Origin of the sequence: Mesorhizobium sp. CA4, assembly GCF_020165075.1 — a bacterium.
In the GTDB taxonomy this organism is placed as follows: Bacteria; Pseudomonadota; Alphaproteobacteria; order Rhizobiales; family Rhizobiaceae; genus Mesorhizobium.
The window spans coordinates 1-90577 of record NZ_JAIUHK010000025.1 but is presented as its reverse complement, the minus strand read 5'-3'; the positions used below and the strand labels follow the sequence as shown (position 1 = coordinate 90577).

Sequence of the window (90577 nt, the reverse complement as noted above, 5' to 3'; positions counted from 1 at the left end):
CGTGAAGGCGGCCGCACCGTCGGTGCCGGCATCGTCGTCACCATCAAGGAATAATTGGACTGAAACGGATCTGTCGCGGGCGCGGGAGCTGCCCGCGCCGCGCCAGAACAAGGAATTGACGCATGAACGGACAGAATATCCGCATCCGCCTTAAGGCGTTTGACCACCGGGTGCTCGACGCCTCGACGCGCGAAATCGTGTCGACCGCCAAGCGCACCGGCGCCAACGTCCGCGGCCCCATTCCGCTGCCGACGCGGATCGAAAAATTCACGGTCAACCGGTCGCCCCACGTCGACAAGAAGAGCCGTGAGCAGTTCGAAATGCGCACGCACAAGCGGCTGCTCGACATTGTCGATCCGACCCCGCAGACGGTCGATGCTTTGATGAAGCTCGATCTGGCGGCCGGTGTCGACGTCGAGATCAAGCTCTAAGGAATGGAGCGCGGCAAGGGGCGTTGCCCCCGGCCCGGAACTCTAAAGGAATTGAACCGATGCGTTCAGGTGTGATTGCAAAGAAGGTGGGAATGACCCGCATCTATAACGATGCCGGGGAACACGTTCCCGTCACCGTTCTCCAGATGGAGAACTGCCAGGTCGTGGCTCAGCGCACGCAGGAGAAGAACGGCTACACCGCCGTCCAGCTCGGCGTTGGCCTTGCCAAGGTGAAGAACACGTCGAAGGCGATGCGCGGCCATTTCGCCGCCGCTTCCGTCGAGCCGAAGGCGAAGCTCGCCGAGTTCCGCGTGTCGGCCGACAACATGATCGACGTCGGCGCCGAGCTGACCGTCGAGCATTTCGTCGCCGGCCAGAAGGTGGACGTCACCGGCACCTCGACGGGCAAGGGTTTCCAGGGCGTGATCAAGCGGCACAACATGGGTGGTGGCCGCGCGACCCACGGTAACTCGGTCTCGCACCGCACGCACGGTTCGACCGGCCAGCGCCAGGACCCCGGCAAGGTGTTCAAGGGCAAGAAGATGGCCGGCCACATGGGCGACACCCGCGTCACCACGCAGAATGTCGAAGTCGTCTCGACCGACGCCGATCGCGGCCTGATCCTGATCCGCGGCGCGGTTCCCGGCGTCAAGGGCGCCTGGATCCTGGTTCGCGACGCCGCCAAGGTTGCGCTGCCGGCCAATGCGCCGAAGCCGGCCGCGATCCGTGCCGCTGCCGCCAAGAACGAAGCCCCGGCCACTGAGGGAGCCGAATAATGGATCTCAAGATCACAACGCTGGGCGGCAAGGACGCCGGCAAGGTGAAACTCTCCGAGGAGATTTTCGGCCTTGATCCGCGCGAAGACATCCTGCAGCGCGTCGTGCGCTGGCAGCTCGCCAAGAAGCAGCAGGGCACGCACAAGGCCAAGGGCCGCGCCGAAATCGCACGCACCGGCGCCAAGATGTACAAGCAGAAGGGTACGGGCCGCGCCCGTCACCACTCGGCTCGCGCTCCGCAGTTCCGCGGTGGCGGCAAGGCACACGGCCCGGTCGTTCGCAGCCATGAGCACGAGCTGCCGAAGAAGGTCCGTGCGCTGGGCTTGAAGCATGCTCTCTCGGCCAAGGCCAAGAGCGCTTCGCTCATCATCGTCGACGAGCTGAAGCTCGCCGACGCCAAGACCAAGGCGCTGGTGGCGAACCTCGAGACGCTGGGGCTGACCAACGCCCTGGTGATCGGCGGCGCCGAGCTTGACCAGAACTTCAAGCTGGCCGCGACCAACATTCCGAACATCGACGTGCTGCCCATCCAGGGCATCAACGTCTACGACATTCTGCGCCGCGGCACGCTGGTCCTTTCGAAGGCCGCCGTCGAGGCTCTCGAGGAGCGCTTTAAATGACCGACCTCCGTCACTACGACGTGATCGTCTCGCCGGCGATCACCGAAAAGTCGACCATGGCTTCCGAGCAGAACCAGGTCGTCTTCAACGTCGCCAAGAAGGCGTCGAAGCCGGAAATCAAGGCTGCCGTGGAAGCTCTCTTCGGCGTCAAGGTGACGGCTGTGAACACGCTCGTCCGCAAGGGCAAGATCAAGCGCTTCCGCGGCACCGTTGGCCGCCAGGGCGATGTCAAGAAGGCGGTTGTGACGCTGGCCGACGGCCAGTCGATCGACGTCGCGACGGGTCTCTGAGCAAGGCCGCGAGGACAGGACAATGGCACTTAAGAAATTCAACCCGGTAACGCCGAGCACCCGCCAGCTGGTCATCGTCGACCGCTCGGGTCTCTATAAGGGCAAGCCCGTCAAGGGCCTGACCGAAGGCCTGACCAAGTCGGGCGGCCGCAACAATTACGGCCGCATCACGGCCCGCTTCATCGGCGGCGGTCACAAGCGTTCGTACCGCATCATCGACTTCAAGCGTAAGAAGTACGACGTTGTCGGCACGGTCGAGCGTATCGAATACGATCCGAACCGCACCGCCTTCATCGCGCTGATCAAGTATGACGATGGCGAGCTGTCCTACATCCTGGCTCCGCAGCGCCTGGCTGCCGGCGACAAGATCGTGGCCGGCGAAGCGGTTGACGTGAAGCCGGGCAATGCGATGCCGCTGGCCTCGATGCCGGTCGGCACGATCGTCCACAACATCGAGCTGAAGCCGGGCAAGGGTGGCCAGGTCGCCCGTTCGGCTGGCGGTTACGCCCAGCTCGTCGGCCGCGACCAGGGCATGGCGATCCTTCGCCTCAACTCGGGCGAGCAGCGCGTCGTGCACGGCTCCTGCATGGCCACCGTCGGTGCCGTGTCGAACCCCGACCACGGCAACATCAACGACGGCAAGGCCGGTCGCACCGTGTGGCGCGGCAAGCGCCCGCACAATCGCGGCGTGGCCATGAACCCGGTCGATCATCCGCATGGCGGCGGCGAAGGCCGCACCTCGGGTGGCCGTCATCCGGTTTCGCCCTGGGGCAAGCCGACCAAGGGCAAGAAGACGCGGTCCAACAAGGCGACCGACAAGTTCATCCTGCGCTCGCGCCATCAGCGCAAGAGCTAAGAAGAGGTAACGCCAAGTGACTCGTTCGATTTGGAAAGGCCCCTTCATCGACGGCTACCTTCTCAAGAAGGTGGACAAGGTTCGTGAAGGTGGTCGCAATGAGGTGATCAAGATGTGGAGCCGTCGCTCCACCATCCTGCCGCAGTTCGTCGGCCTCACCTTCGGTGTCTACAACGGCCAGAAGCACGTCCCGGTCTCGGTGAACGAGGACATGGTCGGCCACAAGTTCGGTGAATTCGCTCCGACCCGGACCTATTACGGTCACGGCGCGGATAAGAAGGCGAAGAGGAAATAATCATGGGCAAGGCCAAAGCTCCGCGCAGGCTTGCTGATAACGAGGCGCGTGCCGTTCTGCGCACGATCCGTATCAGCCCGCAGAAGCTGAACCTGGTTGCCGCGCTGATCCGCGGCAAGAAGGTCGCGACAGCGCTTTCCGACCTCGAATTCTCGGCCAAGCGGATTTCCGGCACGGTCAAGAAGACGCTGGAATCGGCGATCGCCAACGCGGAAAACAATCACGACCTCGACGTCGATGCGCTGGTCGTGGCGGAAGCCTATGTCGGCAAGTCCATCGTCATGAAGCGTTTCCACGCTCGTGGCCGCGGTCGCGCCAGCCGTATCGAAAAGCCGTTCTCGCACCTCACGATCGTCGTTCGTGAAGTCGAGGAAAAAGGGGAGGCCGCATAATGGGCCAGAAAGTCAATCCGATCGGGCTGCGTCTCGGCATCAACCGTACCTGGGATTCGCGCTGGTTCGCGAACACCGGCGAGTACGGCCAGCTGCTGCATGAGGACATCAAGATCCGCAAGTATCTTGAGAAGGAACTCAAGCAGGCCGCGATCTCCAAGGTCGTGATCGAGCGTCCGCATAAGAAGTGCCGCGTCACCATCCACGCCGCGCGCCCGGGCCTCATCATCGGCAAGAAGGGCGCCGACATCGAGAAGCTTCGCAAGAAGCTGACCGAGATGACGAAATCCGAAACGCATCTCAACATCGTTGAAGTGCGCAAGCCGGAAATCGACGCGACGCTGATCGCCCAGTCGATCGCCCAGCAGCTCGAGCGCCGTATCGCGTTCCGCCGTGCCATGAAACGTGCCGTTCAGTCGGCCATGCGTCTCGGCGCCGAAGGCATCCGCATCAACTGCTCCGGCCGTCTCGGCGGCGCCGAAATCGCGCGCATGGAGTGGTACCGCGAAGGCCGCGTGCCGCTGCATACGCTGCGCGCCGATGTCGACTACGGCACGGCCGAGGCTAACACGGCCTACGGTATCTGCGGCGTCAAGGTGTGGGTGTTCAAGGGCGAGATCCTCGAGCACGACCCGATGGCTTCCGAGCGCCGTGCAACCGAAGGTGATGCCGCGCATGGCGGCGGCGGTGCTGGTGGCGAGCGCGAACGCGGCCGCCGTCGCGAGAACGCCTGAGACATTTGAGAATTTGGAGTTAGAACGATGCTGCAGCCAAAGCGCACAAAGTTCCGCAAGCAGTTCAAGGGCCGTATCCACGGTACCGCCAAGGGCGGCACCAGCCTGGATTTCGGCGGTTTCGGGCTGAAGGCGCTTGAGCCCAACCGCGTCACCGCGCGCGAGATCGAGGCGGCCCGCCGCGCGATCACCCGCGAGATGAAGCGCGCCGGCCGCGTCTGGATCCGGGTGTTCCCGGACCTGCCGGTCACCTCGAAGCCGACCGAAGTTCGCATGGGTAAGGGCAAGGGCGCAGTCGACTATTGGGCGGCGCGCGTCAAGCCCGGCCGTATCATGTTCGAGATCGACGGCGTCAGCGAGGAGACCGCTCGTGAAGCGCTGCGCCTCGGCGCCGCCAAGCTCTCGGTCAAGACGCGCTTCGTGCAGCGCATCGCAGAATAAGGACAGGCGATCATGAAAGCCGAAGACATCCGGACCAAGACCCAGGATCAGCTGACCGACGACCTGGCCGCTCTCAAGAAGGAGCAGTTCAACCTGCGCTTCCAGAAGGCCACCGGCCAGCTTGAAAAGACCGCGCGCGTGAAGCAGGTCCGCAAGGATATCGCGCGCATCAAGACCATCGCCGCGGAAAAAGCCGCGGCCAAGAAGGGTTAAGGACGAGAACCATGCCAAAGCGCATCCTGCAGGGCACCGTCGTCAGCGACAAGAACGAGAAGACGGTCGTGGTCAAGGTCGAGCGTCGCTTCACCCATCCGGTGATGAAGAAGACCGTGCGCATGACCAAGAAGTACAAGGCGCACGACGAGAACAACGCTCACAAGGTCGGCGACCAGGTGTTCATCCAGGAATCGAAGCCGATTTCGAAGGACAAGCGCTGGGTTGTCGTCTCTTCGGATCAGGCTTGATCCGGGCGAACGAACCGAATTTTGGACAGACCGGGGAGGGGTGAAGAACCCGTCCCGTTAGAAAAGAAGAAGGCGGCCAGTCATGATTCAGATGCAAACAAACCTCGACGTCGCGGACAATTCCGGCGCCCGTCGTGTCATGTGCATCAAGGTGCTGGGCGGCTCGAAGCGGAAATATGCCTCCGTCGGCGACATCATCGTGGTGTCGATCAAGGAAGCCATTCCGCGCGGCCGCGTTAAGAAGGGCGATGTGATGAAGGCGGTCGTGGTTCGCACGGCCAAGGACATCCGCCGCCCGGACGGCAGCGTGATCCGTTTCGACAAGAACGCGGCCGTTCTCGTCGACAATAAGAAAGAGCCGATCGGCACCCGTATCTTCGGACCGGTTCCGCGCGAATTGCGCGCCAAGAACCACATGAAGATCATCTCGCTCGCGCCTGAAGTGCTGTAAGGAGCCGGACCAATGCAAAAGATCAAAAAAGGCGACAAGGTCGTCGTGCTTGCCGGCAAGGACAAGGGCCGTTCGGGCGAAGTCCTGTCGGTACAGCCGAAGGAAGACACCGCGGTTGTCCGCGGCGTGAACCTCATTCGCCGTCACCAAAAGCAGACCCAGTCCCAAGAGGGCGGGATCATCACCAAGGAAGCGCCGATCCACCTGTCGAATATCGCGCTGGCCGACCCCAAGGACGGCAAGCCGACCCGCGTCGGCTTCACCATCCAGAAGGATGGCAAGAAGGTGCGCGTCGCCAAGCGTTCGGGAGAAGTCATCAATGGCTAAGGCTGAAACCAAGCAGGCAACTGCCAAGAACGAGCCGCGCCTCAAGAAGGTCTACAACGAGACCATCCGCAAGGCGATGCAGGAGCAGTTCGGCTACGACAACGACATGCAGGTTCCGCGCATCGACAAGATCGTGCTGAACATGGGTGTCGGCGAAGCAACCGCAGACTCCAAGAAGCCCTCGGTCGCGGCCGAGGATCTGGCGCTGATCGCCGGCCAGAAAGCCGTCGTCACCCGCGCCCGCAACTCGATCGCCGGCTTCAAGGTGCGCGAGAACATGCCGATCGGCGCCAAGGTCACGCTGCGCAAGGAACGCATGTACGAGTTCCTCGACCGCCTCGTGAACATCGCGCTGCCGCGCGTTCGCGACTTCCGCGGACTGAACCCGAAAAGCTTTGACGGCCGTGGCAATTACGCCATGGGCATCAAGGAACACATCGTGTTCCCGGAGATCAACTACGACAAGGTTGATCAGGTCTGGGGCATGGACGTCATCGTTTGTACGACGGCGAAGACGGATGACGAGGCCAGAGCGCTGCTCAAGGCCTTCAACTTCCCCTTCCGCCAGTAACGGCAGCGAAAAAGGAAAAATCTGAAATGGCAAAGACCAGCTCAGTCGAGAAGAACAACCGGCGCCGCAAGCTCGCCGACCAGTACGCCGCCAAGCGCACGGCGCTCAAGGCCATTATCATGGATCAGTCCAAGCCGATGGAAGAGCGTTTCCGCGCCCAGTTGAAGCTTTCGGCGCTGCCGCGCAACTCGGCCAAGATCCGCATCCGCAACCGCTGCGAGGTGACGGGCCGTCCGCGCGCCTATTATCGCAAGCTGAAGCTTTCGCGTATCGCGCTTCGCGATCTGGGCAATACCGGCCAGATCCCGGGCCTGGTCAAGTCGAGCTGGTAAGGAGACACTGAGATGTCATTGAGCGATCCTCTCGGCGATATGCTGACCCGCATCCGCAACGCCTATGGCCGCAAGAAGTCGAGCGTTTCGACCCCGGCCTCGCGTCTGCGTGCCCGCGTCCTCGAGGTGCTGAAGTCGGAAGGCTATATCCGCGACTACAGCCAGACCGACTTCGAAAACGGCAAGTCGGAAATCGAGATCGAGCTAAAGTATTTCGACGGTGCCCCGGTGGTGCGCGAGATCGAGCGCGTCTCGAAGCCTGGCCGCCGCGTCTATGTCTCGGCCAAGTCGATCCCGCAGGTCGCCAACGGCCTCGGCATCGCCATCCTCTCGACGCCGAAGGGCGTCATGGCCGACCATGAAGCGCGCGAGCAGAATGTCGGCGGCGAAATTCTCTGCCAGATCTTCTGATCCGGCGCGAGATTGATGAATGGGCTTCGGTTCTCGGGATCGCGCCCGGGAACTGGAACCTGAAACCAAAGAAGTGACGAGGACAACAAAATGTCTCGTATCGGAAAGAAACCCGTTTCGCTGCCGCAGGGCGTGACCGCCTCCGTCAACGGCCAGACCGTGACGGCGAAGGGTCCCAAGGGCGAGCTGAAGTTCGTGGTGAACGACGAAGTGCTGGTGAAGATGGAGAACAACGAGATCTCCGTCGAGCCGCGCGACCAGACCAAGAACGCCCGCTCCAAGTGGGGCATGTCGCGCACGCAAATCGTCAACATCCTGCAGGGCGTGAAGGACGGCTTCGAGAAGAAGCTCGAGATCACCGGCGTCGGCTATCGCGCGGCGCTGCAGGGCAAGAACCTGCAGCTGGCGCTCGGCTTCAGCCACGACGTGGTCTATGAGACGCCCCAGGGCATCACCATCACGGTGCCGAAGCCGACCGAAATCACGGTCTCGGGCATCGACAAGCAGCAGGTCGGCCAGGTCGCCGCCGAGATCCGCGAATATCGCGGTCCCGAGCCCTACAAGGGCAAGGGCGTGCGCTATGCCGACGAGCGCATCGTGCGCAAGGAAGGCAAGAAGAAGTAATCAGCCTGGCCCCGAAAGGCCAAGCCGGAGAAATGTAACGCCGCGGGGAGCGGCCGCGGGAGGCTTGGCCTACCGCACAGGGTTGCCCCCGTTTTCTGAAGGCAAGGAACTGACATCATGGCAAGCCCCAAAGAAACCATCCAGCGCCGCGCGCAGCGCGTGCGCCGCCAGCTGAAGAAGGTCGCCGGCGAGCGTCCGCGGCTTTCGGTGCACCGTACATCGAAGAACATCTACGTTCAGGTGATCGACGACGCCAACGGCCACACGCTGGCCGCCGCCTCGACGCTCGAGAAGGACCTCAAGGGTTCGCTCAAGACCGGCGCAGACACCGCTGCCGCGGCCGCGGTCGGCAAGCTGATCGCCGAGCGCGCCGCCAAGGCGGGCGTCAAGGAAGTCGTCTTCGACCGCGGCCCGTATATCTATCACGGCCGCGTCAAGGCGCTGGCCGAGGCAGCTCGCGAAGGCGGCCTCAGCTTCTGATTTTTCGCCGCTGACGACCCCAAGGCGGCGTCAGTAATTAGCAACCCGTGCTTCCGGAAAAGAACAAGGACTAGGATATGGCACAGGAACGTAGAGAAGGCGGCCGCGGCCGAGAGCGTGAACGCGAAGAGCGTGACGACGGCATGGTGGACAAGCTCGTCCACATCAACCGCGTCGCCAAGGTGGTGAAGGGTGGCCGTCGTTTCGGCTTTGCCGCTCTCGTCGTCGTCGGCGACCAGAAGGGCCGCGTCGGCTTCGGCCACGGCAAGGCGCGCGAAGTGCCGGAAGCCATCCGCAAGGCGACCGAATCGGCCAAGCGCGACATGATCTTCGTGCCGCTGCGTTCGGGCCGCACGCTGCATCACGACGTCGAGGGCCGTTGGGGCGCCGGACGCGTTCTGCTGCGCGCCGCCAAGCAGGGTACCGGCATCATCGCCGGCGGCCCGATGCGTGCCGTCTTCGAGACGCTCGGCATGCATGACGTGGTCGCCAAGTCGATGGGTTCGTCGAACCCCTACAACATGGTTCGCGCCACCTTCGACGCGCTGAAGAGCCAGATGCATCCGAAGGATGTGGCTGCCGCGCGTGGCATCAAGTACTCGACCCTTCAGGCCCGCCGCGGCACCGCCGTCGCGGCTGAAGAATAGTCGACGCTGACCAGGGATTTCGACCATGGCCAAGAAAGCTACCAAGACCATTACCGTCGAGCAGATCGGGTCCCCGATCCGCCGGCCGAAGGAGCAGCGCGCGACGCTGGTCGGCCTCGGCCTGAACAAGATGCACAAGCGGCGCACGCTGGAAGACACCCCTTCCGTGCGCGGCATGATCGCCGCCGTCCAGCACCTCGTCCGCGTCGTGGACGAGGCCTGAACGGAAGCGCAGGAGAAGAATGATGAAACTCAACGATCTGCGTGACAAGGACGGCGCCACGCACTCCAAGAAGCGCCTCGGTCGCGGCATCGGCTCCGGCTCGGGCAAGACCGCCGGTCGCGGCGTCAAGGGCCAGAAGGCCCGTTCGGGCGTTGCCATCAACGGTTTCGAGGGTGGCCAGATGCCGCTCTACCGGCGCCTGCCGAAGCGCGGCTTCAACAACCTGTTCGGCAAGAGCTTCGCGATTGTGTCGCTGGCCAAGATCCAAGCAGCGATCGATGCCAAGAAGCTTGACGCCAAGGCGGCCGTGACGGCCGAGGCCCTGGTTACCGCCGGCGTCATCCGCCGCGCCAAGGACGGCGTGCGCGTGCTGTCCGACGGCGAGCTCAAGGCCAAGCTCTCCTTCGACGTCGCCGGCGCCTCCAAGGCCGCGATCGAGAAGATCGAGAAGGCCGGCGGTTCGGTGAAGCTGCCGGAAGCGGCCGGCGCCGAGTAACGGCGATTTGAAGCGCGGCCGAGCGGGATGATTTCGCATTTTCCGTCGAACCGCGCTTTGACCAGATGAATTGGGCGGCCGCGTCAACGCGGCCGCTTGCATGTTTAAGGTCCGGAGCTTATCTCGTGAGCTTCGGTGACACGCGCGCCTGAGCTGCGGGCATAGAGCGTGACACAGAAATCAATGAAGTAGAGCATGATATCGTCCGAAAACCGCTCCATATTTTTCGGGTCATGCTCTAGCGGAGAATCAGGCATGGCTTCGGCTGCTGAACAACTAGCCTCCAATCTGAATTTCGCGGCCTTCGCCAAGGCCGAGGATCTCAAGAAGCGCATCTGGTTCACCATCGGCGCGCTGCTCGTCTACCGCCTCGGCACCTATATCCCGCTTCCCGGCATCAACCCCGACGCTTTCGCCCAGGCCTTCTCCTCGCAGAGCAAGGGCGTGCTCGGCATGTTCAACATGTTTGCAGGCGGCGCCGTGCAGCGCATGGCGATCTTCGCGCTGGGCATCATGCCCTACATCTCCGCCTCCATTATCATGCAGCTGATGACCTCGGTCATCCCGTCGCTGGAAGCGCTGAAGAAGGAAGGCGAGCAGGGCCGCAAGATCATCAACCAGTACACGCGCTACGGCACCGTGCTTCTGGCGCTGATCCAGGCCTACGGCATTTCGATCGGCCTCGAAGGCGGCAACGGCATCGTCAACGATCCCGGCATGTTCTTCCGCATCTCGACCGTCGTCACACTGGTCGGCGGCACCATGTTCCTGATGTGGCTCGGCGAGCAGATCACGGCGCGCGGCATCGGCAACGGCATTTCGCTGATCATCTTCTCCGGCATCGTCGCGGGCCTGCCGCGGGCGATCTCCGGCACGCTGGAGCTCGGCCGCACCGGCGCGCTGTCGACGGGCCTCATCCTCGCCATCATCGTTCTGGCCATTATCGTCATTGCGCTCATCGTCTTCTTCGAGCGCGCGCAGCGCCGCCTGCTCATCCAGTATCCGAAGCGCCAGGTCGGCAACCGGATGTTTCAGGGCGATACCTCGCATTTGCCGCTGAAGCTCAACACCTCGGGCGTCATCCCGCCGATCTTCGCGTCCTCGCTGCTGCTTCTGCCGGCCACCGTCGCGGGCTTCTCGCAGGCGACCAACATGCCGGCCTGGGCAAGCACGATCCTGGCCTCGCTTGGCCACGGCCAGCCGCTCTACATGATCTTCTATGCGGGCATGATCGTCTTTTTTGCCTTCTTCTACACGGCGATCGTCTTCAATCCGAAGGACACGGCCGACCAGCTCAAGAAGCATTCCGGCTTCATCCCGGGCTATCGTCCGGGTGAGCGCACGGCCGACTATATCGACTATGTTCTGACGCGTATCACCGTCGTCGGCGCCATTTACCTGGTGCTGGTCTGTCTGCTGCCAGAGTTCCTGATTTCGGCGACTGGCGTACCTTTCTATCTCGGTGGCACATCGCTTCTGATCGTGGTCAGTGTCACGCTCGACACGGTGGCGCAGATTCAGGGCCACCTGATCGCGCACCAGTATGAGGGCCTGATCAAGAAGTCGAAGTTGCGCGGGGGTAAGAGGAGCAGATGAGGCTGATATTGCTTGGGCCGCCAGGAGCGGGCAAGGGGACGCAAGCACAAAGACTGGTAGAAGAATACGGCATCCCGCAGCTCTCGACGGGCGACATGCTGCGTGCCGCCGTCCAGGCCGGAACCGAGGTCGGCAAGCGCGCCAAGGCGGTGATGGATGCGGGTGAGCTGGTCTCGGATGCGATCGTCAACGCCATCGTCGCCGAACGCATCGATCAGCCGGATTGCGCCAAGGGCTTCATCCTCGACGGTTATCCGCGCACGCTGGTCCAGGCGGACGCTGTCGAGGCGATGCTTGCCGAGCGCGGCATTGCGCTCGACACCGTCATCGAGCTGGTCGTCGACGACAAGGCGCTGGTTGGCCGAATCGTCAAACGCGCCGAGGACGCCAAGGCTGCCGGCCAGCCGGTGCGCAAGGACGATAATCCGGAGGTGTTCGAGGAACGCCTGCGCGAATACTACAAGAAGACGGCGCCGCTGACCGGTTACTACTACGCCAAGGGCAAGCTCAAGACCGTCGACGGCATGGCCAGTATCGATGCCGTGACCGCCGAGATCGGCAAGGTGCTCGCGGCCGCCGCGAAGTAGGCTGCGCAGACAATTGACGATTGCGCTTGGCGACAATTGACGATTGCGCTTGACTGGAGGGGGGCGTTGGGGTATGGCGGCCCGTCTTCCTATCAGGCATGGACTTTGCTTGCCCTTGCGGGCAAGGCATCCGCTTTGAACCAGGAAACTCCCGCAAGGGCCGGCCTCCACCGGACGCGGGGCAACTTCGACAGCGCCGGGCATGCCCGGCCCACATGGAGAAAGAGAAGAAAATGGCTCGTATAGCCGGCGTCAACATTCCGACCAACAAGCGCGTCGTCATTGCGCTTCAGTACATTCACGGCATCGGCAAGAAATTTGCCCAAGAGATCGTCGATAAGGTCGGCATCCCGGCGGACCGCCGCGTCAACCAGCTGACCGACGCGGAAGTGCTGCAGATCCGCGAGACGATCGACCGCGACTACCAGGTCGAGGGCGACCTGCGCCGCGAAGTCTCGATGAACATCAAGCGGCTCATGGACCTCGGCTGCTACCGCGGCCTGCGTCACCGCCGCTCGCTGCCGGTCCGTGGCCAGCGCACGCACACCAATGCGCGCACCCGCAAGGGTCCGGCCAAGGCGATCGCCGGCAAGAAGAAGTAATTTAGGGAGTAAGGGAGTAGGGCAGTAAGGCAATAGGGATTGCGTTTTCCCTACTCCCTTACTGCCTTACTCCCCTACTGCCTTCCCAAGGTGGAGCCGCTGGCATTACGGCGGTGTAGAGATCAACTGAAAGGACTACCATGGCCAAGGAAGCCGCTCGTGTTCGCCGTCGCGAACGCAAGAACATCTCGTCGGGCGTCGCCCACGTCAATTCGACCTTCAACAACACCATGATCACCATCACCGACGCGCAGGGCAATTCGATTGCCTGGTCGTCGGCCGGTGCGCAGGGCTTCAAGGGTTCGCGCAAGTCGACCCCGTTCGCTGCCCAGATGGCTGCCGAGGACGTCGCCAAGAAGGCGCAGGAACACGGCATGCGCATGCTCGAGGTCGAGGTCTGCGGACCCGGCTCCGGCCGTGAATCGGCTCTTCGCGCGCTGCAGGCCGCAGGCTTCACCATCACCTCGATCCGCGACGTGACGCCGATCCCGCACAATGGCTGCCGTCCGCGCAAGAAGCGCCGCGTCTGATTTTTTAAACGCCGCGCGAACGCCACGGCGTTCCTCCGCGGTTTTCCGTGTCGCCCGCCACGATTGGATGGTGGCGGGGCAAAGGAAGGAAGATATTTATGATCCAGAAAAACTGGCAGGAACTGATCAAGCCGAACAAGATCGAGTTCTCGTCGAAGAAGAAGACGCTGACCACGCTGGTGGCCGAGCCGCTCGAGCGCGGCTTTGGTCTCACGCTGGGCAACGCGCTGCGGCGCGTGCTTCTGTCTTCGCTGCGCGGCGCGGCTGTCACCGCCGTTCAGATCGACGGCGTGCTGCATGAATTCTCGTCCATCGCCGGCGTGCGCGAGGACGTGACCGACATCGTGCTCAACATCAAGGAAATAGCCATCCGCATGGAAGGCGATGGTCCCAAGCGCATGGTCGTGCGCAAGCAGGGCCCGGGCGCCGTGCTCGCCGGCGACATCCAGACCGTGGGCGACGTCGAGATCCTCAACCCCGACCACGTCATCTGCACGCTGGACGAGGGCGCCGAGATACGCATGGAGTTCACCGTCGACACCGGCAAGGGCTATGTCCCGGCAGAGCGCAACCGCGCCGAGGACGCGCCGATCGGCCTGATCCCGGTCGACAGCCTCTACTCGCCGGTCAAGAAGGTCTCCTACAAGGTGGAGAACACCCGTGAGGGCCAGGTTCTCGACTATGACAAGCTGACCATGACCATCGAGACCAACGGCTCGATCTCGGGCGAGGACGCAGTCGCGTTCGCCGCCCGCATCCTGCAGGACCAGCTCGCGCTGTTCGTCAATTTCGACGAGCCGCAGAAGGAAGTCGCAGCCGAAGCCGTCACCGAGCTCGCCTTCAACCCGGCGCTGCTCAAGAAGGTCGACGAGCTCGAGCTTTCGGTGCGTTCGGCCAACTGCCTGAAGAACGACAACATCGTCTATATCGGCGACCTGATCCAGAAGACCGAAGCCGAGATGCTGCGCACCCCGAACTTCGGCCGCAAGTCGCTGAACGAGATCAAGGAAGTGCTGGCCGCCATGGGTCTGCACCTCGGCATGGAAGTGCCGGACTGGCCGCCGGAAAACATCGAAGACCTCGCCAAGCGTTACGAAGACCAATATTGAGCATGAATTCCAAGGATCGGCGGCGAGAGCCGCTCGATCCGACGGTCATGCGGAAAACCATCAGAGGCCATGGCCTCTTGAACAACTGAAGAAGGAAAAGAGCCATGCGCCATGGTTTCAAAGGCCGTCGCTTCGCCCGCAGCGTAAGCCACCGCAAGTCGATGTTCGCCAACCTCGCCGTGTCTCTGATCGAGCACGAGCAGATCGTCACCACTCTGCCGAAGGCGAAGGACCTGCGTCCGATCGTCGAGAAGCTCGTCACGCTCGGCAAGCGCGGCGACCTGCACGCCCGTCGTCAGGTCATCGCCCAGATCGGCAACGAGCTGGTCGTGAAGCGCCTGTTCGACACGCTTGCGCCGCGTTACACGCAGCGCAACGGTGGCTATCTGCGCATCATGAAGGCGGGCTTCCGCAAGGGCGACAACGCCGCGATGGCGGTGATCGAATTCGTCGACCGCGACACCTCGGCCAAGGGCGCCGCCGACCGCGCCCGTATCGAGGCGGAAGGCGCCAATGAGGAAACCGCGGCCGCCTGAGGCCGCTGTTTCGCCAATGACTTCGAGGGGCCTACGGGCCCCTTTTGCATTTGGAGCAGGTTTGAGCCGAGTGAGCGGAATTTCACGCCCAGGCTCAAGCTTTTGCGCGACAAGTGTCGCATTTGTGTGCATTAGCCTTTCATTCTGCACATTCGTCGAGACAATGGCGCCCGATCTGGAGGGATTCGAAAATGCACCTCAAACGAGTGTTTCTTGTTGCCGCGCTGGCTATCTTCGCCGCGGCACCGGCCGCAAGACAGGCTTTTGCCGAGGATGCCGCCAAGCCGGCCGATCCGGGCCTCTCCGATGTGCTGACCGACCTGCTGCATGGCGTCGAAGGCGAGAACGGCACGTCCGGACCTGACAAGCGCGTCCCGTTCGGCCGTGAGGAGGTGCAACTCTCCTTTGCGCCGCTGGTCAAGCAAACGGCCCCGGCCGTCGTCAATGTCTATGCCTCGCAGACCGCCAAGGTGACGTCGCCTTTCGAGGGCGATCCCTTCTTCGAGGAGTTCTTCGGCCGCGCCCAGCCGCGCGCGCAGTCCTCGCTGGGCTCCGGCGTTCTGGTCGATCCGACCGGCGTCATCGTCACCAACTTCCATGTCATCAAAGATGCTGACGAGGTGAAGGTCGCGACCGCCGACGGACGCGAATTCACCTCCAAGGTCATGCTCAAGGACGAAACGCTCGATCTCGCCGTGCTCAAGATCTCGGCCGACAAGCCGTTCCCGGTGATTGCCATCGGCGATTCCGACGCGCTCGAGGTCGGCGACCTGGTGCTCGCCATCGGCAATCCGTTCGGCGTCGGCCAGACCACCACCAGCGGTATAGTCTCGGCGCTTGCCCGCAGCCATATCGGCGTCTCGGATTCGGGCTATTTCATCCAGACCGATGCGGCCATTAATCCGGGCAATTCGGGCGGCGCGCTGATCAACATGGGCGGTCAGCTGGTCGGCATCAACACGGCGATCTACAGCCGCAGCGGCGGCTCGATCGGTATTGGCTTCGCCATCCCCTCGAACATGGTGCGCGCCTTCGCCGACGCCGCCAAGGCCGGGCTGGACTTCTTCGAGCGTCCCTATATCGGCGCAGAATTCGAAATGGTGACCCCGCAGATCGCGGAATCGCTCGGCATGGAGAAGCCGACCGGTGCCCTGGTGTCGTCCGTGGACGCAGCCGGGCCTGCCGGCAAGGTTGGCCTGAAGCCTGGCGACGTCATCCTGTCGCTCAACAACACGCCGGTCGAAAGCATCGAGGCGCTCGACTACCGCATGGCGACGCTGTCGATCGGCACCAAGGCGACGTTCGGCGTGCTGAGCAAGGGGCAGCAGACGACGCTGGAAATCCCGCTGGAGCGCGCGCCGGAAGGCGCCAAGCCCAGTGAGGTCACTCTGCGTGGCCGCAGCCCCTTTTCCGGCGCCAAAGTCGCGGAGCTTTCGCCCAGACTTGCCCAGCGGCTTGGCCTGCGCACCGATCTCAAGGGCGTCACCGTCATCGATATCAGCCGCGATTCGCCGGCCGCCGATTTCGGCTTCCAGCCGGGCGACATCGTGCGCGAGGTGAACGGCACCACCATCGAGACCGCGGCAACGCTGGCGCAGGTTGCCCAGCAGGACACGCGCTGGTGGCGCTTTACCGTCGAGCGCGGCGGGCAGATACTGCGCCAGGTGTTGCGTTATTGAGGCGATCTGCCCATTTAGAGCATGATCCCGAACCGAAGGCCCGCGTAGCAAAAAGCCGGAACCGGTGTTCGGACAAGATAATGCTCTCAAAACGGCGGAATCGCGTTTCAACCAAAAGACTTGCATGGCCGATCTGTTCAGTTCCGATGAGCCGGAAAAGGCGCCGCCCGGGCGGCCGCTGGCCGATCGGCTGCGCCCGAAAAACCTCGGCGAGGTCGTCGGCCAGGAGCATCTGACCGGCCCGGACGGCGCGCTGACCAGGCTGATCGATTCCGGCTCGCTCGGCTCGATGATCTTCTGGGGTCCGCCCGGCACCGGCAAGACGACGGTGGCGCGGCTGCTCGCCGGTGAGACCAACCTTGCCTTCGAGCAGATCTCTGCCGTGTTTTCCGGCGTCGCGGACCTCAAGAAAGTGTTCGAGGCGGCGAAGCTCAGGCGCGCCAGCGGCCGCCAGACGCTGCTCTTCGTCGACGAAATCCATCGCTTCAACCGCGCCCAGCAGGACGGTTTTTTGCCGGTGATGGAAGACGGCACCGTGGTGCTGGTCGGCGCCACCACGGAGAACCCGTCCTTCGAGCTGAATGCAGCACTTCTGTCGCGAGCGCGTGTGTTGGTGTTCCGTTCGCTGAGCGAGGAAAGCATCGCCAAGCTTCTGGCCCGGGCGGAAGAAACCGAGGGCAGGGCGCTGCCGCTCGACGAAGAGGCGCGCGCGATGCTGATCCGCATGGCGGATGGCGACGGCCGCGCCTCGCTGACGCTGGCCGAGGAAGTCTGGCGCGCCGCAAAGAAGGGCGAGGTGTTCGGCCCGGAAGGCCTGCAACGCGTCATCCAGCGCCGAGCGCCGATCTACGACAAGGGCCAGGACGGCCATTACAATCTGATCTCGGCACTGCAGAAATCGGTGCGCGGCTCCGATCCGGATGCGGCGCTCTATTATCTTGCCCGCATGTTCGATGCCGGCGAGGATCCGCTCTATCTTGGCCGCCGGCTGGTGCGCATGGCGGTGGAGGATATCGGGCTCGCCGATCCTCAGGCGCTTGTCGTCGCCAATGCGGCCAAGGACGCCTATGACTATCTTGGCTCGCCCGAGGGCGAACTCGCCTTCGCCCAGGCCGCCGTCTATCTCGCCACGGCGCCGAAATCGAACGCAGTCTACACAGCCTTCAAGGCTGCGACCGCGGCGGCCAAGGAGTTCGGCTCGCTGCTGCCGCCCAAGCACATCCTCAATGCCCCAACCAAGCTGATGAAGCAGGAGGATTACGGCGCCGGCTATCGCTACGACCATGACGAGCCGGACGCGTTTTCAGGCCAGGACTATTTTCCGGAGAAGATGGGCCGGCACACTTTCTACGATCCGCCGGAACGCGGTTTCGAGCGCGATATCCGCAAGCGGCTGGAATACTGGGCGAAGCTGCGCAGCGAACGGAACAGCTGAGTTCCGCGGCCCGGCGGTCGGCACGCTTCGTCGCCAAGCAACGCGATGGTGGACCACACCTGCTGCGGCATTGTGCCGGGAAACAAAAAATCCTATCAAGACGCACGGCTGGCGGGGGTCGCCGTGATTTGGCAAACGCAACAGGACCGCGCTCCCGCGCGCATGACAATGACAAAGCAAACCGTCAAGACGCTCCGCAAGGCCGCCATCGCGGTCGTGGTCCTCGCGCTCGCCTTCTATTTCATCCCGATCCTGACCGCCATCTGGGTCGTCTGCGGCCTGATCGATGTCATGCGCAACGACCAGAAGGACCGGAACCTGTTCGAACGTTATTTCCTCGGCAATGGCCTGTTCACCTGGCTGTTGTCGCCGTTCAATCTGGTCGTCGACCTTCTCTGCTACCGCAACCCCGGCGTCTGGAAACCAGAGCAGTTCCCTGAGGACTATCAGCGCGAGATCAACGAGGTCCTGGGCGTCTTCAAGGAGCGCAAGGACGAGATCATCGCCGACATCGACGCCAATTTCGGCGCCGGCCGGCGCGGCATGTATGTCTACCAGTGGTACGGCAAGCACAAGATCGACAATGTTCCCGAATTCAGCAGGGATTACAAATACATCAAGACGATCGCGGTATCCGTTTTCAGCAAGCGCGAATCCACATCCTGGCATTTCGGTCCGCTCCGGCTCAGCCTGCGCATCCTCTACAATCTGATTCCGGTGCAGGCGGAGATTTTCGTCCAGTGCGGCAGCAAGAAGAACTACTGGTACGACAACCCTTTGTTCATCTTCGACGACACGCTGTTCCACCGCTCGGTCAACGAATATGACGGCCGCCGCTACTGCGTCTTCGTCGACATCATCCGGCCTTCTCCGTTCCCAAAACTGATCGCGGGCCTTCTCGCCATCGTCTCGGTCAGCGTGGAGCGCATCAATTCCATCTTCTACAAGAACTGGAAGATGATCGGTTCGTCCAAGCCGAAGGCCGCTGCCAACTGATCACCGCGCTTCTTCAATCGGTGGTTCGGCCGGCGTGCGGCCGAACCTCGGATGGCTGCGATTGGGGTAATCATCCGGCTTTGTTGGGTCTTTGGCTCGCAACATGCTCGCCTTAGTGCTATGGCCCCGCTTTCAAACGGAAAAGCGTAGCCATGGCAGGTGTTGAACAGATCACGGTTGAGGCCGGCGAGGCGGGCATGCGGCTCGACCGCTGGTTCAAGGTGCATTACCCGGGCCTCGGCTTCGGCCACCTGCAAAAGCTGTTGCGTTCGGGGCAGATCCGCGTCGACGGCGGCCGGGTAAAGGCCGACACGCGCGTCGAGCCCGGCCAGTCTGTCCGCGTTCCGCCACTCGACGTCGACAAGAAGGGGGATGCGCCGCTCACCGGCCACTCGATCCGCAATCAAGGCGATGCCGACGTGCTCGCCAAGATGCTTCTGCATGAGGATCCGAAGGTCTTCGTCTTCAACAAGCCCGCCGGCCTCGCCGTGCAGGGCGGCTCGGGCGTCACTCGCAATGTCGACGACATGCTGGAGGCGTGGCGCAACCAGAAGGGTGAGAAGCCGCGCCTCGTCCATCGCCTCGACCGCGACACGTCCGGCGTGCTGGTGGTTGCCCGCACCCGTCTTGCCGCGATGAAGCTTTCGGAAGCGTTCCGCGCGCGCGAAACCAAGAAAACCTACTGGGCGCTGGTCAAGGGTGTGCCGCCCAAGCGCGAGGACAAGATCTCGACCTGGCTGATCAAGGAGCCGACGGAGGATGGCGACCGCGTGCGCGTGGCCGCGCATGGAGAGAAGGGCGCCGACCACGCCGTCTCCTACTACCGTGTCATCGAGCAGGCGGCGCAGACGATGACCTGGCTTGAGATGGAGCCCTATACCGGCCGCACTCACCAGCTTCGCGTTCACGCCGCCTACATAGGTTGCCCGATCATTGGCGACCCCAAATATTTTGAGGCCGATACCAACTGGGACTTCCCGGGCGGCATTCAGAACCGCCTGCACCTGCATGCGCGCCGCATAATCATCCCGCATCCCGACCAGGGTACCATCGACGTGACGGCGCCGATGCCGCCACATATGCGCCAGAGCTGGAACCTGATCGGCTTCGACGACCAGAGAGCGGAAGACTGACTTGGCTGTCGCCCCCGCATTGGATCGCCGCGATGCGGTCGACATGGCGGCGGCGGCCATCATGGTCGGGCTGACCTTTTCCTGGGGCCTGAACTACGTTGCCGCCAAGGTCTCCTATGCGGGCTACGACCCAGTCTTCGTCTCGATCGCACGTTCGCTCATCGGGGGAGCCTGCGTATTCGCCTGGTGCCGGCTGCGCGGCATCAAGCTCTTCGAAGCGGACGGGACGCTTAGTGCCGGCATCATCGTCGGCGTGCTCTTCGGCGTCGAGTTCCTCTGCCTCTATATCGGGCTCGAATACACGACCGTTGCCCGCAACACGCTCCTGGTCAACACAATGCCGTTCTGGGTGCTGATCGGCGGCCATTTCCTGCTTGGCGAGCGCATCAACGCGCGCAAACTCGGTGGGCTTGTTCTCGCCTTCTGCGGCCTGGCGGCGGTTTTCGCCGACGGCATCGCTGCCGGCAGCGACGCGACACTGACAGGCGATCTGCTCAGTCTCGGTTCGGGCATTCTCTGGGCGGCGACCAGCATCGTCATCAAGCGATCGAAGCTGGTTGAGACGCGCGCGGAGAAGCTGCTGCTCTATCAGCTGGCCGGCGCTGCCATTGTGGGTGCCTTGGTGATGCCTTTCGCCGGTCCGCCGATCCGCGCGGTTGCCGCTTTGCCGACGCTGGCGCTGCTGTTCCAGTCTTTCTATATCGTTGCCTTCACCTATGTGTTGTGGTTCTGGCTGCTCACGCGCTATCCGGCAGCAAGCCTGTCGAGCTTCGCCTTCCTGTCGCCGGTGTTCGGCGTCCTGTGCGGCGCGCTGCTGTTGGGCGAGCCGCCGACGGTCAGGATAATCGTGGCGCTCGGCCTGATCGCGGCCGGGCTGATTATCGTCAACCGGCCGGCGCGCAGGCAGCCAACAGCATAGATCAGCTCGCCGAACAGCAAGCTGCTCTATCTCTTTGTTTTGACGCAATTCCGGACGGAAAACCGCTTCACACTTTTCCTGGAATTGCTTTAAGGAGTTCGGCATGCGCGACATCCTCGAAGACCTCGAAGCCGGCAAATTGCTGTCCGATCCCGATCCCGTGCGCCGCGCCCAGATCCAGATGAAGACGTCGCTGCCGAAGCGTTTCTACAAGGCCGTTTCGGTGGCTCCCGTCGAGAACGGTTTTGCCATCCATCTCGACGGACGGCCGGTGCGCACGCCGGGCAAGGCCGTGATGGTGCTGCCGACCGAAAAGGCCGCCGCCCTAGTGGCCGATGAATTCAGCGCGCAAACCGAGGTCATCGATCCGATGACGATGCCCGTCATGCGTCTCGTCAACACCGCCGTCGACGGCGTCGCCTCCGATCCGCAGGCGGTGCTGGAGGACGTGCTGCGCTTCGCCTCGTCCGATCTTTTGTGCTACCGGGCCGATGGGCCGCAGGGACTCATCGATCGCCAGAACAAACTCTGGGATCCGGTGCTCGACTGGGCACGCAGCAGCCTCGGCGCGCGCTTCAATCTTGCCGAAGGCGTCATCCATGTCGAGCAGCCGCGCGAAACCATCGCCGTCCTCGGCGCGCATCTTGGCCAACGCTCCGAGCCGATGCGGCTGGCCGCCATCCATGTCATGACGGCGCTGACCGGCTCGGCGCTGCTGGCTTTAGCCGTCGATTTCGGCGAGCTCGACGCCGAGGAAGCTTGGGCGGCGGCCCATGTCGACGAGGACTGGCAGATCGAGCATTGGGGACAGGATGCCGAGGCGGTGGCGCGTCGCTCGGCGCGCAAGCGCGACATGATGGCGGCGGTCAGCCTGCTCGAGGCGCTGCAAGGCTAAAGCAATTGCAGGAGGTGGGCAGCGGCTTCTGGCCAAGAATTGCGCGAAGCTGAGCCGCTCCAAGCGTCGCGCCGCTTTCGCAGCGCACCTAATACCAAAGTCATAATCCCATCGTCGCGGTGCCTTTCACCGGCGCTTTCTGTCATTTTTCTGCGTTGGCTGCGTTTTTTGAGTCCGCGTCCGGAGGAGTTGTGGACGGTGGCGCGCAGCCATCGAGGACAGACGGGATCTCACGGGAGGATATATAAATGGCAATGGCTTCGACCGCCGGCGGAACCAGCCGCGGCATGACGCGGGAGGAGAAGAAGGTCATCTTCGCCTCATCGCTCGGCACCGTTTTCGAGTGGTATGATTTCTATCTCTACGGCTCGCTGGCAGCCTTCATCGGCTCGACCTTCTTCAGTCCGGCGATTCCCGAGGCGACGCGCAACATCTTCGCGCTGCTGGCCTTTGCTGCAGGCTTCCTCGTGCGTCCCTTCGGCGCCCTGGTGTTCGGCCGGATCGGCGATCTCGTCGGCCGCAAATACACCTTCCTCGTCACCATGACGATCATGGGCCTGTCCACCTTCCTGGTCGGCCTGCTGCCCGGCTATGCCAGCTGGGGCATTGCGGCGCCAGTGATCCTGATCGGGCTGCGCATGCTGCAGGGCCTTGCGCTTGGCGGCGAATATGGCGGCGCCGCGACCTATGTCGCCGAACACGCGCCGGACGACCGACGCGGCTACTACACGTCCTGGATCCAGACCACGGCGACGCTCGGCCTGTTCCTGTCGCTGATCGTCATCCTGATCGTCCAGGGCTCGCTCAGCAAAGAGACCTACGCCAGTTGGGGGTGGCGCATCCCCTTCATCGTCTCGTTCTTACTCCTCGCCATCTCGATCTGGATCCGGCTGTCGCTTTCAGAGTCGCCGACCTTCCAGCGCATGAAGGAGGAAGGTAAGGGCTCGAAGGCGCCGTTAACGGAAGCTTTCGGTCAGTGGAAGAACGCCAAGATCGCCCTTCTGGCGCTGCTCGGCCTTACCGCCGGCCAGGCCGTGATCTGGTACAACGGGCAGTTCTACGCCCTGTTCTTCCTGCAGAACGTGCTGAAGGTCGACGCATGGTCGGTCAACGTCATGATCGCTATCGCGCTTGCCGTCGGCTCGATCTTCTTCGTCGTGTTCGGCTGGCTGTCGGACAAAATCGGTCGCAAGCCCATCATCATGGCGGGCCTTGCGCTCGGGATCGTCTGCACTTTCCCGCTGTTCAAGGCGCTTACCTGGGCCGCCAATCCGGCTCTGGCCACCGCGCAGCAGAACACCCGCGCGACGGTGACGGCGGCGCCCGGCGACTGCAAGTTCCAGTTCAATCCGGTCGGCACGGCGAAGTTCACGACATCCTGTGACATCGCGACGTCGTTCCTGACGAAGAACTCGGTGCCTTACGACGTCGTTGCGACGGCGGCGCCCGGCACGGCTGCCACGGTCAAGATCGGCAACGAGACGGTGGCGTCCTATGACGCCGTTGCCGCTGGCGATCAAGCCAAGGCCAAGGAGGCGGCCTTCCAGAAAGCGGTGAACATGGCGCTGCAGGACGGCGGCTATCCGCTGAAGCGCGCCGCGGCCAAGGTTCCGGACCAGAAACTCGACGCCTTCATCGCGGCCAATCCGGAACTGAAGCTCGATGCCACGGCCATCCGCGGCGGCGAAAAGGCGACGGTTCCGGCCGACAAGGCGATCGCCGACAAGCTGCTGACCAAGGATGAGGCGGCCGGCGCGCCGGAAGTTACCGTCTACACCATCCCGGGCGGCGGTGCCTTCGCCATGACTGCCGATCCGGCGGCCATCAACTGGCCGCTCACGATCGGCATCCTGTTCATCCTGGTGCTGTTCGTCACCATGGTCTATGGGCCGATCGCGGCCATCCTGGTCGAGATGTTCCCGACCCGCATCCGCTACACCGGCATGTCGCTGCCTTACCACATCGGCAATGGCTGGTTCGGCGGCCTGCTGCCGGCGACGGTGTTCGCCCTCAGCGCCTATAAAGGCGATATCTATTACGGTCTCTGGTACCCGGTGATCATCGCGGCGATGTCACTTATCATCGGCATGATCTTCGTCAGGGATACGCTCGGCACCGACCTGCACGCCAAGGAATGACCTCGGTCATCCCTTCAAACAGAAAGCCCGGCGTGAGCAATCATGCCGGGCTTTTTCGCGTGTCGGACTGGAAAGTGGTGCTCAGCTCTTGCGCTGCTGGTTCTCTTCCTCGATCGCCGCTTCGTGGTACCAGCCGTCGAAGTCGGCGTGCTCGCCGCGAAGTGCTGCAAGTTCTGCCGCGAATTTGGCCTTGGCGCCTAAATTTGAGGCAGGCTTGCGTGCTGCAAGCGGGAACAGCAGGATTTTCGCCGACGGCCGCGATGACGTGACTTGCATTGCCGACCTCCTCGTCTTTTCGGGAGCGTACCGATTCACTTTCCCATCAAAATATGCCCTGCGATTCCTTTAGGCAATATGCTTACAAAAAGATCAGCAATTGCCTATTTTGTAAGCAAAATTGGCGCCTGAACGATCCAGGCGCATTGTTGAGGCGGCTCAGCAAAATCAACGCGTTGCCATGACCATTTTGCCGCACCCGATGAAGGCCGAGTGGCATACGAATTGCTTTTTAATCGTCGGCAGGCCGGCTCCAGCCGGCCGAGCGTCGCCACCGTGTGGCGGTGATCAAGCAACGAGAGGCACTGGAATGACCAAATACAAGCTCGAGTATATCTGGCTCGACGGCTACACCCCGACCCCCAATCTGCGCGGCAAGACCCAGATCAAGGAGTTTGCCGAGTTCCCGACGCTCGAGCAGCTGCCGCTATGGGGCTTCGATGGTTCCTCCACCAACCAGGCTGAGGGCCGCAGCTCCGATTGCGTGCTGAAGCCGGTCGCGCTTTATCCGGATCCGGCCCGCACCAACGGCATTCTGGTCATGTGCGAAGTCATGATGCCCGATGGCGTCACCCCGCATGAATCGAACAGCCGCGCGACCATCCTCGACGACGAGGACGCCTGGTTTGGCTTCGAGCAGGAATATTTCTTCTACAAGGACGGCCGCCCCCTCGGCTTCCCCGAGAGCGGCTATCCGGCCCCGCAGGGCCCGTATTACACTGGCGTCGGCTACAAGAATGTCGGCGACGTCGCCCGCCAGATCGTCGAGGAGCATCTCGACCTCTGCCTCGCCGCAGGCATAAACCATGAAGGCATCAACGCCGAAGTGGCCAAGGGCCAGTGGGAATTCCAGATTTTCGGCAAGGGCTCGAAGAAGGCCGCCGACCAGATCTGGATGGCGCGCTATCTGCTGCTGCGCCTGACCGAAAAATACGGCATCGACATCGAATTCCACTGCAAGCCGCTCGGCGACACGGACTGGAACGGCTCGGGCATGCACTGCAATTTCTCGACCAAGTACATGCGTGAAGTTGGCGGCAAGGCCTATTTCGAGGCGCTGATGGCGCAGTTCGAGAAAAACCTGATGGATCACATCGCCGTCTACGGTCCGGACAACGACAAGCGCCTGACCGGCAAGCATGAGACCGCGCCGTGGAACAAGTTCTCCTACGGCGTCGCCGACCGCGGCGCTTCGATCCGCGTGCCGCACTCCTTCGTCAAGAACGACTACAAGGGCTACCTGGAAGACCGTCGTCCGAACTCGCAGGGCGACCCCTACCAGATCGCCTCGCAGGTGCTGAAGACGGTCTCGCAGGTTTCGACCGACGCGAAGGTCTCGGCTGCGGCCTGATCCCCTACCGGCGCGAGCTGCGGTCCGCAGTCAGCCTATCGACGAAAAAAGCCCCGGCGGAACCACCGGGGCTTTTTCTATGGACATCGTGCCAGGCCGATTGCGGCTTCCATGCGTCTGACCAAAAAAGAACCCCGGCAAATTTTTTGCCGGGGCCCTTTTTCGAAAATGTAGCGGCTTAGACCGAATAGTACATGTCGTATTCGACCGGGTGCGGGGTCATTTCGAAGCGCATGACCTCGGCCATCTTGAGCTCGATATAGGAGTCGATCTGGTCGTCGTCGAAGACGCCGCCGGCCTTCAGGAAGCCGCGGTCCTTGTCGAGGCTCTGCAGCGCTTCGCGCAGCGAGCCGCAAACGGTCGGGATCTTCTTCAGTTCCTTCGGCGGCAGGTCGTAAAGATCCTTGTCCATCGGCTGTCCCGGATGGATCTTGTTCTTGATGCCGTCGAGACCGGCCATCAGCATGGCGGCGAAGCCGAGATAAGGGTTCGCGCCCGGATCGGGGAAGCGAACCTCGACGCGCTTCGACTTCGGCGACGAGCCGAACGGAATGCGGCAGGAAGCCGAACGGTTGCGCGCCGAATAGGCGAGCAGCACCGGCGCCTCATAGCCCGGCACCAGACGCTTGTAGGAGTTGGTGAGCGGATTGGTGAAGGCGTTGATCGCCTTGGCGTGCTTGATGATGCCGCCGATGTAGAAGAGGCAGCTCTCCGACAGACCGGCATATTCGTTGCCGGCGAAAGTCGGCTTGCCGCCCTTCCAGATCGACTGGTGCACATGCATGCCCGAGCCGTTGTCGCCGAACACCGGCTTCGGCATGAAGGTGGCCGTCTTGCCGTAGGCGTTGGCGACCTGATGCACGACATATTTGTAGATCAGCATCTTGTCGGCGTTGCGCACCAGCGTGTCGAACTTGATGCCGAGCTCGTGCTGTGCGGCGGCGACCTCATGGTGATGCTTTTCGACCCGCACGCCCATTTCGGCAAGCACGGTCAGCATTTCCGAACGCATGTCCTGGCAGGAGTCGATCGGCGGCACCGGGAAATAGCCGCCCTTGATGCGCGGGCGGTGGCCGAGATTGCCTGTCTCGTAGTCGGTGTCGTCGTTGGACGGCAGTTCGGTCGAGTCGAGCCGGAAGCCGGTGTTGTACGGATCGGCCTTGTACTTGACGTCGTCAAACACGAAGAACTCGGCCTCCGGGCCGACATAGATCGTGTCGCCGATGCCTTCCGACTTCATATAGGCTTCGGCCTTCTTGGCGGTGCCGCGCGGATCGCGGTTATAGGCCTCGCCCGAGACCGGATCGAGGATGTCGCACAGGATGACCATGGTCGACTGCGCGAAGAACGGGTCCATGTGGACGGTGTCGGTGTCGGGCATCAGCACCATGTCGGACTCGTTGATCGCCTTCCAGCCGGCGATCGAGGAGCCGTCGAACATGACGCCGTCGGCGAACATGTCTTCCTCGACCTCGACGACATCCATCGTCACATGCTGCAGCTTGCCCCGCGGATCTGTGAAGCGCAGGTCGACGAATTTCACGTCGTTGTCCTTGATCTGCTTCATGATGTCTTTGGCTGTCGTCATGTTGTTTCTTCCCTGTGTGATGACGTCTGGAATGGGGTGAAGGTCAGATGGCGTCGATGCCGGTCTCGCCGGTGCGGATGCGAACGACTTCCTCTATGTTGGAGACGAAGATTTTTCCATCGCCGATGCGGCCGGTCTGCGCCGCCTTGCGGATGGCCTCGATGGCACCTTCGACGGCCTCGTCGCCAAGCACCACCTCGATCTTCACCTTAGGCAGGAAGTCGACGACATATTCGGCGCCGCGATAAAGCTCGGTGTGACCCTTCTGGCGGCCGAAGCCCTTGGCTTCGGTGACGGTGATGCCTTGCAGTCCGGCCTCCTGAAGCGCTTCCTTCACTTCGTCCAGCTTGAATGGCTTGATGATCGCTTCGATCTTTTTCATGTAAAAAGTGGCCTCCACTGCCAAGAAGACGGGTTGTGTGCCCCGCTTGCGCCTTCATCAAGCACGAAGCGTGCCAATCGTGAGGAGTGCAGGCGGTGAGGGGCGTTTTCGAGCCCTTGCCGCACACGGATGCAAATTCGCGTCATCCGCTGCATCGGATGCGTCATGGACGCCCAAACCCTATACATCGCCCCTCCTCACGTCTGCGCAAAAAGTGGGCAGACAGCGCAACTTGCAAGCAGAACCCCTCTCCTACGCGACCGCATGTGCAAGATAATGCCGCAATCGCGCTGGTTTGCTTCGAACCGAAAACTGGACAATGCTTGATCGCATGGAGATCGGCAATCCCATGCGCAATGAACTTCTATCGCCGGCCGAAATGGCCGAGGCCGACAGACTGGCGATCGCGGCCGGGCCGCTCGACGGCTATCGCTTGATGCAACGTGCCGGCGAGGCGGTCGCTGCCGTCGTGCTGGCGCGCTACCCTGGCGCGAAGAGGGTGCATGTGCTGTGCGGCCCCGGCAACAATGGCGGCGACGGCTATGTCGTGGCGCGATTGCTGGCCGAGGCCGGTGTCGACGTGGCCCTGTGGAAATCCGGCAAACCGCGGGCAGGCAGCGACGCCGCGCTTGCGGCGGCTGATTGCGCTCTGGAGCGGCACCCGCTTTCGGCCTTCACTGCGGAAGCCGGCTCGCTGGTTGTCGACGCGATCTACGGCGCGGGCCTGTCGAAGCCTCTCACCGGCGACGCCAAAGGCGCGGTCGACGCCGTGACCAGGCTGAACCTGCCGGTTATCGCGATCGACCTGCCTTCGGGCGTTTCCGGCGAAAGCGGCGAAATCCTCGGCTCGGCATTTAGCGCGGCCGTTACGGTGACCTTCGCGCGAAAAAAGCCTGGGCACCTGCTTCTGCCTGGCCGTGAGCGATGCGGCGAGATCGTGTTGGCCGACATCGGCATTCGTGACGAGATCATCGACGCGATTGCGCCGCGAGCCTTCGAGAACCGGCCTAGGCTCTGGATCGCGAACTTCCCCGCGCCCGCCGTCGACACGCATAAGTACAGGCGCGGCCATGCAAGCGTCTTTTCAGGCGGACCATCCGCGACGGGTGCGGCGCGCCTCGCAGCGCTTGCGGCCGCAAGGAGCGGGGCAGGGGCCGTCACCGTGCTGTCGCCGGCGAACGCCATGCAGGTCAACGCGGCGCATCTGACCTCGATCATGCTGCGCAAGGTCGACGCGATCGAAGACGTGCACGACCTTCTCGGCGATCGCCGGCCGTCCGCCTTCGTTCTCGGCCCCGGCTTCGGCATCGGCGACAAGGCACGCGATTTCACGCTCGCCGTGCTGGCCAAAAACCGCCAGGACGGCGGCGTCGAGGGCCTCGTGCTCGACGCCGACGGCATCACGTCTTTTCGCGACGCGGCCTCGACGCTGTTCGAGGCGGCCGCCAGACCGGACGCGCCGGCGTTGATCATGACGCCGCATGAGGGTGAGTTCGGCAAGCTGTTTGCCGACATTGCCGCTGACAATGCCTTGTCGAAGCTGGCCAAGACGCGCGAAGCCGCGCTGCGCGCCAACGCCATGATCATCTACAAGGGCGCCGACAGCGTGATCGCCTCGCCGGACGGCCGCGCCGCGATCAACAGCAATGGCGCGCCTTGGCTCGCAACAGCCGGTTCAGGCGACGTGCTGGCGGGCCTCATCGCCGGGCTTCTCGCCCAAGGCATGCCGGCCTTCGAAGCGGCTTGCGCCGGAGTCTGGATTCATGCCGCAGCCGGCAGCCGATTCGGACCGGGCTTGATTGCCGAAGACCTGCCGCTGGCGATGGTGCCGGTCCTCCGCGAACTGACCGAGTGCGCTGTCCAATGAAGCGCTTGGGCTTCCTTGTCGCTGTCGTTCTCCTCGCGGCTTACACCGCACAGGCGGCGCGCGCCGCCGGTCGCCCGGTCACCATCGTCGACGACCCGCGCGTGCTCGCCGCGCTCGATGCCAAGGGATACGGCTTCGCCGGCCTCTTCGGCGTCGACGGCAACGACGACCTGAAATCCCTCTACGACACCGCGCCGGCCTGTCACGCCATCGTCGAAACCGTGGCCGCTGACGTCGCCGCGTTGCGCGCCGACATGAAGGCGGGCCGCCGTACCCTCTACGAAGTCACCGACGGCAATGTCGGCCGCATCATCGACATGCGCTGGCTGAAAACGAACGCCGCGCGCTTCCGTCTGGTCGGTGTCGCCAACCGTCTCGACCGGCGCGATTTCCCAGCGCTTGGCAACGAGACGAGCTGCGGCGAGGTGCGGTTCATCTATCGCCTGGCCTACAGCTTCAAGAAGAACGCCAAGCTCCTGGCCTCGCGCCTGCCATTCAACTTCAGCGCCATATATCGCGTCGCTTCGGACGCCGACGGCGGCTGCGTGGGCGCTGCCGGCCGCTGGACGCCGCAAATCGACGAGGCGGTCGACGCCGGCTGGCTGACCGGTGGACCGCTCGAAAAGGCCTCGCTATCTTTCAAGCAGCTCGAGCTCAACGCGCAGGTGGTGCGCTTTCCTTCCGGCCAGGAAACCGAGTTCGGCGGCCAGGCCGCTTACCTGATGCGCATCTTCAGCATCGTTGGGGCGACGGTCGGCGAGAAGCCGCTGGAAAATACGCCGGACACGGCCCGGCTTGCCGAGGACGCCGATCTGAAGGCGCGGCTTGCCGACTATGTTCGCGCCAATGCCGCGGCGGTCGATCTCGGCGTCTACGAAATCCCGGATGAGTTCCTCGCCCGAAAAGTCATCTCCTGGTCGACCTTCGGCAGCGTAAGGCAAGCCAATCATCCGTTCACCCCGCTGTTCGAGCCAAAGGAGTTCGCCGGGCTCGACTATTCGAAGTTTTCCTTGGCGCGAACGCCGGACGCTTTGGTCGAGCGGCTCGACAACGGTGCCTGCCAGGGCTGCCATCAGGCAGGCTCGACCGCCGGCTTCCATTTCATCGGTCTCGACGACGCCACGACCTCGCCGCTCAACCGCATCGAAGTCGGTATCTCGCCGCATCTCCACGCCGATATCCCGCGCCGCGAAGCGTGGCTCAGGGCAACCGCCGAGGGCAGGGAGCCCAATCGTTTTCGCCCGCTCTCCTTCGCGCCGCCCGCCGCCTGGAAGGATACCGGCGGGCCTGCCTATGCGCCGGCCGAAACGGCGATGCCATGCCTTATGCCGGAAGACGCAAGCCGCTTCGGCGGCACATGGCAATGCGGCGCCGGAACGGTCTGCACACCGATCGCGACCGCTTCGGGGGTGAGGACCAAACTGGCGCAATGCCTGCTGCCGAAAGACAGTCCCGCGATGTTTTCGGGCCATCCTTGCCTCGCCGGCTCGATCGCCAGCAACGTGACGCAGCCGTTCAACGACCGCTACAAGATCAGCGGCCAGTTCGCCGCTCCCGCGCCTTCGATCTCGCGCACCGCCTATACCTGCCGGCCACCGAAGATTGGCGTTCCGGGAGGCTTCGCGTATCGCGCCTGCGATGACAAGGATCGCGCCTTCGCCGCCTTCAAGCCCGGCAAGCCGATGCCCAGCGAAATCTGCGGCCTGGTCGGCGGCAAGAAGTTCGACATCTGCGTGGCCACCAACAATTTCGACCAATGTCTGGGCGGCGCGGTCAACCGCGGCAACCGGCCGGCCTGCTCGGCCGACCATTTCTGCCGCGAGGATTATATGTGCCAGTCGCTGCCGCCGGACACGCCGGGCGCGGCCAAGGTCAAGGGCATCGGCTTCTGTTCGCCGACCTATTTCATCTTCCAGATGCGCATCGACAACCATGCCACCCCGTGGACGACCACAGCGCGCGCCGGCATGGGCGCCGGCTTCGGCGCGGCAGCCGAAGAATAATAGGTCAGGCAACTTAGCTGGGGCGCGGCTGCCCCACGGCGTCGGCCAAAGCGGCAAGAACGCGTTCCTCGCTGACACCGCGTGTGTCCTGGACCCAGCTCGGCGTCGAAATCGGCGGCTCGAGATAGCGCACCTGGTCGTTCACCGGTCCGGTCTCATAGGAGCGGTTTGATCCGAAGATAAGCACGCATGGTCCGCCCAAGGCCGCGGCAGCATGGCAGAGCCCGCCATCGACGCCAAGAAAGACCGTCGAGGCGGCGATCTGGCATATGGCGTCGGTCAGTTGCGGCGTCGATGTGAAATCCACCGCCTCCGGAAGCGCTGCCCGGATCTGGGCGGCGGCCTCGCGTTCGCGCGGGCCGCCGATGAGCCAGACCGACCAGCCGCGCCGGGCGTGATCCTGCGCTACCGAGATAAACCGCTCCGCCGGCCATGAACGGAAATTGCTGAAAGCCGAGGTGTAAAGCGCCAGCGCCGGCCGTGCCGGATCGATTCCATGCCGGACGCGCCAATCGGAAAGTTCCTCGGCTGAAACCGCTATTTGCGGCGCAGGCAGGCGCATGTGATCGCCAGGCTTCTCGCCCAGCATCGCGATCGCGCAGACTTGCTCGAACAATCTCGTCTTGCGCGGGCCGAACGCCACGAAGCTCTTCGGCCAGCCGGCGGGCAGGCGGTTGATGATGCCAAACTGGAATTCGCGCGGATAGCCGATACGCTCCGGTATGCCGGCCAGCCATGGCACAAGCGCGGCCTTGGTGCTGCTGGTGAGCATATAGGCCGCCTGGTAGTTCTCCTTGCGGATTTCGCGCGCCAGACCTGCGCGCTCTTTCAGCCCGGGCTTCCAGTGCTTCTCAACGACCCACGTCTTGCGGATATGCGGCATCAGCCGCGCCAGCGGCGCGGCAAGCGGCGAGGTGGCGACGTCGATCGGGTGCCCAGGGAACTTCTCGGCAAGTATCCGGATTGCCGAATGGCAACGGATGAAATCACCGATCGCCGGCAAGCAGAAGACGAGGATGGGACGCAACAAGCGCTACCTTTTCGATCCGGAACGGCCGCTGCCAATGGCGAGCATGACGGTGATTTGTCACGGAAGCGCTTCGCCATCAAGGATGCGGGCATAGAGTTCCAGATAGGCTTTTGCCGTTTTCTCGATCGGGAACCTGTCCGCGGCAGACTGCCGGCATCGCTGCGCCGGCAGGCCTCCGACCTCGCCAAAACCGCGCCCGAACTCCTCGTCGGTCTCGAAGAAGCGGCCGGTATCCGCGTCGACGGTTTCCACGAGCGCGCCGCGCGGTGTGGTGAGCACTGGCGTGCCGCACAGCATGGCCTCGACCTGCGCCATGCCGAACGGCTCCTCCCAGGAGATCGGGTTGAGGAATGCCTTCGATTCACCCAGCAGGCGCAATTTGTCCTGGCCGTCGACCATGCCGTGAAAGCGGTAGCGCGCGGAAAGGCTCTTGAAAAAGACGCCCTCGCGACGTGTCTTGCTGCGGCCGAGCAGCTTCCAGCGCGAGCCGCCGGCGATATCGAGGGGGAAGTCGAATTTTTTCGCCAACTCCACCGCCCGGTTCAACCCCTTTCCGGCCCGCGCGATGGCCGCCATGAAAAACAGATGGTCGTTCTTCGACGGTGCCGTGCGATAGGCGTCCACCGGAAAGCCGTTGTAGACGAAGGTCTTGCGGCCATGCAGCTCCGCATGACGTGCGCTGAGGAAGCTCCAGTTGGGCTGCGGCCGCGGATAATCCGGAAGATGACCGTGCTCGGTGTTGAGCGTCGGAAAGGGGACCTCGACCTTCCAGGCGTGGAGATGGACGATCTGCGTGTCGCGTGGGATCGCCGCCCGGCATTCGGCATCGCTGATCGCATGCCTGACCTCGCATAGTGGATGCGACGATCCCGGCGCGGCGATCAGGACTACATGGTGCCCGAGCCTGACCAGTTCGGTGATCAGCCATTCGACCTGGCGCTGTGTGCCGCCATACCCCTTCGCTGGAATAAGGCTCTGGGCTGCAAGGGTTATGCGCATTTCTTGTCGGTGCAGCTTGTCACAGCGGGATGTTGTCGTGCTTCTTCCAGGGGTTCTGCATGTCTTTGTTGCGCAGCATGCGCAGCGCTCGCGCGACGCGGCGGCGGGTCGAATGCGGCATGATCACCTCGTCGATGTAGCCGCGTTCGGCTGCAATGAAGGGCGACAGAAAGCGATCTTCGTAAGTCTTTGTATGGGCGGCAATTTTCTCCGGATCGCCGATATCCTTGCGATAGATGATCTCGACCGCGCCCCTGGCGCCCATCACCGCGATCTGCGCCGTTGGCCAGGCATAGTTCATGTCGCCGCGCAGATGCTTCGAGGCCATCACGTCATAGGCGCCGCCATAAGCCTTGCGGGTGATGACGGTGATCTTCGGCACGGTCGCCTCGGCATAGGCGAAGAGCAGCTTGGCGCCATGCTTGATCAGCCCGCCATATTCCTGCGCGGTGCCCGGCAGGAACCCAGGGACATCGACGAAGGTTACGATCGGAATCGAAAAACAGTCGCAGAAGCGCACGAAGCGCGCAGCCTTGCGGCTGGCGTCGGAATCGAGCACGCCGGCCAACACCATCGGCTGGTTGGCGACGAAACCGACTGTGCGGCCTTCGACCCGGCCGAAGCCGGTGACGATGTTCTTGGCAAAACTCTGCTGGATCTCGAAGAAATCGCCTTCGTCCGCGACCTTCAGGATCAGCTCCTTGATGTCGTAAGGCTTGTTGGCGTTGTCGGGGATCAGCCGGTCGAGCGACAGGTCATGATCCGTCACCGACTGGTAGCATTCGATCTCGGGAATCTCGGCCGTGTTCGATGCCGGCAGCAGGTCGACCAGCCGGCGCATCTGCAGCAGCGCCTCGACATCGTTGTCATAGGCGCCATCGGCGATGGAGGATTTCGTGGTGTGCACGCTTGCGCCACCGAGGCTTTCGGCGGTCACCGTCTCGTTGGTCACCGTCTTCACCACATCCGGCCCGGTGACGAACATGTAGGATGTATCGCGCACCATGAAGATGAAATCGGTCATGGCGGGCGAGTAGACGTCGCCGCCGGCGCAGGGACCCATGATCAACGAAATCTGCGGGATGACGCCGGATGCCAGCACATTGCGCTGGAATATCTCGGCATAGCCGCCAAGCGCGGCCACGCCTTCCTGGATGCGTGCGCCGCCGGCATCGTAGAGGCCGATGATCGGCGCGCGATTGCGCAGCGCCATCTCCTGGACCTTGATGACCTTTTCGGCATGCGCTTCCGACAGCGAGCCGCCGAACACGGTAAAATCCTTGGCAAAGATATAGACCGGGCGGCCGTTGACGGTGCCCCAGCCGGTGACCACGCCGTCGCCGGCGATCTTGGTCTTCTCCATGCCGAAATCGGTCGAGCGGTGCTCGACATACATGTCGAACTCCTCGAACGAGCCCTCGTCGAGGAATATCTCGATACGCTCGCGAGCGGTGAGCTTGCCCTTCTTGTGCTGCGCCTCGATGCGGTCCTTGCCGCCGCCCATGCGGGCAGTCTCGCGGCGGCGCTCGAGTTCCTTCAGCACGTCCTTCATTGCCGGTCCTCAAAACCAATAAGTAAATTTGTGGTAATCGCGCGGGCAGGGGAGCGCAAGCACCCCTGTTTTGCTGCATTGCAACATGGAGCCCTTGCATTTCGGAACGAACTCAGCCATATGCAGCGGCATAGGCGCTTGGGCTGGGAAGAATCCGGCCTTCTCGACGAATGAGACTGGTTGCGTCTGTTTTCCCTCTTTCCGGCAAATCGGCCCTGGTCGATCGGCAAGCTGGCGAAAAAGCCCCGCGGCATGATGCTGGCGGGCACGACAGCGCAGCCGCGCGGACGATTGTCCGCCGCCTTGTCGTTCCATGACAATTTATCCGACGGCAGGTTGCGCCCTGCCGCCATTGATGTTTGCGGCCACAAGGTCGCGTGAAAGAAGAATATTTTGACCAACGAAAACACAGCGGAACTGAACGGTTTCGCAGCACTTGGGATTTCGGGCGCGCTGCTCAAGGCAACCCATGCCGCCGGTTTCACCGATCCGAAGCCGATCCAGACGCAGGCGATCCCGCCGCAGATGGAAGGCCGTGACATTTTCGGCATCGCCCAGACCGGCTCGGGCAAGACCGCAGCCTTCGCGCTGCCGATCCTTTCGAAGATCATCGGCCTGGGCACCAAGCGACGGCCGAAGACGACGCGGGCGCTCATCCTGGCGCCGACGCGCGAACTCGCCGTGCAGATCGAGGACACCATCAAGATCCTCGCCAAGGGCGCGCATGTCTCGACCGCGCTGGTGCTGGGCGGCGTCTCGCGCTTCAGCCAGGTGAAGAAGGTTGCGCCGGGCGTCGACATCCTGATCGCCACGCCGGGCCGGCTGACGGATCTGGTCCGCGAAGGCGACCTCATCCTTGCCGACACCAAATGGCTGGTGCTGGACGAGGGCGACCGCATGCTCGACATGGGCTTCATCAACGACGTCAAGCGCATCGCCAAGGCGACCGCGGCCGACCGTCAGACGGTGCTGTTCTCGGCCACCATGCCGAATGAAATCGCCGAATTGGCAAAGGGCCTTCTGAAGAACCCGATCCGCGTCGAAGTCGCGCCGCAGAGCACTGCGGCAGCCGAGATCGTGCAGAGCGTGGTGCTCGCCCGCACCAAGCAGAAGCGCCAGGTGCTGTCCAAGATGCTCGCCGACGAGGCAATGCGCTCGGTGATCGTGTTCTCACGCACCAAGCATGGCGCCGATCGCGTCACCAAGGACCTTGCCCGTGACGGTTTCGAGGCTGCCGTCATCCATGGCAACAAGTCGCAGAACGCCCGGCAGAAGGCGCTCAACGATTTCCGCGACGGCTCGGTTCGCATCCTGGTCGCGACCGATATCGCGGCGCGCGGCATCGACGTGCCCGGCATCAGCCATGTCGTGAATTTCGACCTGCCGGACGAAGCGGAAAGCTACGTCCATCGTATCGGCCGCACCGGCCGCAACGGCAGGGACGGTATTGCGATCACGCTGTGCGATCCTTCGGAAAACGCCAAGCTGCGGCAGGTCGAGCGCATCATCCGCATGAAGCTGCCGGTCGTCGCCGATCATCTCGGCAGCCCGGACCCGCAGCGCGATCCCAGGGAAAAGACCGAGCGTCATTTCGAACCGGCCAATGACCGCGAGCATCACGGCGCCCGCCGCGATGGCCGCCGCCCTGGCAACGGTAGCGACAACAAGCGCTTCGGCGGTCAGCCCCATGGCGAGCGCGCTTCGAAGCCCCAGGGGGAACGCCCGGCTGCGGCCAAGCCGAATGCCTCGAGCAAGCCCGACGGCTTCAAGCGCTTCAAGGGCAATAACAAGCGCCGCTTCGGCGGCAAGCGTCCGGCGAACCGGGCCGCTTGAGCCTGGCAGAATCACGCGAACAGGAACGGCCGGAGCGATACTTCGGCCGTTTTCATTTCACTGTCTGATTTGATTTGCCCCATTTCACTGGGCTGACTGCTGCTGCATCAACGCCTTCACCCACACCACGATACGCTGGGTGAGGAAGGCTGTGGTTTGCGGCGACAGCACATCGCCAGCGATGACGTGATTGTCCGGATCGCCGGTGTCGTCGACCGGCACCAGCTCATGCGGCGCACCCCAGCGCCCGGCTATCTCGCGCGCCCGGTCGGGCCGCACCACCTTGTCGGAATCCGAGAAGATGAAGAGGGCGGGGATTTTCGCTTTCTCGACCGGCGCCTCGTAGGCAAGATTGGTGAGCGCCGCCATCGGCAGCACCGCCCTCATGGGATATTTGGTGGTCCAGAATTTCTCGTGCAGTGCGTTGCGCGCAGGGAGGCTGCGCTCCTTGCCACCGACAAGCTCGGCGATCTGCCGGCCCCAGGGTATGGTGAGCAACTCGGCGCCGGAGGCCTTCACGCCGAAATTCGGCGATATGAATGCGATGGCCGCGACATCGTCGGATGCGCCCGGCTGCGTGGCGGCCCACGCCGCCAGCGCGCCGCCGGTCGAGGTTCCGATGACGATCACCTTGTCGCCGATGGCGCGGCCGATGGCCAAGGCCTCCTCATAGTCGTTGATCCACGCATTGACGCTGCCTTGCGCCATCGCCGCGCCGTCCTGGCCGTGCCCGGTCAGGCGCGTGTAGAACAGGTTGGCATCCAATTCCTCCGCGATATCGTCCGGCAAGGGGCGAACCTCGCCCTTCGAGGCGGAAAAGCCATGGATGTAAACGATGGCTAAAGGCGTCTTGGCGTGGACCATCGGATTCGCCCAGATGATCTCCTTGTCGAGGCCGTCGCGGATGTTGGGCACGGCAGCCTCTTCACGCGCCAGATAGGCCTGCGGATCATCGCCGATCACCGATGGATTGAAATGGATTGTGGTGTCGACCGGCACGCGCGGTCCGAGAAAGAAGCCGGCGACCAGGATGACTGCAAGGCCAAGCACCGCCAGCACGATCCGCCGCCCCATTACAGTCTCCAAGCAATGATTCTCAACCTATGGCCGTACCCGCCGGCAGGCAATCGCCGTTTCGCCGGCTTATGCCGCCTTGTCGCGGGATGGGTTTTTGTCGCCAGGCAGCCTGCGATCGAAATGCAATGGCCGTCCCCACCAGTGGGTGGTGAGCCCGATGACTAAGCGGCCAACCGGCCGCGGCAGCAGGCCGAGCAGCTTCAACGGCCAGCTTATGTGGTACGGGAAGGTGACTTCGAAGCCGCCCTTTCGGATGCCGCGCGCCATGCGACGCGACGCGCGGTGCACAGGCATGAGGCCCGGCATCGGCAGCTTGTTCTTTTCAGTCAAAGGCGTGTCGATGAATCCCGGATTGATGACCTGGACACGGATGTTCATCTTGTCGAAGTCGTATTTCAGCGATTCCGCCAGGATGTTGATCGCGGCCTTGGTGCCGCCATAGGCCGCCGTCGTCGGCCAACCGGAATAGGCGGTGACCGATCCGACCAGAACGACATGGCCGCGCCCGCGCACGCGCATATGCTCGACGACGGGCACCACGCCGTTGACGATGCCGAAATAGTTCACGGCGAAGGAGCGGTGGAAATCACGCACCACCAGATTCTCGCCGGGCGTGGCGATGTAGTTGCCGGCGTTGAACACAGCAAGCACGATCGGCCCCATCTGTTCCTCGATCGCGGCGGCCGTGCGCGCCATGCCGTGCTCGTCGGTCACGTCGCAGGGAAAGGATCTCACATGTCCCGACATTTGCGCCGTTTCGACGATCAGCGTCTCGGCCGGATCGTTTGGCAGCGACGTCACCGCCACGGCATAGCCTTGATTGGCGAGATCCTTGGCAAGTGCGCGCCCAAGCCCACTGCTGCCGCCCGTGATCCAGGCGACACCGTCTTTCGGATTGGCCCGGTAGAGTGTCATGGGGTGTCCTGCGGATGTTCCGGTTTGCTCTAGCGGCGGAGAAATCAGTTGAAAAGAGCGGTTTTGCGCCTGGCGTTGAAATGATTGCAAGCATTGCACCATCCGGAATGCGAATGGACCAGGCAAAATCTTGCCTTGAAACCGCGGCGTCCGGTTTTTAGGGTCTCGCCGCACACATGAAGGAATCCCGCATGCCCCGTTCTGTCATCGAAGCGATCGGCAACACGCCCCTGATCCGACTCAACAAGGCTTCGGAGGCGACCGGCTGTGAGATTCTCGGCAAGGCCGAGTTCATGAATCCGGGGCAATCGGTGAAGGATCGGGCCGGCCTGTTCATCATCCGCGACGCCGAACAGCGCGGGCTGCTCAAGCCAGGCGGGCTTATCGTCGAAGGGACTGCTGGCAACACGGGCATCGGTTTGACGTTGGTCGCCAAGGCACTTGGCTACCGCACCGTCATCGTCATCCCCGACACACAGAGCCAGGAAAAGAAGGATGTGATCAAGATCCTGGGCGCGGAGCTTATCGAGGTGCCCGCCGTGCCCTACAAGAACCCAAACAATTACATAAAACTGTCCGGCCGGCTTGCCGAGCAACTGGCGCGCTCGGAGCCTAACGGCGCGATCTGGGCCAATCAGTTCGACAATGTCGCCAACCGCGACGGTCATATCCGCACGACGGCCCAGGAGATCTGGGCTCAGACCGACGGCAGGGTCGATGGCTTTGTCTCGGCCGTAGGCTCCGGCGGCACGCTCGCCGGCGTCGCGCTCGGCCTCAAGGGCAAGAGCAAGGACGTCAAGATCGCACTCGCCGATCCGCTCGGCGCCGCGCTCTACAGTTTCTACACCAGTGGCGAGTTGAAATCGGATGGCAACTCGATCACCGAGGGCATCGGGCAGGGCCGCATCACGGCCAATCTCGAAGGCTTCACGCCGGACTTCTCCTACCAGATCCCGGACGAGGAAGCGTTGCCCATCATTTTCGACCTGATTCAGGAAGAGGGGCTCTGCGTCGGCGGCTCGACCGGCATCAACATCGCCGGCGCCATCCGGCTGGCGCGAGAGCTCGGACCCGGCCACACCGTCGTGACGATCCTTGCCGACTACGGCACGCGCTACCAGTCCAAGCTCTTCAATCCAGAGTTCCTGCGCGGCAAGAATCTTCCGGTGCCGGGCTGGATGGAAGAGAAAGTCAACATTTCCGTGCCGTTCGAAAAGGTAGCATGATGGCGCACAAGACCGAGGCGCTGTTTCGCGACGACGCCTATCAGAAGACGGCCGAGGCCGAGGTCGTCGCCATCAACGATCGTGGCGGCATCCTTCTCGACCGCACGATCTTCTATGCAACGTCCGGCGGGCAGCCGGGCGATACCGGCATGCTCGAACGTGCAGACGGCGGCCGCATCGCGATCGCAGCCACCATCACCGGCGAGACCAAGGACGAGATTATCCATGTGCCGGCCCCCGAGCAGACGCTTCCCGCGGTCGGCGAAAGGCTGAAGCTTCTGATCGACTGGGAGCGGCGGCACCTCCTGATGCGCATGCACTCCGCCTGCCACCTGCTGACCGTGGTCTGTCCGTTTCCGATCACCGGAGCGGCGGTCGCGGAGGACGACAGCCGCGTCGATTTCGACATTCCCGACGCCAGCTTCACCAGGGAGGATGTGACGGCTCGGCTGATGGAGCTGGTGCGCGCCGACCATCCGATCCTCACTCGACTGATCACCGACGAGGCGCTGGCCGCCAATCCCGGCCTTGTCAAATCGAAGAACGTCCGCCCGCCGGTCGGCACCGGCAAGATCCGCCTGGTCTTGATCGGCGACAACGGCTCGATCGACAGCCAGCCATGCGGCGGAACGCATGTGAGGTCGACCGGCGAGGTCGGCGACATACATATCGGCAAGATCGAGAAGAAAGGCCGCGAGAACCGGCGCTTCCGCATCCGCTTCGGGCCGATGCCGGCGAACTGACGTTAAAGCTAGGCGGGGCAGGAGAACAGAATGGCCCAGGACAGTCCCTTCATCGTCGACGCCGACTGGCTGCAGAAGCGGCTTGGCGAGCCCGGCCTCACCATTATCGACGCCTCCTGGTATCTGCCGGCGCAAAAGCGCGACGCTCGCGCCGAATACGATGCCGCCCACATCCCCGGAGCGCGCTTTCTCGACCAGGACGCGGTTTCCGATCCGGATTCGAAACTGCCGCACACCTTGGCCTCGCCGCAGCACTTCGCTCAATATGTCGGCGCCATGGGTGTTTCGGCCGACGACACCATCGTGGTCTATGACGGGCCCGGCCTGTTCTCGGCGCCGCGCGCCTGGTGGATGTTCCGCGTCATGGGCGTCTTCCAGGTCCACATTCTGAATGGCGGATTTGACCGCTGGAAGGCCGAGGGGCGGCCGGTGACGGCCGAGCCGACCAAGATCGCGCCGAGTGTCTTCTATGCCGATTTCGACAAGGACCGGGTTGTCGGTCTCGACGAGATGCGCAGGATCGTCGGCAGCCAAGAGAGCCAGATCGCCGACGCACGATCGGCCGGCCGCTTTGCAGGCACCGATCCGGAGCCGCGGCAGGGCGTCCGTTCGGGCCATATGCCGGGTGCGCATAATGTCCCGATCACGGCGCTTGCCGAGAATGGCGAATTGCTGCCGAAGGATCGCCTGCGCAAGGTGATCGAGGATGCCGGCATCGACCTCACGAAGCCCGTTATCACGTCCTGCGGCTCGGGCATCACGGCGGCGGCGATCACGCTGGCGCTGGAGACGCTCGGCCATACCGACAACCGGCTTTACGATGGGTCCTGGACTGAGTGGGGCAGTCTCAGCGACACACCGGTGGTGACGGGGAAAGAATGATGGAAAACGGCGCGCTGCAAGATATCGATGTCACGGTCACGTTCCTGGAGATGCATGCGGCGCCGGCGGTTTCGCCGCCGATCCCCTACAATCGCCAGATCGCGCTGCTGAAGACGAAAGATATTCCGCTCCATTTCTACCGCTATTTGATGGATCGCGTCGGGCGCAAATGGCACTGGGTCAATGTGCTGAGGCTGAGCGACGAGGAGCTCGCCGCCGGCTTGCATCGCGAGGACCGCGATATCCGCGTGCTCTATCTCGACGGCGCTCCCGCCGGCTTCTTCGACCTCAAGCCGCATCTTCCGGACGAAGTGGAGCTCGCTTATTTCGGCATGATGGAGCATGCGCATGGCCAGGGCATCGGCCGCTGGTTCCTTGGCGCCGCGATCTCGGCGGCCTGGGCGCATGGGCCAAGGCGCGTCACCGTGCAGACTTGCACGCTCGACCATCCGGCGGCTCTGCCGCTTTACCAGAAGCTCGGCTTCACGCCGGTGGCCCAGAAGAAGGAGGTCGTGCATCCGCTGACCTTCGCTGAGCGCTCGGCCAGTGTCATGCGAGACTAGAGCGATTCCAGGACTGGTGAGAAACGGTTCCGCCAGTCAGGAATCGGGTGGGTGGCAGTGTCACCAAGGCATAATTTCCGGAGATCGACACCGGAGATTTGCCATGACCATCCAGTTCAAAGCCTTGCCGACCGAAGCCGTGCGCGCCTTGCAGCGGGGAGGGCCCGATGCCTATGGCCGCAGCCCGGAGCACCGCATTTCCGACGGCGACGGCGTGCCCTGCAGGCATTGCCTCAGGAACGTCGCCGAGGGTGACGGCTATCTGATCGTTGCCTACCGGCCGTTTCCGGAACTGCAGCCCTATGCCGAAACCGGCCCGATCTTCCTTCATGCCGACGAATGCAAGCGTGCCGCCGACGGAGAAGTGCTGCCGGAAATTCTCGAAAGCAGCGACTATATCGTCAGGGGCTACGGCAAGGACGATCGCATCGTCTACGGCAGCGGCGCGGTCACACCGACGGGCGACATCGCAGCTCGCGCGACAGCACTGCTCGAGCGCGACGACATCGCCTATATCCACGTCCGGTCGGCGCAGAACAATTGCTATCAATGCCGCATCGAGCGGCCATAATCCAAAAAGAAGCCCGCCGATGGTCAGGCGGGCCGTTGGAGGGTCTGACAGAAGCTGCCGGCAAGCGCTGTCCGGGCCGGACTTGTCCGACTCGGCAAGCAGCAGGCCGCCAGTAACGCCGCGTGTCTAGGCGTCTTTCCTGTCGGGCGAATGTGAAGCATTTCACACAAGGAGCATAATGGCCGGGGAAGATGAAACCCGCGCCTTCCAAGACTGTCGTATTCCCGTCGTACTACTGCGCTAAACAGTGATCGTTGAGGATTGTCGACCGCGGATGGACCGGCGACAGATCGCAACATCGAGGAAGCGGGCTTTTGCTCCGCTTTTTTGTTGTCCGGATTTCGGTGCGGAGCCAGTTCTGCGGGCAAAAAAGCCCGCCGGAACGACCCGGCGGGCGCGACAGGAGGAAGTTTCCGGCCGGATGTCAGGCGGCGAGCACGGCCTTCGGCTCGACCATTTCGTAACCGAGCGCCTCGGCGACGGCGCGGTTGGTGATCTTGCCCTTGTGGACATTGAGGCCGTTGCGCAGGTGGTGGTCGTCGACCAGCGCCTTGAGGCCCTTGTCGGCGAGTTGCAGGCCATAGTGCAGCGTCGCGTTGTTGAGCGCATGCGCCGAAGTGACCGGCACGGCGCCGGGCATGTTTGCGACGCAATAATGGATCACGCCGTCGACCTCATAGGTCGGATCGGCGTGGGTCGTGGCATGCGAGGTCTCGAAGCAGCCGCCCTGGTCGATCGCGACGTCGACCAGCACAGAGCCCTTCTTCATGCCGGAAAGCATTTCGCGGGTCACCAGTTTGGGCGCAGCGGCGCCCGGAATCAGCACGGCGCCGATGACGACGTCGGCCGAGAAGCATTCTTCTTCCAGCGCTTCGACGGTCGAGTAGCGGGTATGGACGCGGCCGCCGAAAATGTCGTCGAGCTGGCGAAGGCGCGGGATCGAACGGTCGATGATGGTGACGTCGGCGCCGAGGCCGGCAGCCATCTTGGCCGCGTGCAGACCGACGACGCCGCCGCCGAGCACGGTGACCTTGCCGGGCAGCACGCCGGGCACACCGCCGAGCAGCACGCCGCGGCCGCCATTAGCCTTCTGCAGCGCCGTCGCGCCGGCCTGGATCGACAGGCGGCCGGCGACTTCCGACATCGGCGCGAGCAGCGGCAGGCCGCCGCGATCGTCGGTCACGGTCTCATAGGCAATCGCGGTGACGCCCGAAGCGAGAAGACCTTTGGTCTGCTCCGGATCCGGAGCCAAATGGAGATAGGTGTAGAGGATCTGGCCGTCGCGCAGTTGGACCCATTCGTTGGGCTGCGGCTCCTTGACCTTGACGATCATGTCCGACTTGGCGAACACGTCGGCGGCCGTCTTGGCGATGGTGGCGCCGGCAGCGCGATAGGCGTTGTCGTCGGCACCGATGCCGGCGCCAGCACCGGTCTCGACCAGCACTTCGTGGCCATGCGCGACATATTCGCGGACCGAGCCGGGCGTCATGCCGACGCGGTATTCATGGTTCTTGATTTCCTTGGGGCAGCCGACACGCATCTTTCTTCTCCTGTCCGCGCCTTTTCAAGAGGCGCTCTCCCTGTCACTCGCGCATGCCATCGGCTCCGAACGCGGAGGTGGACACGCAGTAATGGCAGTCAATCACGAATCGTTCCGTATGTGTTTGCGAATGCACTTGCAGCAATGGTCGCTCTTCGATAGTCGTTGCGTAAAACGGCTGAAAATTCGCAGGAACCACGAAAAATGCGGCTCGACAGGATTGATATCGCCATTCTAGAGACTTTGCAGAAGGATGGCCGGATCCCCAATGCGGCGCTTGCCGAGAAGGTCGGCCTTTCCCAATCGGCTTGTTCGCGCAGGCTCGACAATCTGGAGAAGTCCGGAACCATCCGCGGCTACCACGCGCGGCTGTCCAATTCCGCGCTCGGCCACCAGATGACGGCGATCGTGCACATATCGCTGTCGGGCCAATTCGAGAAGACGTTGTCGGATTTCGAGGCAGCGATCAAGCGCTGCCCGAATGTGCTCTCCTGCCATTTGATGTCGGGCGAATACGACTACATCCTTCGCATCGCGGCGAAAGATCTTGTCGACTATGAGCGCATCCACAAAGAATGGCTGTCGGCCATGCCGCACGTGACCAAGATCAATTCGTCCTTCGCGCTGCGTGAGATCGTCGATCGCACGGCGGTTGGGTTGCGGCCCGAGATGGCTTAGGCGCTGGCCTCCGTCACCACAGTCGTCATCGGAATGTCGTGCGGCTGCGGGTAGATGGTCGCGATGCGCTGCAATTCGTAGCCGACGCCGATGACCAGCGGCCTGAACGGCATCGCGGCCAGCGTGCGGTCGTAGAAGCCGCCGCCATAGCCCAGTCGATATCTGCCGGGATCGATGCCGACGATCGGCGAGATCACGATGTCGGGCAGCACCGGATCCCCTTCGGCCGGGATCGGAATGTTCCAGACGCCTTTTTCCAGCCGGTCGCCCGGTCTATAGGCGCGAAAGACCAGCGGCTGTCCCTTCTCGATGACGACAGGGAGCGCAGTGCGGCCGCCGCGCTCGTTGATCGACGCCATCCAGCCGCGCAGATCCGGCTCGCCGCGAAACGGCCAATAGAGGCTGACCATCCGGCCGTCTATGTCGCCGATCAGCGCGTCAATGCCTTCCGCGATGCGGGCCGACATGGCGGCGCGTGCGTCGGCTGAAATGGCGAGGCGGGCATTGATAAGCCGCTCGCGCTCGGCCTTGCGCCATCGCCTGACATCCGTCCAGTCGGAGAGCGGCTCCCGATATTGCGGGTCGAGTTCATGCATGAAGCAGGGCGGCGATGCGTATTGGGCCGGCCCGTCGTCGCGATTATCAGCCATGATAGGGTCCTTGTAATGCTGTCTCACGCTATACCTGTGGCGGGGCGCGCTCCATGTGCATTCACGACGCCACGCGACGACTCTGGGGCATGTTTCCTGCCCGGCAAGATGTTGTTGCAGTGCACAAAAATACTTACATCTCGGTGTGGTAGCTTTACGTCGCGAGGTGGATGAGATGAGCGAAGCCAAGCATCATGTCGTGGTCGTTGGCGCCGGGTTCGGCGGGCTCGAACTTACCCGCGCATTGTCTGGCGCCCCGGTGCGCATCACCATGATCGACAAGCGCAATCACCACCTTTTCCAACCGCTGCTTTACCAGGTGGCGACGACGTCGCTGGCGACCTCGGAGGTTGCCTGGCCGATCCGTCATCTGCTGCGCAGGCGCAAGGACGTGACGACGCTTCTCGGCAATGTCACCGGCATCGATCGCGCCGCCAAGCGCGTGCTGCTCGAGGACGGCAGCTCGATCCCCTACGACACGCTGGTGCTCGCCACCGGCGCGCGCCACGCCTATTTCGGCCATGACGAATGGGAGCCGTTTGCGCCGGGTCTGAAAACGCTTGAGGATGCCACGACGATCCGGCGCCGTATCCTGCTCGCCTTCGAGCAGGCCGAGCGCGAAACCGATCCGGCCAGGCGTCAGGCGCTGCTGACGCTGGTCATTGTCGGCGGCGGGCCGACCGGCGTCGAGCTCGCCGGCACCATTGTCGAGCTTGCAAATGACACGTTGCGCGGCGAGTTCCGCAATATCGACACGCGGCAGGCGCGCGTCGTGCTGATCGAAGCCGGCGACCGGATCCTGGCCAATTTCGCGCCGCAGCTTTCCGACTATGCCCGCAAGGCGCTGGAACGACTGGGCGTCACCGTCGAGCTCGGGCGCCCCGTCACCAACCTCGATGCCGAAGGCGTCGTCTTCGGCGACAAGCGCCTGCCGGCAAGGACGATTATCTGGGCGGCCGGCGTCGCCGCTTCGCCGGCTGCCGAATGGCTGGGAGCGCCGGCCGATCGGGCGGGCAGGGTGATCGTCCAACCGGACCTCACCGTGCCTGGCAATCCCGACATTTTCGTCATCGGCGACACCGCGCATGTGCTGCGGCCGGATGGGAAGCCGGTGCCGGGTGTGGCGCCTTCCGCCAAGCAGGAGGGCAAACATGTCGCCGCGACGATCAAGGCGCGGCTTGCCGGCGACACGACGACGCGTCCTTTCCAGTACCGGCATGCCGGCGACCTGGCGACGATCGGCAAGCGCGCCGCCGCCATCGATTTCGGCTGGATCAAGCTCACCGGCTGGCTCGCCTGGTGGCTCTGGGGCATAGCGCACATCTATTTCCTGATCGACTTCCGCAACCGCCTCGCGGTCTCGCTTAGCTGGCTATGGATTTATCTTACCGGCCAGCGCAGCGCGCGGCTGATCACGCAGGGCGACGACGACAAGAGTTGATTCCCTGGCCGTCGCCTGCCGGCAGAGGAGATGCCTGATGGCCGATCGCGGTTTCATTTCGTCGCCTCACGAGCGTGACTTCGCGCTCATGGGCGCAGGCGCTGCTGGCCGAAAGCCAGGCAAAGGCGGTGAACTGGAAAAACTGCCGTCGCTCCCCCCTCTGGTTCCGCACTTCCACACGCGATAGTTTTAGACATGCGTTATGTGATCGTCATCGCCGCCATCGCCTTCTTTCTGATCTGGGATGGCCTCTACAACCACGGCCACTACCTCGATGTGACCGTGCGGGAAATGTCGCGCATCGCGCGCCTCGTTACGGGGTGAGGCCTTGACCGCTTACGCGCTTCGGGCGCGACATCGTGCCGGTTGACGCCCAGGCCTCGCTCCCACAAAAACGCCGCTGAATCGAAGCTTAGGGAGGCTGGCTTGATCCGGCACATCGTTTTCTTCAGCGTGCGGCGCAAGGAAGATGTCGAGGCTGTGCGCTCGGGCCTGCTGGCGCTCGGCAAGATTCCGCACTCCAAGCATTTTGAGGTGACGCTCAACACCAAGGTCGATCTGTTCTCCAACGCGATCGACGTGGTCGTCTATGCCGAGTTCGAGGACGAGGCGGCCCTTGCCGCATACAAGGCGCATCCGATTTACGCGGATACGACCAACAAGGTGAAGCCGCTGCGCGAACTGCGCTATTCTGCGGATGTTGTGGCCGCCGCCTGAGCCGGCAAAGCCGCGGCCAACGGTTCGGTGCACTTGAACCGCCCGCCGGAATGGGGCACACCGCGCCGGCATGATCGAAAGCTCCGCCCATCCGCTCGACCATCTCGTGCTGCCGACACCGAGTCTCGATGCCGTCCGGTCGCGTCTGACCTCGCTCGGCTTTGTCGTCGCGCCCACAGGCATCCATCCCTTCGGAACGGAAAATGCTTGCGTCTTTTTCGCCGACGGGACCTATCTCGAGCCGTTGGCGGTAGGAGATGCGCAGTCGACGGAACAGGCGATTGCGGCCGGTAATGTCTTCGTAGCGCGCGACCGCCTTTATCGCCAATGGCTGGGCGAGGAGGGCTTTTCCGCCGTCGTGCTCGGAACCGGCAATGCCGATGCCGACCATAGGCGCTTCGTCGAAGCCGGCCTGTCGGCCGGCGACATGCTGGGCTTTTCACGTGCCTTCACCGATACGAACGGAAAGAGCGATACGGCGTCCTTCAAGCTGGCCTTCGCGGCCGACAAGGAGGCGAGGGACGCCCTCCTCTTCGCCTGCGAGCGCGTGAACCCGCCGAAGATCGATCGCACGGCGCTCCAGGCGCATGCCAATGGCGTAACCGGCATCGTCGAAGTAATCGCCGTCAGCGACGCGCCGCCCGCGCAGATCGGACTGATCGCGATCGCCGCAGGCGCGCAGGCGGACGGGTTGGAGGCCGAAGGCGATGCGGTGCGGTTGCCGAACGCAATCCTGCGTGTCCTCACGCACGAGAGCTACGAACGGCACTTTGGTCTGGCGGCCAAACCCTCGCCGCATTTGCGGTTTCAGGCGGTCGTTTTCTCGATCCGCGACAAAGCTTCAGTTGCGCACGCGCTTGCGGCCGGGGCCACCGATCACAACATGAGCGGCGGTGATATCGTCGTTCCACCCGCGCTCGGGCAGGGCGCCGCCTTCATCTTCCGGGAGATCCCATGAGCAAGCCCCTGGCGCCCAATTCATCGGTAACCGTCGGCAAGGTCGTCTTCGCCAACAATGCGCCGCTGTCGCTGATCGCCGGCCCGTGCCAGCTTGAATCGCGCCAGCACGCTTTCGACATGGCCGGCGCGCTGAAGGAACTGACGGAACGGCTGGGAATCGGCCTCGTCTACAAGACCAGCTACGACAAGGCCAACCGCACCTCGCTATCGGCGACGCGCGGCGCGGGGCTCGATGCGGCGATGCCGATCTTCGACGATCTGCGCAAGGCGTTCTCGCTGCCGGTGCTGACCGACGTCCACACCGAGGAGCAATGCGCGATCGTAGCGCCCCATGTCGATGTCCTGCAGATCCCGGCCTTCCTGTCGCGCCAGACCGACATGCTGGTCGCCGCGGCGAGGACCGGCAAGGTCATCAATGTGAAGAAGGGCCAGTTCCTCGCGCCCTGGGACATGAAGAATGTCGTCGCCAAGATCACCGGCTCCGGCAACCCGAATGTGCTCACCACCGAGCGCGGCGTCTCGTTCGGCTATAACACGCTGGTTTCGGACATGCGAGCGCTGCCGGTCATGGCCGAAATCGGCGCCCCGGTGATCTTCGACGCGACCCATTCCGTGCAGCAGCCGGGCGGGCAGGGCGGCTCCTCCGGCGGCGAACGGCGCTTCGTCGCGACGCTCGCGCGCGCGGCCGTTGCCGTGGGCGTGGCGGGTGTCTTCATCGAAACCCATCAGGACCCCGACAATTCGACATCCTCCGACGGTCCGAACATGGTCCCGTTGAAGGACATGCCGGCGCTGCTGGAAAAGCTCATAGCCTTCGACCGGATCGCCAAAGGGCACTGATTCCGGCGACGGATCTCGAACTTGCGCCGGCTTGTGGGGAGCTAGCGCTACCTCACGGAAGGCTGAGCAAATCATCGGGAACCTTAGCGCGCTCCTCTCATTGTCAGTGCATGCATTCAACGAGAGGAGCACCATCATGACCACCCCGTCCGGGCATACCGAAGCCATTGCCGCCTCGCGCGTCATCGGCACGTCTGTCTACAACACTGAAGGCCAGAGTATCGGCAGCATCGAGGACGTGATGCTGGACAAGATGTCGAACGGCATCATGTTCGCCGTGATCGGTTTCGGCGGCTTCCTTGGCATGGGCGAGAAGTACCACGCTATTCCGTGGGCGACGCTCGACTATGACGAGGACAAAGGCGGCTACGTCGTGCCGTTCACCAAGGAGCAGCTCCAGGCTGCGCCCGCCTATTCGATCGAGGAGCTGACCGGCGCCGACGGCGAAGCCGCCCGCGATGCTTCATTCCAGTATTACCATGTGAAGCCCTATTGGCATTGATCGCACGATCGGCAAGCTGGAAATCGAAAGGCCCCCGACACAAAGCCGGGGGCCTTTGACGTTTAACTACTCCGCTGCGTTGAGAGTCGATAGCTCTGCCGAACTCTGTTGGGGTTTCCGATCGTCGCAGGACGTCAGGAACGCCGCCGCGATCAGAAACAAACTCACGATACCGCTCAACTGGGACATGGCGAAACTCCTCCTGTTTCGCCCCGCGCGAACGCGACCATAGATGAGAAGGCCACGCAATGCGCATGACTTATGATGACAGAAATTTGCGCTTCGTGAATCCGGCCCGCGGCAATAATTGCGGCGGCGCCGATTGCCTTTTGCGCCGCTTTGGCTAAGAGGGGCGCGACGCTTCAATCGATCAATCGGGGACATCGCAAATGACCGCCATCATCGACATTGTCGGGCGTGAAATCCTGGACAGCCGTGGCAATCCGACCGTGGAGGTCGACGTGGTGCTGGAAGACGGCTCCATGGGCCGTGCCGCGGTGCCCTCGGGCGCATCGACCGGCGCGCATGAAGCGGTCGAACTGCGCGATGGCGGACCACGCTATCTCGGCAAGGGCGTTCAGCGCGCCGTCGAAGCGGTGAACGGCGAGCTGTTCGAGGCGATCGGCGGTATGGAAGCCGAGAACCAGATCCATATCGACCAGACGATGATCGAGCTCGACGGCACGCCGAACAAGAGCCGCCTCGGCGCCAACGCCATCCTGGGCGTCTCGCTGGCGGTCGCCAAGGCCGCGGCCGAGGCCGCCGGCCTGCCGCTCTACCGCTATGTCGGCGGCACCAAGGCGCACATCTTGCCGGTGCCGATGATGAACATCATCAATGGCGGCGCGCATGCCGACAACCCGATCGACTTCCAGGAGTTCATGATCCTGCCCATCGGCGCGCCGACGCTGCGCGACGGCGTGCGCTGGGGCTCGGAGATTTTCCACACGCTGCGCAAGAAGCTCAAGGACGCCGGCCACAACACCAATGTCGGCGACGAGGGCGGCTTCGCCCCCAACCTGAAGAGCGCGCCGGCGGCGCTCGATTTCATCATGGAATCGATTGAGAAGGCCGGCTTCAAGCCAGGCGAGGATGTTGCGCTCGGCCTCGACTGCGCGGCGACCGAGTTCTTCAGGGACGGCAACTACGTCTATGAAGGCGAGAAGAAGACCCGCGATCCGAAGGCGCAGGCCAAGTATCTCGCCAAGCTGGCTGCCGACTATCCGATCATTACCATCGAGGACGGCCTTGCCGAGGACGACTGGGAAGGCTGGAAGATCCTGACCGACCTGATCGGCAACAAGACCCAACTCGTCGGCGACGACCTCTTCGTCACCAACACGGCGCGGCTGCGCGACGGCATCCGCATGGGCGTCGGCAATTCCATCCTGGTCAAGGTCAACCAGATCGGCTCGCTGACCGAGACGCTCGACGCGGTCGAGACCGCGCACAAGGCCGGCTACACCGCCGTCATGTCTCACCGCTCCGGCGAAACCGAGGATTCGACCATTGCCGACCTCGCCGTCGCCACCAATTGCGGGCAGATCAAGACCGGCTCCCTGTCGCGTTCGGACCGCATGGCCAAATACAACCAGCTCATCCGCATCGAGGAAGAGCTCGGAAAACAGGCGCGCTACGCCGGCAAATCGGTGGTCAAGGGCTGATCCGGCCCGTTCGAACAGTCTGAAAAAGGGCGGGTCATTCCCGCCCTTTTTCGTTTCCGGCGATCCTGCAATGGCGTCCGTAACCGTCCATTAAGCACAATCGGGCGAAATACGACTCATGGTCGCTTGCGTTCGCGGCCGCGAGGGTTCGGGTCATGTGGACACGTCAGCACAAGCAAAGAAACACCGGCAGGCTGATCATCCCTTCGCTTTGCGTGCTCTTTCTGGCCTATTTCGGCTTCCATGCCTATCACGGCGAGTTCGGCATCTACTCCAAATACCGGCTCGAGGCCCGAGCTGTCGAACTGCAGACCCAGCTTGATGCCGTGAAGGCGCGCCGGATCGACTTCGAGCGCCGTGTCCAGTTGATGCACGAAGGCACGCTGGAGAAGGACATGCTTGACGAGCAGGCCCGAAAGGCGCTCAATCTGTCCCATCCCGACGAAATCACCATCATGCTGCCCGCTCCGACAAAATAACCGAATTTCGGTTAATCGCTCTTATTTGCAATGATTCTAATCGCTTAGATGCATGTCAGCCATGCATTTTTCAGCATGGCGCAATGCATCCTTGCATGTTAGCCTCGCGCAAATCGGTGGGGAGGCGATCGATCTCCCTGAATGTCCGCAAAGAGACGCCAACAGGGAGTGACGCATGGCCACCGCCGCCAAAAAAGCGCCCGCCAAATCCAGATCCGACAAACAGCCCAATCTGTCAGCACCCAAGCCCGCTGATTTCACCAAGGATGAAGAGCTTTCCGCCTACCGGCATATGCTCTTGATCCGCCGCTTCGAGGAGAAGGCCGGCCAGCTCTACGGCATGGGCTTCATCGGCGGCTTCTGCCATCTCTACATCGGCCAAGAGGCCGTCGTCACCGGCATGAAAATGGCGCTGGTCGAAGGCGACCAGATGATCACCGCCTATCGCGACCACGGCCATATGCTGGCGATGGAACTGTCGCCGCGCGGCGTCATGGCCGAGCTCACCGGCCGCCGCGGCGGCCTGTCGAAAGGCAAGGGCGGCTCCATGCACATGTTCTCCAAGGAGAAGCATTTCTATGGCGGCCACGGCATTGTCGGCGCGCAGGTGTCGCTCGGCACCGGTCTCGCCTTCGCCAACCGCTACCGTGACAACAAGAACGTCGCCCTGACCTATTTCGGTGACGGCGCCGCCAACCAGGGCCAGGTCTATGAAAGCTTCAACATGGCCTCGTTGTGGAAGCTGCCGGTGATCTACATCATCGAGAACAACCGCTACGCCATGGGCACGTCCGTGTCGCGCTCGTCGGCCGAGACCGACTTCTCCAACCGCGGCGCCTCCTTCAAGATCCCAGGCATCCAGGTCGACGGCATGGATGTTCGCGCCGTAAAGGCCGCAGGCGATCTCGCTACCGAATGGTGCCGTGCCGGCAACGGCCCGCTGATCCTCGAGATGCAGACCTACCGCTATCGCGGTCATTCGATGTCCGACCCCGCCAAATACCGCTCCAAGGAGGAAGTGCAGAAGATGCGCTCCGAGCACGACCCGATCGAGCAGGTGCGGGTGCGGCTGCTCGACAAGAAGTGGGCAAGCGAGGACGAGCTCAAAGCCGTTGACAAGGATGTCCGCGACATCGTCGCCGACGCCGCCGAATTCGCCCAGAACGACGCCGAGCCGGATCCGTCCGAGCTTTGGACCGACATCGTACTCTAAGGAGAGGGCAAGGACATGCCGATCGAAATTCTCATGCCCGCGCTCTCGCCGACGATGGAAGAGGGCAATCTTTCCAAATGGCTGAAGAGCGAAGGCGACAAGGTAGTCGCCGGCGATGTCATCGCTGAGATCGAGACCGACAAGGCGACGATGGAAGTCGAAGCCGTCGACGAAGGCACGCTCGCCAAGATCGTGGTTCCCGCCGGCACCGAAGGCGTCAAGGTCAACGCGGTCATTGCCGTGCTCGCCGTCGACGGCGAGGACGTTGACAAGGCAGGCGAAGGCATCGGCGAAGAAGAACCCGCCAGGGCTGAAAAAGCCGCACCGGCGCCGGCCCCTACCACAGCTAAGAGCCAGGCTGCGGCTCCCGTGGCCGCCGCGCCGAAGACGGAGATCGCGGCGGATCCGGATATTCCCGCCGGCACCGAGATGGTTTCGACCACGGTGCGCGAAGCGCTGCGTGACGCAATGGCCGAGGAAATGCGCCGCGACGGCGACGTCTTCGTCATGGGCGAGGAGGTCGCCGAGTACCAGGGCGCTTACAAGATCACGCAAGGCCTGCTGCAGGAATTCGGGCCGCGACGGGTCGTCGACACGCCGATCACCGAGCACGGCTTTGCCGGCGTCGGCGTCGGCGCCGCGATGGCGGGGCTTAAGCCGATCGTCGAATTCATGACGTTCAACTTCGCCATGCAGGCGATCGACCAGATCATCAACTCGGCCGCCAAGACGCTCTATATGTCCGGCGGCCAGATGGGCGCGCCGATCGTCTTCCGTGGCCCGAACGGAGCCGCGGCCCGCGTCGCCGCCCAGCACTCGCAGTGCTATGCCGCCTGGTACAGCCATATTCCCGGCCTGAAAGTGGTGATGCCCTATACGGCCGCCGACGCCAAGGGCCTGCTCAAAGCGGCGATCCGCGATCCGAACCCGGTCATCTTCCTGGAGAACGAGATCCTCTACGGCCATTCCTTCGATGTGCCGAAACTCGACGACTTCGTGCTGCCGATCGGCAAAGCGCGCATACATAAGCAGGGCAAGGATGTGACGATCGTCTCGTTCGGCATCGGCATGACCTATGCGGTCAAGGCGGAGGCCGAGCTGCACGGCATGGGCATCGATGCCGAGATCATCGATCTCAGAACCATCCGGCCGCTCGACTTCGACACGATCATCGCTTCGGTGAAGAAAACCAACCGTCTCGTGGTGGTGGAAGAAGGTTTTCCGCAAAACTCGGTCGGCGATCACATCGCCAACCAGGTCTCGCAGCGCGCCTTCGACTTCCTCGATGCGCCGGTGATCACCATCGCCGGCAAGGATGTGCCGATGCCTTACGCGGCGAATCTCGAGAAGCTGGCGCTGCCGAACGTCGGTGAAGTCGTCGAGGCCGTCAAAGCCGTTACCTATCGCTGAGCCGGTCGGGAGGACATCATGCCAATCAACATCACCATGCCGGCGCTCTCGCCCACGATGGAAGAGGGCAATCTTTCCAAGTGGCTGGTCAAGGAAGGCGACAAGGTTTCGCCGGGCGATGTGATCGCCGAGATCGAGACCGACAAGGCGACGATGGAGGTCGAAGCCGTCGATGAAGGCACGGTCGCCAAGCTGGTCGTTCCGGCCGGCACCGAGGGCGTCAAGGTCAACGCGCTGATCGCCATCCTGGCCGGCGAGGGCGAGGATGTCGGCGCCGCGGCCAAGGGCGGCGGCGATGCCGCGCCCAAGGCTGAAGTTCCCAAAGCGGAAGCCCCGAAGCCTGAAGCGGCCAAGGAAGCGCCGAAAGCGGCAGCCGCTGCGGCGCCCGCGCCGGCGAAGGCCGAGCCTGCTCCCGTCGCCAACGGCCACGCCGCCGGCGATCGCGTCTTCGCATCGCCGCTGGCCCGCCGCATCGCCAAGGATGCCGGCGTCGATGTGACGGCATTGACCGGTTCCGGCCCGCATGGCCGCGTGGTGAAGGTCGATGTCGAGGCGGCGATCGCTTCCGGCGGCGTTCCAGCTGCGAAGGCGCCCGCCGGCGCTCCGTCCGCTCCGGCGCCTGCACCCAAGCCGATGTCGGACGACCAGGTGCTGAAGCTGTTCGCCGAAGGCTCCTACGAGCTCGTGCCGCACGACAATATGCGCAAGACCATCGCGCGCCGCCTGGTCGAGGCGAAGTCCACCATCCCGCATTTCTATTTGACGCTGGACTGCGAGCTCGATGCGCTGCTTGCGTTGCGCACGCAGCTCAATGCCGCGGCACCGATGAGGAAGACCGAGAAGGGCGAGGTTCCAGCCTACAAGCTCTCGGTCAACGACATGGTGATCAAGGCCATGGCCATGGCGCTGATGGCGGTGCCGGATGCCAATGCCTCCTGGACAGAGAACGCCATGGTCAAGCACAAGCACGCCGATGTCGGCGTCGCCGTCTCGATCCCCGGCGGCCTGATCACGCCGATCATTCGGCATGCGGATGAAAAGACGCTGTCGGTCATCTCCAACGAGATGAAAGACCTGGCAAGCCGCGCCAGGAGCCGCAAGCTGAAGCCGGAAGAATATCAGGGCGGCACGACGGCGGTGTCCAATCTCGGCATGTTCGGCATCAAGGACTTCGCTGCCGTCATCAACCCGCCGCATGCGACAATTTTGGCGGTCGGCGCCGGCGAGGAGCGGGCGGTGGTGAAGAAGGGCGAGATCAGAATAGCCACCGTGATGTCGGTGACCTTATCGACCGACCATCGCGCCGTCGACGGCGCGCTTGGCGCGGAACTGCTCGGCGCCTTCAAACGCTTGATCGAAAATCCGATGGGCATGCTGGTGTAGGAAGGAAAAGGCGGTGCGGAAATTCTTCACCAGCCTTTTCGCCCTGATCATTTTCGATCCCGACGGCGAGCTCTTCGCGCGCCGGCGCGGCAGGCGCTCGCAGCCAGTTTTCGGCAAGGGTGGGACAACCGCATGAAGACAATTCTTTGCTACGGCGACTCCCTGACGTGGGGCTACGATGCCGCCAGCCTCGGCCGCCATGCGCTCGAGGACCGCTGGCCGAGCGTTCTTGGGGCCGAACTAGGGGGTGACGTCGAGGTCATCGCCGAAGGCCTCAACGGCCGCACCACGGCCTTCGACGACCATCTGGCCGGTGCCGATCGCAACGGCGCCCGCATCCTGCCGACGATCCTGACCAGCCATGCGCCGCTTGATCTCATCATCATCATGCTCGGCGCCAACGACATGAAGCCCTGGATCCACGGGAATCCGGTCGCCGCCAAGCAGGGCATGGAGCGGCTGATCAACATCGTGCGCGGCCATGACTATCCGTTCGACTGGCCGGCCCCACAGATCCTCATTGTCGCGCCGCCTGTCGTGACACGCACCGACAATGCCGAATTCAAGGAAATGTTCGCCGGCGGTGACGACGCGTCCAAGCGGCTGGCGCCGCAATATTCCGCGCTGGCCGACGAGGCCGGCTGCGGCTTCTTCGACGCGGGCACTGTCGCTGCCACCACGCCGCTCGACGGCGTCCATCTCGATGCCGAGAACACGCGGCGGATCGGCCAGGCGCTGGCGCCGCTCGTGCGCGTGATGTTAGCGACATGATAGCCAATGCATTTCTGATCATTGGCCTTTGGTTGGCTGTGCGTGGGCAAGGCCGTCGAAGTCGGCTGATTACAGGCTCTGCATTTGTGGGACTCTGGGCTCTCGACGCCCTGTCGGTACTAATGCATGAGCCAACTTTCAGGCCTCCAATGCTGATGCATGAGCCATGGGCGATACCAAAGCCCCCTATCGGCAAAGCGTCGCTTCAATAAGGACCATAAAATGGCTGAATCCTACGACGTCATCATCATCGGCTCAGGCCCCGGCGGCTATGTCACGGCGGTGCGCTCCGCCCAGCTCGGCTTCAAGACGGCAATCGTCGAGCGCGAGCATCTTGGCGGCATCTGCCTGAACTGGGGCTGCATCCCGACCAAGGCGCTGCTGCGCTCCGCCGAGATCATGCATTATTCGGATCATCTGAAGGATTACGGGCTGAAGCTTGAAGGCGGTAAAATCATCCCCGACACCGCCGCCGTGGTCGACCGCTCGCGAAAAGTGTCGCTGAGGCTCAATACCGGCGTCGGCTTCCTGATGAAGAAGAACAAGGTCGATATCATCTGGGGCGAGGCAAAGCTTTCGAAGGCTCCTGCCGGTGACAAACCGGGCGAGGTCGTCGTCTCGAAGACCGCGAAGAAGGCAATGGAGCCGCAACCGCCGGTGCCGAAGGGCGTCAAGGGCGAGGGCACCTACACGGCCAAGCACATCATCCTGGCGACCGGCGCCAGGCCGCGCGCGCTACCCGGCATCGAGCCGGACGGCAAGCTGATCTGGACCTATTTCGAGGCCATGGTGCCGAAGGAAATGCCGAAGTCGCTGCTGGTGATGGGCTCGGGCGCCATCGGCATCGAATTCGCCTCCTTCTACCGCACCATGGGCGCCGATGTGACGGTGGTCGAGTTGCTGCCGGCGGTGATGCCGGTAGAGGACGCCGAAGTCTCGAAATTCGCGCAAAAACAGTTCGAGAAGCAGGGCATGAAGATCCTCCTCGAGGCCAAGGTGACCAAGGTTGAAAAGGGCGCCAATTCGGTCACCGCGCACGTCGAGATGAAGGACGGCAAGGTCGAGAAGATCACCGCCGACCGCATGATCTCGGCCGTCGGCGTGCAGGGCAACATCGAGAATCTCGGCCTGGAAGCACTTGGCGTGAAGACGGACCGCGGCTGCGTGGTCGTCGACGGCTACGGCAAGACCAATGTGCCCGGCATCTATGCGATCGGCGACGTGGCCGGCCCGCCTATGCTCGCCCACAAGGCCGAGCACGAAGGCGTGGTCTGTGTCGAGAAAATCGCCAATTTCCCAGGAGTGCACCCCATCGACAAGCTGAAGATCCCCGGCTGCACCTATTGCAGCCCGCAGGTCGCGTCCGTCGGCCTGACCGAAGCGAAGGCCAAGGCGGAAGGCAAGGATATCCGCGTCGGCCGCTTCCCGTTCAGCGCCAACGGCAAGGCCATCGCGCTCGGCGAGGACCAGGGCTTCGTCAAAACTATCTTCGACAAGAAGACCGGGCAGCTGCTCGGCGCGCATATGGTCGGCGCCGAGGTGACCGAGCTCATCCAGGGTTTTGTGGTGGCTATGAACCTGGAGACCACCGAGGAAGAGCTGATGCATACGATCTTCCCGCATCCGACGCTGTCGGAAATGATGAAGGAGAGTGTGCTCGACGCCTATGGCCGCGTTTTGAACGCATGATAGGTCACCAATCGGTGATCGATGGCCAATACGTGCTAACGTGGTCGGGCGAGTCTCACACGCGGCAGCCGGAGAAAGCTGACGGCAAGGCGGTTCGTATCCGGATGCATTTTCACCTGATCGAGGAGGAATTGGCACATGCATATGAATGGCGTCGGCTGGATCGCAGCCATCATCGTCGGCGGCCTGGCGGGCTGGCTGGCCGAGATGGTCATGAAGAGCAACACCGGTATCTTCATGAACATCATCATGGGGATCGTCGGTGCGATAGTGCTGAACGCGATCCTGCAGGCTCTCAACATCCAGTCGTTCGGCGTCGGCTGGGTCGCCTATCTGATCACCGGCTTCATCGGCGCCTGCCTGCTGATCTTCGTCGGACGGCTCGTGCGTCGCTGACCCGAAGCCACCGTTATGCGAAAATGGCCGCGGCGGCATGCGCTGCCGCGGCCTTTTTCTTTGTCCCGAAAAGTCCTAGATGACGCAAGACAGGCGGCCGGCGGAATCCCGGCCGCGAAGGGTTCGAGATGGTCACAGTCGTAGACACGATCGCCAACCGGCCGCGCCCGCGGCATCCCGAGAAGGCGCACCGGCCCGACCAGGAGGTGCTGCGCAAGCCTGACTGGATCCGCGTCAAAGCGCCCGTTTCGAAGGGCTATGCCGAAACGCGCGAGATCGTGAAGTCGCACAAGCTGGTGACGGTGTGCGAGGAGGCCGGCTGCCCGAATATCGGCGAGTGCTGGGACAAGAAGCACGCCACCTTCATGATTATGGGCGAGATCTGCACGCGCGCCTGCGCCTTCTGCAATGTCGCGACGGGCATCCCGACCGCGCTCGATCCGGATGAGCCGCCGCGCGTGGCCCACGCCGTCAAGCAGATGGGGCTGAGCCACGTCGTCATCACCTCCGTCGACCGCGACGATCTGGCCGATGGCGGGGCGCAGCATTTCGCCGACGTCATCCGCGCCATCCGCACGGCAACGCCTTTGACGACGATCGAGATCCTGACGCCTGACTTCCTGCGCAAGGACGGCGCGCTGGAGATCGTCGTTGCCGCCAAGCCCGATGTCTTCAACCACAATCTCGAAACCGTGCCGTCGAATTACCTGACGGTTCGCCCCGGCGCGCGTTATTTCCACTCGATCCGGCTTTTGCAGCGGGTCAAGGAACTCGACCCGTCGATCTTCACCAAATCCGGCATCATGGTGGGCCTCGGCGAGGAGCGGAACGAGGTGCTGCAGTTGATGGACGATCTGCGTTCGGCCAATGTCGACTTCATGACCATCGGCCAGTATCTGCAGCCTTCCAAGAAGCACCATCCGGTGATCCGCTTCATCCCGCCGGACGAGTTCAAGTCCTACGAGACGATCGGCAAGACGAAGGGTTTTCTCCTCATGGCGTCGAGCCCGCTGACGCGCTCCTCGCACCATGCCGGCGAGGATTTCGCCAGGCTGCGTGCGGCGCGCGAGGCGCAGCTCGCGAAGGCCAGCTGACCTTCGATGCCGAAATTCGAGGCGACACGCCGCGTCGCACATACGCCCGACGAGATGTTCGCGCTGGTGGCGGACATCGAGGCTTACCCGCAATTCCTGCCGCTGTGTGAATCGCTCACCGTGCGCTCGCGTAAGGAGCGTGACGGCCGCACGATCTTGGTTGCCGACATGAGCATCGGCTACAAGGCAATCCGCGAGACCTTCACGACACAGGTGCTGCTGAAGCCCGACGAGAAAGCGATCGACGTCAAATACATAGATGGCCCGTTCAAATATCTCAGCAATATCTGGCGCTTCGACCCCGCCGGCGCCGGCTGCGAGGTGCATTTCTTCATCGACTACGAATTCAAGAGCCGCATACTCGGCGCCGTGATGGGCACGATGTTCGACCGTGCCTTCCGCATGTTCTCGGAAGCCTTCGAGAAACGGGCAAACGTGATTTACGGTGTAAAGCCCGCCTAACGTTCGCCCAGCGCCCGCAACCCGAGTTGCAGCGCGTGCCGCACCGTCTCATGCCGGATGAATTCGCGGCCCTTGTGGCCGAACAATTGCCGCTCCGCGACGATCTGCTGTCCGGCAAGCGCTATCCCGAACCAGACCAGGCCGACCGGCTTATCGGCCGAGCCGCCGCTGGGGCCGGCAATGCCGGTGACGGCGAGCGACAGGCTCGCTTGCGAGTGCGCCAGCGCGCCCGCGGCCATCTCCAGCACCGTCTCGCGCGAGACCGCGCCATGCGCATCGAGCGTGGCCGCGGAAACGCCGAGCATCTCCATCTTGGCTTCGTTGGAATAGGTGATGAAGCCTCGATCGACCACGGCGGAGGATCCGGCAATGTCGGTCAGCGCGGCGATGATCAGACCGCCGGTGCAGCTTTCGGCCGTCGCCAGCATGATGCCGCGCTGCTGGCAGGCCTGGAGCAAAGCGATGGCGCGTTCGGCGTTGCTCATCCCGGCACCTCGCCCGGATAGACGACGCTGGCGGTGGCGATCGCGGCGATACCTTCGCCGCGCCCGACAAAGCCGAGCTTCTCGTTGGTCGTGGCCTTGATCGAAATGCGCTCGGGCGCAATGCCGAGCATGGCGGAAAGCGCCTCCGTCATCGCCGCGCGATGCGGCCCGACACGCGGCGCCTCGCAGATCAGCGTAATGTCGGCATTGGCGATGCGGCCGCCGCGCTCGCGCACCAGCTTCGCCGCGTGCTCGACGAATATCTTCGAGGCAGCACCCTTCCATTGCGGATCGGACGGTGGGAAATGCGTGCCGATATCGCCGGCGCCGCAGGTGGCGAGCAGCGCGTCCGTCAGGGCGTGAAGTCCGACATCGGCGTCAGAATGGCCGGAGAGTTTTCGCTCATAGGGAATGGCGACGCCGCAGAGCGTTACCTGGTCGCCGGGCTCGAACGCGTGCACGTCATAGCCATTGCCGGTGCGAATATCCGGGAAGCGCTGCTGCGCGCTCGAAAGCCGCTGGTCGGCCAATGCGATGTCCCTTGCCCAGGTGAGTTTGACGTTGTCCGGCGATCCGGGAACGATCTTGACCGGTATCTGTGCCCATTCGGCGATCGCCGCATCGTCGGTGAACTCGGTCTTGCCCAGGTGATGCGCCTTCTCATGCGCGGCGAGCAGCGGCCAGAACGGAAAACCCTGCGGCGTCTGCGCGGCATGAAGGCCGTCCCTCGACACCGTCTCATCGATCATGCCGGCCGCCGATTCCCGCTTCAGCGTGTCGGCGACGGGCAGTGCCGGCAGCGCGCCCTGGCGCTCGCCGATGGCCTCGATGGTGCGGTCGATCAGCCCGGTATCGACGAAGGGGCGCACGGCATCGTGCACCAGCACTTTTGCCGGTGCCTGGTCCCTCAACGCCAGGAGGCCGAGCCGGACGGACGCCTGGCGCGAAGGGCCGCCGATGACGGCGACAAGACGATCGCCATGCGCTTCGGCCGCGCGTTGGAAGAGTTCGGCGTCGTCGGCATGGATGGCCACGACCACTGGACCGATCCTCGGATGGGAGAGGAAGATATCCAGCGTGTGCGCGATGACGGCGCGGCCGCCGATGCGCTGATACTGCTTCGGACCGTCGGCCTGCCCGGCGCGCGCGCCGCGGCCGGCAGCAACGATCACCACCCCGATCCCGCCGCTTGGGGCGGCCGCTTGCTTTTCGCTTGCCTCGCTCATTCCGATCGGTCCTAGAGCCGGATGATTTCAGGTGGATTCGACCTGAAATCTGAATCCGTCTCTAAATCAAAGAAGTAGAGCATGATGTCGGCCGAAAACCGCTCACACTGTTCGGCATCATGCTCTAGTCGGGGTGATGGCCGAAGGCCAGCATTTTCCAAAATGCGCCTTAATGTGACGTCATTGCGCGTTGCACAATGCCACACTTCTGGCTAGAGAATGTGCAACGATGGAACATGCTTGGTTTTTGTGCATGGCTGAACTGACCACATTGGCATCGCCACTCGATGTCGGCGGGATAAAAATCCGCAGTAGGGTTTTCCTGGCGCCGATGTCCGGCATCACCGACGAGCCGTTCCGGCAGCGTGCCCATGCGCATGGTGCCGGCCTTGTCGTGTCCGAAATGGTGGCGAGCGGCGAGTTGGCCAAGGGCAGGGCCGGCTGCGACCTGCGCATCCGCCATTCCGGCCTGCCGGTGCATATGGTGCAGCTCGCCGGCCGCGAGGCGATCCATATGGGCGAGGGCGCGCGAATCGCGGCTGGCGAGGGCGCCGATATCATCGACATCAACATGGGCTGCCCGGCGAAGAAGGTGACCGGCGGCTATGCCGGCTCGGCGCTGATGCGCGACCTCGACCATGCCTTGTCGCTGATCGAGGCGGTGGTCGGCGCCGTGTCGGTGCCGGTGACGGTCAAGATGCGGCTCGGCTGGGACGAAAGCGCGCTTAACGCGCCGATGCTGGCGCGCCGCGCCGAACAGGCCGGCGTCAGGATGGTGACCGTGCATGGCCGCACGCGCTGCCAGTTCTATCAGGGCAAGGCCGACTGGCGTGCCATCGCGCGCGTCAAGCAAGCCGTCTCGATCCCGGTGGTGGCCAATGGCGATGTCGGCTCGCCGGAAGAGGCGGCGACCATCCTCGAACAATCCGGCGCCGACGCGGTGATGATCGGCCGCGCGCATTATGGTGCCCCCTGGGTCGCGGGCAACATTGCGGCCGCCGCAACTGGTGCATCCGCTCAAGGCATTCCGCAAACCCCGCAGGCGCTCGCCGACTACGTCGTCTCGCATTACGAGGATATGCTCTCGCTCTACGGCATAGAAAGCGGGCTGCGCCAGGCGCGCAAGCATCTCGGCTGGTATCTCGACCGCCATGCTCCCGATGTTTCAGCCGAGCAGCGCAAAGCCATTCTCACGTCCTTCGAACCGAGGGAGGTCATTGCAGGCTTGCGCAGCGTGTTTGCCGACAGCCTGCCATCGATCAGCTTGCGGAGCGCAGCATGAAGGCCGATGTTCCCCGGCAGGCCGATACGGCGGATGCCGCCAATATCGTGCTCAACACCATCCGCCGCCCGGTGATCATGGTCGATCCCGACGGCTTTATCACTTTCGCCAACGCCGATGCCGAGGACTTCTTCCGCTCCAGCGCGAATATGCTTGCCCGCAACACGCTCGCCAAGCTGGTGCCCTTCGGCAGCCCATTGCTGACGCTGGTCGACCAGGTACGCGAGCGCCGCGCGCCGGTCAATGAATACCGCGTTGACGTGTCGTCGCCGCGCCTCGGGATAGAGAAGATGGTCGATCTCTATGTCGCGCCGGTGCCGGAGTTTCCGGGCTCGGTCGTCGTCATGTTCCAGGAACGGTCGATGGCCGACAAGATCGACCGCCAGATGACGCATCGCGGTGCCGCGCGCTCCGTCACCGGCCTTGCCGCGATGCTCGCGCATGAGATCAAGAACCCGCTCTCCGGCATCCGCGGCGCCGCCCAGTTGCTCGAGCTTTCCGCTTCCGACGAGGACCGCGCGCTGACCCGCCTGATCACCGACGAGACCGACCGCATCGTCTCGCTGGTCGACCGCATGGAGGTGTTTTCCGACGAGCGGCCGATCGAGCGCTATCCGGTCAACATCCACGTCGTGCTCGATCATGTGAAGGCGATTGCGAAGAACGGTTTTGCAAGGCGGATCAAGATTTTGGAGGAATATGATCCATCATTGCCTCCGGTCTTCGCCAACCGCGACCAGCTGATCCAGGTCTTCCTCAATCTGGTCAAGAACGCCGCCGAGGCGATCGGCGCCGACCCGCAGGGCGAGATCGTGCTGTCGACGGCCTTCCGCCCAGGCATCCGCGTCTCCGTGCCCGGCACGCAGGACCGAGTCTCGCTGCCGCTGGAATTCTGCGTGCGTGACAATGGCCCCGGCGTTTCCGAAGACATCCTGCCGATCCTGTTCGATCCGTTCATCACCACAAAGCCGAACGGCTCCGGCCTCGGGCTGGCCCTGGTCGCCAAGATCGTCGGCGAGCATGGCGGCATCATCGAATGCGATTCGACGCCGCGCGGCACCACGTTCCGCATTCTGCTGCCGGCCTGGAAAGAGATTTCGCAAGGCTCGAGCGACGAAGCTGAAGGAGACCGCACATGAGCGCTCGCGGCAATATTCTGGTCGCTGACGACGATGCGGCGATCCGCACCGTGCTCAATCAGGCGCTGTCACGCGTCGGCCATGAGGTGCGCGTAACCTCGAATGCCTCGACGCTGTGGCGCTGGGTGGCGGCGGGTGAGGGCGATCTCGTCATCACCGATGTGGTGATGCCCGACGAAAACGCCTTCGACATGCTGCCGCGCATCAAGAAGGCGCGGCCCGAGCTGCCGGTCATCGTCATGAGCGCCCAGAACACCTTCATGACCGCCATCCGCGCCTCCGAGACCGGCGCCTACGAATATCTGCCGAAACCGTTCGACCTGACCGAACTGCTCAACATCGTCAACCGGGCGCTGGCCGAGCCGAAGCGGCCGAAGCTCGATGCCCGCGCGGAAGACCAGCCGGAGACGATGCCGCTGGTCGGCCGCTCCGCTGCCATGCAGGATATCTACCGCATGCTGGCGCGCATGATGCAGACCGACCTCACGGTCATGATCAGCGGCGAATCCGGTACCGGCAAGGAGCTGGTAGCGCGCGCGCTGCATGAATATGGCCGTCGCCGCGGCGGCCCGTTCGTGGCCATCAACATGGCGGCGATCCCGCGCGACCTCATCGAATCGGAACTGTTCGGCCATGAGAAGGGCGCCTTCACCGGCGCCCAGAACCGCTCCAGCGGCCGTTTCGAGCAGGCCGAGGGCGGCACGCTGTTCCTCGATGAGATCGGCGATATGCCGATGGAAGCGCAGACGCGGCTGCTGCGCGTGCTGCAGCAGGGCGAATACACCACCGTCGGCGGCCGCACGCCGATCAAGACCGATGTGCGCATCGTCGCGGCCACCAACAAGGACCTGCGCACGCTGATCAACCAGGGCCTGTTCCGCGAGGACCTGTTCTATCGTCTCAACGTCGTGCCGCTCAGGCTGCCGGCGCTGCGCGAGCGTTCCGAGGACATTCCCGACCTGGTGCGGCATTTCTTCAAGCAGGGCGCCAGCGAGGGCCTGCAAACCAAGCGCATTTCGTCCGGCGGCATCGAGCTTATGAAGCGCTATCCCTGGCCGGGCAACGTGCGCGAGCTGGAAAACCTGGTGCGCCGGCTGGCCGCCCTCTATTCGCAGGACGAAATTTCGTCGGAGATCATCGAGTCCGAGCTCAAGACCGGCGAAAGGCCGGTCGTGCCGGACGGCGGCGCGCTCATCCCTGACGATCTGTCGATCGGCCAGGCGGTCGAGCATTTCCTGCAGCGTTATTTCGCCTCCTTCGCCGGCGAATTGCCGCCAGCCGGGCTCTATCAGCGCATTCTCGCCGAGGTCGAGTATCCGCTGGTGCTGGCTTCGATGACGGCGACGCGCGGCAACCAGATCAAGGCGGCGGAGCTTCTGGGGCTCAACCGCAACACGCTGCGCAAGAAGATCCGCGAGCTTGGCGTCAACGTCTACAAGTCGGCTAGGCAGCCGTAGCGTCGCTCCTTATTTCGGTGAATTGCCCGGGAAAGATTATCTTCCCGGCCACACTTGTTGCATAATCGCCACAATGCGTTGCATACATCCGACGCGATGACCGACTCTGTACCGCGACATGGCAGCTGAGGCTCCGACCCTGAACCAACCGCTTTTCAACCAAACCGGCACGCGTGACGGGCGACGGTTGCTGGCGTTGCCCGGCGTGGTCGCCATTGCCGGCGCGATGATCACGGCAGCCATCTCGTTTGCCATCCTGGTCGGCGCGACGCCGATCGCACCGAACGCCGGTGCGACCTGGGCCTTGATCGCGGCCAATGCCGTGTTCGTCCTGTTCCTGATCGCCTTGATCGCCCGCGAGGTACGTCGCATCGTCTTGGCACGGCGCCACGGCAGGGCTGCCTCGCGGCTGCATGTGCGCATCGTCGCCATGTTCGCGCTGGTTGCCGCCATCCCGGCCATCATGGTGGCGATCGTCGCCTCGATCACGCTCGACATCGGCCTGGACCGCTGGTTCGAAATCCGCACCAAGACTATCGTCAACTCGTCGCTCTCGATTGCCGACGCTTATGTGCAAGAGAACGCGCGCAACCTCCAGGGCACGACACTGTCCATGGCATACGATCTCGATGCCTCGCGCACGCTCTATGGTCTCGACAAGGGCGGTTTCCTCGATCTGTTGAACAAGGAAGCCGTAGGCCGCGGACTGGCGCATGCGGCCCTGATCAAGCCTGACGGCTCGTTCGTCATGAACGCCAAGACCGATGCCGATTTTCCGATGCCGGAGCCGCCCGCGGGTGCCGTCGACACCGCGGCCGACGGCAAGCCGGTGCTGATCGAGCCGCGCACCCGCAACATCATGGGTGCCATCATCAAACTGCGCGAGATCGAAGGGCTTTACCTCTATACAATCCGGCTGGTCGATCCCGACGTGATCAAGGCGCGCCAGATCGTCAGGGGCAACACCGACGAATACCGCAACCTGGAAGACAATCGCCGGACCTCGCAGGTCGCCTTCGCATTGCCTTATCTGTCGCTCACGCTGATCATCACGCTTTCGGCGATCTGGACAGGCATTGCGGTCGCCGACCGGATCGTGCGGCCGATCCGCCAGCTGATCGGCGCGGCCGACGAGGTGGCGACCGGCAATCTCGATGTTGCCGTTCCCGTGCGCCAGTCCGATGGCGACGTCGCTTCGCTCGGCGAGACCTTCAACAACATGATCCTGGAGCTCAAATCGCAACGCAACGAGCTGCTCTCGGCCAAGGACCTGATCGACGAGCGCCGGCGTTTCTCCGAGGCGGTGCTCGCCGGCGTCACGGCCGGCGTCATCGGCGTCGACCCCTACGGCACCATCACCATCGTCAATCGCTCGGCCGAGACCATGCTGACCATTTCGGCAAATGCGACGCTCGGCCAGAATCTTTCGGCGGTCCTGCCGCTGGTCGGCCGCGTCTTCGAGATCGGGCGGCAGTCCGGCAAGCCGGTCTATCGCGAGCAGGTGACCTTCTTTCGCACCGGCCTGGAGCGCACCTTCAATGTCCAGGTCACGGTCGAGTCCGGCGACGACGGCGAGGAGGAGAAATCCTACGTGGTCACCGTCGACGACATCACAGATCTTGTCCAGGCGCAGCGTTCGTCGGCCTGGGCGGATGTGGCGCGGCGCATCGCGCATGAGATCAAGAACCCGCTGACGCCGATCCAGCTTTCGGCCGAGCGCATCAGGCGCCGCTACGGCAAGGTCATCACCGAGGACCGCGAGGTTTTCGACCAGTGCACCGATACCATCATCCGCCAGGTCGAGGACATCGGCCGTATGGTCGACGAATTCTCGGCCTTCGCCCGCATGCCGAAGCCGGAGATGAAAGCAATAGACCTTCGCGAGTCGTTGCGCGAAGCGTCCTTCCTGGTCGAGGTCAGCCGCTCCGACATCGTTTTCGAACGCGATTTCGGCAGCGAGCCGTTGAAAGGCACTTTCGACAGCCGCCTGATGGCTCAGGCCTTCGGCAACGTCATCAAGAACGCCGCCGAGGCGATCGACGGACTTGATGCGAAAGGCCGTTCGGACGGCACAATCCGGATTCAGGCCGGACGCCAAGATGGCGCCATACGAATCGATGTTATCGACAACGGCAAGGGGCTGCCGCGCGAGAATCGCCAAAGGCTTCTCGAGCCCTACATGACGACGCGCGAAAAGGGCACCGGGCTTGGCCTCGCTATCGTCAAGAAGATCGTGGAAGACCATGGCGGCCGTCTCGAATTGCACGACGCGCCGCCGGATTTCCATGGTGGCCGGGGTGCGATGATCTCGATCATCCTGCCGCCGGCAACGGTCGTAGCCGCGCCGCCACGCGGTGAAGGCCGAAACGAACACGAACGAGAAACTGAAAAGGTCGATAATGGCGTCTGACATTCTCATCGTCGATGACGAGGAAGACATCCGCGAACTTGTCGCCGGTATACTGAGCGACGAGGGTCATGAAACCCGCACGGCGCACGATGCCGACAGCGCCCTTGCGGCGATCGCGGACCGCGCGCCGCGGCTCATTTTCCTCGACATCTGGCTGCAGGGCTCCCGCCTCGACGGCCTGGCGCTGCTCGACGAGATCAAGACCATGCATCCGAGCATGCCGGTGGTGATGATCTCCGGCCACGGCAACATCGAAACGGCGGTGTCGGCCATCCGGCGCGGCGCCTACGACTTCATCGAGAAACCGTTCAAGGCCGATCGCCTCATCCTGATCGCCGAGCGCGCCCTGGAGACATCCAAGCTGCGGCGTGAGGTTTCCGACCTCAAACAGCGCAGCGGCGAGACCTTCGACCTAATCGGCATGTCGTCGGCCATGAGCCAGCTGCGGCAGACCATCGAGCGTGTCGCGCCCACCAACAGCCGCGTCATGATCGTCGGCCCTTCCGGCTCCGGCAAGGAACTGACGGCGCGCGCCATCCACGCGCTGTCGTCGCGCAAGACCGGTCCGTTCGTCACGCTGAGCGCGGCCACCATCACGCCCGAACGCATGGAGATCGAGCTGTTCGGCACCGAATCGAACGGCACCGAGCGCAAGGTCGGCGCGCTGGAAGAGGCGCATCGCGGCATCCTCTACATCGACGAGGTCGCCGATATGCCGCGCGAGACGCAAAACAAGATCCTGCGCGTGCTGGTCGAGCAGCAGTTCGAGCGGGTAGGCGGCACGAAGCGCGTCAAGGTCGATGTCCGCATCATCTCCTCGACCTCGCAGAACCTCGAGGCGATGATCGCCGACGGCCGCTTCCGGGAGGACCTTTACCATCGCCTGGCGGTGGTTCCGGTCATGGTGCCGGGGCTAGCCGAGCGGCGCGAGGACATCCCTTACCTCGTCGACAATTTCATGAAGCAGATCGCGCGTCAGGCCGGCATCAAGCCGCGCCGCATTGGCGATGATGCGCTGGCCGTGCTGCAGGCGCACAACTGGCCGGGCAATGTTCGCCAGCTGCGCAATAATGTCGAACGACTGATGATCCTGGCGCGAGGGGACAATCCCGATGCCCCGATCACCGCCGACCTTCTGCCCTCAGAGATCGGCGACGTCATGCCACGCACGCCCAACCAGTCGGACCAGCACATCATGGCGCTGCCGCTGCGTGAGGCACGCGAGCAGTTCGAGAAGGACTATCTGATCGCCCAGATCAACCGCTTCGGCGGCAACATCTCGAAGACGGCCGAGTTTATCGGCATGGAGCGCTCGGCACTCCACCGCAAGCTGAAGTCGCTGGGAGTCTAAGCAATTCCGCGAAAAGTGTGCCGCGGTTAGGCTCGGCGGCTCCGCCGTAGCCTTCCGCCCCGATTGCATAGAACCGGCTTGGCCCACGCGATTGTTCATTACGGCCAGGGGCGGAATCACCTAAGAAAGCCGGATATTTCCCTGAGGATGCCCATGCCGCGCATTGCCTATGTCAACGGGCGCTATGTCGTCCATAGCCAAGCCAGCGTCCATATCGAGGACCGCGGCTATCAGTTCGCAGACGGCGTCTATGAGGTCTGCGAAGTGGCGCACGGCCACATCGTCGACGTGCCGCGCCATCTTGCTCGGCTCAAGCGCTCCCTGAAGGAACTGTCGATCGCCTGGCCGGTCTCGGAAGGCGTCCTGCCGATGCTGCTGCGCGAGGTGGTCAATCGCAACGGCGTGGTCAACGGCCTTGTCTATGTGCAAGTGACGCGCGGCGTCGCCAGCCGCGAATTCGTCTTTCCGCCGGCAGGCACGAAGCCTTCCCTGGTCATAACCGCCAGGAAAGCCGATCCGGCCGCGAGTGCAAAGCGGGTGGAGAGCGGCATCAAGGTCATCACCGTTCCGGAGAACCGCTGGGACCGGGTCGACATCAAGAGCACGGGCCTCTTGCCCAATGTGCTCGCCAAGCAGAAGGCCAAGGAAGCGGGTGCCCAGGAAGCCTGGTTCGTCGACACCGACGGCAACGTCAAGGAAGGCGGCTCGTCAAACGCCTGGATCGTCACCCGCGACGGCGTCCTGGTGACACGGCCGGCCGAGCACGGCATTCTGCGCGGCATCACCCGCACGACGCTTTTCGATGTCGCCGCCAAGCTCGGCCTCAAGATCGAGGAGCGGGGTTTTTCGGTCGCCGAAGCCCAGGCAGCCAGAGAGGCGTTCATCAGTTCGGCGACGACAATTGCCATGCCGGTGGTCGAAATCGACGGCACGCCGATCGCAAATGGCCATCCCGGTTCTATGACACTTTCGTTGCGGCAGGCCTTTTTTGACATTGCGGAAAAAAGTCCAGCCTGATAACCGCACAACTGGAATGAACCTCAACTATCTCGTTCTGCTTGCCTTTGTATCGGCAAGAGGGGGTTTGCGCGCTTGACAGGTGCCGCGTAATTTGGCGCATTGGCAGCAAACCGAAGGGGATCGGCGAAAGACAAGAAAAATGGCGGAACGATCGCAAAACCTTCAGGACCTGTTCCTGAATTCAGTTCGCAAGAGCAAAAATCCACTTACCATCTTCCTCATCAACGGCGTGAAGCTGACCGGCGTCGTCACTTCGTTCGACAATTTTTGTGTGTTGTTGCGGCGTGACGGGCACTCCCAGCTCGTCTACAAGCACGCTATTTCCACGATCATGCCGAGCCAGCCGGTTCAGATGTTCGATGGCGAGGAAAGCCAGGGCGCCTGATTGGCACGTGAAAAAGACGCGGACCGCAGCGTTCGCGGAAAACAAGGACATCAACTCGGGCCGGAAGCCAAGGATCCGACCCGGGCCGTCGTTATTGTGCCGGTGCTTACCCGCCAACCGCGCGGCGACGATGAATCGAGCCGTCCGCGCCTGAGCCGTTCGGCGGATGCACGCCACGACGAAGCGGTCGGGCTTGCCAGCGCCATCGATCTCAACCCGGTTCACACCGCGGTGGTGACGGTTGCCGATCCGCGGCCGGCCACGCTGCTCGGCAGCGGCAAGGTGGCCGAGTTCGCGGATATCGTGAAGGAACGCAAGGCGGAGCTGGTCATCGTCGATCATCCGCTGACGCCGGTGCAGCAGCGCAATCTCGAAAAGGAACTGAACGCCAAGGTGCTCGATCGCACCGGGCTCATCCTCGAGATCTTCGGCGAGCGGGCGCGCACCAAGGAAGGCACGCTGCAGGTCGAGCTTGCGCATCTCAACTACCAGAAGGGCCGGCTGGTGCGAAGCTGGACCCACCTCGAGCGGCAACGCGGCGGCGCCGGTTTCCTCGGCGGCCCCGGCGAAACCCAGATCGAATCCGACAGGCGCATCCTGCAGGACAAGATCACCAAGCTGAAGCACGAGCTGGAAACGGTGCGGCGCACGCGGGACCTGCACCGTGCCAAGCGCAAGAAGGTGCCTTTTCCGGTGGTGGCGATCGTCGGCTACACCAACGCCGGCAAGTCGACGCTGTTCAACCGGCTGACCGGGGCAGGGGTGCTGGCCGAGGACATGTTGTTTGCAACGCTCGATCCGACGTTGCGGCGCGTGCGGTTGCCGCACGGCACGCCGGTGATCCTGTCGGATACGGTTGGCTTCATTTCCGACCTGCCGACGCATCTTGTGGCCGCCTTCCGGGCGACGCTGGAAGAGGTCGTCGAAGCCGATCTGGTGCTGCATCTGCGCGACATCTCCGACCCGGACACCGCGGCCCAAGCTGAGGATGTCGAGCGCATCCTTGGCGATCTCGGCGTCGATGCCGCCGACGCGAACCGAGTGATCGAGGTCTGGAACAAGATCGACCTGCTCGACGAAGGCAATCGCGAGCGGCTGCTTGCCGAAGGAGCAAGCGGCAAGTCTCCACCGATCGCCATATCGGCGGTGACCGGCGAGGGCATAGACACGCTGAAAGCGCTCATTGAGGCGCGCGTGTCGGGCGAGCTGGAAACGATGACGGTGACATTGAGCCCGGCCCAGCTCGGCCAGGTCGACTGGCTCTACCGCAATGGCGATGTCGTTTCGCGCACCGACAATGAAGACGGCAGCGTCACCCTTTCGCTGACGGCCACGCACAGCGCCCGGCAGGAGATAGAGAACCGCCTGCAACGCAGGAGCCGTAGCTAACCGGCTGATTAATTGGTGCCTTTGGCCTGCTGCCAGAGTGCTTCCATCTCGTCGAGCGTTGCCTTCTCCAGCGAACTGCCCGAAGCCGCCAAAGCCTGCTCGACATAGTGGAAGCGCGAGCGGAACTTTTCATTGGTGCCGCTGAGCGCCGCTTCCGCATCGAGCTTGAGGTGGCGGCCGAGATTGACGACGGCAAACAACATGTCGCCGAATTCGTCCTTGATTGGAGCCGCGTCGCCCGTGGCCAGCGCCTCGCGCAATTCGCCGATCTCTTCCTCTATTTTGTCGAGGATGGGTGCCGCTTCGCTCCAGTCGAAGCCGACACGTGCAGCCTTTTCCTGTAGTTTCAGCGCACGTGTCAGGGCAGGGAGCGCCACCGGAACGCTGTCGAGATAGCCCTTGCCGTGATCTTCCGGATCGAGCCCGCGCGCGATGCGGGCGTCGCGCTTCTCGGCCTTTTCGGCCGCCTTGATCTTCTCCCACATGCCCTTGGCCATGCCGGCGCTGCGCGCCTTCTCGTCGCCGAAGACGTGGGGATGGCGGCGGATCATCTTGGTGGTGATGGCTTCGACGACATCGCCGAAAGCGAACTCGCCGATCTCCTCAGCCATCTGCGCATGGTAGACGACCTGCAGCAGCAGATCGCCCAGCTCCTCGCGCAGATCGTCGAAGTCGCCGCGCGCGATTGCATCGGCCACTTCATAGGCCTCCTCGATCGTATAGGGTGCGATGGTCGAGAAATTCTGCTCGATGTCCCAGGGGCAGCCGGTCTTCGGCGCCCTGAGCGCCGCCATGATCTGGATCAGCCGTGAAATGTCTTTCGAGGGTTTCATCCTGCAAACCCTAGCGCGCAGCGCGGCGGGCGACCAATCCCGCCGGCCGGCAAAAGCCTATTGTCCACAGCTGAGCGGGCTCTCAGTCGAGCACCGAGACGATCGCCTTGGCAAGATCGTCCATGCCGTCCTCCGGCAGGCCGGCCACGTTGATGCGGCTGTCGCCGACCATATAGACGGCATGCTCGGTCCGCAGGCGTTCGACCTGCGCCTCGGTCAGCCCAAGCCTCGAAAACATGCCGCGATGGCTGGCGACGAAATCGAAGCGGTCGGAGTTGGACTGCCGGCGCAACGCCTCGGCGAAGGCGACGCGCAGCCTGAGCATGCGCAGCCGCATCTCCTCGAGCTCCGTCTCCCAGTCCTTTTTCAGGCCGACGTCTTCCAGCACCATGCGCACCGCCGCCGCACCGTGATCCGGCGGCATCGAATAAAGCGCACGCGCCGCCGCCAGCATCTGGCTCATCGCCACATCAGCCTGGCTGCCGTCCTTGGCCATGATCATCGCCGCGCCCACGCGGTCGCGATAGACGGCAAAATTCTTCGAGCAGCTCGAGGCGACAACCATCTCCGGCACCTTGTCGGCCAGCAGCCGCAGGCCGGCGGCATCGGCGTCGAGGCCCTCGCCAAAGCCCTGATAGGCGATGTCGATGAAAGGCATGAGGCCGCGATCCAGCAGGACATCGGCGACCTTGGCCCACTGCGCGATATCGAGGTTGGCGCCGGTCGGGTTGTGGCAGCAGCCATGCAGCAGCACGACATCGCCGCTGTTGGCGGTCTTGAGCGCCGCCAGCATCTCGTCGAAGCGGACCGCGCCCGATGCGGCATCGAAATAGGGATAGTCGCGAACCTGCAAACCGGCGGCGCGCATCACCGGCAGATGGTTCGGCCAGGTCGGGTCGGACAGCCAAACCGTCGCGCCGGGCCGCGTGCGCTGCAGAAGCTCGGCCACCAGCCTGAGCGCGCCGGAGCCGCCGGGCGCCTGCGCCGCGCGGAGGCGCCAAGGGTCGGCCTTCTCGCCGAAGGCGAGCTTGATCATGGCTGCGTTGAAGCCGGTGTCGCCGGCAAGGCCGAGATAGGTCTTGGTGTCCTGGCTCGCCAGCAGCCGCTTCTCGGCCTCGCGCACCGCGCGCATCACCAGCGTCCTGCCGTCGATATCCTTGTAGACGCCGACACCGAGGTCGACTTTGCCGGGCCGTGGATCGTTGCGATAAAGGCCGATCAGGGCAAGGATTTTGTCGGCGGGCGCGGGCTGCAGGGTCTCGAACATCGAAAAGGACTCCAATGGCGGCGGAGTGATACGCAAATCGATCCCGCCGCGCCAGCGGTTTCCGCGATGCCGGCAACACGAAAAGAAATGCCGGGCAGGGGATTAAAACCCCTACATGCTCCGTAAACAGCGCATGAAACGGTCGATGGCACGCTTCGATATCGTCGGGCAGTTGGGATCGCTGCGGCGCTATGCGCGCTCGCTGACGCGCGACAGCGCCGATGCCGAGGATCTCGTCCATGACGCACTGGTGCGCGCCTATGAGCGGCGCGCGACCTTCCGCTCGGGCGGCAATCTGCGCGCCTGGCTGCTTGCGATCGTGCACAACATCTTCATCGACCGCATGCGCTCGCGCCGCTCCGAGGCGGCGCGCATCGAACAGGCTGGCCTTGCCGCCGACCAGAGCGTGCCGGCCTTGCAGGACCATTCGGTGCGCCTGTCGCAGGTCCGGGAAGCGTTTCTTTCGCTGCCGGAGGAACAGCGCTCTGCGCTCCATCTCGTCGCCATCGAAGGGCTTTCCTATCAGCAGGCCGCCGAAGTCATCGGCGTGCCGCTCGGAACGCTGATGTCGCGCATCGGCCGCGCGCGTGCCGCTCTGCGTGAGCTGGAGGAGGGCGCGGCGCCGAAAACCAGGCCTCATCTCAGGATCGTGGGAGACGATCAATGACCGCCATTGTCGACCCCGTAACCGATGCCGATCTCGACGCCTATGTCGACGACCAGCTGGATGTCGCCCGCCGCATCGAGGTCGAGGCGCACCTCGCCGCGCGTCCGGAAGTGGCGGCGCGCGTGATGTCGGATCTGAGGACGCGCGACGAACTGCGTGTCGCGCTTGCCGGGCCGGTCGGCAGGGCGCGTCCGGCCACAACCGAAGCGGCGCGGCGGCTGGAAAGGGCGCTTGCCAGGGGACGTTTGCTTGTCGTGCTGCAGCGGGCGGCGGCCGCGGCCGTTCTGGTCGCGGCAGGCTGGCTGGCCAACGGTATTTTCGGGCCGATCGCCGTTACCAAGGTGATCGCTTCGACGCAGCCGCCGGCCTATGTCGAGGATGCGGTCCGAGCACACCGGACGACCTTGGTGCGCGAAACGATGCCGTCGCAGCAGGAAGCGCCGGGCTACAATGCCGACGAGATCCGCGCCGCCACGGCAATCGTCATGCCGTCGCTGCCCGACGACTGGAAGATCCGCGACGTCCAGGTCTATCCCTCGCAATTCGGGCCGAGCGTCGAGGTAGCGGTCGAGACCAAGGACCTCGGTCTTGTCTCGTTGTTCGCCATCAGGCCGGGCAGGTTCGATGTGGTGAAGCCGACGATCGCGCCCTCCGACGACATCTCAACCGCGTATTTCCAGATCGGCGAGGTCGCCTATGCGGTGGTCGGACGCGGCGACGCCGGCAGCCTCGACCGTGCCGCCGAGAAACTCGCCAGAACTCTCTACTGAAAACAAACCCTCTACCGAGAACCAAGGAGAAACCGAATGAACAGCCCCAATCTGGGATACCGAATGGGCACCGGCGTCCAGGCCGGAGCCGTCTATGACGAAGGCCTGCGCAAGCACATGCTGCGCGTCTACAATTATATGGGCCTCGGTCTCGTCGTTACCGGCCTCGTCGCCTTCTTCGTGGCCTCGACGCCGGCGCTTTATGTACCGATCTTCTCCAGCCCGCTGAAATGGGTGGTGATGCTGGCGCCGCTCGCCTTCGTCATGCTGTTCTCGTTCAGGATGCAGACCATGTCGGCCGCGAGCGCGCAGGCGATGTTCTGGGCCTTCTGCGCGGTCATGGGCCTGTCGCTCGCCTCGGTGTTCCTGGTCTTCACCTCGACCAGCATCGCGCGCACCTTCTTCATCGCCGCCACGATGTTCGGCGCCACCAGCCTCTACGGCTACACGACCAGGCGCGACCTGACGCAGTTCTCGTCCTTCCTGATCATGGGCTTGATCGGCGTGGTGATCGCCAGCCTGGTCAACCTGTTCCTCGGTTCGACTGCGCTGCAATTCGCCATCTCGGTGATCGGCATTGCCGTCTTCATCGGCCTCACCGCCTGGGACACGCAGACGATCAAGGAGCAGTATGCGGAGAATTTCGATGCGGAATCGCAGCAGAAACTCGCCGTCTTCGGCGCCTTCTCGCTCTATCTGAACTTCATCAACATCTTCCAGCTGCTCCTGAATTTCACCGGCGAGCGCGAATAAGCCGGACCGCAGCGGGCAACGCTACCGACCACGGCACGGCCGGAGGGAGACCTCCGGCCTTTTTTGTCGATCGCGCACCAAGGCGTCCACGACCAGGTGCGATCTGCCTGCCGCGCTTGAGTTCGCGCGGCCTTTTGCTAGCCTGCCGGCCACCAGCCAGCCGCGAGGACGCAATGGACCAGCTGACGCTTCACGCTGACGGCATTTCGGCGACCATCGTCGGGCAGGGGGCCGAACTGGTCTCGCTGCGCGATGGCGACGGCACCGAGCTTCTATGGCAGGCAGGTCCCGCGTGGCGCCGTCATTCGCCGGTCCTGTTCCCAATCGTCGGCAAGTTGAAAGGCGATCAGCTCCGACATCGCGGCCAAACCTATCCGATGACGCAGCATGGATTCGCGCGCGACAGGCGCTTTGCCTGGGCGGAGCAGGGGCCGACCTCCTGCACATTGTTCCTGACGGATGACCCCGGGACCCGGACGCACTATCCCTTCGCCTTCCGTCTCGCCATCAGCTACGAGCTGAAACCACGGCAACTCGGCGTGACCTTCGAGATCGCCAACACCGGCGACCAACCGCTGCCGGCCTCGATCGGCGCGCATCCGGCGTTCAATTGGCCGCTGTTGCCGGAACTGCCGAAGGAAGTCTATCGGCTGACCTTCGCCGACAATGAGCCGGCGCCGGTCCGCCGCCTGAAGGACGGTCTGCTGCTGCCGGACCTGCAACCGACGCCCATCGAGGGAAGGACGCTGCCGGTTTCCGAAAGACTGTTCGACGACGACGCCGTCATCCTCGACAAGCCGGCGAGCAAGAGCCTGCGCTACGCCGCCGGGCGCGGGCCGGCGATCGAGATGTCGTGGCAGGGATTCAATGAGCTGGGCATCTGGTCCAAGCCTGGCGGCGCGCCCTTCCTCTGCATAGAGCCCTGGCACGGCACCGCCAGTCCCATCGATTTCGACGGCGAGTTCGCCGACAAGCCGGGCGTCATGCTGATCGAACCGAGCGGCCGGCGCGTGCTGACGTACCGGATCGGCCTCACCCGGGAACCGTAGGGCATGGCATACGCCATCAAGACCGAGATCGAGGACCCGGCGGCGGAGACGTTCGTCTTCGCCGCCCAGAAAACCATGTACGGCGGCAAGCGCATCGCCGAAGGCGACGTCATCTACCTGGCCGCACGGTTGGCCTCGGGGTGGCGCCCGTCGAGCGCGCCGACCCGCATGGTAAAGGCGATGTCGAAAAGAGCCTCGCCAGCATTCAATGCGAAGTCTTCGATTGCCGCATGCCTGAAATCGAGGCAGCCCCAAGCCATCTCATCAGCCGATCGCGCCCGCGCCAATCGGATTGCCTTCTCCGAACGGTCGATGGCCAGAATGAAGCCGTCGCCGATGCGGCGAGCGACGTCGCGAGCGGCAACGCCGGGACCGCATCCGATCTCCAGGACGCGAAGTCCCGGCTTCAATGGAAGCGCTCCGACGAAGGCGGATATCCGATCTGAGATTCCGGCAGCCATGAAATAAATTATCCAATCTGGTCTGCGCCAGGAAAGCGAGACGGAAATGGCGGACAGGGCAGCGGCCAGAACATTGATGCCGGACAATGTATCCCCAGGCGTCGGCCGCGTTCGGGTCGGCCAGACTCAAGGACTATTGCCGTTCCAGGAAGTCGACCATAAACGACGCAGCTTGGTTGGCATGCGTTTCCAGCAGGAAATGAGGCCCGTCGAGAATGTGTGCTTCCATCCTCGGCAGGGCCTGCATCCATGACAGCGTCTCTGCCAGGTCGAAGAACGTGTCGTGCCGGCCCCACAGCATCAGGGCGCGGGGCTGCCTGCGCCGCAGATAGTCGGCAATCGCGTCGAAGCGAGCGACGTAATTGCCATAGTCCGCAACGAGCGCATGCTGCGTCTCCATGCCTCCGGGGCGCTGCATCACGCGCCAGTCTTCCTCCCAGTTCTCGTGCGGAATTTGCGCGACGACATCGTCGGGAACACCTGTCACATATTGGTCGCGCGTGCCCTCGAAGGTCAGATGCGCGGTGGCTTTCGCTTCATTGTCGGGATTCGGATTGACCCAAAAGTCCTGCGTCGCCTTCCATGATGGCCCCATTCCGCTCCGATGGGCGTTGGCGTTTTGGATGATCAAGCCCAATACCGCATCGGGAGCCTGCATGGCTATCCGCAGCCCGACCGGCGCGCCAAAGTCATGAAGGTAGATGTAGCGCGGGCCGACCGAGAGATGGCTGAGCAACTCCGAGATCGCATCTGCAAAACCATCAAAGGACGGCTCGGGCAGAGCATCGGACATGCCGAACCCAGGCATGTCGGGAGCAACCACATAAGCCACCTTCGACAATGCGGGAATGACGTTGCGAAAGGTCCTGGAGGAACTCGGAAAACCGTGAAGAAGCAGAAGAGCCGGTTTGGAGGGCTCTCCAGCCGTGAGGAAAGACAATTCCGTGCCGCTTGCCAACTCAATCCGTGAACGCATGCAAAGGTCCTCAAACCGCTCACCAGGCCAACGCGAGGTTCGGCGGTTGAGTTCCGAACACTTTCCCGGCAACGAGGGACGACTTGTGCCAGCATCCGACGTGTTTGAAAGGAGGTGGTGGCATACGGATGCGCAACAGCTCTGTGCGGCTGGCGAGCAGGGCTGTGTAACACAAGGCGCTCGACATCTTCGTCGCACACCAGAAAGTCGCATAAGATAGATTATGGAACTAACTCGTCGGCCGCTCGGCTTCGAGATCGCAGCAGAAGGTTCGACAGACGAACTGCGGCAACAACTAAGCAGGCGTCGCTATCGTTCTGACTCGTAAAGGATTTCGACCACCATGCCGTCATAGGCCGGCACTACGTGTTCCGGCGTCTCGGTCATCACGACGGCATAATCCAACGGCACATGCATATGCGTCAGCACGGCGTTCCTTGGCGCCAGCTTATCGATCCACTCCAATGCCTGGCCGAGCGACAGATGGCTGGGATGGGTGTTGTACTGCAGCGCATCGATCACCAACATATCGAGGTCGCGCAAACGTTCCATGGTCGCGTCCGGGAAGCCGCTGATATCAGGGCAATAGGCAAGCCCGCCGATGCGGAAGCCGAGCGAGATGATATCGCCATGGAACTGCGGCAGCGGCTCAAGGGTGAGGGCGCCCCCCTCGCCTTCGATCACGACCGGCCTCGCGTGATCGATGATGTGTGCCTCGACGATCGGCGGATAAGAGCTGCCGGGTGGCGTCTCGAAGCAATAGCCGAACGCCTGGCGCAACCGCAGCATGGTCGGCTCGTCGGCATGGATGTCGATCCGATGGCGTTGCTCGAGCACATAGCCGCGCAGATCGTCGATGCCGTGGATGTGGTCGGCATGCGGATGCGTGTAGACAACCGCGTCGATGCGCTTGACCGAGGCCAGCAGCATCTGCTCGCGGAAGTCCGGCCCGGTGTCGATGACGACCGTGGTGCGCGCGCCATTGGCGGCAATCCGCTCGACCAGGGCGGCCGTGCGCATGCGCCGGTTCCTCGGGTTCTTGGGGTCGCAATTGCCCCAGTCGCCGGTGATGCGCGGTGTGCCGGGCGATGAGCCGCAGCCAAGGACGGTAAAGCGCAGCCGGTCGCTCATGCCTCAGCCTGCAGCCGTGTCGGGACGCGGCATCTTGGTGAACAGCCTGAAGAAGTTCCCGGTGGTGATATCAGCGATTTCGGCCTCGCTGACGCCGATGGTCTCGGCAAGCACCTTCGCCGTATTCGCCACATAGGCCGGTTCGTTGCGTTTCCCGCGATGCGGGACCGGCGCAAGGTAAGGCGCGTCTGTCTCGACCAGCAGCCTGTCGCGCGGGACATCGGCGGCGATGGCGCGCAGCTCGGTGGAGTTCTTGAAGGTAAGGATGCCGGAGAAGGAGACATAGCCGCCCAGCGCCACGCCGACTTCAGCCAGCCTGCGTCCGGACGAAAAACAATGCAGGATGAAGGGAAAGGCGCCCTTCCCTGTTTCGTCCTCGAGGATCGTCGCCATGTCGTCGTCGGCATCGCGCGAATGGATGACCAGCGGCAGGCCGGTCTGGCGCGCGGCCGCGATATGGGTGCGAAAACCCTGCGCCTGCGCATCGCGCGGCGCCTTGTCGTAGTAGTAGTCCAGCCCGGCTTCGCCGATCGCCACCACCTTTGGATGGCCGGAGAGCCGGACCAGCTCGTCAGCGGTGACGTCGAGCTCCTCGGCCGCATTGTGCGGATGGGTGCCGACCGAGCAATAGACTTCATTGAAAGATTCAGCGATTTCAAGGATCTGCCGAAAACGCCTCACGCGTGTCGAGATCGTGACCATGCGGCCGATTCCGGCGGCGAGGGCGCGGGCGACGATAGCCGCCCGCTCCTCGGCGAAGTCCGGAAAATCGAGATGACAATGACTGTCGACCAGCATCAGGCGCTCTGCTCGACATAACGCGGAAACACGCCCTCCGGCGCCGGCAAGGCGGTGCCTGGCTCCAGCGCGTGGTCGGCATGGACGTGCTCGAAAGCGCGGCTCTCAGCCGGCACGGCCAGCAGGTCGAGCAGCTTCGCGGCCGATCCGGGAATGAACGGCTGGCAAAGCAGCGTCACGCGGCGCACCACCTCGGCCGTCGTCCAAAGCACCGTTTCCATGCGCTCCGGATTGGTTTTGCGCAGAGCCCATGGTTCCTGGGACGCGAAATAGCGGTCCGCCTCGGCAACCACGCCAAAAATCGCCGCCAGCGCCAGATGGATGCTCTGCTCCGCCATCGCCCGGCGCGAAACGGCCAGCGCTTCGACCGCCTGGTCGAGGATCGCCGTGTCGGCTTCGGTTAGTTCCCCGCGCTTCGGCACCGCGCCGCCGCAGTTCTTGGCAATCATCGACAGCGAGCGCTGCGCCAGATTGCCGAGGCCGTTGGCGAGGTCGGCATTCGTCCGGTTGACGATCGCTTCATGGCTGTAGTTGCCATCCTGGCCGAACGGCACCTCGCGCAGGAAGAAATAGCGCACCTGATCGACGCCGTAGTGCTCGACCATCGTGAACGGGTCGATGACGTTGCCGACCGACTTGGACATCTTCTCACCGCGGTTGAACAGGAAGCCGTGGCCGAAGACGCGCTTCGGCAGCGGGATTCCCGCCGACATCAGGAAGGCCGGCCAATAAACGGCGTGGAAGCGCACGATGTCCTTGCCGATGATGTGCGCGTCGGCTGGCCAAAAGCGCCATTTCCCATCATTTTCATTGGGATAGCCGATGCCGGTGATGTAATTTGTCAAGGCGTCGACCCACACATACATCACATGCTTTTCGTCGCCCGGCACCGGCACGCCCCAATTGAAAGTGGTGCGCGAGACCGACAGGTCCTTCAGCCCCGATTTGACAAAGCTCATCACCTCGTTGCGACGCTCGGCCGGGCCGATAAAATCGGGCTGGCTCTCGTAAAGCGCGATCAGTCTGTCCTGGTAGGCCGACAGCCGGAAGAAATAGCTTTCTTCCTCGACCCATTCGACAGGGGTTCCCTGCGGCCCGTAGCGCACATTGTCGGCGCGGACCTCGGTCTCCTCCTCGCCGTAATAGGCTTCGTCGCGCACCGAGTACCAGCCGGCATAGCCGCCCTTGTAGATGTCGCCATTAGCGGCCATCGCCTTCCAGATCGCCTGGGAGGACGCATAATGCCGCTCCTCGGTGGTGCGGATGAAATCGTCGTTGGACGCGTTGAGCGCGCTCGCCATGCGCCTGAACTCGGCCGAGTTGCGGTCGGCGAGCTCGCGCGCCGTGATGTCTTCCTTGCGCGCCGTCTGCAGCATCTTGATGCCGTGTTCGTCGGTGCCGGTCAGGAAGAAGACGTCCTTGCCGTCGAGGCGCTGGAAGCGGGCAAGCGCGTCGGTGGCGATCAGCTCATAGGCATGGCCGATATGCGGCTTGCCGTTCGGGTACGAGATCGCGGTCGTGATGTAGAATGTGTCGCGTGACATGAATGAACCGTCATGAATGTCTGAATGGAAGCCGTGGCGCTGGATATCCTATCGGCATGGCTATTGCCATCCCGCTGCATGCCGCCGAAAAGTGGCCCCGGTTTTGGGGCAACGGCATGCACCAGAGAAGCCGTCACATTCGCATCGCAGAATTCAGGCGGTCGATCATGGTCAGGGCGTGCTGCTTCTTGTCGAGGTTGTAGGTCTCGGCCTCAGATATCGTGTTCAACGCCTCGTGCCAAGCCTCGGACAGCGTTTTGGCCCTGGCGAGATTGCCGGACAATGCCGCTTCGCTGGCGGCGGCCGATAGCAGATCGAGCGCGCGACGGTTGAAGATGTCGAACTGGATCGCCTGGTCGCGTCCCGCTACGGCCTCGGCAAGCCGGTGCGCGCCGGAAATATCCGGCTTCCGGGCCGTCACCAGCGTGTCGAGCGCTCCGGCGATTTCCAGCCCGCCATATTGAGTGAGCAGGATCGCGTTGCGGGCGCTGCCCCCTGCCCGCTCGGCGAGCGCCGCGCGCGCGGCCGGATCGTCCGGCGGCGGCGGCTCGACATTTTCCAGCACCGCCATCAGCTCGTCGGCGGCCAAAGGCGCCAGCCGCACCATCTGGCAGCGCGAGCGGATCGTCGGCAACAGGCTGCCCGGCGCATGCACCACCAGAATGAACAAGGTGCGCGCCGGCGGCTCTTCGAGATTCTTGAGCAAGGCATTGGCGGCGTTGGTGTTCATGTCGTCGGCCGGATCGACGATGACGACGCGGTAGCTGCCGTCATGCGAGGTCATCGACAGAAAGCGGCTGACCTTGCGGATCTCATCGACGGTCAGCACCGTCTTGAAGCTCTTGGTCTTCTCGTTGGCCGGACGGGTGAGATGCAGCACTGAAGGGTGCGCGCCGGTGGCGATCTGGCGAAACAGCGACGAGGCGGGATCGGGAACGGCAAGCGTGTCGGGCGCCGTCTTGAAATCCGGATATCTCAACAGATGGTGCGCCATGTGGAACGCCAGCGTCGCCTTGCCGATGCCCTGCGGCCCGGTGAAAATCAGCGCATGCGGCAGCTTGCCGGCGCGGTAGGCGCTTGCAAGCATCCCTGCCGCCGTCGCGTGGCCGATCAGCCGCGGCGTTTCGGCGGGCTCGGGCACACCGTCCAGCGTGTCGTGCTGTTCGGGGGCGATGCGTTCGAAGATCATGCCGACGCCGTCTCAATCCTTTGCGCCGGCATCCGCTCTTCCAGCGCCGCGAAGACGACGGAGGTGACGACATTCTCCACCGTATCGGGATCGGCGGAGGCGTCGATGACGACGCAGCGCTCCGGTTCGGCCGCGGCGATGGCCAGGAAAGCCTCGCGCCGCCGCCGGTGGATGGCCAAAGTCTCCTTCTCGAAGCGATCGGCGGCGTCACCGGCGCCGCGCCGTGCGGCGGCCCGCTTCAGGCCTTCAGCGGGATCGATGTCGAAGATCAGCGTCATGTCGGGCATCATGCCGTTGATGGCCACCGCCTCCAGCGCCTTCATGAAATCGGCATCGAGCCCGCCGGTGACGCCCTGGTAGACGCGAGAGGAATCGATGAAGCGGTCGCACAGCACGATCGAGCCGCGCTCGACCGCCGGCCGGATGACCTGCTCGACATGGTCGGAGCGCGCGGCGGCGAACAGGATCGCCTCCATCTTCGGGCCGAACGGTTCGGCCGCCCCGGACAGAAGCACATGCCTTACGGCCTCGGCACCGGGCGATCCGCCCGGCTCGCGGCTGACCAGGACCTCGTATTTCTTGGCGCGCATGCGCCGCGCCAGCCGCTCGATCTGCGTCGACTTGCCTGCTCCTTCGCCGCCCTCGAAGGTGATGAAAAATCCGCTCGCCAATCGAGATTGCCTTTGCTCGCGCTGGCCGCTGTCATAGCTCCCGTCCGACAAAAGGTCCACGAACTTGCCCGTTCACAAATGTTTCTGACGCAGCCAGCCGACAGCGAGTTCCTTGGCCGCGTCGAGCGCACGCTGCGGCAGCGTGCCCACTTTCACCGACTCGGCGGCATAGAGCGGCGTCTGCTGGCTCAGCGTCTCGCCTATCCAAACGCGCAATTCCCCGACCGGTTGCCCCTCCTCGACCGGTGCCGATACCGGACCCTGATAGACGATCCTGGCGGTCAGCTTGTCTCGGTTGGCTATCGGCAGAAAGATGTCCACGGGGCCTTTGGCTTTCAAGGCCAGGCCGGATTTGGCGCCGCCGAAAACCTGTGCTTCCCCGACCACCTCGTCCTTGGCGAAGATCTCGGTCTTCTGGAATGACCGCGAGCCCCACTCGAGCAGCTTGCGCGCTTCTTCGGAGCGTTCGCGGTCATTTGCCAGTCCGCTGAGAGCGGCAATCACGCGCGTGCCGTTGTGACTGACGGTGCCGACCAGGCCGAAACCCGCCTGCTCGCTGGCGCCTGCCACGAAGCCATCGGCCTCGATGCCCATGGCGATCAGCGGATTGCGGTTCCTCTGCGATATCTTGTTCCAGGTGAAGTCCGGCTGGCCGTAATAGTGGAAGAACTCCGGATAGTCGCGCCACAGATGCAGCGCCAGCATCGTCAGTTCCCGCACCGTCGTCTGCTGCCCGTCGGCCGGCAGACCGGTCGAATTGACGAAGGTCGATTTCGAGAGGCCGAGCTGGCGGGCGCGATCGGTCATCTGCGCGGCGAAATTCGCTTCCGAGCCCGCCATCCCCTCGGCGAGCACGATGCAGCCGTCATTGGCGGCCTGCACGGTGACACCCTGGATCAGATCCTCGACGCGAACCTCGGATTTGAGCTTGGCGAACATGGTCGAGGTTCCGGACGGCGCGCCGCCGGTGCGCCAGGCGTTTTCGCTGACGACAAAAGTGTCATCGAGCGTGATCCGCTTCGACTTGATGGCGTTGAAGACCATTTCCATCGTCATCAGCTTGGCCATCGAGGCGGGCGGGATCGGCTTGTCGGGGTCCTTGGCCAAGAGCACTGTGCCGGTGTCGGCATCGATCATGAACGCCTGCGTCGCCTTGGTCTCGAAAAGCTGTGCGCTTGCCGGGACGCAGCAAAGCAACATCAGCACCAATCCCAGAACGCTGGCGAAAGGCGGAAGAATGCGCAATTGCATGAAATGTCGACCCATCTGAGCAATACCGGAGGGGGTCGCCCCGGAATGCGCAAAGACTACCCCGCGGCCAAGCTATCAGGATTTTTTCAGCCGGATCAACGGGTAGCGTGAATTTGATTAGTTACGCACAACCAGCGCGTCCGGCGCGCCATGCGACCAAGCTGCCTGAAGCAGATCGTCGATGCTGCCATGGCCGTTCGGATAAACGTTGACCGCATACCAGTCATTGCCGTCGAATTCGGTGCGCTGGATCTCGGTCCGGCCGAACGGCTCCAGCGCGGCGGCGACGCGCTTTGCCTCCGCTGCTTTGTCGAAGGAACCGGCGGCGACATAGTCGGGCGCAAGCGCCTGTTCCTGGCGGTTCGATTTTCGCCACGACTGCAGGATATCGGCCGGCGACATGCCGCCGGTATCGAGCGCGGCAAAAACATCGGCGCGCTTTACCCGCTCATCCGCGTAGGACAGCGAAGCCATGGCGAAAGGCGAGTTCGCAGGAAGACCGAGATCCGGCCGTTCCGGCACGATCGGCCCGAAATCGGGCAGCGCGACATCGCTGGCGCTCTGCACCGGGAAGGCTGCCGGCTGCACGGTAGGCTGCTCCGATAGCCCCGGCTGCGCGTCAAAAGCTTGCCCCGAATTGGTCAGCTGGCCCGGGAACGGCACGGCGGCCGGCGACGCCCCCACCGGCACGCTCGGCGACGGGCCGTTCATGGCCACCATCACGCCGGTCGGCAGGCCGTCCGACGGATCCGGGCGGTTCTTGCCGGGGTGGTAGGAGGCCACCAGATACTGGTCGTCATCGCCGTCGAGCGGCGCGCGGCCGACATACTCCACTTTGACCCTGGCGGTGCCGACCTTGTCATAGTCGAGCATCTGCGCCGCGCGTTCGGAGACGTCGATGATGCGGCCTTCATGATAGGGGCCGCGATCGTTGACGCGCACGATCACCGAACTGCCGGTCTCTAGGTTGGTGACGCGGGCATAGCTCGGCAGCGGCATCGTCGGATGCGCCGCCGTCAGATGCGTCATGTCATAGACTTCGCCATTGGCGGTCAAACGGCCGTGGAAGGCATCGCCATACCACGAGGCTAGTCCTACCTTGGCGTAGTTCTTCTCTTCCTTGGGAAAGTACCACTTGCCGCGCACCTGGTAGGGCTTGCCAAGCTGGTCGCGGCCGCCGCCGCGCCGCATGAACTGGACACGCGGGCTCGCCTTCACCCCATATTCGGATTCGGCGAAATATTCCTTGGAGCGGGCCTTCTTGTAGACCATCCCCTTCGGTTCGGGTTGTGAGGCGCAGGCAGCCAAAAGCAGGCCCGAAAGGGCGCACAGGGCGAAAGCAGAAGCGCGACGAAGACGCGGGCGCGCCGGAGTCTGCATGTTTTCGATTGTCCCCTACCGTGCTGCCACTCGACGGAGCCAAGCGTCCGCCGATGCCAGCAACACCTTGATCCCCAATCCCTTTTGCACAGGAATTGTTTATCACGATGTTAATCGATTATGGCAGCAAAAGGGCGAGATTATGGCCGAGGTCATGGCGCGGGCGGTGCCACCGTGGCTCGGAAAGTCCGTGCTGTTCGGGAATGCCCTGCTGCCAACAGCGTCGGCCACAAGACCGACGGCAAATCCGAATAAGAGTAAGGTCGTCCGCTAATCCGCCCGCGCATCGGACGGCAGCTGCTGGGCCGTCGCATGAGATAGCATGCCACGCTTTGTCAGCACGGGTTTCCCGTAGGTTTCTTCATGATTGCCCCCCTGTCAAAGTATTAGAAGATTGAGATTGACTGGCTTTTGACGGCATTGTCAATGCATCGAATCGGCTAGCAGGACGAAGCGGGAAGCAACCTGATTTTGGCCAAGGTCGGGGCTTACCATGCATAAGTCGTACTGTACGTCGGCGCGATTGGGATGATCGCCGCCGTGCCGCTGTGGCCAGCTATACATCTATCCGGTGGCGTCGGTACTGTTGAGACTGCACATCCGGATCAGCTAACCTCCGCCAGCCTGATGCTCAAAGACACTCAGCGAGGTGCCGTTGCCGACCGCCTCTCCTTCCGAATAGGCAGCCAGTGTCCAAGCCAGATTTCCGGAGCTACCCGCTTCGATCACCTGAAGGGTCTTATTAGGCCCGGCATGTTGAACCCAAATGTCGTGCAGCGCCTCTATTGCCGCGCGCCCCCGCGCCGGAGGCCCATAGGGAGAATGCATTTCCGCGTTCTCGGTGAAGATAGCAGCACAGCCAGATGCATTCCCCGATCGGTACGCTGCGACATACACGTCCCAAAGCTCCTGCAGATCATCTCGGATCGGCATAGTTACCTCCTTCGCCGCCCGGATGTAGTTTAGTTAATACTAATACGATCAGCTAGATCGCCGTCTTTTCCTGCGGATTTCCCCCAGCCGTCCCGGTGCATGTCGTTTCCGCCGGCCCTGGCAACGTAGCCCGTCGGGTCACGCCGAATATTCTTCCAGACCTTTTGCCACGACAGTTGGAAGGTGCAGCCGCAGTGGTTGACGCGGCCCCGGCAGCCGCACTACAGGAATGAAGCGCGAACCGGCCGGGAATGCCTTCGGTGCCAACCGAATCGACCGGTCGCGATGACCTAAATGGTTGAAAAACCATAGCGGAGGGATGGCCGAGCGGTTTAAGGCACCGGTCTTGAAAACCGGCGTGGGCGCAAGTTCACCGTGGGTTCGAATCCCACTCCCTCCGCCATGCTGCCCACAAGCTGTGCTTCCAATCCCTATCCAAAGGCATCCCAGCCATTGGGTGGCGACGGGATGGAAGACAGTCGCGAAATCGCCGAGGCCGGAATGGCACACCGGATCGCCTGATCGACACCACGAAAGCAGCGCCGGCGCGGCGCGGCAGCCGACAGGCGGTAAAGCACCGTTTATTTGATTTCTCGGACAAAATATGCTGCTTCTCGCGCCCATGAAAAAGCTCTGCCTGATGGTTTTGGCGTCGTTGATGCTGGTCTTGCCGGCCAAGGCGATGGACAATGCGTTGCGCGCCGGCCTGATGAAACTCGATCCTGAGACCCGCCTTGAGCAGCGGTGTGACGCAGAGGTGCTCGACCGGATCAGCCACGACGATCATAACTACAAGGCCGACCGTGTCGTGGCCTACGCCTTCGCCACGCCGCAGATGAGCGCCGATGCCATAAAGAGCTCGGGCGCCGCCTTCCGTAGCAAGGGCCAATGGTACCGGCTGAAGTTCAAATGCCAGACCGCGCCGGACCACATGCAGGTGCTGCAGTTCCGCTACAGGATCGGCGACGAAATCCCGGAATCCGACTGGTCCAAATATAATCTCTACGACTAGTTTTCGGCCTTGCCCTTGCCGGCAAACACCCGAAATCTTTGACGGCTTGCGCCGGCGGCGTTGTTTTCCGGCGATGTCCAACCCTGCGTCTTGACGCCGGTGGACCATGCCTTTAGGCCCGTCGAGGTAAAGGGCCACATTCATTTCAGGCAAGGATTTCTAGTCGATGGAAATATTCACTGCCACAGGCCTTTCAGCTCTCCTCCAGGTCGTCGCAATCGATCTCGCCCTCGCCGGCGACAACGCAATCGTGATCGGCCTTGCGGCAGCCGGCCTTCCCGCGGATCAGCGCAAGCGCGCCATCCTTGTCGGCATCGCGGCAGCCACGGTTCTGCGCATCGTCTTTGCCCTGATCACGCAATGGCTGCTGAGCATCGGCCCCATGCTGCTCATCGCTGGCGGACTTCTGCTTCTGTGGGTGTGCTGGAAGATGTGGCGCGAGCTACGCGTGAGCCATGACGACGAGCGTGATGCCACCGAGGCGCTGTCGAACAGCGATTACAACAAGGATGGATCCGTCTCCGGCAAGGGCCCGCGAAAGACCTTCTCGCAGGCCGCCTGGCAGATCGTCATTGCCGACGTTTCCATGTCGCTCGACAACGTTCTGGCCGTTGCCGGCGCCGCCATGAAGCACCCCACGGTGCTGATCATCGGACTGGCCCTTTCGATCGCGCTGATGGGCTTTGCCGCATCCTTTGTCGCGCGCCTGCTGCACAAATACCGCTGGATCGCCTATGTCGGCCTGCTGATCATTCTCTACGTCGCGGTGAACATGCTTCTCGGCGGCGCCGTGCAGCAGTTTCCCGACCATTTTGCCTTCCTGGCGCCCTGGTTCGGGCCGGACGGCCACTGACGCTCTTTCGAGGCGAGCGGCTACCCCCATCGCCTCTTGTCTCGGTCACGGGCAGGTGTCGGTAGCTAATCAAGTTGTCCGGTTTGGTAGCACATCATTTGTCCGCTTCAGTTTGCGTCGAAGCGGTTCACG

100 protein-coding genes and 1 tRNA gene are annotated in these 90577 nt (G+C 63.2%); 76 read left to right on the top strand and 25 right to left on the bottom strand.

All coding sequences use genetic code 11. From position 1 onward, the window contains the following. Positions 1 to 122: 122 nt before the first annotated feature. The 34 genes from rpsJ (at position 123) to LB528_RS20270 (ending at position 24016) form a co-directional block, all read left to right on the top strand. Positions 123 to 431 carry a 30S ribosomal protein S10 gene (gene rpsJ / locus LB528_RS20435; RefSeq protein ID WP_006205468.1) on the top strand — a complete coding sequence of 103 codons (309 nt, stop codon included), beginning with the start codon at positions 123 to 125 and terminating at the stop codon, positions 429 to 431. A 59-nt stretch (positions 432 to 490) separates the two neighbouring features. Next, entirely contained in the window at positions 491 to 1207 is a 717-nt protein-coding gene (gene rplC, locus LB528_RS20430) for a 50S ribosomal protein L3 (protein ID WP_224509813.1), read from the top strand. Then, positions 1207 to 1827, top strand: a complete 621-nt coding sequence (rplD, locus tag LB528_RS20425) for a 50S ribosomal protein L4 (protein WP_224509816.1) — start codon at positions 1207 to 1209, stop codon at positions 1825 to 1827. The genes rplC and rplD overlap by 1 nt, the downstream gene beginning before the upstream one ends. Then, a complete protein-coding gene (locus LB528_RS20420) occupies positions 1824 to 2117 on the top strand; it encodes a 50S ribosomal protein L23 (RefSeq protein WP_040983033.1) in 294 nt (97 codons plus the stop codon). Before rplD ends, LB528_RS20420 begins: the two co-directional genes overlap by 4 nt. 22 nt (positions 2118 to 2139) lie before the next feature. After that, a complete protein-coding gene (gene rplB / locus LB528_RS20415) occupies positions 2140 to 2973 on the top strand; it encodes a 50S ribosomal protein L2 (RefSeq protein WP_126084116.1) in 834 nt (277 codons plus the stop codon). A 16-nt stretch (positions 2974 to 2989) separates the two neighbouring features. Next, positions 2990 to 3268: a 30S ribosomal protein S19 gene (gene rpsS, locus LB528_RS20410; RefSeq protein ID WP_015317982.1), complete on the top strand. Its 279-nt coding sequence runs from the start codon at positions 2990 to 2992 to the stop codon at positions 3266 to 3268. Between the two features lie 2 nt (positions 3269 to 3270). Further along, positions 3271 to 3660: a 50S ribosomal protein L22 gene (gene rplV, locus LB528_RS20405; RefSeq protein WP_010909277.1), complete on the top strand. Its 390-nt coding sequence runs from the start codon at positions 3271 to 3273 to the stop codon at positions 3658 to 3660. Next, on the top strand, positions 3660 to 4394 hold the full coding sequence (gene rpsC / locus LB528_RS20400) for a 30S ribosomal protein S3 (protein WP_140815875.1): 735 nt from the start codon (positions 3660 to 3662) through the stop codon (positions 4392 to 4394). The genes rplV and rpsC overlap by 1 nt, the downstream gene beginning before the upstream one ends. Positions 4395 to 4421: 27 nt before the next feature. Next, entirely contained in the window at positions 4422 to 4835 is a 414-nt protein-coding gene (gene rplP / locus LB528_RS20395; RefSeq protein WP_224716075.1) for a 50S ribosomal protein L16, read from the top strand. A 12-nt stretch (positions 4836 to 4847) separates the two neighbouring features. After that, positions 4848 to 5048, top strand: coding sequence for a 50S ribosomal protein L29 (rpmC, locus tag LB528_RS20390; protein WP_042642190.1), 201 nt, complete (start codon positions 4848 to 4850; stop codon positions 5046 to 5048). A gap of 11 nt (positions 5049 to 5059) precedes the next feature. Beyond that, the gene (gene rpsQ / locus LB528_RS20385; protein ID WP_023675136.1) at positions 5060 to 5299 is read left to right on the top strand and encodes a 30S ribosomal protein S17; all 240 of its coding nucleotides are present in this window, start codon (positions 5060 to 5062) and stop codon (positions 5297 to 5299) included. 82 nt (positions 5300 to 5381) lie between these two features. Then, the gene (rplN, locus tag LB528_RS20380) at positions 5382 to 5750 is read left to right on the top strand and encodes a 50S ribosomal protein L14 (protein WP_006205457.1); all 369 of its coding nucleotides are present in this window, start codon (positions 5382 to 5384) and stop codon (positions 5748 to 5750) included. 12 nt (positions 5751 to 5762) lie between these two features. After that, the gene (gene rplX, locus LB528_RS20375) at positions 5763 to 6077 is read left to right on the top strand and encodes a 50S ribosomal protein L24 (RefSeq protein ID WP_042642195.1); all 315 of its coding nucleotides are present in this window, start codon (positions 5763 to 5765) and stop codon (positions 6075 to 6077) included. Continuing rightward, entirely contained in the window at positions 6070 to 6648 is a 579-nt protein-coding gene (gene rplE / locus LB528_RS20370) for a 50S ribosomal protein L5 (protein WP_095765509.1), read from the top strand. Before rplX ends, rplE begins: the two co-directional genes overlap by 8 nt. 26 nt (positions 6649 to 6674) lie before the next feature. Continuing rightward, positions 6675 to 6980 carry a 30S ribosomal protein S14 gene (gene rpsN, locus LB528_RS20365; RefSeq protein ID WP_042642199.1) on the top strand — a complete coding sequence of 102 codons (306 nt, stop codon included), beginning with the start codon at positions 6675 to 6677 and terminating at the stop codon, positions 6978 to 6980. A 12-nt stretch (positions 6981 to 6992) separates the two neighbouring features. Next, positions 6993 to 7391 (top strand): 30S ribosomal protein S8, encoded by a 399-nt coding sequence (rpsH, locus tag LB528_RS20360; RefSeq protein WP_042642201.1) that lies wholly within the window; start codon positions 6993 to 6995, stop codon positions 7389 to 7391. A gap of 90 nt (positions 7392 to 7481) precedes the next feature. Then, a complete protein-coding gene (rplF, locus tag LB528_RS20355; protein ID WP_095818135.1) occupies positions 7482 to 8015 on the top strand; it encodes a 50S ribosomal protein L6 in 534 nt (177 codons plus the stop codon). A gap of 117 nt (positions 8016 to 8132) precedes the next feature. Then, positions 8133 to 8495 carry a 50S ribosomal protein L18 gene (rplR, locus tag LB528_RS20350; RefSeq protein ID WP_095765507.1) on the top strand — a complete coding sequence of 121 codons (363 nt, stop codon included), beginning with the start codon at positions 8133 to 8135 and terminating at the stop codon, positions 8493 to 8495. A 77-nt stretch (positions 8496 to 8572) separates the two neighbouring features. Next, positions 8573 to 9142, top strand: coding sequence for a 30S ribosomal protein S5 (gene rpsE / locus LB528_RS20345; protein ID WP_027046810.1), 570 nt, complete (start codon positions 8573 to 8575; stop codon positions 9140 to 9142). A gap of 25 nt (positions 9143 to 9167) precedes the next feature. Further along, positions 9168 to 9365: a 50S ribosomal protein L30 gene (gene rpmD, locus LB528_RS20340; protein ID WP_027170355.1), complete on the top strand. Its 198-nt coding sequence runs from the start codon at positions 9168 to 9170 to the stop codon at positions 9363 to 9365. A 22-nt stretch (positions 9366 to 9387) separates the two neighbouring features. Next, a complete protein-coding gene (gene rplO / locus LB528_RS20335; protein WP_224716074.1) occupies positions 9388 to 9861 on the top strand; it encodes a 50S ribosomal protein L15 in 474 nt (157 codons plus the stop codon). Between the two features lie 255 nt (positions 9862 to 10116). Next, positions 10117 to 11457: a preprotein translocase subunit SecY gene (secY, locus tag LB528_RS20330; RefSeq protein WP_224582532.1), complete on the top strand. Its 1341-nt coding sequence runs from the start codon at positions 10117 to 10119 to the stop codon at positions 11455 to 11457. Beyond that, positions 11454 to 12044, top strand: a complete 591-nt coding sequence (locus LB528_RS20325; protein ID WP_224716073.1) for an adenylate kinase — start codon at positions 11454 to 11456, stop codon at positions 12042 to 12044. The genes secY and LB528_RS20325 overlap by 4 nt, the downstream gene beginning before the upstream one ends. A gap of 233 nt (positions 12045 to 12277) precedes the next feature. After that, positions 12278 to 12646: a 30S ribosomal protein S13 gene (rpsM, locus tag LB528_RS20320; protein ID WP_027170351.1), complete on the top strand. Its 369-nt coding sequence runs from the start codon at positions 12278 to 12280 to the stop codon at positions 12644 to 12646. Positions 12647 to 12786: 140 nt separating this feature from the next. Next, a complete protein-coding gene (gene rpsK / locus LB528_RS20315) occupies positions 12787 to 13176 on the top strand; it encodes a 30S ribosomal protein S11 (protein WP_006205444.1) in 390 nt (129 codons plus the stop codon). Positions 13177 to 13274: 98 nt separating this feature from the next. Continuing rightward, positions 13275 to 14285: a DNA-directed RNA polymerase subunit alpha gene (locus LB528_RS20310; RefSeq protein ID WP_040983001.1), complete on the top strand. Its 1011-nt coding sequence runs from the start codon at positions 13275 to 13277 to the stop codon at positions 14283 to 14285. Between the two features lie 104 nt (positions 14286 to 14389). Continuing rightward, positions 14390 to 14821, top strand: a complete 432-nt coding sequence (gene rplQ / locus LB528_RS20305) for a 50S ribosomal protein L17 (protein ID WP_224716072.1) — start codon at positions 14390 to 14392, stop codon at positions 14819 to 14821. 191 nt (positions 14822 to 15012) lie between these two features. Next, the gene (locus tag LB528_RS20300) at positions 15013 to 16500 is read left to right on the top strand and encodes a DegQ family serine endoprotease (RefSeq protein ID WP_224716071.1); all 1488 of its coding nucleotides are present in this window, start codon (positions 15013 to 15015) and stop codon (positions 16498 to 16500) included. A 124-nt stretch (positions 16501 to 16624) separates the two neighbouring features. Further along, positions 16625 to 17935: a replication-associated recombination protein A gene (locus LB528_RS20295; protein WP_224716070.1), complete on the top strand. Its 1311-nt coding sequence runs from the start codon at positions 16625 to 16627 to the stop codon at positions 17933 to 17935. 168 nt (positions 17936 to 18103) lie between these two features. After that, positions 18104 to 18931, top strand: a complete 828-nt coding sequence (locus LB528_RS20290) for an aspartyl/asparaginyl beta-hydroxylase domain-containing protein (protein ID WP_224716069.1) — start codon at positions 18104 to 18106, stop codon at positions 18929 to 18931. A gap of 152 nt (positions 18932 to 19083) precedes the next feature. Beyond that, the gene (locus LB528_RS20285) at positions 19084 to 20064 is read left to right on the top strand and encodes an RluA family pseudouridine synthase (protein ID WP_224716068.1); all 981 of its coding nucleotides are present in this window, start codon (positions 19084 to 19086) and stop codon (positions 20062 to 20064) included. A 43-nt stretch (positions 20065 to 20107) separates the two neighbouring features. After that, positions 20108 to 20983: a DMT family transporter gene (locus LB528_RS20280; protein ID WP_224716079.1), complete on the top strand. Its 876-nt coding sequence runs from the start codon at positions 20108 to 20110 to the stop codon at positions 20981 to 20983. A gap of 103 nt (positions 20984 to 21086) precedes the next feature. Further along, positions 21087 to 21878 carry an ATP12 family chaperone protein gene (locus LB528_RS20275; protein ID WP_224716067.1) on the top strand — a complete coding sequence of 264 codons (792 nt, stop codon included), beginning with the start codon at positions 21087 to 21089 and terminating at the stop codon, positions 21876 to 21878. A 248-nt stretch (positions 21879 to 22126) separates the two neighbouring features. Next, positions 22127 to 24016 (top strand): MFS transporter, encoded by a 1890-nt coding sequence (locus LB528_RS20270; RefSeq protein ID WP_224716066.1) that lies wholly within the window; start codon positions 22127 to 22129, stop codon positions 24014 to 24016. Between the two features lie 81 nt (positions 24017 to 24097). Here LB528_RS20270 and LB528_RS20265 read toward each other — a convergent pair whose 3' ends face one another. Next, a complete protein-coding gene (locus LB528_RS20265; protein ID WP_224716065.1) occupies positions 24098 to 24292 on the bottom strand; it encodes a DUF2735 domain-containing protein in 195 nt (64 codons plus the stop codon). A gap of 310 nt (positions 24293 to 24602) precedes the next feature. Between LB528_RS20265 and LB528_RS20260 the strand changes: the two genes are divergently transcribed. After that, entirely contained in the window at positions 24603 to 25643 is a 1041-nt protein-coding gene (locus tag LB528_RS20260; RefSeq protein ID WP_224716064.1) for a glutamine synthetase beta-grasp domain-containing protein, read from the top strand. A gap of 178 nt (positions 25644 to 25821) precedes the next feature. Here LB528_RS20260 and glnA read toward each other — a convergent pair whose 3' ends face one another. Together glnA and LB528_RS20250 are read right to left on the bottom strand one after the other, a co-directional pair. Beyond that, entirely contained in the window at positions 25822 to 27231 is a 1410-nt protein-coding gene (glnA, locus tag LB528_RS20255; RefSeq protein ID WP_217570597.1) for a type I glutamate--ammonia ligase, read from the bottom strand. A gap of 43 nt (positions 27232 to 27274) precedes the next feature. Beyond that, a complete protein-coding gene (locus LB528_RS20250; RefSeq protein WP_018428041.1) occupies positions 27275 to 27613 on the bottom strand; it encodes a P-II family nitrogen regulator in 339 nt (112 codons plus the stop codon). A 349-nt stretch (positions 27614 to 27962) separates the two neighbouring features. Between LB528_RS20250 and LB528_RS20245 the strand changes: the two genes are divergently transcribed. Together LB528_RS20245 and LB528_RS20240 are read left to right on the top strand one after the other, a co-directional pair. Next, the gene (locus LB528_RS20245) at positions 27963 to 29480 is read left to right on the top strand and encodes an NAD(P)H-hydrate dehydratase (protein ID WP_224716078.1); all 1518 of its coding nucleotides are present in this window, start codon (positions 27963 to 27965) and stop codon (positions 29478 to 29480) included. Next, entirely contained in the window at positions 29477 to 31483 is a 2007-nt protein-coding gene (locus LB528_RS20240) for a hypothetical protein (protein WP_224716063.1), read from the top strand. Before LB528_RS20245 ends, LB528_RS20240 begins: the two co-directional genes overlap by 4 nt. Positions 31484 to 31496: 13 nt before the next feature. Here the strand turns inward: LB528_RS20240 and waaF are convergent, their stop codons facing one another. The 4 genes from waaF to LB528_RS20220 are packed head-to-tail and all read right to left on the bottom strand — an operon-like array spanning position 31497 to position 35379. After that, positions 31497 to 32513, bottom strand: a complete 1017-nt coding sequence (waaF, locus tag LB528_RS20235) for a lipopolysaccharide heptosyltransferase II (protein WP_224716062.1) — start codon at positions 32511 to 32513, stop codon at positions 31497 to 31499. Positions 32514 to 32570: 57 nt separating this feature from the next. Further along, positions 32571 to 33512, bottom strand: a complete 942-nt coding sequence (locus LB528_RS20230) for a glycosyltransferase (protein WP_224509853.1) — start codon at positions 33510 to 33512, stop codon at positions 32571 to 32573. 19 nt (positions 33513 to 33531) lie between these two features. Next, the gene (locus tag LB528_RS20225; RefSeq protein WP_224716061.1) at positions 33532 to 35064 is read right to left on the bottom strand and encodes an acyl-CoA carboxylase subunit beta; all 1533 of its coding nucleotides are present in this window, start codon (positions 35062 to 35064) and stop codon (positions 33532 to 33534) included. 9 nt (positions 35065 to 35073) lie between these two features. Continuing rightward, positions 35074 to 35379, bottom strand: a complete 306-nt coding sequence (locus LB528_RS20220; RefSeq protein WP_224509859.1) for a hypothetical protein — start codon at positions 35377 to 35379, stop codon at positions 35074 to 35076. 78 nt (positions 35380 to 35457) lie between these two features. On the opposite strand from LB528_RS20220, the gene LB528_RS20215 reads away from it, so the two are divergent. Beyond that, on the top strand, positions 35458 to 36897 hold the full coding sequence (locus LB528_RS20215; RefSeq protein ID WP_224509862.1) for a DEAD/DEAH box helicase: 1440 nt from the start codon (positions 35458 to 35460) through the stop codon (positions 36895 to 36897). Between the two features lie 84 nt (positions 36898 to 36981). Here the strand turns inward: LB528_RS20215 and LB528_RS20210 are convergent, their stop codons facing one another. Beyond that, positions 36982 to 37971, bottom strand: a complete 990-nt coding sequence (locus LB528_RS20210) for an alpha/beta hydrolase (RefSeq protein ID WP_224509863.1) — start codon at positions 37969 to 37971, stop codon at positions 36982 to 36984. A 69-nt stretch (positions 37972 to 38040) separates the two neighbouring features. Next, complete coding sequence (locus LB528_RS20205) at positions 38041 to 38889, bottom strand: SDR family NAD(P)-dependent oxidoreductase (protein WP_224509866.1); 849 nt, start codon at positions 38887 to 38889, stop codon at positions 38041 to 38043. Positions 38890 to 39080: 191 nt separating this feature from the next. Between LB528_RS20205 and LB528_RS20200 the strand changes: the two genes are divergently transcribed. The 5 genes from LB528_RS20200 to LB528_RS20180 all read left to right on the top strand — a co-directional run bounded on the left by LB528_RS20200 (position 39081) and on the right by LB528_RS20180 (position 42874). Beyond that, positions 39081 to 40115 carry a cysteine synthase A gene (locus tag LB528_RS20200; protein WP_224509869.1) on the top strand — a complete coding sequence of 345 codons (1035 nt, stop codon included), beginning with the start codon at positions 39081 to 39083 and terminating at the stop codon, positions 40113 to 40115. Beyond that, the gene (locus LB528_RS20195) at positions 40115 to 40858 is read left to right on the top strand and encodes an alanyl-tRNA editing protein (RefSeq protein WP_224716077.1); all 744 of its coding nucleotides are present in this window, start codon (positions 40115 to 40117) and stop codon (positions 40856 to 40858) included. The genes LB528_RS20200 and LB528_RS20195 overlap by 1 nt, the downstream gene beginning before the upstream one ends. A gap of 30 nt (positions 40859 to 40888) precedes the next feature. Next, a complete protein-coding gene (gene sseA, locus LB528_RS20190) occupies positions 40889 to 41740 on the top strand; it encodes a 3-mercaptopyruvate sulfurtransferase (protein ID WP_224716060.1) in 852 nt (283 codons plus the stop codon). Beyond that, positions 41740 to 42303 (top strand): GNAT family N-acetyltransferase, encoded by a 564-nt coding sequence (locus LB528_RS20185; RefSeq protein WP_224628479.1) that lies wholly within the window; start codon positions 41740 to 41742, stop codon positions 42301 to 42303. The genes sseA and LB528_RS20185 overlap by 1 nt, the downstream gene beginning before the upstream one ends. 103 nt (positions 42304 to 42406) lie before the next feature. Continuing rightward, a complete protein-coding gene (locus LB528_RS20180; RefSeq protein WP_224716059.1) occupies positions 42407 to 42874 on the top strand; it encodes a DUF1203 domain-containing protein in 468 nt (155 codons plus the stop codon). A 424-nt stretch (positions 42875 to 43298) separates the two neighbouring features. On the opposite strand, the gene ald is transcribed toward LB528_RS20180, so the two are convergent. Next, positions 43299 to 44414, bottom strand: a complete 1116-nt coding sequence (ald, locus tag LB528_RS20175) for an alanine dehydrogenase (RefSeq protein ID WP_201409952.1) — start codon at positions 44412 to 44414, stop codon at positions 43299 to 43301. 204 nt (positions 44415 to 44618) lie between these two features. Here ald and LB528_RS20170 point away from each other — a divergent pair, with 204 nt between their 5' ends. Next, positions 44619 to 45092 (top strand): Lrp/AsnC family transcriptional regulator, encoded by a 474-nt coding sequence (locus LB528_RS20170; RefSeq protein WP_040982960.1) that lies wholly within the window; start codon positions 44619 to 44621, stop codon positions 45090 to 45092. Here LB528_RS20170 and LB528_RS20165 read toward each other — a convergent pair. Then, a complete protein-coding gene (locus LB528_RS20165) occupies positions 45089 to 45742 on the bottom strand; it encodes a 5-formyltetrahydrofolate cyclo-ligase (protein WP_224716058.1) in 654 nt (217 codons plus the stop codon). The genes LB528_RS20170 and LB528_RS20165 overlap by 4 nt on opposite strands. A gap of 175 nt (positions 45743 to 45917) precedes the next feature. Between LB528_RS20165 and LB528_RS20160 the strand changes: the two genes are divergently transcribed. The 16 genes from LB528_RS20160 (at position 45918) to LB528_RS20090 (ending at position 60763) form a co-directional block, all read left to right on the top strand. Next, the gene (locus LB528_RS20160; protein WP_224716057.1) at positions 45918 to 47183 is read left to right on the top strand and encodes an NAD(P)/FAD-dependent oxidoreductase; all 1266 of its coding nucleotides are present in this window, start codon (positions 45918 to 45920) and stop codon (positions 47181 to 47183) included. A 195-nt stretch (positions 47184 to 47378) separates the two neighbouring features. After that, positions 47379 to 47507, top strand: coding sequence for a hypothetical protein (locus LB528_RS30270; RefSeq protein ID WP_263483876.1), 129 nt, complete (start codon positions 47379 to 47381; stop codon positions 47505 to 47507). A 102-nt stretch (positions 47508 to 47609) separates the two neighbouring features. Next, positions 47610 to 47900 (top strand): Dabb family protein, encoded by a 291-nt coding sequence (locus LB528_RS20155; RefSeq protein WP_224509890.1) that lies wholly within the window; start codon positions 47610 to 47612, stop codon positions 47898 to 47900. Between the two features lie 70 nt (positions 47901 to 47970). Then, positions 47971 to 48858 carry a VOC family protein gene (locus LB528_RS20150; protein ID WP_224716056.1) on the top strand — a complete coding sequence of 296 codons (888 nt, stop codon included), beginning with the start codon at positions 47971 to 47973 and terminating at the stop codon, positions 48856 to 48858. After that, positions 48855 to 49700 (top strand): 3-deoxy-8-phosphooctulonate synthase, encoded by an 846-nt coding sequence (kdsA, locus tag LB528_RS20145; RefSeq protein ID WP_224716055.1) that lies wholly within the window; start codon positions 48855 to 48857, stop codon positions 49698 to 49700. Before LB528_RS20150 ends, kdsA begins: the two co-directional genes overlap by 4 nt. A 136-nt stretch (positions 49701 to 49836) precedes the next feature. Continuing rightward, a complete protein-coding gene (locus tag LB528_RS20140; protein ID WP_224509899.1) occupies positions 49837 to 50202 on the top strand; it encodes a PRC-barrel domain-containing protein in 366 nt (121 codons plus the stop codon). A 389-nt stretch (positions 50203 to 50591) separates the two neighbouring features. Continuing rightward, positions 50592 to 51866: a phosphopyruvate hydratase gene (eno, locus tag LB528_RS20135; RefSeq protein ID WP_224716054.1), complete on the top strand. Its 1275-nt coding sequence runs from the start codon at positions 50592 to 50594 to the stop codon at positions 51864 to 51866. A gap of 155 nt (positions 51867 to 52021) precedes the next feature. Continuing rightward, on the top strand, positions 52022 to 52345 hold the full coding sequence (locus LB528_RS20130) for an FtsB family cell division protein (RefSeq protein ID WP_224716053.1): 324 nt from the start codon (positions 52022 to 52024) through the stop codon (positions 52343 to 52345). A gap of 175 nt (positions 52346 to 52520) precedes the next feature. Next, positions 52521 to 53558, top strand: coding sequence for a pyruvate dehydrogenase (acetyl-transferring) E1 component subunit alpha (gene pdhA, locus LB528_RS20125; protein WP_224716052.1), 1038 nt, complete (start codon positions 52521 to 52523; stop codon positions 53556 to 53558). Between the two features lie 15 nt (positions 53559 to 53573). After that, on the top strand, positions 53574 to 54968 hold the full coding sequence (locus LB528_RS20120; protein ID WP_224716051.1) for a pyruvate dehydrogenase complex E1 component subunit beta: 1395 nt from the start codon (positions 53574 to 53576) through the stop codon (positions 54966 to 54968). Between the two features lie 18 nt (positions 54969 to 54986). Continuing rightward, positions 54987 to 56351, top strand: coding sequence for a pyruvate dehydrogenase complex dihydrolipoamide acetyltransferase (locus LB528_RS20115; protein WP_224509914.1), 1365 nt, complete (start codon positions 54987 to 54989; stop codon positions 56349 to 56351). 132 nt (positions 56352 to 56483) lie between these two features. Continuing rightward, positions 56484 to 57122, top strand: a complete 639-nt coding sequence (locus LB528_RS20110; RefSeq protein ID WP_224716050.1) for an SGNH/GDSL hydrolase family protein — start codon at positions 56484 to 56486, stop codon at positions 57120 to 57122. A 222-nt stretch (positions 57123 to 57344) separates the two neighbouring features. Then, positions 57345 to 58811 (top strand): dihydrolipoyl dehydrogenase, encoded by a 1467-nt coding sequence (gene lpdA, locus LB528_RS20105; protein WP_224509920.1) that lies wholly within the window; start codon positions 57345 to 57347, stop codon positions 58809 to 58811. 138 nt (positions 58812 to 58949) lie between these two features. Then, positions 58950 to 59207, top strand: a complete 258-nt coding sequence (locus LB528_RS20100) for a GlsB/YeaQ/YmgE family stress response membrane protein (protein ID WP_095765464.1) — start codon at positions 58950 to 58952, stop codon at positions 59205 to 59207. 128 nt (positions 59208 to 59335) lie between these two features. Next, on the top strand, positions 59336 to 60301 hold the full coding sequence (lipA, locus tag LB528_RS20095; protein ID WP_224716049.1) for a lipoyl synthase: 966 nt from the start codon (positions 59336 to 59338) through the stop codon (positions 60299 to 60301). 6 nt (positions 60302 to 60307) lie between these two features. Beyond that, on the top strand, positions 60308 to 60763 hold the full coding sequence (locus tag LB528_RS20090) for a type II toxin-antitoxin system RatA family toxin (protein WP_224509926.1): 456 nt from the start codon (positions 60308 to 60310) through the stop codon (positions 60761 to 60763). On the opposite strand, the gene LB528_RS20085 is transcribed toward LB528_RS20090, so the two are convergent. Further along, positions 60760 to 61248 (bottom strand): CinA family protein, encoded by a 489-nt coding sequence (locus LB528_RS20085; RefSeq protein WP_224716048.1) that lies wholly within the window; start codon positions 61246 to 61248, stop codon positions 60760 to 60762. The two genes, LB528_RS20090 and LB528_RS20085, sit on opposite strands and share 4 nt — an antisense overlap. Continuing rightward, complete coding sequence (locus LB528_RS20080) at positions 61245 to 62474, bottom strand: bifunctional 2-C-methyl-D-erythritol 4-phosphate cytidylyltransferase/2-C-methyl-D-erythritol 2,4-cyclodiphosphate synthase (RefSeq protein ID WP_224716047.1); 1230 nt, start codon at positions 62472 to 62474, stop codon at positions 61245 to 61247. The genes LB528_RS20085 and LB528_RS20080 overlap by 4 nt, the downstream gene beginning before the upstream one ends. Before the next feature lie 253 nt (positions 62475 to 62727). On the opposite strand from LB528_RS20080, the gene dusB reads away from it, so the two are divergent. The 8 genes from dusB to hflX all read left to right on the top strand — a co-directional run bounded on the left by dusB (position 62728) and on the right by hflX (position 72907). Next, positions 62728 to 63756 (top strand): tRNA dihydrouridine synthase DusB, encoded by a 1029-nt coding sequence (dusB, locus tag LB528_RS20075; RefSeq protein WP_224716046.1) that lies wholly within the window; start codon positions 62728 to 62730, stop codon positions 63754 to 63756. After that, complete coding sequence (locus LB528_RS20070) at positions 63753 to 64895, top strand: two-component system sensor histidine kinase NtrB (RefSeq protein ID WP_224716045.1); 1143 nt, start codon at positions 63753 to 63755, stop codon at positions 64893 to 64895. The genes dusB and LB528_RS20070 overlap by 4 nt, the downstream gene beginning before the upstream one ends. Then, on the top strand, positions 64892 to 66352 hold the full coding sequence (gene ntrC, locus LB528_RS20065) for a nitrogen regulation protein NR(I) (protein ID WP_224509941.1): 1461 nt from the start codon (positions 64892 to 64894) through the stop codon (positions 66350 to 66352). The genes LB528_RS20070 and ntrC overlap by 4 nt, the downstream gene beginning before the upstream one ends. Positions 66353 to 66470: 118 nt before the next feature. Next, on the top strand, positions 66471 to 68762 hold the full coding sequence (locus LB528_RS20060) for a sensor histidine kinase NtrY-like (RefSeq protein ID WP_224716044.1): 2292 nt from the start codon (positions 66471 to 66473) through the stop codon (positions 68760 to 68762). Next, positions 68752 to 70113: a sigma-54-dependent transcriptional regulator gene (locus LB528_RS20055; RefSeq protein ID WP_224582496.1), complete on the top strand. Its 1362-nt coding sequence runs from the start codon at positions 68752 to 68754 to the stop codon at positions 70111 to 70113. Before LB528_RS20060 ends, LB528_RS20055 begins: the two co-directional genes overlap by 11 nt. 153 nt (positions 70114 to 70266) lie before the next feature. Next, the gene (locus LB528_RS20050; protein WP_224509951.1) at positions 70267 to 71130 is read left to right on the top strand and encodes a D-amino-acid transaminase; all 864 of its coding nucleotides are present in this window, start codon (positions 70267 to 70269) and stop codon (positions 71128 to 71130) included. Between the two features lie 142 nt (positions 71131 to 71272). Beyond that, a complete protein-coding gene (gene hfq / locus LB528_RS20045) occupies positions 71273 to 71518 on the top strand; it encodes an RNA chaperone Hfq (RefSeq protein WP_006202172.1) in 246 nt (81 codons plus the stop codon). Next, positions 71519 to 72907 (top strand): GTPase HflX, encoded by a 1389-nt coding sequence (hflX, locus tag LB528_RS20040; protein ID WP_224509955.1) that lies wholly within the window; start codon positions 71519 to 71521, stop codon positions 72905 to 72907. Between the two features lie 8 nt (positions 72908 to 72915). Here the strand turns inward: hflX and mazG are convergent, their stop codons facing one another. Then, positions 72916 to 73740: a nucleoside triphosphate pyrophosphohydrolase gene (gene mazG, locus LB528_RS20035; RefSeq protein WP_224716043.1), complete on the bottom strand. Its 825-nt coding sequence runs from the start codon at positions 73738 to 73740 to the stop codon at positions 72916 to 72918. A gap of 82 nt (positions 73741 to 73822) precedes the next feature. Next, the gene (locus LB528_RS20030) at positions 73823 to 75007 is read right to left on the bottom strand and encodes an aromatic amino acid transaminase (protein ID WP_224716042.1); all 1185 of its coding nucleotides are present in this window, start codon (positions 75005 to 75007) and stop codon (positions 73823 to 73825) included. A 133-nt stretch (positions 75008 to 75140) separates the two neighbouring features. Between LB528_RS20030 and LB528_RS20025 the strand changes: the two genes are divergently transcribed. From LB528_RS20025 to LB528_RS20010, 4 genes are all read left to right on the top strand, one after another. Then, the gene (locus LB528_RS20025; RefSeq protein ID WP_411962223.1) at positions 75141 to 75674 is read left to right on the top strand and encodes a sigma-70 family RNA polymerase sigma factor; all 534 of its coding nucleotides are present in this window, start codon (positions 75141 to 75143) and stop codon (positions 75672 to 75674) included. Continuing rightward, positions 75671 to 76444: an anti-sigma factor family protein gene (locus tag LB528_RS20020; RefSeq protein ID WP_224716040.1), complete on the top strand. Its 774-nt coding sequence runs from the start codon at positions 75671 to 75673 to the stop codon at positions 76442 to 76444. The genes LB528_RS20025 and LB528_RS20020 overlap by 4 nt, the downstream gene beginning before the upstream one ends. 36 nt (positions 76445 to 76480) lie before the next feature. Continuing rightward, positions 76481 to 77197: a Bax inhibitor-1/YccA family protein gene (locus LB528_RS20015; RefSeq protein ID WP_095765448.1), complete on the top strand. Its 717-nt coding sequence runs from the start codon at positions 76481 to 76483 to the stop codon at positions 77195 to 77197. A gap of 173 nt (positions 77198 to 77370) precedes the next feature. Further along, positions 77371 to 78246 carry an aldose 1-epimerase family protein gene (locus LB528_RS20010; protein WP_224716039.1) on the top strand — a complete coding sequence of 292 codons (876 nt, stop codon included), beginning with the start codon at positions 77371 to 77373 and terminating at the stop codon, positions 78244 to 78246. Positions 78247 to 78359: 113 nt separating this feature from the next. Here LB528_RS20010 and LB528_RS20005 read toward each other — a convergent pair whose 3' ends face one another. From LB528_RS20005 to LB528_RS19965, 9 genes are all read right to left on the bottom strand, one after another. Then, the gene (locus LB528_RS20005) at positions 78360 to 78707 is read right to left on the bottom strand and encodes a class I SAM-dependent methyltransferase (protein ID WP_224716038.1); all 348 of its coding nucleotides are present in this window, start codon (positions 78705 to 78707) and stop codon (positions 78360 to 78362) included. Between the two features lie 133 nt (positions 78708 to 78840). Next, a complete protein-coding gene (locus tag LB528_RS20000; protein ID WP_224716037.1) occupies positions 78841 to 79683 on the bottom strand; it encodes an alpha/beta fold hydrolase in 843 nt (280 codons plus the stop codon). Between the two features lie 309 nt (positions 79684 to 79992). Beyond that, complete coding sequence (locus LB528_RS19995) at positions 79993 to 80814, bottom strand: MBL fold metallo-hydrolase (RefSeq protein ID WP_224716036.1); 822 nt, start codon at positions 80812 to 80814, stop codon at positions 79993 to 79995. Positions 80815 to 80817: 3 nt separating this feature from the next. After that, a complete protein-coding gene (locus LB528_RS19990) occupies positions 80818 to 81612 on the bottom strand; it encodes a TatD family hydrolase (protein WP_224716035.1) in 795 nt (264 codons plus the stop codon). Beyond that, complete coding sequence (metG, locus tag LB528_RS19985) at positions 81612 to 83156, bottom strand: methionine--tRNA ligase (protein WP_224716034.1); 1545 nt, start codon at positions 83154 to 83156, stop codon at positions 81612 to 81614. Before metG ends, LB528_RS19990 begins: the two co-directional genes overlap by 1 nt. 133 nt (positions 83157 to 83289) lie before the next feature. After that, on the bottom strand, positions 83290 to 84345 hold the full coding sequence (locus tag LB528_RS19980) for a DNA polymerase III subunit delta' (RefSeq protein ID WP_224716033.1): 1056 nt from the start codon (positions 84343 to 84345) through the stop codon (positions 83290 to 83292). Beyond that, a complete protein-coding gene (tmk, locus tag LB528_RS19975) occupies positions 84342 to 85016 on the bottom strand; it encodes a dTMP kinase (RefSeq protein ID WP_224716032.1) in 675 nt (224 codons plus the stop codon). The genes LB528_RS19980 and tmk overlap by 4 nt, the downstream gene beginning before the upstream one ends. A gap of 72 nt (positions 85017 to 85088) precedes the next feature. Next, on the bottom strand, positions 85089 to 86267 hold the full coding sequence (locus LB528_RS19970) for a D-alanyl-D-alanine carboxypeptidase family protein (RefSeq protein ID WP_224716076.1): 1179 nt from the start codon (positions 86265 to 86267) through the stop codon (positions 85089 to 85091). A gap of 117 nt (positions 86268 to 86384) precedes the next feature. Then, positions 86385 to 87647, bottom strand: a complete 1263-nt coding sequence (locus LB528_RS19965; protein ID WP_224716031.1) for a septal ring lytic transglycosylase RlpA family protein — start codon at positions 87645 to 87647, stop codon at positions 86385 to 86387. Between LB528_RS19965 and LB528_RS19960 the strand changes: the two genes are divergently transcribed. Further along, positions 87646 to 87921, top strand: a complete 276-nt coding sequence (locus LB528_RS19960; protein WP_224716030.1) for a hypothetical protein — start codon at positions 87646 to 87648, stop codon at positions 87919 to 87921. The genes LB528_RS19965 and LB528_RS19960 overlap by 2 nt on opposite strands. A gap of 335 nt (positions 87922 to 88256) precedes the next feature. On the opposite strand, the gene LB528_RS19955 is transcribed toward LB528_RS19960, so the two are convergent. Next, positions 88257 to 88580 carry a YybH family protein gene (locus LB528_RS19955; RefSeq protein ID WP_224716029.1) on the bottom strand — a complete coding sequence of 108 codons (324 nt, stop codon included), beginning with the start codon at positions 88578 to 88580 and terminating at the stop codon, positions 88257 to 88259. Positions 88581 to 88893: 313 nt separating this feature from the next. Here LB528_RS19955 and LB528_RS19950 point away from each other — a divergent pair. From LB528_RS19950 to LB528_RS19940, 3 genes are all read left to right on the top strand, one after another. Next, positions 88894 to 88983 (top strand) — tRNA-Ser (locus LB528_RS19950). Positions 88984 to 89184: 201 nt separating this feature from the next. Next, complete coding sequence (locus tag LB528_RS19945) at positions 89185 to 89592, top strand: DUF930 domain-containing protein (protein WP_224509995.1); 408 nt, start codon at positions 89185 to 89187, stop codon at positions 89590 to 89592. A gap of 166 nt (positions 89593 to 89758) precedes the next feature. Then, entirely contained in the window at positions 89759 to 90445 is a 687-nt protein-coding gene (locus tag LB528_RS19940; protein WP_224509999.1) for a TerC family protein, read from the top strand. The last annotated feature ends 132 nt before the right edge of the window (positions 90446 to 90577 follow it).

What these genes read in the sequence shown, in the direction of transcription:
- LB528_RS20170 (WP_040982960.1), top strand. Translation starts at nt 44,619, where the DNA reads ATGCGGCTCGACAGGATTGATATCGCCATTCTAGAGACTTTGCAGAAG.
- rpmD (WP_027170355.1), top strand. Translation starts at nt 9,168, where the DNA reads ATGGCCAAGAAAGCTACCAAGACCATTACCGTCGAGCAGATCGGGTCC.
- LB528_RS19945 (WP_224509995.1), top strand. Translation starts at nt 89,185, where the DNA reads ATGCTGCTTCTCGCGCCCATGAAAAAGCTCTGCCTGATGGTTTTGGCG.
- rplR (WP_095765507.1), top strand. Translation starts at nt 8,133, where the DNA reads ATGGCAAGCCCCAAAGAAACCATCCAGCGCCGCGCGCAGCGCGTGCGC.
- rpsJ (WP_006205468.1), top strand. Translation starts at nt 123, where the DNA reads ATGAACGGACAGAATATCCGCATCCGCCTTAAGGCGTTTGACCACCGG.
- eno (WP_224716054.1), top strand. Translation starts at nt 50,592, where the DNA reads ATGACCGCCATCATCGACATTGTCGGGCGTGAAATCCTGGACAGCCGT.
- rplQ (WP_224716072.1), top strand. Translation starts at nt 14,390, where the DNA reads ATGCGCCATGGTTTCAAAGGCCGTCGCTTCGCCCGCAGCGTAAGCCAC.
- LB528_RS20165 (WP_224716058.1), bottom strand. Translation starts at nt 45,742, where the DNA reads ATGGCTGATAATCGCGACGACGGGCCGGCCCAATACGCATCGCCGCCC.
- rpsE (WP_027046810.1), top strand. Translation starts at nt 8,573, where the DNA reads ATGGCACAGGAACGTAGAGAAGGCGGCCGCGGCCGAGAGCGTGAACGC.
- LB528_RS20130 (WP_224716053.1), top strand. Translation starts at nt 52,022, where the DNA reads ATGTGGACACGTCAGCACAAGCAAAGAAACACCGGCAGGCTGATCATC.
- rplN (WP_006205457.1), top strand. Translation starts at nt 5,382, where the DNA reads ATGATTCAGATGCAAACAAACCTCGACGTCGCGGACAATTCCGGCGCC.
- LB528_RS20110 (WP_224716050.1), top strand. Translation starts at nt 56,484, where the DNA reads ATGAAGACAATTCTTTGCTACGGCGACTCCCTGACGTGGGGCTACGAT.
- rpsC (WP_140815875.1), top strand. Translation starts at nt 3,660, where the DNA reads ATGGGCCAGAAAGTCAATCCGATCGGGCTGCGTCTCGGCATCAACCGT.
- LB528_RS20295 (WP_224716070.1), top strand. Translation starts at nt 16,625, where the DNA reads ATGGCCGATCTGTTCAGTTCCGATGAGCCGGAAAAGGCGCCGCCCGGG.
- rpsH (WP_042642201.1), top strand. Translation starts at nt 6,993, where the DNA reads ATGTCATTGAGCGATCCTCTCGGCGATATGCTGACCCGCATCCGCAAC.
- LB528_RS20220 (WP_224509859.1), bottom strand. Translation starts at nt 35,379, where the DNA reads ATGGAACGACAAGGCGGCGGACAATCGTCCGCGCGGCTGCGCTGTCGT.
- rpsK (WP_006205444.1), top strand. Translation starts at nt 12,787, where the DNA reads ATGGCCAAGGAAGCCGCTCGTGTTCGCCGTCGCGAACGCAAGAACATC.
- glnA (WP_217570597.1), bottom strand. Translation starts at nt 27,231, where the DNA reads ATGACGACAGCCAAAGACATCATGAAGCAGATCAAGGACAACGACGTG.
- rpsN (WP_042642199.1), top strand. Translation starts at nt 6,675, where the DNA reads ATGGCAAAGACCAGCTCAGTCGAGAAGAACAACCGGCGCCGCAAGCTC.
- ald (WP_201409952.1), bottom strand. Translation starts at nt 44,414, where the DNA reads ATGCGTGTCGGCTGCCCCAAGGAAATCAAGAACCATGAATACCGCGTC.
- rpsQ (WP_023675136.1), top strand. Translation starts at nt 5,060, where the DNA reads ATGCCAAAGCGCATCCTGCAGGGCACCGTCGTCAGCGACAAGAACGAG.
- LB528_RS19955 (WP_224716029.1), bottom strand. Translation starts at nt 88,580, where the DNA reads ATGCCGATCCGAGATGATCTGCAGGAGCTTTGGGACGTGTATGTCGCA.
- LB528_RS20250 (WP_018428041.1), bottom strand. Translation starts at nt 27,613, where the DNA reads ATGAAAAAGATCGAAGCGATCATCAAGCCATTCAAGCTGGACGAAGTG.
- rplO (WP_224716074.1), top strand. Translation starts at nt 9,388, where the DNA reads ATGAAACTCAACGATCTGCGTGACAAGGACGGCGCCACGCACTCCAAG.
- pdhA (WP_224716052.1), top strand. Translation starts at nt 52,521, where the DNA reads ATGGCCACCGCCGCCAAAAAAGCGCCCGCCAAATCCAGATCCGACAAA.
- LB528_RS20100 (WP_095765464.1), top strand. Translation starts at nt 58,950, where the DNA reads ATGCATATGAATGGCGTCGGCTGGATCGCAGCCATCATCGTCGGCGGC.
- LB528_RS20090 (WP_224509926.1), top strand. Translation starts at nt 60,308, where the DNA reads ATGCCGAAATTCGAGGCGACACGCCGCGTCGCACATACGCCCGACGAG.
- dusB (WP_224716046.1), top strand. Translation starts at nt 62,728, where the DNA reads ATGGCTGAACTGACCACATTGGCATCGCCACTCGATGTCGGCGGGATA.
- rplC (WP_224509813.1), top strand. Translation starts at nt 491, where the DNA reads ATGCGTTCAGGTGTGATTGCAAAGAAGGTGGGAATGACCCGCATCTAT.
- rplX (WP_042642195.1), top strand. Translation starts at nt 5,763, where the DNA reads ATGCAAAAGATCAAAAAAGGCGACAAGGTCGTCGTGCTTGCCGGCAAG.
- rplP (WP_224716075.1), top strand. Translation starts at nt 4,422, where the DNA reads ATGCTGCAGCCAAAGCGCACAAAGTTCCGCAAGCAGTTCAAGGGCCGT.
- LB528_RS20205 (WP_224509866.1), bottom strand. Translation starts at nt 38,889, where the DNA reads ATGACACTCTACCGGGCCAATCCGAAAGACGGTGTCGCCTGGATCACG.
- LB528_RS20225 (WP_224716061.1), bottom strand. Translation starts at nt 35,064, where the DNA reads ATGAAGGACGTGCTGAAGGAACTCGAGCGCCGCCGCGAGACTGCCCGC.
- LB528_RS19965 (WP_224716031.1), bottom strand. Translation starts at nt 87,647, where the DNA reads ATGCAGACTCCGGCGCGCCCGCGTCTTCGTCGCGCTTCTGCTTTCGCC.
- LB528_RS20025 (WP_411962223.1), top strand. Translation starts at nt 75,141, where the DNA reads ATGAAACGGTCGATGGCACGCTTCGATATCGTCGGGCAGTTGGGATCG.
- LB528_RS20270 (WP_224716066.1), top strand. Translation starts at nt 22,127, where the DNA reads ATGGCAATGGCTTCGACCGCCGGCGGAACCAGCCGCGGCATGACGCGG.
- hfq (WP_006202172.1), top strand. Translation starts at nt 71,273, where the DNA reads ATGGCGGAACGATCGCAAAACCTTCAGGACCTGTTCCTGAATTCAGTT.
- LB528_RS20005 (WP_224716038.1), bottom strand. Translation starts at nt 78,707, where the DNA reads ATGGCTGCCGGAATCTCAGATCGGATATCCGCCTTCGTCGGAGCGCTT.
- LB528_RS20030 (WP_224716042.1), bottom strand. Translation starts at nt 75,007, where the DNA reads ATGTTCGAGACCCTGCAGCCCGCGCCCGCCGACAAAATCCTTGCCCTG.
- LB528_RS20240 (WP_224716063.1), top strand. Translation starts at nt 29,477, where the DNA reads ATGAAGCGCTTGGGCTTCCTTGTCGCTGTCGTTCTCCTCGCGGCTTAC.
- LB528_RS20245 (WP_224716078.1), top strand. Translation starts at nt 27,963, where the DNA reads ATGCGCAATGAACTTCTATCGCCGGCCGAAATGGCCGAGGCCGACAGA.
- LB528_RS20020 (WP_224716040.1), top strand. Translation starts at nt 75,671, where the DNA reads ATGACCGCCATTGTCGACCCCGTAACCGATGCCGATCTCGACGCCTAT.
- LB528_RS20085 (WP_224716048.1), bottom strand. Translation starts at nt 61,248, where the DNA reads ATGAGCAACGCCGAACGCGCCATCGCTTTGCTCCAGGCCTGCCAGCAG.
- LB528_RS20310 (WP_040983001.1), top strand. Translation starts at nt 13,275, where the DNA reads ATGATCCAGAAAAACTGGCAGGAACTGATCAAGCCGAACAAGATCGAG.
- lipA (WP_224716049.1), top strand. Translation starts at nt 59,336, where the DNA reads ATGGTCACAGTCGTAGACACGATCGCCAACCGGCCGCGCCCGCGGCAT.
- LB528_RS20280 (WP_224716079.1), top strand. Translation starts at nt 20,108, where the DNA reads ATGGCGGCGGCGGCCATCATGGTCGGGCTGACCTTTTCCTGGGGCCTG.
- LB528_RS20055 (WP_224582496.1), top strand. Translation starts at nt 68,752, where the DNA reads ATGGCGTCTGACATTCTCATCGTCGATGACGAGGAAGACATCCGCGAA.
- metG (WP_224716034.1), bottom strand. Translation starts at nt 83,156, where the DNA reads ATGTCACGCGACACATTCTACATCACGACCGCGATCTCGTACCCGAAC.
- kdsA (WP_224716055.1), top strand. Translation starts at nt 48,855, where the DNA reads ATGAGCAAGCCCCTGGCGCCCAATTCATCGGTAACCGTCGGCAAGGTC.
- LB528_RS20060 (WP_224716044.1), top strand. Translation starts at nt 66,471, where the DNA reads ATGGCAGCTGAGGCTCCGACCCTGAACCAACCGCTTTTCAACCAAACC.
- LB528_RS19980 (WP_224716033.1), bottom strand. Translation starts at nt 84,345, where the DNA reads ATGATCTTCGAACGCATCGCCCCCGAACAGCACGACACGCTGGACGGT.
- LB528_RS20070 (WP_224716045.1), top strand. Translation starts at nt 63,753, where the DNA reads ATGAAGGCCGATGTTCCCCGGCAGGCCGATACGGCGGATGCCGCCAAT.
- sseA (WP_224716060.1), top strand. Translation starts at nt 40,889, where the DNA reads ATGGCCCAGGACAGTCCCTTCATCGTCGACGCCGACTGGCTGCAGAAG.
- LB528_RS19940 (WP_224509999.1), top strand. Translation starts at nt 89,759, where the DNA reads ATGGAAATATTCACTGCCACAGGCCTTTCAGCTCTCCTCCAGGTCGTC.
- LB528_RS20200 (WP_224509869.1), top strand. Translation starts at nt 39,081, where the DNA reads ATGCCCCGTTCTGTCATCGAAGCGATCGGCAACACGCCCCTGATCCGA.
- LB528_RS20120 (WP_224716051.1), top strand. Translation starts at nt 53,574, where the DNA reads ATGCCGATCGAAATTCTCATGCCCGCGCTCTCGCCGACGATGGAAGAG.
- LB528_RS20325 (WP_224716073.1), top strand. Translation starts at nt 11,454, where the DNA reads ATGAGGCTGATATTGCTTGGGCCGCCAGGAGCGGGCAAGGGGACGCAA.
- LB528_RS20180 (WP_224716059.1), top strand. Translation starts at nt 42,407, where the DNA reads ATGACCATCCAGTTCAAAGCCTTGCCGACCGAAGCCGTGCGCGCCTTG.
- LB528_RS20185 (WP_224628479.1), top strand. Translation starts at nt 41,740, where the DNA reads ATGGAAAACGGCGCGCTGCAAGATATCGATGTCACGGTCACGTTCCTG.
- secY (WP_224582532.1), top strand. Translation starts at nt 10,117, where the DNA reads ATGGCTTCGGCTGCTGAACAACTAGCCTCCAATCTGAATTTCGCGGCC.
- LB528_RS20300 (WP_224716071.1), top strand. Translation starts at nt 15,013, where the DNA reads ATGCACCTCAAACGAGTGTTTCTTGTTGCCGCGCTGGCTATCTTCGCC.
- LB528_RS19970 (WP_224716076.1), bottom strand. Translation starts at nt 86,267, where the DNA reads ATGCAATTGCGCATTCTTCCGCCTTTCGCCAGCGTTCTGGGATTGGTG.
- rplD (WP_224509816.1), top strand. Translation starts at nt 1,207, where the DNA reads ATGGATCTCAAGATCACAACGCTGGGCGGCAAGGACGCCGGCAAGGTG.
- mazG (WP_224716043.1), bottom strand. Translation starts at nt 73,740, where the DNA reads ATGAAACCCTCGAAAGACATTTCACGGCTGATCCAGATCATGGCGGCG.
- rplF (WP_095818135.1), top strand. Translation starts at nt 7,482, where the DNA reads ATGTCTCGTATCGGAAAGAAACCCGTTTCGCTGCCGCAGGGCGTGACC.
- LB528_RS20230 (WP_224509853.1), bottom strand. Translation starts at nt 33,512, where the DNA reads ATGCGCATAACCCTTGCAGCCCAGAGCCTTATTCCAGCGAAGGGGTAT.
- ntrC (WP_224509941.1), top strand. Translation starts at nt 64,892, where the DNA reads ATGAGCGCTCGCGGCAATATTCTGGTCGCTGACGACGATGCGGCGATC.
- LB528_RS20115 (WP_224509914.1), top strand. Translation starts at nt 54,987, where the DNA reads ATGCCAATCAACATCACCATGCCGGCGCTCTCGCCCACGATGGAAGAG.
- rpmC (WP_042642190.1), top strand. Translation starts at nt 4,848, where the DNA reads ATGAAAGCCGAAGACATCCGGACCAAGACCCAGGATCAGCTGACCGAC.
- LB528_RS20000 (WP_224716037.1), bottom strand. Translation starts at nt 79,683, where the DNA reads ATGCGTTCACGGATTGAGTTGGCAAGCGGCACGGAATTGTCTTTCCTC.
- rpsM (WP_027170351.1), top strand. Translation starts at nt 12,278, where the DNA reads ATGGCTCGTATAGCCGGCGTCAACATTCCGACCAACAAGCGCGTCGTC.
- LB528_RS20160 (WP_224716057.1), top strand. Translation starts at nt 45,918, where the DNA reads ATGAGCGAAGCCAAGCATCATGTCGTGGTCGTTGGCGCCGGGTTCGGC.
- LB528_RS19995 (WP_224716036.1), bottom strand. Translation starts at nt 80,814, where the DNA reads ATGAGCGACCGGCTGCGCTTTACCGTCCTTGGCTGCGGCTCATCGCCC.
- LB528_RS19960 (WP_224716030.1), top strand. Translation starts at nt 87,646, where the DNA reads ATGTTTTCGATTGTCCCCTACCGTGCTGCCACTCGACGGAGCCAAGCG.
- LB528_RS20010 (WP_224716039.1), top strand. Translation starts at nt 77,371, where the DNA reads ATGGACCAGCTGACGCTTCACGCTGACGGCATTTCGGCGACCATCGTC.
- LB528_RS30270 (WP_263483876.1), top strand. Translation starts at nt 47,379, where the DNA reads ATGCGTTATGTGATCGTCATCGCCGCCATCGCCTTCTTTCTGATCTGG.
- rplB (WP_126084116.1), top strand. Translation starts at nt 2,140, where the DNA reads ATGGCACTTAAGAAATTCAACCCGGTAACGCCGAGCACCCGCCAGCTG.
- LB528_RS20260 (WP_224716064.1), top strand. Translation starts at nt 24,603, where the DNA reads ATGACCAAATACAAGCTCGAGTATATCTGGCTCGACGGCTACACCCCG.
- rplV (WP_010909277.1), top strand. Translation starts at nt 3,271, where the DNA reads ATGGGCAAGGCCAAAGCTCCGCGCAGGCTTGCTGATAACGAGGCGCGT.
- rplE (WP_095765509.1), top strand. Translation starts at nt 6,070, where the DNA reads ATGGCTAAGGCTGAAACCAAGCAGGCAACTGCCAAGAACGAGCCGCGC.
- LB528_RS19990 (WP_224716035.1), bottom strand. Translation starts at nt 81,612, where the DNA reads ATGCTGGTCGACAGTCATTGTCATCTCGATTTTCCGGACTTCGCCGAG.
- LB528_RS20285 (WP_224716068.1), top strand. Translation starts at nt 19,084, where the DNA reads ATGGCAGGTGTTGAACAGATCACGGTTGAGGCCGGCGAGGCGGGCATG.
- LB528_RS20140 (WP_224509899.1), top strand. Translation starts at nt 49,837, where the DNA reads ATGACCACCCCGTCCGGGCATACCGAAGCCATTGCCGCCTCGCGCGTC.
- LB528_RS20050 (WP_224509951.1), top strand. Translation starts at nt 70,267, where the DNA reads ATGCCGCGCATTGCCTATGTCAACGGGCGCTATGTCGTCCATAGCCAA.
- LB528_RS20015 (WP_095765448.1), top strand. Translation starts at nt 76,481, where the DNA reads ATGAACAGCCCCAATCTGGGATACCGAATGGGCACCGGCGTCCAGGCC.
- LB528_RS20150 (WP_224716056.1), top strand. Translation starts at nt 47,971, where the DNA reads ATGATCGAAAGCTCCGCCCATCCGCTCGACCATCTCGTGCTGCCGACA.
- LB528_RS20290 (WP_224716069.1), top strand. Translation starts at nt 18,104, where the DNA reads ATGACAAAGCAAACCGTCAAGACGCTCCGCAAGGCCGCCATCGCGGTC.
- LB528_RS20195 (WP_224716077.1), top strand. Translation starts at nt 40,115, where the DNA reads ATGGCGCACAAGACCGAGGCGCTGTTTCGCGACGACGCCTATCAGAAG.
- LB528_RS20275 (WP_224716067.1), top strand. Translation starts at nt 21,087, where the DNA reads ATGCGCGACATCCTCGAAGACCTCGAAGCCGGCAAATTGCTGTCCGAT.
- LB528_RS20080 (WP_224716047.1), bottom strand. Translation starts at nt 62,474, where the DNA reads ATGAGCGAGGCAAGCGAAAAGCAAGCGGCCGCCCCAAGCGGCGGGATC.
- LB528_RS20210 (WP_224509863.1), bottom strand. Translation starts at nt 37,971, where the DNA reads ATGGGGCGGCGGATCGTGCTGGCGGTGCTTGGCCTTGCAGTCATCCTG.
- LB528_RS20265 (WP_224716065.1), bottom strand. Translation starts at nt 24,292, where the DNA reads ATGCAAGTCACGTCATCGCGGCCGTCGGCGAAAATCCTGCTGTTCCCG.
- lpdA (WP_224509920.1), top strand. Translation starts at nt 57,345, where the DNA reads ATGGCTGAATCCTACGACGTCATCATCATCGGCTCAGGCCCCGGCGGC.
- LB528_RS20420 (WP_040983033.1), top strand. Translation starts at nt 1,824, where the DNA reads ATGACCGACCTCCGTCACTACGACGTGATCGTCTCGCCGGCGATCACC.